The 113,167-nt window shown below is 71.7% G+C and carries 102 protein-coding genes, 2 pseudogenes and 1 riboswitch; of the genes and pseudogenes, 50 read left to right on the top strand and 54 right to left on the bottom strand.

The window, feature by feature from the left end:
- The first annotated feature begins 121 nt into the window (after positions 1–121).
- A complete protein-coding gene (locus tag AB0C96_RS22160) occupies positions 122–319 on the top strand; it encodes a hypothetical protein (protein WP_362919400.1) in 198 nt (65 codons plus the stop codon).
- Here AB0C96_RS22160 and AB0C96_RS22155 read toward each other — a convergent pair.
- From AB0C96_RS22155 to AB0C96_RS22135, 5 genes are all read right to left on the bottom strand, one after another.
- Complete coding sequence (locus tag AB0C96_RS22155) at positions 266–1,321, bottom strand: hypothetical protein (RefSeq protein ID WP_362919399.1); 1,056 nt, start codon at positions 1,319–1,321, stop codon at positions 266–268. The two genes, AB0C96_RS22160 and AB0C96_RS22155, sit on opposite strands and share 54 nt — an antisense overlap.
- Positions 1,322–1,325: 4 nt before the next feature.
- Positions 1,326–1,928, bottom strand: coding sequence for a hypothetical protein (locus tag AB0C96_RS22150; protein ID WP_362919398.1), 603 nt, complete (start codon positions 1,926–1,928; stop codon positions 1,326–1,328).
- Positions 1,929–2,020: 92 nt separating this feature from the next.
- Entirely contained in the window at positions 2,021–3,043 is a 1,023-nt protein-coding gene (locus tag AB0C96_RS22145) for a cation diffusion facilitator family transporter (protein WP_362919397.1), read from the bottom strand.
- Positions 3,044–3,232: 189 nt separating this feature from the next.
- Entirely contained in the window at positions 3,233–3,430 is a 198-nt protein-coding gene (locus AB0C96_RS22140; RefSeq protein ID WP_362919396.1) for a hypothetical protein, read from the bottom strand.
- A 130-nt stretch (positions 3,431–3,560) separates the two neighbouring features.
- Entirely contained in the window at positions 3,561–6,821 is a 3,261-nt protein-coding gene (locus AB0C96_RS22135; RefSeq protein WP_362919395.1) for a BTAD domain-containing putative transcriptional regulator, read from the bottom strand.
- 514 nt (positions 6,822–7,335) lie between these two features.
- On the opposite strand from AB0C96_RS22135, the gene AB0C96_RS22130 reads away from it, so the two are divergent.
- A complete protein-coding gene (locus tag AB0C96_RS22130) occupies positions 7,336–7,677 on the top strand; it encodes an SH3 domain-containing protein (protein ID WP_362919394.1) in 342 nt (113 codons plus the stop codon).
- Between the two features lie 211 nt (positions 7,678–7,888).
- Positions 7,889–10,102: an ATP-binding protein gene (locus AB0C96_RS22125; RefSeq protein ID WP_362919393.1), complete on the top strand. Its 2,214-nt coding sequence runs from the start codon at positions 7,889–7,891 to the stop codon at positions 10,100–10,102.
- 7 nt (positions 10,103–10,109) lie between these two features.
- Here AB0C96_RS22125 and AB0C96_RS22120 read toward each other — a convergent pair whose 3' ends face one another.
- Both AB0C96_RS22120 and AB0C96_RS22115 read right to left on the bottom strand, forming a co-directional pair.
- Positions 10,110–10,775 carry a hypothetical protein gene (locus AB0C96_RS22120; protein ID WP_362919392.1) on the bottom strand — a complete coding sequence of 222 codons (666 nt, stop codon included), beginning with the start codon at positions 10,773–10,775 and terminating at the stop codon, positions 10,110–10,112.
- Entirely contained in the window at positions 10,772–12,031 is a 1,260-nt protein-coding gene (locus tag AB0C96_RS22115) for a hypothetical protein (RefSeq protein WP_362919391.1), read from the bottom strand. Before AB0C96_RS22115 ends, AB0C96_RS22120 begins: the two co-directional genes overlap by 4 nt.
- A gap of 234 nt (positions 12,032–12,265) precedes the next feature.
- On the opposite strand from AB0C96_RS22115, the gene cbiE reads away from it, so the two are divergent.
- From cbiE to AB0C96_RS22100, 3 genes are all read left to right on the top strand, one after another.
- Complete coding sequence (gene cbiE, locus AB0C96_RS22110) at positions 12,266–13,522, top strand: precorrin-6y C5,15-methyltransferase (decarboxylating) subunit CbiE (RefSeq protein WP_362919390.1); 1,257 nt, start codon at positions 12,266–12,268, stop codon at positions 13,520–13,522.
- Between the two features lie 127 nt (positions 13,523–13,649).
- Positions 13,650–14,411, top strand: a complete 762-nt coding sequence (gene cobM, locus AB0C96_RS22105) for a precorrin-4 C(11)-methyltransferase (protein ID WP_362919389.1) — start codon at positions 13,650–13,652, stop codon at positions 14,409–14,411.
- Positions 14,412–14,568: 157 nt separating this feature from the next.
- Positions 14,569–15,279 (top strand): hypothetical protein, encoded by a 711-nt coding sequence (locus tag AB0C96_RS22100; protein WP_362919388.1) that lies wholly within the window; start codon positions 14,569–14,571, stop codon positions 15,277–15,279.
- 100 nt (positions 15,280–15,379) lie between these two features.
- Here AB0C96_RS22100 and AB0C96_RS22095 read toward each other — a convergent pair whose 3' ends face one another.
- The gene (locus AB0C96_RS22095; RefSeq protein ID WP_362919418.1) at positions 15,380–16,480 is read right to left on the bottom strand and encodes a cobalt-precorrin-5B (C(1))-methyltransferase; all 1,101 of its coding nucleotides are present in this window, start codon (positions 16,478–16,480) and stop codon (positions 15,380–15,382) included.
- A 158-nt stretch (positions 16,481–16,638) separates the two neighbouring features.
- On the opposite strand from AB0C96_RS22095, the gene AB0C96_RS22090 reads away from it, so the two are divergent.
- Positions 16,639–17,442: a cobalt-precorrin-6A reductase gene (locus AB0C96_RS22090; protein ID WP_362919387.1), complete on the top strand. Its 804-nt coding sequence runs from the start codon at positions 16,639–16,641 to the stop codon at positions 17,440–17,442.
- 177 nt (positions 17,443–17,619) lie between these two features.
- Here the strand turns inward: AB0C96_RS22090 and AB0C96_RS22085 are convergent, their stop codons facing one another.
- On the bottom strand, positions 17,620–17,841 hold the full coding sequence (locus AB0C96_RS22085) for a hypothetical protein (RefSeq protein ID WP_362919386.1): 222 nt from the start codon (positions 17,839–17,841) through the stop codon (positions 17,620–17,622).
- A 136-nt stretch (positions 17,842–17,977) separates the two neighbouring features.
- Between AB0C96_RS22085 and AB0C96_RS22080 the strand changes: the two genes are divergently transcribed.
- The 5 genes from AB0C96_RS22080 (at position 17,978) to AB0C96_RS22060 (ending at position 21,788) form a co-directional block, all read left to right on the top strand.
- The gene (locus tag AB0C96_RS22080; RefSeq protein WP_362919385.1) at positions 17,978–18,799 is read left to right on the top strand and encodes a helix-turn-helix transcriptional regulator; all 822 of its coding nucleotides are present in this window, start codon (positions 17,978–17,980) and stop codon (positions 18,797–18,799) included.
- A complete protein-coding gene (locus AB0C96_RS22075; RefSeq protein ID WP_362919384.1) occupies positions 18,796–19,026 on the top strand; it encodes a DUF397 domain-containing protein in 231 nt (76 codons plus the stop codon). Before AB0C96_RS22080 ends, AB0C96_RS22075 begins: the two co-directional genes overlap by 4 nt.
- Before the next feature lie 114 nt (positions 19,027–19,140).
- The gene (locus AB0C96_RS22070) at positions 19,141–19,506 is read left to right on the top strand and encodes a type VII secretion target (protein WP_362919383.1); all 366 of its coding nucleotides are present in this window, start codon (positions 19,141–19,143) and stop codon (positions 19,504–19,506) included.
- A gap of 6 nt (positions 19,507–19,512) precedes the next feature.
- Entirely contained in the window at positions 19,513–21,198 is a 1,686-nt protein-coding gene (locus AB0C96_RS22065; protein ID WP_362919382.1) for an alpha/beta hydrolase, read from the top strand.
- Positions 21,199–21,203: 5 nt separating this feature from the next.
- The gene (locus tag AB0C96_RS22060) at positions 21,204–21,788 is read left to right on the top strand and encodes a hypothetical protein (protein WP_362919381.1); all 585 of its coding nucleotides are present in this window, start codon (positions 21,204–21,206) and stop codon (positions 21,786–21,788) included.
- 90 nt (positions 21,789–21,878) lie between these two features.
- Here the strand turns inward: AB0C96_RS22060 and AB0C96_RS22055 are convergent, their stop codons facing one another.
- Genes AB0C96_RS22055 through AB0C96_RS22045 form a run of 3 tightly spaced genes read right to left on the bottom strand, consistent with a single transcriptional unit; the run spans position 21,879 to position 25,833 of the window.
- Complete coding sequence (locus tag AB0C96_RS22055; protein ID WP_362919417.1) at positions 21,879–23,501, bottom strand: precorrin-2 C(20)-methyltransferase; 1,623 nt, start codon at positions 23,499–23,501, stop codon at positions 21,879–21,881.
- The gene (locus AB0C96_RS22050; protein ID WP_362919380.1) at positions 23,498–24,130 is read right to left on the bottom strand and encodes a precorrin-8X methylmutase; all 633 of its coding nucleotides are present in this window, start codon (positions 24,128–24,130) and stop codon (positions 23,498–23,500) included. The genes AB0C96_RS22055 and AB0C96_RS22050 overlap by 4 nt, the downstream gene beginning before the upstream one ends.
- A complete protein-coding gene (locus AB0C96_RS22045) occupies positions 24,127–25,833 on the bottom strand; it encodes a cobalamin biosynthesis protein CobG (protein WP_362919379.1) in 1,707 nt (568 codons plus the stop codon). Before AB0C96_RS22045 ends, AB0C96_RS22050 begins: the two co-directional genes overlap by 4 nt.
- A gap of 249 nt (positions 25,834–26,082) precedes the next feature.
- Positions 26,083–26,155, top strand: a riboswitch (cobalamin riboswitch).
- A 56-nt stretch (positions 26,156–26,211) separates the two neighbouring features.
- Between AB0C96_RS22045 and cobN the strand changes: the two genes are divergently transcribed.
- Positions 26,212–29,814 carry a cobaltochelatase subunit CobN gene (gene cobN, locus AB0C96_RS22040; protein ID WP_362919378.1) on the top strand — a complete coding sequence of 1,201 codons (3,603 nt, stop codon included), beginning with the start codon at positions 26,212–26,214 and terminating at the stop codon, positions 29,812–29,814.
- Between the two features lie 151 nt (positions 29,815–29,965).
- On the opposite strand, the gene AB0C96_RS22035 is transcribed toward cobN, so the two are convergent.
- Both AB0C96_RS22035 and AB0C96_RS22030 read right to left on the bottom strand, forming a co-directional pair.
- Complete coding sequence (locus AB0C96_RS22035) at positions 29,966–31,105, bottom strand: MFS transporter (protein ID WP_362919416.1); 1,140 nt, start codon at positions 31,103–31,105, stop codon at positions 29,966–29,968.
- A 333-nt stretch (positions 31,106–31,438) separates the two neighbouring features.
- Positions 31,439–32,170 (bottom strand): DUF4097 family beta strand repeat-containing protein, encoded by a 732-nt coding sequence (locus tag AB0C96_RS22030; RefSeq protein WP_362919377.1) that lies wholly within the window; start codon positions 32,168–32,170, stop codon positions 31,439–31,441.
- A gap of 194 nt (positions 32,171–32,364) precedes the next feature.
- On the opposite strand from AB0C96_RS22030, the gene AB0C96_RS22025 reads away from it, so the two are divergent.
- Positions 32,365–32,664 carry a DUF1876 domain-containing protein gene (locus tag AB0C96_RS22025; RefSeq protein ID WP_362919376.1) on the top strand — a complete coding sequence of 100 codons (300 nt, stop codon included), beginning with the start codon at positions 32,365–32,367 and terminating at the stop codon, positions 32,662–32,664.
- 172 nt (positions 32,665–32,836) lie between these two features.
- On the opposite strand, the gene AB0C96_RS22020 is transcribed toward AB0C96_RS22025, so the two are convergent.
- From AB0C96_RS22020 to AB0C96_RS22005, 4 genes are all read right to left on the bottom strand, one after another.
- The gene (locus tag AB0C96_RS22020; protein WP_362919415.1) at positions 32,837–34,168 is read right to left on the bottom strand and encodes an LCP family protein; all 1,332 of its coding nucleotides are present in this window, start codon (positions 34,166–34,168) and stop codon (positions 32,837–32,839) included.
- Positions 34,169–34,513: 345 nt separating this feature from the next.
- A complete protein-coding gene (locus AB0C96_RS22015; protein ID WP_362919375.1) occupies positions 34,514–34,762 on the bottom strand; it encodes a hypothetical protein in 249 nt (82 codons plus the stop codon).
- A 242-nt stretch (positions 34,763–35,004) separates the two neighbouring features.
- Positions 35,005–35,970 (bottom strand): M56 family metallopeptidase, encoded by a 966-nt coding sequence (locus tag AB0C96_RS22010; protein ID WP_362919374.1) that lies wholly within the window; start codon positions 35,968–35,970, stop codon positions 35,005–35,007.
- A gap of 3 nt (positions 35,971–35,973) precedes the next feature.
- The gene (locus AB0C96_RS22005) at positions 35,974–36,492 is read right to left on the bottom strand and encodes a BlaI/MecI/CopY family transcriptional regulator (RefSeq protein ID WP_362919414.1); all 519 of its coding nucleotides are present in this window, start codon (positions 36,490–36,492) and stop codon (positions 35,974–35,976) included.
- Positions 36,493–36,736: 244 nt separating this feature from the next.
- On the opposite strand from AB0C96_RS22005, the gene AB0C96_RS22000 reads away from it, so the two are divergent.
- Entirely contained in the window at positions 36,737–37,312 is a 576-nt protein-coding gene (locus AB0C96_RS22000) for a TerD family protein (RefSeq protein WP_362919373.1), read from the top strand.
- A gap of 74 nt (positions 37,313–37,386) precedes the next feature.
- Here the strand turns inward: AB0C96_RS22000 and AB0C96_RS21995 are convergent, their stop codons facing one another.
- On the bottom strand, positions 37,387–37,842 hold the full coding sequence (locus tag AB0C96_RS21995; RefSeq protein ID WP_362919372.1) for a TerB family tellurite resistance protein: 456 nt from the start codon (positions 37,840–37,842) through the stop codon (positions 37,387–37,389).
- Between the two features lie 242 nt (positions 37,843–38,084).
- Between AB0C96_RS21995 and AB0C96_RS21990 the strand changes: the two genes are divergently transcribed.
- The 4 genes from AB0C96_RS21990 to AB0C96_RS21975 all read left to right on the top strand — a co-directional run bounded on the left by AB0C96_RS21990 (position 38,085) and on the right by AB0C96_RS21975 (position 40,686).
- Entirely contained in the window at positions 38,085–38,318 is a 234-nt protein-coding gene (locus AB0C96_RS21990; protein ID WP_362919371.1) for a hypothetical protein, read from the top strand.
- A complete protein-coding gene (locus AB0C96_RS21985) occupies positions 38,315–39,301 on the top strand; it encodes an acyl-CoA desaturase (RefSeq protein WP_362919370.1) in 987 nt (328 codons plus the stop codon). The genes AB0C96_RS21990 and AB0C96_RS21985 overlap by 4 nt, the downstream gene beginning before the upstream one ends.
- On the top strand, positions 39,298–39,732 hold the full coding sequence (locus AB0C96_RS21980; protein WP_362919369.1) for a DUF5994 family protein: 435 nt from the start codon (positions 39,298–39,300) through the stop codon (positions 39,730–39,732). Before AB0C96_RS21985 ends, AB0C96_RS21980 begins: the two co-directional genes overlap by 4 nt.
- Before the next feature lie 432 nt (positions 39,733–40,164).
- On the top strand, positions 40,165–40,686 hold the full coding sequence (locus AB0C96_RS21975) for a DUF6344 domain-containing protein (protein WP_362919368.1): 522 nt from the start codon (positions 40,165–40,167) through the stop codon (positions 40,684–40,686).
- 573 nt (positions 40,687–41,259) lie between these two features.
- On the opposite strand, the gene AB0C96_RS21970 is transcribed toward AB0C96_RS21975, so the two are convergent.
- From AB0C96_RS21970 to fabI, 3 genes are read right to left on the bottom strand one after another with little or no spacing between them, the layout of a single operon-like run.
- The gene (locus AB0C96_RS21970) at positions 41,260–42,768 is read right to left on the bottom strand and encodes a class I adenylate-forming enzyme family protein (protein ID WP_362919367.1); all 1,509 of its coding nucleotides are present in this window, start codon (positions 42,766–42,768) and stop codon (positions 41,260–41,262) included.
- The gene (locus tag AB0C96_RS21965) at positions 42,765–43,280 is read right to left on the bottom strand and encodes a MaoC family dehydratase (RefSeq protein WP_362919366.1); all 516 of its coding nucleotides are present in this window, start codon (positions 43,278–43,280) and stop codon (positions 42,765–42,767) included. The genes AB0C96_RS21970 and AB0C96_RS21965 overlap by 4 nt, the downstream gene beginning before the upstream one ends.
- Positions 43,281–43,286: 6 nt before the next feature.
- On the bottom strand, positions 43,287–44,057 hold the full coding sequence (gene fabI, locus AB0C96_RS21960; protein WP_362919365.1) for an enoyl-ACP reductase FabI: 771 nt from the start codon (positions 44,055–44,057) through the stop codon (positions 43,287–43,289).
- Between the two features lie 431 nt (positions 44,058–44,488).
- Here fabI and AB0C96_RS21955 point away from each other — a divergent pair, with 431 nt between their 5' ends.
- Together AB0C96_RS21955 and AB0C96_RS21950 are read left to right on the top strand one after the other, a co-directional pair.
- Positions 44,489–44,743 (top strand): acyl carrier protein, encoded by a 255-nt coding sequence (locus AB0C96_RS21955; RefSeq protein WP_362919364.1) that lies wholly within the window; start codon positions 44,489–44,491, stop codon positions 44,741–44,743.
- 600 nt (positions 44,744–45,343) lie between these two features.
- Positions 45,344–45,916, top strand: a complete 573-nt coding sequence (locus AB0C96_RS21950; protein WP_362919363.1) for a 4'-phosphopantetheinyl transferase superfamily protein — start codon at positions 45,344–45,346, stop codon at positions 45,914–45,916.
- Between the two features lie 353 nt (positions 45,917–46,269).
- Here the strand turns inward: AB0C96_RS21950 and AB0C96_RS21945 are convergent, their stop codons facing one another.
- On the bottom strand, positions 46,270–47,544 hold the full coding sequence (locus AB0C96_RS21945; RefSeq protein WP_362919362.1) for a helix-turn-helix domain-containing protein: 1,275 nt from the start codon (positions 47,542–47,544) through the stop codon (positions 46,270–46,272).
- A gap of 385 nt (positions 47,545–47,929) precedes the next feature.
- Between AB0C96_RS21945 and AB0C96_RS21940 the strand changes: the two genes are divergently transcribed.
- On the top strand, positions 47,930–49,171 hold the full coding sequence (locus AB0C96_RS21940) for an aldehyde dehydrogenase family protein (RefSeq protein WP_362919361.1): 1,242 nt from the start codon (positions 47,930–47,932) through the stop codon (positions 49,169–49,171).
- Positions 49,168–50,898 carry a thiamine pyrophosphate-binding protein gene (locus AB0C96_RS21935; RefSeq protein WP_362919360.1) on the top strand — a complete coding sequence of 577 codons (1,731 nt, stop codon included), beginning with the start codon at positions 49,168–49,170 and terminating at the stop codon, positions 50,896–50,898. The genes AB0C96_RS21940 and AB0C96_RS21935 overlap by 4 nt, the downstream gene beginning before the upstream one ends.
- Before the next feature lie 618 nt (positions 50,899–51,516).
- Here AB0C96_RS21935 and AB0C96_RS21930 read toward each other — a convergent pair.
- Both AB0C96_RS21930 and AB0C96_RS21925 read right to left on the bottom strand, forming a co-directional pair.
- A complete protein-coding gene (locus tag AB0C96_RS21930) occupies positions 51,517–52,353 on the bottom strand; it encodes an ABC transporter permease (protein WP_362919359.1) in 837 nt (278 codons plus the stop codon).
- Between the two features lie 17 nt (positions 52,354–52,370).
- Positions 52,371–53,036, bottom strand: a complete 666-nt coding sequence (locus AB0C96_RS21925) for a DUF1707 domain-containing protein (RefSeq protein WP_362919358.1) — start codon at positions 53,034–53,036, stop codon at positions 52,371–52,373.
- Positions 53,037–53,370: 334 nt separating this feature from the next.
- Here AB0C96_RS21925 and AB0C96_RS21920 point away from each other — a divergent pair, with 334 nt between their 5' ends.
- On the top strand, positions 53,371–54,618 hold the full coding sequence (locus AB0C96_RS21920) for a helix-turn-helix transcriptional regulator (protein ID WP_362919357.1): 1,248 nt from the start codon (positions 53,371–53,373) through the stop codon (positions 54,616–54,618).
- Positions 54,619–54,676: 58 nt separating this feature from the next.
- Here AB0C96_RS21920 and AB0C96_RS21915 read toward each other — a convergent pair whose 3' ends face one another.
- Complete coding sequence (locus tag AB0C96_RS21915) at positions 54,677–54,856, bottom strand: DUF5708 family protein (protein WP_362919356.1); 180 nt, start codon at positions 54,854–54,856, stop codon at positions 54,677–54,679.
- Positions 54,857–55,312: 456 nt separating this feature from the next.
- Between AB0C96_RS21915 and fabF the strand changes: the two genes are divergently transcribed.
- From fabF to AB0C96_RS21860, 11 genes are all read left to right on the top strand, one after another.
- Positions 55,313–56,572 (top strand): beta-ketoacyl-ACP synthase II, encoded by a 1,260-nt coding sequence (gene fabF, locus AB0C96_RS21910; protein ID WP_362919355.1) that lies wholly within the window; start codon positions 55,313–55,315, stop codon positions 56,570–56,572.
- A gap of 65 nt (positions 56,573–56,637) precedes the next feature.
- Positions 56,638–57,396, top strand: a complete 759-nt coding sequence (locus AB0C96_RS21905; RefSeq protein WP_362919354.1) for a GNAT family protein — start codon at positions 56,638–56,640, stop codon at positions 57,394–57,396.
- Positions 57,393–60,077: a class III lanthionine synthetase LanKC gene (gene lanKC, locus AB0C96_RS21900; RefSeq protein ID WP_362919353.1), complete on the top strand. Its 2,685-nt coding sequence runs from the start codon at positions 57,393–57,395 to the stop codon at positions 60,075–60,077. Before AB0C96_RS21905 ends, lanKC begins: the two co-directional genes overlap by 4 nt.
- A complete protein-coding gene (locus tag AB0C96_RS21895) occupies positions 60,074–60,160 on the top strand; it encodes a class III lanthipeptide (RefSeq protein WP_199812551.1) in 87 nt (28 codons plus the stop codon). Before lanKC ends, AB0C96_RS21895 begins: the two co-directional genes overlap by 4 nt.
- Positions 60,161–60,448: 288 nt before the next feature.
- Positions 60,449–60,535: a class III lanthipeptide gene (locus AB0C96_RS21890; RefSeq protein ID WP_199838955.1), complete on the top strand. Its 87-nt coding sequence runs from the start codon at positions 60,449–60,451 to the stop codon at positions 60,533–60,535.
- Positions 60,536–60,653: 118 nt separating this feature from the next.
- Entirely contained in the window at positions 60,654–62,642 is a 1,989-nt protein-coding gene (locus AB0C96_RS21885) for an FAD/NAD(P)-binding protein (protein ID WP_362919352.1), read from the top strand.
- A gap of 183 nt (positions 62,643–62,825) precedes the next feature.
- A complete protein-coding gene (locus AB0C96_RS21880) occupies positions 62,826–63,242 on the top strand; it encodes an SseB family protein (RefSeq protein ID WP_362919351.1) in 417 nt (138 codons plus the stop codon).
- Entirely contained in the window at positions 63,243–63,866 is a 624-nt protein-coding gene (locus AB0C96_RS21875) for a hypothetical protein (RefSeq protein ID WP_362919350.1), read from the top strand. It begins immediately after the preceding gene.
- Positions 63,863–68,599, top strand: coding sequence for a putative T7SS-secreted protein (locus tag AB0C96_RS21870; protein ID WP_362919349.1), 4,737 nt, complete (start codon positions 63,863–63,865; stop codon positions 68,597–68,599). Before AB0C96_RS21875 ends, AB0C96_RS21870 begins: the two co-directional genes overlap by 4 nt.
- A gap of 733 nt (positions 68,600–69,332) precedes the next feature.
- Positions 69,333–70,562, top strand: a complete 1,230-nt coding sequence (locus AB0C96_RS21865) for a helix-turn-helix transcriptional regulator (protein ID WP_362919348.1) — start codon at positions 69,333–69,335, stop codon at positions 70,560–70,562.
- A 313-nt stretch (positions 70,563–70,875) separates the two neighbouring features.
- A complete protein-coding gene (locus AB0C96_RS21860; RefSeq protein WP_362919347.1) occupies positions 70,876–71,235 on the top strand; it encodes a hypothetical protein in 360 nt (119 codons plus the stop codon).
- 178 nt (positions 71,236–71,413) lie between these two features.
- Here the strand turns inward: AB0C96_RS21860 and AB0C96_RS21855 are convergent, their stop codons facing one another.
- The 3 genes from AB0C96_RS21855 to AB0C96_RS21845 form a co-directional block, all read right to left on the bottom strand.
- Positions 71,414–71,881 carry an NUDIX domain-containing protein gene (locus AB0C96_RS21855; RefSeq protein ID WP_362919346.1) on the bottom strand — a complete coding sequence of 156 codons (468 nt, stop codon included), beginning with the start codon at positions 71,879–71,881 and terminating at the stop codon, positions 71,414–71,416.
- Positions 71,882–71,973: 92 nt separating this feature from the next.
- Positions 71,974–72,537, bottom strand: a complete 564-nt coding sequence (gene cyaB, locus AB0C96_RS21850; RefSeq protein WP_362919345.1) for a class IV adenylate cyclase — start codon at positions 72,535–72,537, stop codon at positions 71,974–71,976.
- A gap of 15 nt (positions 72,538–72,552) precedes the next feature.
- Complete coding sequence (locus AB0C96_RS21845; RefSeq protein ID WP_362919344.1) at positions 72,553–73,404, bottom strand: helix-turn-helix domain-containing protein; 852 nt, start codon at positions 73,402–73,404, stop codon at positions 72,553–72,555.
- A 292-nt stretch (positions 73,405–73,696) separates the two neighbouring features.
- On the opposite strand from AB0C96_RS21845, the gene AB0C96_RS21840 reads away from it, so the two are divergent.
- Both AB0C96_RS21840 and AB0C96_RS21835 read left to right on the top strand, forming a co-directional pair.
- Positions 73,697–73,897, top strand: coding sequence for a hypothetical protein (locus tag AB0C96_RS21840; RefSeq protein WP_362919343.1), 201 nt, complete (start codon positions 73,697–73,699; stop codon positions 73,895–73,897).
- A complete protein-coding gene (locus AB0C96_RS21835; RefSeq protein ID WP_362919342.1) occupies positions 73,897–74,292 on the top strand; it encodes a hypothetical protein in 396 nt (131 codons plus the stop codon). Before AB0C96_RS21840 ends, AB0C96_RS21835 begins: the two co-directional genes overlap by 1 nt.
- Before the next feature lie 293 nt (positions 74,293–74,585).
- On the opposite strand, the gene AB0C96_RS21830 is transcribed toward AB0C96_RS21835, so the two are convergent.
- Positions 74,586–75,287: a response regulator transcription factor gene (locus AB0C96_RS21830; RefSeq protein WP_362919413.1), complete on the bottom strand. Its 702-nt coding sequence runs from the start codon at positions 75,285–75,287 to the stop codon at positions 74,586–74,588.
- A gap of 125 nt (positions 75,288–75,412) precedes the next feature.
- Positions 75,413–76,636, bottom strand: a complete 1,224-nt coding sequence (locus AB0C96_RS21825) for a histidine kinase (RefSeq protein WP_362919341.1) — start codon at positions 76,634–76,636, stop codon at positions 75,413–75,415.
- 351 nt (positions 76,637–76,987) lie between these two features.
- On the opposite strand from AB0C96_RS21825, the gene AB0C96_RS21820 reads away from it, so the two are divergent.
- Together AB0C96_RS21820 and AB0C96_RS21815 are read left to right on the top strand one after the other, a co-directional pair.
- Entirely contained in the window at positions 76,988–77,785 is a 798-nt protein-coding gene (locus AB0C96_RS21820) for a hypothetical protein (RefSeq protein WP_362919340.1), read from the top strand.
- 272 nt (positions 77,786–78,057) lie between these two features.
- Positions 78,058–78,618 carry a transglycosylase family protein gene (locus AB0C96_RS21815; RefSeq protein WP_362919339.1) on the top strand — a complete coding sequence of 187 codons (561 nt, stop codon included), beginning with the start codon at positions 78,058–78,060 and terminating at the stop codon, positions 78,616–78,618.
- Here AB0C96_RS21815 and AB0C96_RS21810 read toward each other — a convergent pair.
- From AB0C96_RS21810 to AB0C96_RS21760, 11 genes and pseudogenes are all read right to left on the bottom strand, one after another.
- Positions 78,612–78,929, bottom strand: a pseudogene (locus AB0C96_RS21810) (hypothetical protein); the annotation flags it as partial. The gene AB0C96_RS21815 and the pseudogene AB0C96_RS21810 overlap by 7 nt on opposite strands.
- 253 nt (positions 78,930–79,182) lie before the next feature.
- Positions 79,183–80,511 carry a DUF4407 domain-containing protein gene (locus tag AB0C96_RS21805; protein WP_362919338.1) on the bottom strand — a complete coding sequence of 443 codons (1,329 nt, stop codon included), beginning with the start codon at positions 80,509–80,511 and terminating at the stop codon, positions 79,183–79,185.
- Positions 80,504–81,586 carry a hypothetical protein gene (locus AB0C96_RS21800; RefSeq protein ID WP_362919337.1) on the bottom strand — a complete coding sequence of 361 codons (1,083 nt, stop codon included), beginning with the start codon at positions 81,584–81,586 and terminating at the stop codon, positions 80,504–80,506. The genes AB0C96_RS21805 and AB0C96_RS21800 overlap by 8 nt, the downstream gene beginning before the upstream one ends.
- Positions 81,583–83,859 carry a hypothetical protein gene (locus tag AB0C96_RS21795; RefSeq protein WP_362919336.1) on the bottom strand — a complete coding sequence of 759 codons (2,277 nt, stop codon included), beginning with the start codon at positions 83,857–83,859 and terminating at the stop codon, positions 81,583–81,585. Before AB0C96_RS21795 ends, AB0C96_RS21800 begins: the two co-directional genes overlap by 4 nt.
- Positions 83,852–84,676, bottom strand: coding sequence for a hypothetical protein (locus tag AB0C96_RS21790; RefSeq protein WP_362919335.1), 825 nt, complete (start codon positions 84,674–84,676; stop codon positions 83,852–83,854). The genes AB0C96_RS21795 and AB0C96_RS21790 overlap by 8 nt, the downstream gene beginning before the upstream one ends.
- A gap of 82 nt (positions 84,677–84,758) precedes the next feature.
- Positions 84,759–85,466 carry a Crp/Fnr family transcriptional regulator gene (locus tag AB0C96_RS21785; RefSeq protein WP_362919334.1) on the bottom strand — a complete coding sequence of 236 codons (708 nt, stop codon included), beginning with the start codon at positions 85,464–85,466 and terminating at the stop codon, positions 84,759–84,761.
- A gap of 346 nt (positions 85,467–85,812) precedes the next feature.
- Positions 85,813–86,556: a class I SAM-dependent methyltransferase gene (locus AB0C96_RS21780; RefSeq protein WP_362919333.1), complete on the bottom strand. Its 744-nt coding sequence runs from the start codon at positions 86,554–86,556 to the stop codon at positions 85,813–85,815.
- An 88-nt stretch (positions 86,557–86,644) separates the two neighbouring features.
- Positions 86,645–87,859: an aminotransferase class V-fold PLP-dependent enzyme gene (locus AB0C96_RS21775; protein WP_362919412.1), complete on the bottom strand. Its 1,215-nt coding sequence runs from the start codon at positions 87,857–87,859 to the stop codon at positions 86,645–86,647.
- Entirely contained in the window at positions 87,852–89,171 is a 1,320-nt protein-coding gene (locus AB0C96_RS21770; RefSeq protein ID WP_362919332.1) for a pyridoxal-phosphate dependent enzyme, read from the bottom strand. Before AB0C96_RS21770 ends, AB0C96_RS21775 begins: the two co-directional genes overlap by 8 nt.
- Positions 89,168–90,646, bottom strand: a complete 1,479-nt coding sequence (locus tag AB0C96_RS21765) for a Y4yA family PLP-dependent enzyme (RefSeq protein ID WP_362919331.1) — start codon at positions 90,644–90,646, stop codon at positions 89,168–89,170. Before AB0C96_RS21765 ends, AB0C96_RS21770 begins: the two co-directional genes overlap by 4 nt.
- A 199-nt stretch (positions 90,647–90,845) precedes the next feature.
- A complete protein-coding gene (locus tag AB0C96_RS21760; protein WP_362919330.1) occupies positions 90,846–91,109 on the bottom strand; it encodes a hypothetical protein in 264 nt (87 codons plus the stop codon).
- A gap of 173 nt (positions 91,110–91,282) precedes the next feature.
- Between AB0C96_RS21760 and AB0C96_RS21755 the strand changes: the two genes are divergently transcribed.
- Entirely contained in the window at positions 91,283–91,660 is a 378-nt protein-coding gene (locus tag AB0C96_RS21755; RefSeq protein WP_362919329.1) for a hypothetical protein, read from the top strand.
- A 94-nt stretch (positions 91,661–91,754) separates the two neighbouring features.
- On the opposite strand, the gene AB0C96_RS21750 is transcribed toward AB0C96_RS21755, so the two are convergent.
- Positions 91,755–92,171 carry a hypothetical protein gene (locus AB0C96_RS21750; RefSeq protein WP_362919328.1) on the bottom strand — a complete coding sequence of 139 codons (417 nt, stop codon included), beginning with the start codon at positions 92,169–92,171 and terminating at the stop codon, positions 91,755–91,757.
- Between the two features lie 202 nt (positions 92,172–92,373).
- The gene (locus AB0C96_RS21745) at positions 92,374–92,661 is read right to left on the bottom strand and encodes a hypothetical protein (RefSeq protein ID WP_362919327.1); all 288 of its coding nucleotides are present in this window, start codon (positions 92,659–92,661) and stop codon (positions 92,374–92,376) included.
- Between the two features lie 93 nt (positions 92,662–92,754).
- Here AB0C96_RS21745 and AB0C96_RS21740 point away from each other — a divergent pair, with 93 nt between their 5' ends.
- From AB0C96_RS21740 to AB0C96_RS21730, 3 genes are all read left to right on the top strand, one after another.
- The gene (locus AB0C96_RS21740) at positions 92,755–93,909 is read left to right on the top strand and encodes a site-2 protease family protein (RefSeq protein WP_362919326.1); all 1,155 of its coding nucleotides are present in this window, start codon (positions 92,755–92,757) and stop codon (positions 93,907–93,909) included.
- A gap of 149 nt (positions 93,910–94,058) precedes the next feature.
- On the top strand, positions 94,059–94,799 hold the full coding sequence (locus tag AB0C96_RS21735) for a PP2C family serine/threonine-protein phosphatase (protein WP_362919325.1): 741 nt from the start codon (positions 94,059–94,061) through the stop codon (positions 94,797–94,799).
- A 70-nt stretch (positions 94,800–94,869) separates the two neighbouring features.
- Complete coding sequence (locus AB0C96_RS21730; RefSeq protein WP_362919324.1) at positions 94,870–96,393, top strand: protein kinase; 1,524 nt, start codon at positions 94,870–94,872, stop codon at positions 96,391–96,393.
- Positions 96,394–96,448: 55 nt separating this feature from the next.
- Here AB0C96_RS21730 and AB0C96_RS21725 read toward each other — a convergent pair whose 3' ends face one another.
- The 4 genes from AB0C96_RS21725 to AB0C96_RS21710 form a co-directional block, all read right to left on the bottom strand.
- A complete protein-coding gene (locus AB0C96_RS21725; protein ID WP_362919411.1) occupies positions 96,449–97,654 on the bottom strand; it encodes a HAMP domain-containing sensor histidine kinase in 1,206 nt (401 codons plus the stop codon).
- An 83-nt stretch (positions 97,655–97,737) separates the two neighbouring features.
- Positions 97,738–98,451, bottom strand: a complete 714-nt coding sequence (locus tag AB0C96_RS21720; RefSeq protein WP_362919323.1) for a hypothetical protein — start codon at positions 98,449–98,451, stop codon at positions 97,738–97,740.
- A 167-nt stretch (positions 98,452–98,618) separates the two neighbouring features.
- On the bottom strand, positions 98,619–98,750 hold the full coding sequence (locus AB0C96_RS21715; RefSeq protein ID WP_362919322.1) for a hypothetical protein: 132 nt from the start codon (positions 98,748–98,750) through the stop codon (positions 98,619–98,621).
- Between the two features lie 162 nt (positions 98,751–98,912).
- Complete coding sequence (locus AB0C96_RS21710) at positions 98,913–99,662, bottom strand: hypothetical protein (protein ID WP_362919321.1); 750 nt, start codon at positions 99,660–99,662, stop codon at positions 98,913–98,915.
- A gap of 546 nt (positions 99,663–100,208) precedes the next feature.
- Here AB0C96_RS21710 and AB0C96_RS21705 point away from each other — a divergent pair.
- The 7 genes from AB0C96_RS21705 to AB0C96_RS21675 all read left to right on the top strand — a co-directional run bounded on the left by AB0C96_RS21705 (position 100,209) and on the right by AB0C96_RS21675 (position 108,923).
- The gene (locus AB0C96_RS21705; RefSeq protein ID WP_362919320.1) at positions 100,209–100,748 is read left to right on the top strand and encodes a hypothetical protein; all 540 of its coding nucleotides are present in this window, start codon (positions 100,209–100,211) and stop codon (positions 100,746–100,748) included.
- 140 nt (positions 100,749–100,888) lie between these two features.
- Entirely contained in the window at positions 100,889–101,725 is an 837-nt protein-coding gene (locus tag AB0C96_RS21700) for a DUF4097 family beta strand repeat-containing protein (RefSeq protein WP_362919319.1), read from the top strand.
- 255 nt (positions 101,726–101,980) lie between these two features.
- Positions 101,981–103,222: a cytochrome P450 gene (locus tag AB0C96_RS21695; protein ID WP_362919318.1), complete on the top strand. Its 1,242-nt coding sequence runs from the start codon at positions 101,981–101,983 to the stop codon at positions 103,220–103,222.
- Between the two features lie 4 nt (positions 103,223–103,226).
- Positions 103,227–103,478, top strand: coding sequence for a ferredoxin (locus AB0C96_RS21690; protein ID WP_362919317.1), 252 nt, complete (start codon positions 103,227–103,229; stop codon positions 103,476–103,478).
- Between the two features lie 252 nt (positions 103,479–103,730).
- Positions 103,731–104,303, top strand: coding sequence for a hypothetical protein (locus tag AB0C96_RS21685; protein WP_362919316.1), 573 nt, complete (start codon positions 103,731–103,733; stop codon positions 104,301–104,303).
- A gap of 148 nt (positions 104,304–104,451) precedes the next feature.
- Entirely contained in the window at positions 104,452–105,393 is a 942-nt protein-coding gene (locus tag AB0C96_RS21680; protein ID WP_362919315.1) for an NAD-dependent epimerase/dehydratase family protein, read from the top strand.
- A complete protein-coding gene (locus AB0C96_RS21675) occupies positions 105,390–108,923 on the top strand; it encodes an aminotransferase class I/II-fold pyridoxal phosphate-dependent enzyme (RefSeq protein WP_362919314.1) in 3,534 nt (1,177 codons plus the stop codon). The genes AB0C96_RS21680 and AB0C96_RS21675 overlap by 4 nt, the downstream gene beginning before the upstream one ends.
- 10 nt (positions 108,924–108,933) lie before the next feature.
- Here AB0C96_RS21675 and AB0C96_RS21670 read toward each other — a convergent pair whose 3' ends face one another.
- From AB0C96_RS21670 to AB0C96_RS21645, 6 genes and pseudogenes are all read right to left on the bottom strand, one after another.
- Positions 108,934–109,512, bottom strand: coding sequence for a toxin (locus tag AB0C96_RS21670; RefSeq protein WP_362919313.1), 579 nt, complete (start codon positions 109,510–109,512; stop codon positions 108,934–108,936).
- A gap of 13 nt (positions 109,513–109,525) precedes the next feature.
- Positions 109,526–109,966, bottom strand: a complete 441-nt coding sequence (locus AB0C96_RS21665) for a helix-turn-helix domain-containing protein (protein WP_362919312.1) — start codon at positions 109,964–109,966, stop codon at positions 109,526–109,528.
- A gap of 392 nt (positions 109,967–110,358) precedes the next feature.
- Positions 110,359–111,513: an MAB_1171c family putative transporter gene (locus AB0C96_RS21660; RefSeq protein WP_362919310.1), complete on the bottom strand. Its 1,155-nt coding sequence runs from the start codon at positions 111,511–111,513 to the stop codon at positions 110,359–110,361.
- A 42-nt stretch (positions 111,514–111,555) separates the two neighbouring features.
- Positions 111,556–112,284 (bottom strand): TetR-like C-terminal domain-containing protein, encoded by a 729-nt coding sequence (locus AB0C96_RS21655; RefSeq protein ID WP_362919309.1) that lies wholly within the window; start codon positions 112,282–112,284, stop codon positions 111,556–111,558.
- Between the two features lie 199 nt (positions 112,285–112,483).
- Positions 112,484–112,750 (bottom strand): hypothetical protein, encoded by a 267-nt coding sequence (locus tag AB0C96_RS21650; protein ID WP_362919308.1) that lies wholly within the window; start codon positions 112,748–112,750, stop codon positions 112,484–112,486.
- A gap of 197 nt (positions 112,751–112,947) precedes the next feature.
- Positions 112,948–113,167 (bottom strand): annotated as a pseudogene (locus tag AB0C96_RS21645) (hypothetical protein); the annotation flags it as partial.

The raw sequence follows: 113,167 nt of genomic DNA, 5'->3' as shown, positions 1-113,167 counted from the left end.
CTCACGCCTGACGGTGCGCCGGAGCAACGGATCAGCTCCGGATGCAGTAGGCGGACGTGCGGGGTGCGGGCGGGCGGGGTGCGATCGAGGAGTACCGGTCCCCCTCCGATGGGAGAGCACCATGCACGTCCGCACCCTCGCCGCAGCCGTGGCCCTGGCCGGCGCAGCCGTCCTGGGCGGCGCCACCCTCGCCTCCGCCGACAACGGGAGCCGCACCTTGCTCGACGCGGTGGGGGGACCGACGACCGGTTCCGCCCCGTCGTGCCTAGCCGACCTCTCCGTCGTCGTCGACCCGGGCGTCCTGCGCTGCTCCCAGTGACGCCGGGCCGCCGCCCCGGCCGTTCGGACGCCACCTGGGGCGGCGTTCCCCCTTTCCCTGTTCCCCCTTCCCCTGTTCCTGCTTCCCCGCCCTGTGCCGCACGGCCCGGACGGCCGGTGGACCCGCCGCGGCGAGCAGCGCCGTCACCGTGCCGGCGGCCACCACCAGCCAGACGCCCGTCCGCAGCGGCTCCGTGAGCGCATCGGCGTATGCGTCCGCGGCCGGGCGGGGGACCATGGGCGGCAGCGCGTCCAGGGTGCGGCCGCGGACGAGGGCGAGTGCCACCGCGAGCAGGGCGGCGGCCGCCGCACAGCCCGCCCCGGTACAGATCAGGGCCCGCCGACGGCGCCGGGTCAGCATCAGGCCGGCCCCCAGGCACAGCGCGGTGGCCGGGGGCAGGAGCAGCGCGCCGTGGCGTGCCGCGTCGTAGACGGCGCGGATCCGCGGCACGTCGGGGGCCTTCAGCAGGACCACCTCCACACCGGACCGCGGCACCCGGCGGACGAGGTCCACGCCGATGCCCATACCGCTCTGCGACAGCTGGCGCCGGACCCGTTCCAGGACCGGTGTGAGGTCGAGGGTGACCGGGGCGTCACCGGTGGCGGTCAGGGTGCCGTCCAGGGTCCGGTGGGCGGTCCGGTGCACACCGTTCCACATGTCGGGGAAACCGCGGTCGGTGACGACCTGCCGCGCCTGCTTGGCCACGAACGCGCGGACACCGCGGGTGAAGCGCTTGCGCACGGCCGGGCGTTCGGCCTGTGGCACGGCCTTGACCAGGCGCTTCAGCAGACCGTCGAGCCGGATGTGCGCCATCACCCCGTCGGTCACGTCGTCGATGACGGCTTCCTGGACGGCGGCGTTGTCGGCCAGCGGCGCGACCGTCGCGACATAGCGGTCGGTCTCGGTCAGCTCGGTCCGCGCCCAGCTGGCTGCCAGCCCCAGTGGGAGCAGCAGCGCACCCACCAGGAGCAGCACCCCGCCGGCCAGGCCCCTCGCCGACATCACCTCAGCCCCCTCGTGCCGCCCGGAGCCGCCGCACCGCCCGCACCGCCCCGGGCCCCAGCAGCGCCGCGGCCGCGGCGGCCGCCGCCCACCCCGTCCAGCCGCCGCCGGCCGCGCCCGCCGTACCGGTCTCCGGGAGGTCGTCGACATCGCCCGAGCAGGCCGCCGGGGCGTAGGACCGGTCCACGTAGACGCAGACCGTGGCGGCGGCGCGCAGGGTGCCGGGTGCGGCGGTGGCCGGGGTGTGGCGGGCGCCGAGCACGGCGGTGGCGGTGAAGACCCGGATGTCGTGGGCGGGCAGGTCGGCGTGCCAGGTGACCTTCTGCTGCCCCGTCCCGCGGCCCTGGACGAGGCCGCCGGGCGCGGTCGACGAGGTGGTGGTGGCCGGCATCCGCTGTTCGATGCGGGCCCCGCGGACGGCGTCGGACCCCAGGTTGTGCACCGTGACGCGGTAGTCGAGCCGTCTGCCCTCCTCGGCGTCGTCGGTGCCGCCGGTGACCGCGACCGTCACCGAGACGGCGGGCGGTTCCTTGCGGGTGGACGCGGCGGCGGGCGGTCCGGTGAGCGTGGCGGCGCACAGCAGCGCGCAGACAGCGGCGGTTCTCATACCGTCATCCGAGCATCATGGGCCCCGCCAAGGTCGGCAGTCGGCGCCGCTCCCGGGCCGGGTTCACCCGAGTGAGGGGAGGGAGCGGGCTCTCAGTGCTCGTGCGGCCCCGGCCGGTGCACCGGTCCGTGCGCGTCCGCGCAGTGCTCTCCGGCGGGCTCCGCCGCGCCGGCCTCGGGCCGTGGCCCCAGCGTCAGCACCTCGTCCGCGGCGCCCTGTTCGCCCACGTGGTCGACCTGGAGGGTGGCGTGGGTGATCCCGTACTCCTGGCTCAGCAGCTCCTGGAGGCCGCGGCGGACCTTGTGGCAGTCGCCGCCCGGGGCCACCAGGATGTGCGCGGAGAGCGCCGGTTGCCCGGAGGTGATCTGCCAGATGTGCAGGTCGTGCACCTCGACGACCTCGTCCTCGGAGACCAGGTGGTCGCCCAGCGCGTCCGGGTCGACGCCGGCCGGTGCGGCCTCCATGAAGATCCGCCCGGACTCCCGCACCAGCCCGGTGCCGGCCCGCAGCATCAGGGCGACGACCACCAGTGTGGCGATCGCGTCGGCCTGCGCGAAGCCGGTCGTCAGCACGACCAGCCCGGAGATGGCGGTGGCGACGAACCCGAACAGGTCGGTGAGGATGTGCTGGTAGGCCCCCTCGACGTTCAGGCTGGAGCGGTTGGCCTTGGACAGCAGCCAGGTGCAGATCAGGTTCACCACGATGCCGGACAGCGCGGTGATCAGCACCAGCCCGCCGGTCACCGCCGGCGGTGAGATCAGTCGCTGCACCGCCTCGTACGCCAGCCAGACCGACAGCAGCAGCAGGGTGATGCCGTTGGCCTGCGCGGAGAGGATCTCGGCGCGCTTGAGCCCGTAGGTGTAGCCGCCGCGGGCCGGCCGCGCGGCCAGCCGCATGGCGACCAGCGCCAGCACGATGGAGACCGCGTCGGTGAGCATATGGGCGGCGTCCGAGATCAGTGCCAGCGACCGTGCCACCACGCCGATGCCGACCTCGACGATCATGTACGTGGTGAGCAGGGCGAGCGCGGCGCGCAACCAGCGCCGGTCGGCGTCCGGTGCGACCCCGTGCGCATGGCTGTGGCCGTGTCCGTGGCTGTGGGCGTGCTCGGTCATGGGCGCGCTCCTTCCTGGCTCCTCGCAGCGAAGCAAACCGCACTTCGGCAAAAGATCCAAAGGCTGCATCGGTGACCGTTGTCATTACCGTCGAACGGCCTATCGTGCCTGGTCAGAGCGGTGCGGCAGAGAGAGCGAGGAGAGCGGAAGCGGACCGGGACCATCCGGTCGGCGGCGGGCCCCGGGGCGTCAGCCGGCGCGGCGGAAGGTCGGGATGTAGATGGTGCCCGCGGTGATCCTGGTGGTCGCTGCCGACGGCGTCAGCCGTGCGACGGCATCGGGCCGATCCGCTGCCAGGGGTGTCGCGGAGAGGGCGTGCAGGGCCATGAATGCCACGGTGCCCGCGGTGACGGCTGCCGCTGCTGCCTTGGCACCCCTCGGGTACATGCTCAACTTCTTCCCCAAAAAGCGCAGGTGAAAGGGACGGGAGGAGGAGTAGTTGACCATGAGGGAAGCGCGTAAGGCAAAGCGAGCGCAGCATTAACTACCGCAAAGTGCGGATATGTTGCAATTCGCCTCAGGGGTGCTGGTGGTGCGGCTCTCCGGCCGTATCCGTGGCGGAGAGGGAGGCGAGCCTCAGGGCGATCCGGGAAGCCTCTGCGGTGTCCATCGTTTGGAATATGCCAAAGGCATATTCCCACAATTCTCGGGCCGCGTCACACCGCCCCTCCCGCTGGCGTACGTCGGCCAGCGTGTCCATCGCCCGGGCCTTCTGGTCCAGCGCCTGGATTCGGTCCGCGAGGGCGAGGGACATCTCGATGTGCCCGGCGGCCGGGCCGAGGTCCCCCAGGGCCGCCTCCGCCGCGCCGAGTCGGTGCAGGGCCTGCGCCTCTTCGTGTGCGGCACCGATGCCGCGGGCCAGCTCCAGGGCCTTGCCGTGGTGCCCGGCGGCCTCCGCGTAGTGGCCGAGGCGGTGGTGCGCGGCGCCGATCTCGATCAGTGCGTTGGCCTCGTTCCGGCGGTCGCCGAGCCGGCGGAAAGCGAAGAGGCATTCCTGGTACATATCCAGTCCGGACCTGATGTCGTGCGGGTCCGGTGATGCGGTGAAAATTCCGGCCAGATTTGCCTGTGCGGTGACCTGGTCGGCGAGGCTGCCGAGTGACGTGGCGAGCGTGAGGGCCTCTTCGTACGAGCGCTTGGCAGTTTCGACATGCCCCATGCGCATATGCAAATTACCTACGTTGTTTATGCATTTCGCGGCGTTCCTTTCATCGCCGGCGAGGCGGAAGTTCTGCATGGCGCCGGTGAAATACTCCAGGGCCTCCTGGTGCTCGCCGAGCAGGCTCAACGAAATGGCGATGTTGTTCTCGCAGCGGGCCCGGGCCCAGGCGTCGCCCGAGCGGCGCTGGATCCGCAGCGTCTCCCGGTGCAGGGCGAGCGCCTCGTGGTTCCGTCCGAGGTGCCACTGGAGGATCCCCAGGGTGCGCAGCGCCTCGACCTGGGCGTCCGGGGCGTCCACTGCCCGCGCCAGGTCGAGCGCCCGGCGGGTGGCCTCCTCGGCCTGGGGGTAGCGCGAGGTGTTGGCGTGCGTCGCGCCCAGGTCGAGCAGGGCCAGGCACCGCGCGTGCCGGTCGCCCGCCCGCTCCCAGTACGCGACGGCGTGGCGCTGCATCCGGTCGGTGTCCGTCCAGTGGCACTCGGCGTCCAGGAAGCCTGCCAGGGCGTGGCTCAGCAGCGCGGCCCGGTCGGACGGCCCGTGGGTGCGGGCATGGCGCTCCGCGGTGAGCAGGTTCGAGCGCTCCGCCGTGAACCACTCCTTGGCGTCGTCCGCGTGCCGCAAGGAGGGCAGCGGCGTGCCGGCGCCGGGATGCCGCCGCGGCAACCGGAGGCGGCGGGGGTAGAGCAGGGCGTCGGCGGCGTCCGCGGCGTCGAGGTAGAAGTCCACCAGCCGGCCCAGGGCGCGGTCGCGCTCCTCCTCGCTGTCCTCCGAGAACGCCAGCGCCCGCGCGAACTCCCCCAGGAGGTCGTGGAAGCGATAACGGTGCGGACTGGGTTCCTGGAGCAGATGGCAGTGCAGCAGCGTTTCCAGCAGCCGCTCGGTCTCCGCCACCGGACGGTTCACCAGCGCGGCCGCCGCATACGGTCCGAACTCGGCGCCCAGGTGGAGCGCGAGGTACCGGAAGACGCTCTGCTGGGTGGCGGTCAGCGTCTGGTACGACATCTCGAATGCGCGCGCCACCTCCTTGTATCCGTCGTGCAATTCGCCCAGCCGGCCCGGCCCGCGGGAAAGCCGTTCGCGGAGCGTGGCGAGGGTCCAGGCCGGCCGGGCATTGAATCGATTGGCGGCGATTTCCAGGGCCAACGGCAAATAGCCGCACAGCTGGACGATGTGGTCGACCGCGGTGGCGTCACGGGTGCGCTCCTCGCCGGCGAACTTCCGGAACAGCGTGGTCGCGTCATCCGGGGGCAGCACGTCCAGCGCCACCCAGTGGGCGCCGGGCAGGCCGGCCAGGTGGCGGCGGCTGGTGATGATGACGAGCGACGGCGAGCCGCTGTCGGGCAGCAGCGGCCGCACCTGGTCGGTGCCGGCGGCATCGTCCAGGATCACCACCGCCCGCTTCTGCGCGAGCAGGGTGCGCCACAGCGCGGTGCGCTCCTCGACCTCGCCGGGGACGTCGCCGGGCGCCACCCCCAGCTGGCGGAGCAGCGTCGACAGCGCGGCCCCGGCGTCCAACGGGTCCTGGACGCCGGCGTGCGCGCGCAGATCCAGGTAGAGCTGCCCGTCGGGGAAGCGCTCGCCGAGGCGGTCCGCGGCGCCGACCGCCATCGCCGTCTTGCCCACCCCGGCCATCCCGGAGATCGCCTCCAGGGCGATCACCGCGGGGGCCGGGCCGCCGCCCGGGCCGTCGCCGCCGACCGCGGCGCACAGCCTGCGCATCTCCGCCCGGCGGCCGACCAGCGCGGTGTGCCGGGGCAGGTTGCGCGGTGCGGCGGGCACCGGGGCCGCGTCGTGACGGTGGCCCGAGGGGCGCGCGGCCGGCTCCGGTACCGGCGCGGGGCGCGGGTTCGCCGGGTACGGCACCAGCTCCGCCAGCGACGCCCGGCGCAGGATCTGCTGGTGGACCCGGGTCAGCTGGTCGCTCGGGTCGGCGCCGAGCTCCTCGCGCAGCCGACGGCGCGCCTCCTGGTAGACCCGCAGCGCGTCGGCGTGCCGGCCGCATCCGTAGTAGGCCAGCATCAGGTACTCCAACAGCAGCTCGTCGTGCGGGTGTTGGGCGATCAGCGACGACAGCGGGCCGACCGCGCCGTGGAACCGCCGCAGCCGGAGCTCCGCCGCGATCCGCGAGGTGGCGGCGCCCAGCCGCTCCTCGGCCAGCCGGGCCCGGATCCGCTCCGGCCACAGGCCGGGCAGCCCCGCCAGCGCCTCCTCGTCCCACAGCGCCTCGGCTTGGTGGAGCAGGGCGACCGCGGCGTCGTCGTTCCCCTCGTCGGTCGCGGTCCGCGCCTGGGTGGTCAGCTTCTTGAAGCGGTGCCAGTCGACCCGGTCCGGTGCGATGGCCAGGGTGTAGGTGTGCGCATGCTGGGTGATCACCGGTGCGCCGTCCGCGGCGGCCGTGCGCAGGGCCTTGCGCACCCGTGAGACGTAGGTGTGCACGGACTGCCGCGCCTTGCCCGGCGGGCCGTCGTCCCACAGCCGGTCGATGAGGGTCTGGAGGGCCACGGGACGGCCCGCCGACAGCGCGAGCGAGGCCAGCACGCAGCGTTCCTTGTCGGAGCCGAGCGCGGCTCTGCGGTCCTGGGTACCGAGACAAATGGGGCCGAGTACGTAGATCTCCATCAGCGCCTCCCCCTGAACGGCGCACCATCTGTATGTAGTGAGCATGGCACTCGCTCATGACGGAGACCAGAAGGCCTTTTTGGCGGCGCGGGGCTCGTATCGGCCGCGGTCCCTCGGGCGGCGCGCCACGGGAATACCCGCCCGGCCCCGCCCCGTTGTGGCCCCGCAGGGGGCCCGCCCACCCCCTACGGGATCCGTTCCCCCTCCCCCTAGGGCCTCGCTCCTGCCGGCGTCGGGTGGTCGACCGAGCCCCAGCGGCATCGCCCACCTGCTCGCCCACCTGCGCCCTCGCCCTCGGCCAGTGTGATCCCACGACGGTGAGGTCGCCGTCAGGACGGCTGGAAGGCGAGTGAACGCATCACCAAGTAGGTGTGGACTCATGGCTAACGACTCCGCCGAGGGCGCCCGGCAGAGTGGAGGACGCAGGTGATCAACGGCGCCAGGGGGAACGTCCGGCCCGTGAAGGCTCCCTGTGTACGGACCGACGACCGTTTCGGATGGAGAGAGAGTGCCCATGAGCAAGTTCGCGCGGAGAGCGGCGGTAGCGGGAGCGGGGCTCGCGCTGGCGGCAGTACTGTCGCCGGTGGCCCATGCGGATGGCCATGCGGCTGCCACCTCGGCCTCCAGCCTGTCCCTCACCCCGATGACGGCGCTGGAGACGGCTCCCATCTACACCAAGCCCACCGACTCTTCCCGCAGGGTGGGCTATGTGCGGGCGGGCGAAGAGGTTCAGGTCTTCTGCACGGTGAAGGGGCCCTCGGGGAACCTCTGGTACTCGATCCAGGACCTCGGCGGAAACCTCTTCGTCTGGTCGGGACACTTCATGTCCCTGGCCCACCCGCCCAAGCCCTGCTGATCCACCGATCAACAGCCTCCTCATCGGCCCCGCCGCTTCCCGGATGGACGGCAGCGGGGCCGCTCGGCTGCCGGCGGGGCAACCAGCCACCCGGTCCAAGGCTTGGCCGAATAGCGCGGTTGGTGGCGGGGGCGGCACCCGTGGGGGACTCCGGCCGACGTCCGCGGGGAATGCTGACCCGATCCATGACGTACCGGGACGGGGGGCGCGGATGCAGCAGGAAGGGCACGCCATACAGGGCGGCAACGCCATAGGGGGCTCGGCGAGGATAGCGGGCTCCAGCGTGCAGGCGGGGGAGATCCACGGCGGCGTCCACTTCCACGCCCGCAGCACGGCCGGCGCGCTGCCCCGGCTGCCCGTTCCCCGGCAACTCCTGCCGGTCTCCCCGCACTTCACCGACCGCAAGCGCGATCTGGCGGCGCTCGATGGGCTCTTCGCGCGTCGCCCGGACGACGCGGTACCGCTGATCGTGGTGTCCGGGCCGGCCGGGATCGGCAAGACCGCGCTGGTGTCCCGCTGGCTGCGGACCACCGCGGAGCGCTTCCCCGACGGCCAGCTGTACGCGGACCTCCGGGGCCACGCCCCGGACGGCCCCGCCACGCCGTCCGAAATACTCGGCCAATTCCTGCGCGCACTGGGCGTCGGCCCGGTCCCGGCGGAGCTGGGGGAGCAGACCGCGCTCTGGCGCTCGGTCACCGTCGGCCTGAAGGTCTCGGTGATGCTGGACAACGTCTTCTCCGCCGCCCAGGTCCGTCCCCTGCTGCCCGGCGGCCACCACGGTCTGATCGCGGTGACGAGCAGACACCGCCTCACCGGACTACGGGCGGACGGGGCGCTCTACCACCAGCTCGGGCTGCTCGACCCGGCCGCGGCCGAAGAGGTGCTCTCCCGGGGGGTCGGCGCGGACCGGGTGCGCAGCGAGGCGACCGAGACCCGCCAACTGATCGCGCTCTGCGGCGGGCTCCCGTTGGCCCTGTGCCTGGCCTCCGCCCGCCTGGCGTCCCGGCCCCGCCAGCCGGTGCGCTCGTTGGTGGAAGCGCTCACCCGACAGGGCCGGCTGGCCGCACTGGCGATAGAAGGAGAGTCCTCCGTGAACCACGCGCTCGACGAGTCGTACGCGGTGCTGGCCCCCGAAGCGGCACGGCTCTACCGCCGGCTCGCCCTGCTGCCCGCCCGCGGGCTGGACGCCCGCACCGCCGCCGCTGCCTGCGCGGTCCCGCTCGGGGAGGCCGAGCGGCTGCTCGACGTGCTGGTCGAGGCCAACCTCATCGAGGACGTCGGCCCCGACAGCTACCGCTTCCACGACCTGGTCCGCCTGCACGCGGAGGAACAGGGACGGTCCACAGAGCGGCCGGAGGCCCGCGCCGAGGTGCGCAGACGCGCCTGCGACTGGTACCTGGCGACCGCCACCCAGGCGCAACGGCACTTATCCCCGATCCAGTTGACGCTGCGCCGGACCTACGCCTTCCCCCCGGAGGACCTGCCCTTCCCGTTCACCGACGGGGCCGGCGCGCTGACCTGGCTGGAGACGCACCGCCGTGACCTGCTCGCGGCGGTGCGCGGTGCGTACGAGGCCGGTTGGGACGACACGGCCTGGCAGCTCGTCGACGCCCTCTGGCCGCTGTTCCACCGGCTGCGCTACCACGACCTGTGGCTGGAGGCGCACGAGATCGGGCTGGGCGCCGCCCGGCGCAGCGGGGACCGGGCCGCCGAGCGCCAGATGCTCAACTCCGGGGCCATCGGCTTCGGCGTCGCGGGCCGTACCGACGACGCCATCACCTGGTTCACCTGGTCGCTTCAGGCCGCCCAGGAGGCCGGGGACGCCCGGGACGAGGGCCAGGCGCTGCACGGCATCGGCTCGGCGCACCGGCAGGCGGGCCGGTTCCGCGAGGCCGGGGCGTTCCTGGACCGGGCCATCGCCACCTGGGAGGCCGTCGGCTATCCGCGGGGGGCGGCCCTGTCGCGCATCGTGCTGGGCGAGATGGCGCTGGAGAGCGCGGCCACCGAGTGGGACGGACGGCGTGCCGCGGAGTACTTCGAGCGGGCCCACGCCACGCTGCTGGCCGTGGACGATCCCTATGACGCGGCCCGTGCGCTCGCCTTCCACGGGCGGGCCCGTGCCGTCGAGGGCGCCTACGCGGCCGGGGCGGCCGAACTCGGACGGGCGCTGGCGGTGTTCGAGGCGGCCGGGGCCACGCCCTGGCAGGCCCGCACGCTGGAGATGCTCGCGAGGAGCGCCGTGGAGCACGCGGACCTCCCCGTGGCGCGCGACTGCTTCGCCCGCGCCCGGGACCTGTACGCCATGCAGAGCCCGTCGGACGCCCGGCGGATGGAGGACCTGCTGGCCGCCGTCGCGACGGAGCCAGCAGACCCTCAGGACGGGACCTCCGAACAGCCTGATCGGACGTCCCCAAACGGAAATTGACGGTATGTCAGGAGCAGGTTTCGGCCACCGGTGACGGGGCGAGCGTCAGCACCGTGAGCGGCAGCAGCTCCTCCGGCGGGTGCCCGGTCACCACCAGCCCGTACAGGCACGACGCCATCAGGGAGTACTCCCAGGCCGCCCGCGCCCGGCCGGGCCGGGGCAGGGCCGGCCGCAGGAACGCCGACCGCAGCATCCGGCAGTGCCCGAGGCGCTCCGCGACGGCCCAGCCGCCCCCGATGAGCGGCAGCCCGGCGAGCCGGCACCCGGTGTACCGGCACAGCACGTCCCGCACCCAGCCGACCGCGCTCTCGGCCGGCCACGGGCGGCTGCCGTGCAGCACGTCGGCGCAGGCCAGCCAGCGCTCCTCGGTGCAGCGTTCGGCGTCGACCGCGAAGTGCTCGTCGGCGCCGGCGGGCACCGCGCCGTGCCCGCCGGTCCAGTTCCCGCCGAACCAGGCACACGCCGGGACCGAGCCGACGGCGTCCGCGGAGCCCGGGACCGAGCCGACGGCGTCCGCGGAGCCCGGGACCGAGCCGACGGCGTCCGCGGAGCCCGCCACTGACACGGCGACCGCGAGCGGGGCCCCGGCCCCGACCGCCCCGCCCGGCAGCACCCGGACCCGCCGCAGCCCCCGGACGCCCCAGAGCGCCGCCGTGGGCGGCACCCGCGTCATGCCGACACCCCCGTCCCGGTGTCCGCGCCGTACCTGCCGTGCGGTGTCGCCGCCCAGGACGCCAGGGGCGGGGGCGGCGGCAGGGTCGGGGTGGGCGCGGGGTGCGCGGGCTGGCCGAGGCCGAGCAGCCGGTAGAGCAGCCGGCGCATGTTCCGGCTGAACCGGCCGGGCTCGGAGGTGATCCGCGCGGCGATCGTCGCGTACTCCTCCCGCTGGTGCCGGTGGTACTCGGTGGCCGCGTACGCCAGTTGGCTCCTGAGGGGATGGGCCGGCGACAGCGCGGGGGCCGTCCGGGCCAGCGCGGCGGCCGGTGAGGCGGGGTTGATCTCCTGCTCGGGCGAGGCGGCCAACAGGATCGGCGCCTTGGTCAGCGTCCCGTAGAGGGTCACCGAACCGTGGTCCCCGATGATCGCGTCCGCCGCGATCAGCACCGTCCGCCAGTCCGCCTCCGGCGGCACCACCGCGATGCCGCGCTGTGCGCACTGCGCCAGCCAGGCCCGCACCTGCCGGGCGCCGTGCCCCGACCAGACGTTGGGGTGCACCAGCAGCGCCACCCGGCGGTTGCGGCCCACCAACTCCCACAGCCGTGGCAGCAGCGCCTCGATCGCCCCGAACGACGAGCGGGTCCCCCAGGTGGAGACGACGGCGGTGAGCCGCTGCCCCTTGGCCAGCCCCAGCGCACGGCGGTAGGTGCCGCGCCGGGGCAGGCTGGCCACCATCCGGTCGTGCACCGGGTCGCCCACCACCGAGGCGACCGGCAGCGCCTCCGGGCAGGAGTGCGCCAGCCCGTCGAGGTCGTCCCGGTGCGGCAGCACCACCGCGGCGGGCAGCGCCCGCCCCTCCGGGACGATGTCCTGCCGGCCCAGCCCGGCCACCCGGGTGTCGGCCCCCTCGGTGACCCGCTTGAGGAAGTTGGCGCCGTGCGGCAGCAGGATCAGCGGTGCCCGCACCTTCTCCAGCTCGCGCGGCCCGGCCGCCAGCGCCAGGTCGAACTCCATCCGCACCGCGTCCTCCCAGGGCAACACGGCGCTGCCCAGCTGCTCCAACAGCCGCGCCACCCCGTCCCCGAACGGGTGCGGCGGGGCGCTGAACACCACCTGGACCCGGAGGTCCGACTCCAGCAGCGAGCAGACCTCCGCCAGCCGCTTCCCGTACGCGACGGTGTGCGCGACGACCAGGACCCGTTTGCGTCCCGTGAGCGTCAACCACTCCCGTAATTGGTGTTGCTCGCCTTCGCACACTCGCAATGCCGTCATGGCATCCCCCATGTCTGCTCGATGTCGACCTTGCCCGGAGCTGCCGCCCATGACAGCCCGCCACCAGGGAAGTGCCCGGACACCCGGACGAAAGCCTTGCCGCACCCTTGCGGAAACCTTGCGGAGGGTGGGGCGGGGGCGGCCGGGCCCGTCCCGGTCGTGGGCCCGGACCTCCCGGTCAGTAGAGTTCGGCTCCCGTCACCGAGCCCGCTTCGAGGTAAGAGGTAATCGGCAGTGAGCCCCGCACCACCGGCCCCGGCCGCTCCGGAACCCGTTGCCGTCGTCGGCATCGGAGCCGACGGATGGGACGGACTGCCGGCCGCCTCCCAGCGCGTCCTGCGCGACGCCGAGGTGCTGATCGGCGGCGCCCGCCAGCTGGCGCTGCTGCCCGCGGAGTGCGCCGGGGACCGCACGCCGTGGCCCTCCCCGCTGCGCCCCGCCGTCCGCGGGCTGCTCGCCGAGCACGCCGGCCGCCGGGTGTGCGTCCTGGCCAGCGGCGACCCGATGTTCTACGGGATCGGGCGGACGCTGACCGAGGTGCTGGCGGACGGCCGCCCCCCGCTGCGGATCCTCCCGCACCCCTCCGCCGTCTCCTACGCCTGCGCCCGCCTCGGCTGGCCGGTCGAGGAGACCGAGGTGGTCACCCTCGTCGGACGGCCCGCCGAGAACCTCGCCCGTGCCCTGTACGACGGCCACCGCCTGCTGGTCCTCTCCGCCGGAGCCGGCACCCCCGCCGAGGTCGCCGCCCTGCTGCGCGCCCACGGCTTCGGCCCCACCCGGATGCGCGTCCTGGAACAGCTCGGCGGCGACGGCGAGCGGACGGTCGAGGGGACCGCCGCCGACTGGGCCGCACCGCCCGCCGACCCCCTCAACGTCATCGCCCTGGAGTGCGTCCGCGCGCCCGACACCCCGCCGCTGTCCACCGTCCCCGGCCTCCCCGACACCGCCTACGAGCACGACGGCCAGCTCACCAAGCGCCATGTCCGCGCCGCCACGCTCGCCGCGCTGGCCCCGGCCCCCGGCGAACTCCTGTGGGACATCGGCGGCGGCTCCGGCTCCATCGCCGTCGAATGGCTGCGTGCGCACCGCAGCTGCCGTGCCGTCAGCGTCGAGCGCGACCCCGTACGGGCCGAGCGGATCGGCCGCAACGCCCGCCGGCTCGGCGTACCGGCGCTGCATGTGGTCCAGGGCCCCGCGCCCACCGCACTGGCGGGCCTGCCGACGCCGGATGCGGTGTTCATCGGCGGCGGCCTGACCGCCCCCGGCCTGCTGCCCGCCTGCTGGGAGGCGCTGCCGCCGGGCGGTCGCCTCGTCGCCAACACCGTGACGCTGGAGTCCGAGGCGCTGCTCGCCGACTGGTACCGGCGGCACGGCGGCGAACTGGTCCGTCTGGCGGTCGCGCACGCGGTACCGGTCGGCGGCTTCACGGGCTGGCGGCAGGCGATGCCGGTCACCCAGTGGGCCGCGGTGAAGCCGTCAACGGCCGGTTAGCCGCCCGGGCCGACGGCCGGTTGGCCGCCCGGGCCGACCGCCCCCTCCCGACCGCCCTCCCGTCCCGTCCGCCCTGCACCCGGCCGCCCCTCCCGTCCCGTCCGCCCTTCCCAGGAGCCCCTCGACCATGACCGTCCACTTCATCGGCGCGGGCCCCGGCGCCGCCGACCTGATCACCGTCCGCGGCGCCCGCACGCTCGCCTCCTGCGGAGTCTGTCTCTACGCCGGCAGCCTGGTGCCGCGCGAACTGCTCGCCGAGTGCCCGCCCGGCGCCCGGCTCGTCGACACCGCGCAGCTGGACCTCGACACCATCACCGCCGAGATGGTCCGCGCCCACGAGGAAGGCCATGACGTCGCCCGGCTGCACTCCGGCGACCCCTCGGTCTTCAGCGCGGTCGCCGAGCAGATGCGCCGCCTGGACGCGGCCGGGGTGCCGTACGACGTGGTGCCCGGCGTCCCCGCGTTCGCCGCCGCGGCCGCCGCGCTCAACCGCGAACTGACCGTGCCCACGGTCGGTCAGACCGTCATCCTCACCCGCGTCGCCCAGCGCGCCACGCCCATGCCCGAGGGCGAGGACCTCGCCACCCTCGGCCGCAGCCGCGCGCTGCTCGTCCTGCACCTGGCCGCGATGTACGTCGACCGGGTCGTCGCCGAACTCCTGCCGCACTACGGCGCCGACTGCCCGGCCGCCGTCGTCGCCATGGCCTCCCGCCCCGACGAGCTGGTGCTGCGCGGCACCCTGGCCGACATCGCCGACCAGGTGAAGGCCGCGGGCGTGGTCCGGACGGCCGTGATCATGGTCGGCCGCACGTTGGGCGCCGAGCAGTTCCGGGACAGCCACCTGTACTCGGCCGACCGGGAGCGGTCGCACGGGCCCTGCGACGCATAACTGACGGTCACACATCCTGCAACATCTGACTGATCATATTGCCCCATCGGGGTGAATATCCGTTATCCGATCGTCCCGCGCCGGTAAGGAAGGTCCGAAACTCACAGGACTCCGAAATACCGACACTCTGGACATCAGGACAAAGGAGCACGCCACGATGCGCACCAGACTGGCCGCCGGATCGGTCGCCGCCGCAGCCCTGCTGACCCTCTTCGGCAGCGGCGTTGCCGGCGCCTACGCCCCGGCCGACCACGTTCGGCACACCGACCCCGCGCCCACCCGCGACTCGGACCAGCCGGCGTGGATGAACGACAACCCGGTACGGCTCGCCGCCTGTGCACTCGGTACGGCGGTCGGGCGCCTGACCGATGGCGACGACTGCGTGGCGGACCGGATGGGCTACCGGGACAACGACCGTGACGACCGCCGTGACGACCGCCGCAACGACCGCCGTGACAAGGGCCGTTACTCCGACAACGACCGCGCCTCGCGGGAGATGAACCGGGCGCGTCCGCGGGACGACGACGACTACGGCTACGACGACGAGGACAGCTACGCCCGGGACAACGGCCGTTACTCGCGGGACGACGACCGGTACCGCGACGACGACCGCCGCGACTCCCGGGACCGCCGCGACTCCCGCGACTCCCGTGACCGTCGTGACTCGCGTGACTCCCGCGATGCGCGTGACGACCGCTACTCCAGTGACGACGATGACCGGTACCGCGACGACGACCGCCGCGACTCCCGGGACCGCCGCGACTCCCGCGACTCCCGCGACTCCCGTGACCGTCGTGACTCACGTGACTCGCGTGACTCCCGCGACGACCGCGACAGCGACATGCGGGACAGCGACTACCGGTACTGATCCCGGAGCACTCCCCCCGGTCGCCGTCGCGGGACGACGACCAGTACCCCCGAACGACAGCCGGTGAGGAGCCGATGGGCTCCTCACCGGCTGTCGGCGTTCACGGCCGCCCGGCCGACGGCCCCCGCGGCTCGGCCCGCCCCACCACCATCCCCGCCCGGTCGATGCAGATGACGTCGACGGCGACCGGCGCGCCCCGCAGCACGGCCAGCGCCTCGTCCCGGGCCGTCGCCGCCACCAGATCCCCCAGCGGCACCCCGGCCGCCGTACACAACTGGAGCGCGGCCAGCCCGGTGTTGGCCACCGCCACCGCCTCCGCCAGCGCCCGGTCCGCACCGCCCCGCCGCGCCAGCTCCGCGAGGAACCCCTTGTCCACCTGGGACCGCGCCGAGTGCAGGTCCAGATGCCCGGCCGCCAGTTTGGACAGCTTGGCGAACCCGCCGCAGATGGTGAGCCGGTCCACGGGGTGCCGCCGCAGGTACTTCAGCACCGCTCCCGCGAAGTCCCCCATGTCCAGCAGCGCGTCCTCGGGCAGATGGTGCAGCGCGACGGCGACCTTCTCCGACGTCGACCCCGTACACCCGGCCACATGCGTACGCCCCGCCGCACGCGCCACGTCCACCCCGCGCCGAATGGAGTCGATCCACGCCGAGCACGAGTACGGCACCACGATCCCCGTGGTCCCCAGGATCGACAGCCCACCCAGGATCCCCAGCCGCGGATTCCACGTGCTGCGCGCGATCTCCTCCCCGTGGTCGACGGAGATCTCCACCTCCACGTCGGCCCCCCGTCCACGGCCGTACCGCTCGGCGACCCCGGCCAGGTGCTCCCGCATCATCTGCCGCGGCACGGGGTTGATGGCCGGCTCACCCACCTCCAGCGGCAATCCGGGCCGGGTCACCGTCCCCACGCCCGGCCCGGCCCTGAACACCACGCCCGACCCGGGCGCCAGCCCCCGTACCCTGGCCCGGATCAACGCCCCGTGCGTCACGTCCGGATCGTCCCCGGCGTCCTTCACCACCCCGGCCATGGCGGCGCCGCTCTCCTCGTCCCACTCCTCCACCGCCAGCGCGAACGACGGCGTCTGCCCCTTCGGCAACGTGATCGTCACCGGGTCCGGGAACTCCCCCGTCAGCAGCGCCGTGTACGCGGCCGTGCTCGCCGCCGTCGCACACGCCCCGGTCGTCCAGCCGTGCCGCAGCCCGGTGTGCGCGAGCTGCGCACTCCGCCCTCCCGCGGCCTTCGGACCGCCCTGACCGCCCTGCTCACGCTGCCCGCCCTGCTCGCCCGGCCCCGTACCCTGCGGTTGCGCCTCAGCCACAGCGGAACCCACACCCCGTACGAAGGAAGCCACACCCCATGCCGACGCCCGACGCAGCCGACGCAGCCGGCGCTCCGCCCCGCCACGTCCTCGTCCTCGGCGGCACGACGGAGGCCCGCCGCCTCGCCGCCGCGCTGGCCCCGGACCCGTCCCTGCGCGTGACGACCTCGCTCGCCGGCCGGGTCGCCACCCCGCGCCTGCCCGTGGGGGAGGTCCGCATCGGGGGATTCGGCGGCCCCGAGGGCCTCGCCCGCTGGCTGCGCGAGCACGCGGTGGACGCGCTCATCGACGCCACCCATCCTTTCGCCGACACCATCAGTCGCAACGCGGCCCGAGCGGCCGCCACCGCCCATGTTCCCCTGCTCGCCCTCCGCCGACCCGGCTGGGTCCCGGGACCCGACGACACCTGGCACCAGGTCACCTCCCTGGACGAAGCCGCCGCGGCCCTGCCGGCCCTGGGCACCCGGGTGTTCCTCACCACCGGCCGCATGGGCCTGGCCCACTTCGCCCACCTCACCGACCTCTGGTTCCTGGTCCGCTCCGTGGACCCGCCCGAGCCCCCGCATCCGCCCCGTATGGAGGTGCTGCTCGACCGGGGCCCCTTCACCCTCGACGGCGAACGCGCCCTGCTCCGCACCCACCGCATCGACGCCCTCGTCACGAAGGACAGCGGCGCGGCGGCCACGGCCCCCAAACTCACCGCGGCGCGGGAGGCGGGCGTGCCGGTGGTGATCGTCCGCCGCCCGCCCGTCCCGAAGGGCGTACCGGAGGCGGCGGACCCGGCGGAGGCGGTGACATGGCTCCGGCGCCTTTTCAGCGACCGGGCGGGTGCAGCAGGCTGAACCAATTCGCCGCACTGAACCCATTCGCCACACTGAATCGATTCGCTTCCCGAACCCGCTCCTGCAATTCCGCCCGGCGGCGATCTACGACTTCCGCCGTCGCCACCCCGTCTTCCGCATTCGCGTCGTACGGCTCTTTCGTGCCGTACGTCGGTGATGAATCGACTCCCTCGTCCTTCACAGGGCGCCCTTCCGCACCGTCTCCGCGATCCGCCGCGCGAGGTCCGGCGTACAGCGCCCCAGATCCACCAGCGGCCGGGGAAAGTCCCCGGCCAGCGAGACCCCGTCGAGCGACAGCGACGGCAGCGTGATTCCCGCCCCTTTCAACGCCGCCCGCAACTCCTCCCGGGCCCGCTCGGCATCCTCAATCCGCTCGGCTGCCGAACCACTCTGTGCCATTCCCACTCTTCCCCTTCTCCGTTCGAGTCCTGACTGGGCTGCCAATGTCCTTGTGCAGTCCTAGGGTTGTGGCCCGCATGCCGCTCGCGAAAGAGAGTCGGCGTTGTCGCAGGGAAGGACAACAGGGGGTTCGAAGATGGTCGAAAAGAATTCCGAGAGCGAGGATTCCGCGCGCTGGGTCCTCGCTTGCGAACTCCGCCGGTTACGCGAGGCGTCCGGACGGTCGCTGGCCCAGCTGGCCGAGGAGACCAACTACGACCGCACGTACCTCCACCGCCTGGAGACCGGCGAACGCCTCTCGAAGCTGCCGGTCATGGAGGCGCTGGACCGCGTGTACGGCACGGGCGGGCTGCTGGTGAGGTTGTGGAGGTTGGCGCGGCTGGATGCGTTCAAGGACAAGTACCGGGCGTTCATGCAATACGAGGCCAAGGCCACGATCATCCACAAGTACTCGTTGATCGTTCCTGGCTTGTTGCAGACTGAGGGTTTCGCCCGACTCGCACTGTCGATGGCGCCGACACCCGTAGGCGCTGACGAACTGGAGGAGAGCGTTGCGGCCCGTCTGGGCAGGCAGGAGCTGTTACGTCGCACACCTTCTCCCAACCTGCGGATCATCCTCGACGAGGCGGCCCTACGGCGTCCGGTGCTGGACTCCGAGGTCTGGCATGGCCAGCTGGCCCGGATCGCGGACGCGGCCCAAGCCCCGACCATCACGATTCAGGTGCTCCCGTTCGCTGCGGGGGTACAAAGCTTGTCGGGCGGCCCGCTCTCGCTCCTGTGGATGGCGGATGACAGTGCTGTTGCCTACCTGGAAGGCAACAGATCGGGCGAACTGATCGAGGAGCCGGACGAAGTCCAGCGCTACCGACTCTCTTACGATCACCTGCGAGACGCGGCGCTGTCGCCCCGCAACTCCTTGGCATTCATCGAGCAGTTGGTGGAGGAGAGCAGGCCATGAAGACGACGCCCAACCTGGCTGGTGCGGTATGGCGCAAGAGCAGCTACTGCGATGGCGGAGAGGACAACTGCATCGAGGTCTCCGACGGCCTCCCCGCCACCATCCCCGTCCGCGACAGCAAGAACCCGGCCGGCCCGATCCTGCTCTTCCCCCATGATGCTTGGTCGGCCTTCATAAACGCCGTGAAGACGGATCGGCGCAAGTTTGGCCGGATATCGCGCTGTTGAGCAGTGCCCTGGAACGATCGCGTAGGGTGGCAGGCCGTCAACCTCTGGGGAGTGCTTGAACCTGCTTCCTAGCGAGTCCAGGAAAACAAACAAAAACGGGGAATCGGGGGAACTTTGTCGACCAGCAAAGTCAATCCGTCTGTGCTGCGTGCCGCCGCCGGCCACGGCGAGGAGATGCAAGCCGGCTTAGGGACTGCTCTCGGCGGCTTGAACGCACATCACCAGGGTGTATCAGGGCAAACGGAGGGGTTCGAATTCGCCGAGGAGCTGATGCGAACGCATCAGGCTTGGCATGAACGGCTCAATGACGTCCGGAAGGAGTGCGGCGAGATCGCCCGCTCCCTGCGGGACTCCGCGGACAACTACGAGAAGAACGACGAGGCAACCGCCCAGTCGTTCACCCGGCCTGCCGCTGGGAGCTCGGTCTCGGTCCGCCCCGCGATGCAGAGCGCAGCCCGCTTCGACAGCCCCTTTGGGTGATGCCGGATGACCCTGACCGTACGAGACCTCCAGAACCTCCGCTTCTCCGCACTGGAAAGCGCCAAGGACGAATGGGCGCAGATCGCCCGGCGTCTTGGCGGCTATTACGACCGGGTGGACGCCCATATGCTCCGGCCGTTGCGTCATGAGTGGTCCGGGGAAGCAGCCGACAAGGCACAGAAGCGCATACGCAGACTGAACGAGAACTTCCAGTTCAGCAGCCAGGAATGCGCACTGATCGAGACGACCTTGGACGGAGCCATCACCGAGCTGCGTGCGCAGCAGAAAACGCTCCATCAGGCATTGGACGAAGCCACCAGCAAGGGCTACGAGGTGGCGCCGACCGGAGAGGTCATGTACGCCGACGAAGGTGACATACCCACCGGAGACCCTGATGCCGGACCGCCGGCGAAGGAGCAGGAGCGGCGCTCCCTTGAAACGTACATATTCGATGCCCTACGCGGCGCCGCAGAGATAGACGCCCGCTACCGCGTCGCCCTGGCGAGACTGCGGGTCGGCCGTGGTCTCTCCGTGAACGGCCTGGAGTCGCAGCGGGACGCCGCGGACATCTCCAAGATTGCGGGCGTGGCCGTCGGCCTCGAATCAACTCCCACGAAGGGAACGGACCCGAAGAAGGTCCGGGACTGGTGGAACGGCCTGAGCAAGGAGGAGCAGGAGGAGCAGATGGCGCTCAACCCGAGCGTCATCGGCAACCTCGACGGCATCCCCGCGAAGACCCGCGACAAGGCGAACCGCGTCAATCTCGACCGGCTGATCGCCATGTATCCGCCGGGGTCGCGCGTTTCGCCAGGTGAGCTTCGAAAACAAGAGGGATTCTCGACTATCAAAGCTCGCCTGGAGAGGGAAGCAGGGCAGGAACCGGAACCGCTGCTGCTCGGTATCGGGCCAGAAGGACAGGGCCGGGCCATCCTGTCGTACGGAAACCCCGATACGGCAGACAATGTGGCCGCGTATGTGCCCGGGCTCAATACTCAGCTCAGGGATGTTGGGCTTGAGGACGGGGACCGCGCCATGAATGTTTGGGAATCGGCGCAGAGGGCTAATGGGCACCAGAAAACGGCTTCCATTGTCTGGCTAGGATATGACGCCCCGCAGATGGGAACGGACAGGTTCAGTGAAAGTGACCTCGGTGTCGCGGGTGAGGAGCGAGGTAAGCAGGGGGGTGCCGACTACGGAAAGTTTCTGGACGGCATTCAGGCGACTCATCAAGGCGACCGGCCTCATGTAACGGCCATTGGGCACAGTTACGGGTCGTTCACAGTGGGGCAGGCTGCCCAGTGTGAAGGCGGAATCCCTGCGGACGACATCATCCTGGTGGGCAGTCCCGGGACCGGAGCGCAGCGGGCCGAGCAGCTTGGGGTGGGTGTGGACCATGTCTGGGTAGGTGCGGCGGACAGTGATCCGGTTACTCATACTCCCTCTGATTTGGAGAAGAGCTTCGGTATCGCAGGGCATCTCATGGACCCGCGCGAACTGCATTTTGGCCAGGATCCGGCCAGCGAGGAGTTTGGTGGGCGGCGATTCGGTGTCGGATACGACACTGGGTACCCTATTCCTTGGAAGTCTCATTCGATGTACTTTGATGATGACCGCGACCGTGAATCGCTGGACAATATGGGAAATATTGTGGTCGGCCATCCAGAAAAGGTTTCCCTGGAGGAGGGGCGATAAAGGTTATGCGCCTGCGAAAATTCGCCCTCGTGGTTGCCGCCGTGGTGCTGGCTTCTGGCGCCTCTAGTGGCTGCTCGATCTTGAGTGCAGACGACCCCGAGCCGAAAATGCATGTGAATGAGGCTGTCAAGAGGGTCGACGCTGTTCTGGATGATACTTTCGATGCGATACGTCCCAAGCTCAAATGGCGCGATGGTCCAGCGAAAATATCAGAGGGTAGGAATTCGTTCACGAATACGGCCAATGGGGAAGTGACTGTCGGTAGGACTCGCTATGTGCGCACCAAGGTGTCGAAGGCGAAGCTGACCGAGCTGGTGAAGGCCGTCGCGGGGCATTGGAGGGGTGCAGGGTTCAAGGTTGGCGAGATGCGCCCGGCGGGGCCTTCGTTTTCCGCTACGGCTCCAGACGGCTGCACTATTGATTTTTCGGTGGGTGGCTACGACAACATTTCCCTCTCCGCTGGGGTTGGCGCCATATCTCCCGGTTACGGTGATGAAATTGAGGGAGAAGAAGGCGACAAATTCCCCAAGGCGCCCAACGGCGGACCCGACTATGCGGCGGATGTGCGCGACCCCTACTGGTCCAAGTGACGCCGGGCCGACGCCCGCGCGTAACGGCGACGGCCTTTGGCGCGCCCTGGCCTGGCAGGCAGGGCAGGCCAAAGGCCGTCGTCGTAGTCGCTACTTCTCCGGATACCGCCGCGGCGTCCACACCACCTGCGTGCCGTCGTCGCGTCGCACCACCTCTGTCTGGGACGAGCCCACGATGAGGAGGGTGCGCATGTCGACCTGGGTGGGGTCGAGGTCGGCGAGGGGGACGGTGCGGACGGACTCCTCCGGGCCGCCGATGTCGCGGGCGAGGATGACCGGGGTGTCCGGGGCGCGGTGTTCGAGGAGGAGTTCGCGGGCCTTGGCGACCTGCCAGGTGCGGCTGCGGGAGCCGGGGTTGTAGAGGGCCAGGGCCAGGTCCGCGGTGACGGCGGCGCGGAGGCGGTCGGCGATGACCTCCCAGGGCTTGAGGCGGTCGGAGAGCGAGATGACCGCGTAGTCGTGGCCGAGCGGGGCGCCGGCGCGCGCCGCGGCGGCGTTGGCGGCGGTGACGCCGGGCAGGACCCGTACCGGAACGGAGCGGTAGGGGGGTTGGGAAGCCACTTCCAGGACTGCCGTCGCCATCGCGAAAACGCCCGGGTCGCCGCCGGAGACCACGGCCACCCGGCGGCCGCGGCGGGCCAGGTCGAGGGCGAATTCGGCGCGTTCGGACTCGACCTTGTTGTCCGAGGCGTGGCGGCGCTGCCCGGGGCGTACCGGGACGCGGTCGAGGTAGGTGGTGTAGCCGACCAGGTCCTCGGCGGCGGCGAGGGCGCCGCGGGACTCCGGGGTGAGCCAGAGGGGGCCGGCCGGGCCGGTTCCCACGACGACGACCTCACCCTCACCCTCACCGTCACCGGGCGTGGATGCGTTGGTGGTCTCGGGCGCGTGGGAGACCTCTGCGGCCGCGGTCGGCACGGGGCCTACCGCCGGCGCGGCGGTCTCCGTCGGGAGGGCGGCGATGCGGCTGGGGACGACGGCGACGGAGAAGTAGGGGACGGTGTCGGCGTCGATGTCGGCCAGGGGCTCCGTGCGTTCGCCCGACATCGTGGCGCGTTCGACGTAGTGGGCCTCCGGCAGACGCCCGGAGCGTTCCATGGCGCCGCGGACGGTGGAGAAGGTGCGGCCGAGCTTCATCACGACCGCGGTGTCGGTCGAGGAGAGACGGGCCGTCAGCTCCTCCTCCGGGAGCGTGCCGGGGAGGATCGTCAGGACCTCGTCGGCCTCGGCCAGCGGCCTGCCCAGGCGGGCCGCGGCGGCGCTGATGGACGTGACGCCGGGGATCACCTCGGTCGGGTAGCGGTGCGCCAGCCGCTTGTGCATGTGCTGGTAGGAGCCGTAGAAGAGCGGGTCGCCCTCGGAGATGACGGCGACCGTGCGGCCGGCGTCGAGGTGGACGGCCAGACGGGCAGCCGCCTCCTCGTAGAACTCGTCCAGCGCGCCCCGGTAGCCGCCGGGGTGGTCGGTCGACTCGGTGGTCACCGGGTAGACCAGCGCCTCCTCGATGTGGTCGGGGCGGAGGTGCCCGGCCGCTATCGAGCGCGCGATGGAGCGTCCGTGGCGGGCGCTGTGGTACGCGATGACGTCGGCCTCGGCGATGACCTGTACGGCCCGTACGGTCATCAGGGACGGGTCGCCGGGGCCGAGGCCCACGCCGTAGAGGCGGCCGGTCGTCTGCGCACCGGTGCCGGGTGCCTGCTGCTCGCTCACGCTTATTCTTCCTCGCTCGCAATGGCGTTGATGGCGGCCGCGGCCATGGCGCTGCCGCCCCGGCGCCCGCGCACCACGATGTGGTCCAGCTTCGACGGGTGGGCGATCAGCGCGTCCTTGGACTCCGCCGCGCCGATGAAGCCGACGGGGATGCCGAGCACGGCGGCGGGCCGCGGGGCGCCCTCCTCGATCATTTCCAGGAGGCGGAAGAGCGCGGTGGGCGCATTGCCGACCGCCACCACCGCGCCGTCCATGCGGTCCCGCCACAGTTCGAGCGCGGCGGCGCTGCGGGTGGTGCCCATCTTGGCCGCCAGCTCCGGCACCGACGGATCGGCGAGCGTGCACACCACCTCGTTGTCGGCCGGCAGCCGCTTGCGGGTGACGCCGCTGGCGACCATGTTGGCGTCGCACAGGATGGGCGCACCGGCCTGCAACGCCTTCCGGGCGTTGGCCACCACATCGGGGGTGAAGGCCAGATCGCGTACGAGGTCGACCATGCCGCAGGCGTGGATCATGCGGACCGCGACCCGGCTGACGTCGGCGGGCAGGCCGGCGAGGTCCGCCTCGGCGCGGATGGTGGCGAAGGACTGGCGGTAGATCGCCGCACCGTCCTTCTCGTAGTCGAACGCGGTCACTGTGGCCTCGTTTCTTGCGTGACTGGTGGTGCGTACGGCCGGGGGACCGATGGTTCTTGCGTTGCTGGTGCTGGTGCTGGTGTGCCTGGTGGCGGGGGTGCGGACGGGCGGGCGGGCGACGTTTCGCGCGTGACCGGTGATGCTGGTGCGTACGGGCGGACGACCGAGACCCGGTATCCCTCGGGCGTCGCCAGGACGTCGACCCAGGTGCCGTGGGGGTGGCCGCAGCGGCGTTCGCAGCCGGACCAGTGGACGGGCAGCCCTCGGGGGACGGTGAACGGGGCGGGTGGTGCAGGGTCGCTCGGTGCGGAGGGGCTCGGTGTGGGGGTGACCGGTGTGGAGGTGTCCGGTAGCGAGGCGCCGGGAAGAGGGGCGCCCGCCTCGATCGCGGTCGTGGCGTCGGTGCGTACGTCCGTAAGGGACTTGGCGCAGCCGGGGCGGCCGGTGCAGGCACCCAGGCGGTGCCAGGGCGAGGCGGGGTCGGTGACCAGGCCGGCGGCGGACAGCGCGGCCATCCGATCGGCGGCCGTGGTTGCCGGCGGCCCCGAGAGCCCCGGCAGTCCCCGCAGTCCCGGCAGCGCCGGGAGTCCCGAGAGCCCCGGAATGACGATGCCCCGCCAGGGCGTCAGGCGCAGTTCGCCGGACCCGTGGTCGGCGGCGGTGGCGATGAGCAGCCGCCACTGGGCGGTGCTCAGCCGGCCCAGCGGCGCCAGGACGGACAGGGCGTGGCGGCCGTCGGGTCCCTCGACGAGCCCAGGGGCGGAGGAGTCCGCGTAGACGGCGGGCGGTCGCGGGGCTCCCCCGGCGCGCTCGGCGTCCCCCGCGGCGCGCTCGGCGTCCCCCGCGGCGCACTCCGCGTCCCCCGCGGCGCACCCCGCGCCCCCCGCGACGTACTCCGCCGCGATGCCCGCCGCCCGCAGCGCCTCCGCCACGTCCAGGGCCGTCGGCCGCTGTCCGTCGGGGAGTTCACGGACCCGCCAGGCACCGCTGCCGCTCGCCCCGGCGGCGGCCAGGAAGGACTCCGCGGCGACGAGCGCGGCGCGCGGGGCGTCCGGGCCGGCGACCCGCAGCGCCGCCGGGTCGTCACCGACCCGCAGCAGCGCCCCGGCACCCGAGGAGGTCCGTCCTGCGGAAGCCGGCGCGGAAGCCAGCGCGGAAGCCGCCCCGGAAGCCGCCCCGGCGCCCGGTTCTGCGACCAAGCTCACATCCCCGCCGAGCGCCGCCACGTCCCCCCGTCCGTCGTCGAGGACGAAGAGGAAACGGCCCGACAGGGCGGTCGCGGACTCGCTCGCGCAGAGCAGCGCATCCAGTTCCCGGGCCCACAACCGCACGTCAGCAGGGGTGTTCCGGTCCAGTCCGGCCAGCGGGGAGGCGAGGATGTTGCGGATGCGTTCGTGACGTTCGGAGGGCAGCAGGCCGGCGTCGCGGAGCAGGCCGGCGAGGTGGGCGCCGCAGTCGTCCGGCAGACCGCGGAGTTCGACGTTCCCCCGGGACGTCAGGGAGAGGTGCCCGTCGCCGAGCCGGTCCGCGGCGTCGGCCAGCGCGCTTGCCTGACGTACCGTCAAATCTCCGGCGGGGATGCGCACTCGGGCGAGGTGCCCGTCGGCGGCCGAGTGCAGCCGCAGCGCTCCCGGGCAGGCGTCACCGCGAACCCGTACGGGCGGCTCGGCCCCAGGGGGCCGCATCGAGGGGGAGGGCGGCATGGCGGCGAGCATACCGACGACGGTGCACGGTCCATCCGGGGCGATCCGGCCATCGGCCCGGCGGTGGAGGGCGACGGGACGGGCCCACGGCGGCAGGTCCTCGGGCCCGTCTACGTCAGGTCCCCGGGCCCGTCTACCTCAGGTCCCCAGGCCCGCTTACCTCGTCCGCCCGCAGCCCTTACTATGCAGGTCGGTGGGTCGACTGGCCCACCGGACGCCAGCGACGGCGCCGGGCCCCAGGGCCCGAGGGAGGAAGCCCGGTGTGAATCCGGCGCGGTCCCGCCACTGTGAACCCGGCCGGTGCCGGGTGAGCCAGGAACTCCCGCCGTCCTTACGACCACCCGGGGCGCGGACACCCCGAGGAAGGCCTGCGCTCGCATGCTCCTGCTGCTGTCGACCTCCGACACCGACCTGCTCAGTGCCCGCGCGGCCACCGGCCCGGTGCCGTACCGGCTCGCCAACCCCGCCCGCCTCGACGTCGACGAACTGCCCGCGCTGCTGGAGGGCACCGACCTGGTCGTGGTGCGCCTGCTCGGCGGCATCCGTGCCTGGCAGGAGGGCCTGGACCTGCTGCTCGCCGAGGACCAGCACCGGCCGGTCGTCGTGCTCACCGGTGAACAGGCCCCGGACGCCCAGCTCATGGAGCAGTCCACGGTCCCGGTCGGCATCGCCGCCGAGGCACACGCCTACCTCGCGCACGGCGGCCCCGCCAACCTCGACCAGCTCGCCCGCTTCCTCTCCGACACGGTGCTGCTGACCGGCCACGGCTTCGAACCGCCCGCGGCCGCGGCCACCTGGGGCCCCCTGGAGTGGGAGCCGCGCACCGACAGCGGCCCCACCATCGCCGTGCTCTACTACCGCGCGCACCACATGAGCGGCAACACCGCCTTCGTACGGGCCCTGTGCGAACAGATCGAAGCGGCCGGCGGCCGGCCGCTGCCGCTCTTCGTCGCCTCCCTCCGGGCCCCCGAAGCCGAGTTGATCGAGGCGCTCGGCGCCGCCGACGCCATCGTCACCACCGTCCTCGCCGCCGGCGGCACCAAGCCCGCCGAGGCCTCCGCCGGCGGCGACGACGAGGCCTGGGACGCCGGCGCGCTGGCCGCCCTCGACGTGCCGATCCTGCAAGCCCTGTGCCTGACCGGGCCGCGCAGCGCCTGGGAGGAGAACGACGAGGGGCTCTCCCCGCTGGACGCCGCCTCGCAGATCGCCGTCCCCGAGTTCGACGGCCGCCTGATCACCGTCCCGTTCTCCTTCAAGGAGGTCGACGAGGACGGCCTCCCGGTGTACGTCGCCGACCCCGAGCGCGCCGCACGGGTCGCCGGCATCGCCGTACGCCACGCCCGGCTGCGCCACATCCCGGCCGCGGAGAAGCGGCTCGCGCTGGTGCTGTCCGCCTACCCGACCAAGCACTCCCGGATCGGCAACGCGGTCGGCCTGGACACCCCCGCCAGCGCCGTCGCCCTCCTCCGCCGCCTGCGCTCCGAGGGCTACGACTTCGGCACCGAAGAGGTCCCCGGCCTCGCCTCGGGCGACGGCGACGAGCTGATCTACGCCCTGATCGAGGCCGGCGGCCACGACCAGGAGTGGCTCACCGAGGAACAGCTGGCCCGCAACCCCGTCCGCATCCCGGCCGCCGACTACCGGCGCTGGTACGCCACCCTCCCGCAGGAGCTCCGCGACGCCGTCGAGGAGCACTGGGGGCCGCCGCCCGGCGAGATGTTCGTCGACCGCAGCCGGAACCCCGAGGGCGACATCGTGCTCGCCGCCCTGCGCCGCGGCAATCTGCTGATCCTCATCCAGCCGCCGCGCGGCTTCGGCGAGAACCCGATCGCGATCTACCACGACCCCGATCTGCCGCCCTCGCACCACTACTTGGCCGCCTACCGGTGGATCGCGGCCCCCGCCGCCGACGGCGGCTTCGGCGCGGACGCCATGGTCCACCTCGGCAAGCACGGCAACCTGGAGTGGCTGCCGGGCAAGAACGCCGGTCTGTCCGCCGCCTGCGGCCCGGACGCCGCCCTCGGCGACCTGCCCCTCGTCTACCCCTTCCTGGTCAACGACCCCGGCGAGGGCACCCAGGCCAAGCGCCGGGTGCACGCCACCCTCGTCGACCACCTCGTCCCGCCGATGGCCCGCGCCGAGTCCTACGGCGACATCGCGCGCCTGGAGCAGCTGCTCGACGAGTACGCGTCGATCGCCTCGATGGACCCGGCCAAGCTGCCCGCCATCCGCGCCCAGATCTGGACCCTGATCCAGGCCGCCAAGCTCGACCACGACCTGGGCATGGACGAACGCCCCGACGACGAGGGCTTCGACGACTTCCTGCTGCACGTCGACGGCTGGCTGTGCGAGGTCAAGGACGCCCAGATCCGCGACGGACTGCACGTCCTGGGCGGGGCGCCGACTGGCGAGGCGCGGGTGAACCTCGTCCTCGCCATCCTCCGCGCCCGCCAGATTTGGGGCGGCACCTCGGCCCTGCCCGGCCTGCGCGAGGCGCTCGGGCTGGACGAGTCCGCGGCCACCCGCACCACCGCCGACCAGGCCGAGGAGACCGCGCGCGCCCTGGTCCAGGCGATGGAGGACGCGGACTGGGACCCGGCCGCGGTCGCCCGGGTCGCCGACGGCCACCCGACCGCGGTCGCCGACGTCCTCGACTTCGCCGCCCACCAGGTCGTCCCGCGCCTCGCCGCCACCACCGATGAGATCGACCACGCCGTGCACGCGCTGAACGGCGGCTTCGTCCCGGCCGGCCCCTCCGGCTCCCCGCTCCGCGGCCTGGTCAACGTCCTGCCGACGGGCCGGAACTTCTACTCCGTCGACCCGAAGGCCGTCCCCTCCCGCCTCGCCTGGGAGACCGGCCAGGCCCTCGCCGAGTCGCTGCTGGAGCGCTACCGCGCCGACAACGGCGACTGGCCGCAGTCGGTCGGGCTGTCGCTGTGGGGCACCAGCGCGATGCGCACCAGCGGCGACGACGTCGCCGAGGCCCTCGCCCTGCTGGGCGTCCGCCCCGTATGGGACGACGCCTCGCGCCGCGTCAACGGCCTGGAGCCGATCCCGCTCGCCGAGCTCGGCCGCCCCCGCGTCGACGTCACGCTGCGCATCTCGGGCTTCTTCCGGGACGCGTTCCCACACGTCATCGGCCTCCTCGACGACGCCGTACGGCTGGCCGCCGGGCTCGACGAGCCGGCCGCGGAGAACTTCGTACGGGCCCACACCCAGGCCGACCTGGCCGCCCACGGCGACGAACGCCGCGCCACCACCCGCATCTTCGGCTCCCGACCCGGCACCTACGGTGCGGGCCTGTTGCAACTGATCGACTCCCGCGACTGGCGCACCGACGCCGATCTGGCCGAGGTCTACACCGTCTGGGGCGGCTACGCCTACGGCCGCGGCCTCGAAGGCCGCCCCGCCCGCGAGGAGATGGAGACGGCGTACAAGCGGATCGCGGTCGCCGCGAAGAACACCGACACCCGCGAGCACGACATCGCCGACTCCGACGACTACTTCCAGTACCACGGCGGCATGGTCGCCACCGTCAAGGCGCTGCGGGGCAAGGCACCCGAGGCGTACATCGGCGACTCCACCCGCCCCGAGACGGTCCGCACCAGGACCCTGGTCGAGGAGACCTCCCGGGTCTTCCGCGCCCGGGTCGTCAACCCCCGCTGGATCGAGGCGATGCGCCGCCACGGCTACAAGGGCGCCTTCGAACTCGCCGCCACCGTGGACTACTTGTTCGGCTACGACGCCACCACGGGCGTGGTCGCCGACTGGATGTACGACACGCTCGCCCAGACCTACGTCCTCGACCCGGAGAACCGCGCCTTCCTCCAGGAAGCCAACCCCTGGGCCCTGCACGGCATCGCCGAACGCCTCCTGGAGGCCGAGTCCCGCGGCATGTGGGAGAAGCCGGACGCCGAGACGCTGGCGGCGCTGCGCGAGGCCTTCCTGGAGACGGAGGGCGAGCTGGAGGGGGAGGACTGACGGACCGTCCGCCGTGCGTGCCGTCCACCGGGCGATCCTCCCGGCGGACGGCGTGATAGGCAGCAGGTGGTGCCCGGCGGACGACGGTCGGGCCTCCCGGCGGACGGCACGGCGGGCAGCGGGCGGGGCGGGCTCAGGCGACTGGGCGGGCTCAGGCGGCGGGTCCGGGCCACTGCGGCCCCTTGGCGAAATGCAGCCACGCCACCAGCACCACCAGGACCGCGGTGGCCCCGCCGATCGTCATGACCGCCGACGGGGACGTGCTGTCCAGTACAGCCCCGCCGGCGAGCGCCCCGAGGGAGATGGTCGCCTGGAAGGACGCGGTGAACAGCACCGAGGCCGCCTCCGGGGCGTCCGGGGCGGACCGGGCGAACCAGGCCTGCACCGAGACCGGCACCGCGCCGTAGCCGATGCCCCACACGATCAGCAGCGCCAGCGCGCCGACGTCCCCGAGCCCCACCACCGGGAGCAGCAGCGTCGCGGCGGCGAGCAGCCCCGCCGCGACGCCGAGCGTGGCCCGCGGCCGGCGGCGCACCGTCGCACCGCCCAGGAAGTTCCCGACGATCCCGGCCGCCCCGTAGATCAGCAGGAAGAGCGTGATCACCCCGGGGGAGGTGACCCGGGTGACCCGTTCCAGGAACGGCGTCACGTACGTGTACGTACCGAAGTGCGCCAACACGATCAGGAACGTCACCAGCAGCGCGAAGCGGGTGTGCGTGCGACGCGCCACGGCCCGCAGGACATGGGGGCGGGTGGCCCGGCCGACGGCGGGGAGGGCGGGCGTCACCAGTGCCGTCAGCGCGAACACCGCCAGCGCCAGCGCGCCCGTCACCACCAACGCCGTCCGCCAGCCGGCGAGGTCGCCGATGTAGGTGCCGGCGGGCACACCGAGCACGGACCCCAGCGGCACCGCGGAGAAGATCACCGCGGTCGCCCGCCCCACCGCTTCGGGCCGCACCAGCCGCTCCGCCAGCCCGGCCCCGATCGACCAGAAGCCGCCGACGACGATGCCGACCAGGACGCGGGAGAGCAGGACGAGCCCGTAGCCGGGTGCGCCCGCGGCGAGGAAGTTCGCCACCGCCAGCAGCAGGACCAGGGCGCACAGCATCAGCCGCCGGTCGACGCGGGCGGTCGCCAGGGTGACCGTGGGCGCCGCAACGGCCGCCAGCACGCCGGGCGTGGTCATCATCAGCCCCGCCGTACCGTCCGAGACGCCGAAGTCGTGCCCGATGGCCGTCAGCAGGCCGATCGGCAGGATCTCGGTGGTGACGATGGAGAAGATCCCCAGCATCACGGCGACCACCGCGAGCCAGCCCCGGAGTCCGGAGCCAGGGGGCGGGACGTCGGGCGACGGGCCCGAAGGGGAGGAGGGAGAGGAAAGAGAGGAGGGTGAGGGGGAGGGAGAGGAATGGGTCGAGTGGTGCGGAGGTGTCGAGCGAGCAGGGGTGGGGGTGGCCGTCGGGTCGTGGTCGGTCGCGGTCGGTGCGGGGTTTCTGCCAGGGGACATGGCTGGGCGTTCCGTCCTGGTGGGCGAGCGAATGCGATGCCCACCAGTCCAGCGCGGATGGCGGCCGAGGTCCGGCGGCAATCCGACGTGGTAGTCGGGGTCCCCTTCCCCGCCGCGTCAGGCCGACGTCGCGGTGATGTCGCCGTTGCTGGTGGTCAGGTCGAGTCGGTAGCGCCCCGCCGGGTCGTTGGCCACGGAGATGTTCTTGTCGCCGTTGCTGGTCCGGGTGGATATGCGGTAGTGGCCCTTGGGCACCTTGACCGTGATGGAGCCGTTGGTCGTCTCCGCCCGGACGCTCTGTGCGGTGGCCGGGGTGAGGTCGATCTCCCCGTTGGAGGTCTCGGCGGTGATGTGGCTGCCCGACAGGCCCCGTCCCCTGATCTGGCCGTTGGAGGTGTGCACGTCGACCGCGCCGGCGATGTCGTTCAGCTCGATGGCTCCGGAGCTGGTGGTGACGTTCACCGTGCCCACCGCGGTCAGGTCCACCGCTCCGTTGGAGGTATTGCCGCTCACCGGGAGGCCGGCCGGCACCTCGACCGTGTAGTTCACCGAGCACTTCTCGCCGCAGCCGCCGAGCATCAGGACACCGTCCTCCACCCGTTGCGTCGCGCCCTCCGGCCGGTCGCCCTGGTACGTGACCGAGCGGTGGACCGAGACCGTGCCGCCGGCCTTTCCGCCGCGGATCGTGACGCTGCCCGAGTCGCCGTCGAGCCGGATGGCCGTGATCTTCTTCGAGATCGTGGCGTCGTCCTTGAAGTTCTTGCTGGGTGACAGCCCGCAGCTGCTGATGCCCCACGCCCCGATGCAGGCCACCGCCACGATCCCGATGATGCGGGCGCGCTTGTCCATGAAATCCCCCGAAGTGCTCTGTCGTTGCTGTCGTGGCCGGACGGTCCCCCGCCCCAGAGCCACGGAGATCACGTTACGACGCCGTCGACGGACCGCACCATGGGGTAAACCCCACTCTTGGGGTGCGGTGATCCCCAGGTGCGGCCCGTGAGCTGCGGTGCGAGGATTTCTGTGGGGCAGGTCCTGTGCTGCGTATGGGGCGTACGAGTACGAGGAGGCTTCCGGTGACCACGAAGACATGGAACGCCGAGATCACCATCACCGAGACCGACAGCGAGGTCCGGGCCGAGGCCAGGCTGCGCGGCAAGGAAGGCGGACAGATGGTCGGCCAGGGGACGGCGCGCTGCAACCCCGCCGACGAGAACGTCCCCGCCATCGGCGACGAGTTGGCGGTGGCCAGGGCGATGTCGCACCTCAGCCATCAACTGCTACAGCGGGCCGCGCACGACATCGAGGTGCACACCGCGCAGCCGGTGGAGCGGCTGCACGCCTGACGGCACGGTCAGACCGCGCAGGCAGAAGGCGCCGGTATAAAGCGCGGGTAGAAGTCGACCGGGCAGCATCGGGGGACGTCCGGCCGACGGCATCGTGTGTCCGCACGGCACCCACGTCGGCCGTCAGCTGCCAGCCGTCAGCAAGGGGTGGCTGACTCCTGCCCCCTGATCCCTAACCGCCGACCTCCGAAGCGAAGTCCGGTCCGATCGTCAGCGTCACCGCGCCCGGTGCCGCGGTGGTCGACTCCGTCGTCTTGGTGCCGGGCAGACGTGCGGCGAGCACCTCGCTCTGGGCCTTGAGCGCGGCGGGGTAGCTGAGGGTGGTCTTGTCCGTCGCGGGGGCGTTGCCGGTGGCGATGACCGTGAAGCCGAGCTTGCGCAGCTGTTCGGCGGCGGAGGCGGCCTGGCCGGGGGTGCCGGTGCCGTTGAGCACACGGACCTGGACCGAGTGCGCGGTGATCGGATTCTTGGCCGCCTCGGCGAACCGCTGCTTTCCGGCGGCGCCGATCTCGCGGTCGTGGGCGAGGTCGCTGAACAACTCGGTGGCCTGCGGGTACTGCCAGACCACATTGGCCTTGTCGGTGGGGACGTCGGCCTCACGGTAGTAGTTGGGGACGGTGAGGAAGGTCAGGCGGTCGGAGGGGATGTCCTTGACCGTCGAGGCCAGATCGTAGAGCGGCTTGAGGCCGGCCAGGTCCTTGTCGGTGGTGAGGGACTTGGTCGCCGAGTCCAGGAAGTCGTAGAGCTCGCCCGGGCTGGTCAGCTTGGACTGCGCCTTGGAGGCCAGGGCCTTCATGAACTCCTGCTGGCGGCCGATGCGTCCGAGGTCGGAGCCGTCGCCGACGCTGTAGCGGGTGCGGACGTAGCCGAGCGCCTTCTCGTCCTGGACGTTCTGGCAGCCCGCCGCCATGTCCAGGTGGGCCTTCTTGTCGTGGATGGCGTGCTTGGGGCAGACCTCGATGCCGCCCAGGGCGTTGACCATGCCCTTGAAGCCCTGGAAGTCGACCGAGGTGAAGTGGTCGATGCGCAGACCGGTGTTCTTCTCGACGGTCTTGATGGTGCAGGCGGCGGCCTTGCGGATGTCGCCGCTGTCGCCGCCGATGGAGAACGCCTCGTTGATCTTGAAGTGGTGCGGGGTCGACTTCGAACCGTTGCCGCGGGTGCAGGCGGGGATCGGCACCCATGAGTCGCGGGGGAAGGACACCGCGGTGGCCCACTTGTGGTTGGCGGCGATGTGCAGCACCAGCAGGGTGTCCGACTGCATGGTGGTCAGGCCCTTGCCGTACTTGGCGTTGGCGCCCGCGCGGCTGTCGGAGCCGACGACCAGGATGTTCTTGGAGCCGGGGCTGAGGTTGACCGGCCGGGCGCCGTCGACGCTGATGTCCGCGCCGTGGATGTTCCCGTCGAGGTGCTGGTAGACCCATACGCCGACACCGGCCGTGCCGAGCAGCAGGACGCCGATGACGCCGCCGGTCCAGGCGACGATGCGGCCGCGCCGGGTCATCCGGACGCCGCCCGAGCCGCCCGCCCGGCCCGACGAGGGCGCCCGGCGGGAGCCGCCGGCCCGTCGGGAGGAGTCGGAAGACCGACGGCGCGAGCCGTCACCGGCGGGACGGGTGGCGTCGTCGCTACGGGCCGGGCCGGGTGTGCCGCCGCCCCGTCGGGCCGTCTGCTGGTGCGTCTGCCTGTCATGCACGCCGAAGGCCCTTCTGGTGCTGGTTGTGCGGGTGATGCGAGGGGTGCGGTACGGGGGAGGGGGCGGTTTCACGTGAAACCACGTTCACGGGAAGCGGCAGTGAAAGCGGCAGCGGCAGCGGCAGTGGCAGTGGAGACGGGCGCAGGTGGCCGATCAGATGCCGGTGCTGGGCAGGAGCCGGATGGACTCGGGGTCGTAGCGTCGCCACTGCGGCCCGTCGCCGCCGGGCAGGGTGCGCAGCCGGCACCACAGCTCGCCGGCACCGTCCGTCCACCAGGCGCTGATCCGGCCCAACTCCCAGCTGCCGTCCGGATATTGGACCTCCACGGGCTGATAGACCCATCGCACCTCCGCCTCTGGAGGCGGGCAGTCCCAGCTCAGGAGTCCGCACCTCGTCGCCATCTCCCCCTCCGCCCGCGCCCGTTGCGCATGTGTGCGCGCAACTCTACCGGCAACTTCTACAGGTTTGTAGAAGTTGCCCGCTGTGCACCGCGCACAACGGTGTGTGGTGCATGCCCAGTTGGGGGTCAGGGGATCAGTGTGCCCGTAGAGGGCGTTCATCGCCTCGGGAACCGCGTACGGGGCGCAGGGGGAACCCCGCGATCCTCCGAAATTCCAGGGCAATCCGGGGGAAGCGGTACGCATTAGAGGGGAGTGGCCGCCTTGAGGACGAGGAACAGCGCCACCGCGGCGTTGAGCGCGGAGAGCGCGGAGGCGGCGGTGCCGGCGGCGGCCATCAGGGCGGCCAGACCCGCGGGCGTCAGCGCCGGCGGCCACTGCCGTGCCGGCGGTACGGGAGCGAGCAGCGCCGCCACCCGGCGCGGCACCGGACCCGGTTCGGGGGCTGCGAAGTGCGCCAGCTCCGGTTGCGGCGCTGGTCGCGCGATCAGCGCCGCCTTGCCCACCGCGCGGGCGGTCAGCCTTCGGTCGCCGACCACCCGCGCCGCCTCCTCGTCCGCCCAGCGCTCGGTGGCGAAGGCGACCGCGGAACGCAGCGGCAGCAGCAGCGGGTTGACGCAGCCGGCCAGCCGTACGGCGAGCAGATAGCGGTGGTGACCGCAGTTCAGGTGCGCCCGCTCATGGGCGAACAGGGCGCGCCGCTCGTCGTCGTCGAGGCTGCGCAGCATCCCGCGGGAGACCGCGATCCGGCCCGGCCTGGCCGGCCGACCGGGGCGGGCCGGGGTGCCGGGCACGGCGTAGGCGTACGGATCGTCGTCCGGCAGCACGGCCGGGTCGGCGCCGGCCGGCAGCACGTCCAGCGCGCGGTGCGTACGGATCCGGATCCGGCGGTGCCGGCGCAGCGCGGCGCCGCACACCAGCAGGGCCCCGGCCAGCAGCGGGATCGCGGCGGCCCCGACGACCTCGGCGTACGGGACCGCCGCCCGCACCTCCGGGTCCGACCAGCCGTCGGGCAGCGGGTTGCCCGGCAGTTGGGCGGTGCCCACGACCATCAGCAGCGCCAGGCAGAGCGTGCTGCACAGGCCGAGGACGGCGGCGAGCAGGGTCAGCAGGCGGGTGGTGGCGCGCGGGTGGAGATGCTGCTCGGCGAGTCGGGCGATCGGCAGGGCGGTGAGCGGCAGGACGAGCGGCAGGAACACGAAGACGCCCACCGGTCAGCCTCCGCGCGCTTCGTCCGAGGGGTACTGGGCGTCGGTGCCGGTGCCGGTGTCGGTGTCGGTGTCGGTGTCCGGGGCCGCGGCAGGGGCAGGCTCCGTGGCAGGGGCAGGCTCCGCGGCGGGCTCGCCGTCGGTGGCGCGGTCGAGGAGGGTGCGCAGCAGCTGCTCGTCGTGTGCCGAGAGCGCGGAGACGAAGCTGGTCAGGACGGCGTCCCGGTCCGGTTCGCCGTCCAGGACGCGGCGCATCCGCAGCGCGGCGAGTCCGGCCTCGTCGGCGGCCGGGGTCCACACATAGGCGCGGCCGGACCGCTCGCGGGTGACGGCCTGCTTGGCGTGCAGCCGGGACAGGATCGTCATCACGGTCGTGTACGCGAGGTCGTCGCCGAGTCGCTCCTGCACCCAGGAGGCGGTGACCGGGCCCGGAGCGTGGTGCAGCGCCGCCAGTACCTGGGCCTCCAGCTGCCCCTGGCCGCGTCGGCGGGCGCGCTCCCGTCCGGAGTCGCCGAGGTCGCCCAGCCGTGGCCGGCCCGGGGTGCCGCCGACGCCCAGCGCCTTACCGAAGGGCTTGCCGCCCATGCTGTCGCCTCCCATCGCGCCGGGCGTCCCGAGGCCGGGACGTCGGCGCATTTTACTGAGTGGCCGGATCCGGGCGGTGGCATCCGGGCGCGTTCCCCGGTGCCGCGGACTCCGCGCCCGAACTTCTACACTCCTGTAGATTTTGGACTCGACCCGGAACACAGGCAATACCTGGAGGGAAGCCATGGGAGTCTCGCTGGCCAAGGGCGGCAACGTCTCTTTGTCGAAGGAAGCGCCCGGACTGACCGCGGTCACGGTCGGTCTCGGCTGGGACGTACGGACGACGACGGGTGCCGACTACGACCTGGATGCCAGTGCACTGCTGTGCACCGAGACGGGCAAGGTCGCCTCGGACGCGCACTTCGTCTTCTACAACAACCTCACCAGCCCGGACGGCTCGGTGCAGCACACCGGCGACAACCTGACCGGTGAGGGCGAGGGGGACGACGAGTCCCTCAACGTCACGCTGACCGGCGTGCCCGCCGAGATCACGAAGATCGTCTTCCCGGTCTCCATCCACGAGGCGGAGAGTCGGGGCCAGAGTTTCGGTCAGGTGCGCAATGCGTTCATCCGCGTCGTCAATCAGGCGGACGGGGCCGAGCTGGCCCGTTACGACCTGAGCGAGGACGCCTCGACCGAGACCGCGATGGTCTTCGGGGAGCTCTACCGGCACGGCGCGGAGTGGAAGTTCCGTGCCGTGGGCCAGGGCTATGCGTCCGGCCTGGCGGGGATCGCCGCGGACTTCGGCGTCAACGTCTGAGCCCGGGGCCTTGCGGGGGAGGGGCGTGCGGCGTCCGCCCGTACCCCTCCCCCGTGGCGCCCGGTTCCGGTTCCTCAGAGGTCGAACTCCGCCGGGGCGATGCCCAGCGCGAAGCACACCTCGCGCACCAGCGCCTGCTCCGTGGAGTCGAAGTCCCCGTCCGCGCCACCGATCACGATGCCGATCTGGATCACGGCGCGCGCCTCTGTCGGCTTCTTCTTCACCTTGCCGACCTCCTGCAACACGCTCACCTTGCCGAAGTCGAAGTCGGCGGTCAGCTTGTCGAGGTAGCCGTCGAAGCGGCGCTGGAGGTCGTCCGCGGCGAAGTTCTGCAACACCTCGTTGGTGGCGATGAGCTGCGCCACCCGTCGGCGCTCCGACGGGTCGACGGTGCCGTCGGCGGCGGCCACCAGGGCGCACATCGCCATGCTGGCGTCCCGGAAGGCGCCGCTCCTGAGGTCGTTCTTCCTGGCGATGAGCTGGGACTGCATCGTCTGCGCGGAATCCTTGATCCGATCCCACAGGGCCATGGGAATCTCCTCCGTTGGTTAAGCAATGGTCATGTGGAAGTAAAATCTACAGTGTTGTAGATATTGGCTCCGCGTGGCCCCCGAGGGAGGGGGTGCGCCTCGCCTGTCGGCTGCGCCGCAGGCAGCGCGGGGAGTATCGGGTTCTATGGGGGGATTTGCCGGGCTGCTGCGGGGTACCGTGAAGGCACCGGAAACACCGAACGATGCCCAGGGATACCGAGGGACTCCGTGAGGTGAGCACCATGCAGACTCTGTTGACCGTGGTCGTGCTGCTGGCGCTGGTCGTGCTGGGGGCCCTGTTCATCGCCCGGGTCAATGCCCAGCAGGCGGGACGGATGGCCACCCATCGGTACGCGGACTGGAAGCAGGCGCTGCGGCAGCGGAGGCACAAGAGGTCGCACGGCGAAGTCCCCTCCGAACCGCACCTGGCCGGCCCACCGGCGCCCCCCTCCAGCAAGGCGGGAAACGACCTGTGACCTCCACCGCTCGCACCGTCCCGTCGGCCCAGGACTACGACGGAACCTCGCCCTTCCCCGGCAACCGCGACGAACCCCCGCCGAGCGGCGGCCGGCGGATGTACGTCACGGTCACCGGCATCATCGTCGTCGCCCCCTTCGTCGGCCTGGCCGTCGCCATCCCGCTCCTGTGGGGCAGCGTCGTCCACCCCACCGACCTGGTTCTGCTGGCCGTCTTCTACGTCATCACCGGCCTGGGCGTCACGATCGGCTTCCACCGCGGCCTCACCCACCGCAGCTACACCGCCGCCCCCGCGCTGCGCATCGCGCTCGCCGTCGCCGGATCGCTCAGCTTCCAGGGCGACGTGATCGACTGGGTCGCCACCCACCGTCGCCACCACGCCTTCACCGACCGCCCCGGCGACCCGCACTCCCCCTACCGCTACGGCACCAGCCTGCGCGGGCAACTGCGCGGACTGGTCCACTCGCACATCGGTTGGCTCTTCGGCAACGACCCCACCTCGCACCGGCACTTCGCCCCCGACCTGCTCGCCGACCGCGGCATCCGGGCCGTGGACCGGGCGTTCCCCGCGCTGTGCCTGCTCACGCTCGGCCTGCCGTTCGCCCTCGGCTGGGCGCTCGGCGGCACCTGGACCACCGGGCTGACCGCCCTGCTGTGGGCCGGGTTCATCCGGATCGCGCTGCTGCACCACGTCACCTGGAGCGTCAATTCGCTCTGCCACATCGTCGGGGAGCGGCCGTTCCGCACCCGGCGCCACGACCGGGCGACCAACCTCTGGCCGCTGGCCCTGCTCTCGTTCGGCGAGAGCTGGCACAACCTGCACCACGCCGATCCCACGTGCGCCCGGCACGGCGTCGACCGCGGGCAGATCGATGTGTCCGCCGCCGTCATCCGGCTCTTCGAACGCCTCGGCTGGGTCTGGGACGTGCACTGGCCCGACCCCGCCAGGGTGGCGGCCCGCCGCATCAGGAGCACCGCATGACCACCGGCCCGGCGGACCCTGCCGACCTCGCCCGGCCCCCGCACCACGCCCCACCGCCGGTCGCCCGCCTGACCATCGCCCCGCACACCGACACGGTGCGGCGCATCGACGGCGTCTGGTGGCCGCACTCGGCCGATCTGCTGGCCGAACTCCCCGAGCTGCTGACCGCGCTGCCCTTCGACTGGCCGCGGATCACCCACGCCACGGTGAACGGCGCGGCCTGGCCCGCGCTCCCCGCCCACATCCTCGTCGCCGGCCATGTGGTGCGCCTCCGCAGGACCACCGGCCGCGCGGGCCAGGACACCGTCTGCCTGGTCTCCCCGGGCAACGGGCGCTGGGACCTCATGATCATCCCGCCCGGCACCCCCGAACCCGAGGCCGTCCGGATCATGGCCGAGATGGCCCGCAGCGGAGAGTCGACACCGGCCTGAGCCGGCGCATTGCCGCATGGCGGCACCCGTCGCCGCCGGCCGTCGGGGCCTTGCCCGTTGACCCCGACGATCGCCATAACCCGAGAATCCGCCGCGCGCATCCGCCGGCACCCCGCCCACCGTGCGCGAAACGGCATCCAGCGAGCGGTCGACCGGTGCCCCCGACCCGCTCCGACCTGCGGTTCGGTCGTGATCGTTACTGCGGACGGGTGGTGTTCATCGGAAGAACGCCGATCCGGGGGCGTCGGTCCGTGAATCCTCTCATTGCGTACTCATCATAAGAAAACGCAACAGAAGCGGCGCAAAGTAAGCGATGCGAGCGGAGCGGCGCAACTGAGGCAGCGCAACAGAAGTACGCGCAACACAGCGAGACGCAAGCGCAGAAGAAGCAACGGATCTCTCGGGGAGATCCTGACCGAAAGTGAGGGGACCATGGCTGCGACCAAGGTCATGAAGTTCTGGGCGGTGTGCCTTGCCGTTCTCGGCAAGCTGTTGGCATCGCTGGGTGTCTCCGCGCCGGCGTCGGCCGCGCGCCGCGAGGCCGCACTGTACGAGCAGACCCTGGACAACGGGAGTGCGGGCACCGATGTCCCGGGCGGCGAGGGTCCCAAGGCGGTGCACTGCACCAAGCCGGACCGCGACCCGGATGCGGGGACCCCTGCGGCCCCGGCCGCCAAGCCCGTGCCCAGCGTGCCGGCCCCGCGCTCGGTGCCGCTGTACGACCAGGGCTGGTCCGCCGGCTGGGCGTTCGTCTACCCGGAGCTGCCGCCGACGATCAAGCAGCGCATCAGCGCCGAGGCGCACGGAGCCTCGCCGGGGCTGCGCAGCCGCCGCATCGAGCCGCTGACCACCGGCCGCAGCGGAGCCGACCCGCGCATCGGCTCGTCCGCGGACGCGCTTCGCGGGCTCATCCCGGCGGCCCGTCGCCATGCGCACACCGCCCGCACCATCTGAGCCGGGCGGCAGCAGTTCCCGAGCGGTTCCCGAGCGGTTCCCGATGCAGGCCCGCCGGCCCCGAAGTGAGCGGGACAGCGCGTGACCACAGCGCGCCGAGCAGAGCGAACGCAGACGACGCAACTGACGTAGCCGATGTAACCGACGCAACCGATGTAACTGACACAACTGACACAACTGACCTCCACGGCACGGGCGATGCCCACGGCGCGTGAGATCAGTACGCGGACGACGTACACGACCACGACGCCCGACGCATGCGATCCGTACGAGGACGACGCACACGACGCAGACGAAGAGCCAGCCGAAGACGACCCAGCCGAAGACAACCCAGCCGAAGACGGCGAAGCCCGTGCGGGTCGCAGAGACGACGAAGGCCGTGAAGACGACGAAGCTCATGGACACGTAGGGCCGATGACGACGGCGAGGCGATGACGACGTAGCGATGTTTCACGTGAAACATCCCCGGCCGTGAACCACCGGTAGAGCGCCCGTAGTTCAACCGCCCGAAGGACGACAGCGCCAAGGACGACAGCCCCAAGGACGACAGCCCCCAGATCAAGCGCCCGAGCGCTACCGCTCGGCCCCCGACCGGGGCACCGGTCCCGGACCCACCTCCTCCTCCAGCCCCAGCTGCGCACGCAATGCCCGTGCGTCCGGCTTGCCGTTGGCCGTGAGTGGGAAGTGGTCGACGACATGGACCGCATTGGGCTGTTCGTACTCCGACAGGTGCTCGGCGAGTCGCCGGCGCCAGGTGAGCGGGGCCTCGCCCTCAGGGTCCGCGACCACGAAGTGCAGTGCGCTGCCGCGGCGTTGGTCCTCGACCGCCAGCACCTTGACCGGGCGGCCACAGGCCTCGGCGCGGCGTTCCAGGCTCTCGGGGTAGAGCGTGAAACCGAAGCGGTGCACGGCCTGATTGCGGCCCACCACTCGTACGACGCCGTCCGCGTCGACACTGCCCCGGTCGGCCGTCGGATACCAGGCGTCGGGGTCGACGGGCGTGAGCGAGCCGTCCTCCTGGAGGTAGCCGGCCATCAGCCCGGGGGAACGCACCTCGATGCCGCCGAGCTCGCCCGGGTCGGCAGCGCTGCCGTCGGGGCGCCGCACCCGCAGCCGTACGCCGGGCAGCGGGCGCCCGCAGCCGTGCGGTGTGTCGGGGGTGGCCAGTGCGACATTGCCGAGTTCCGTCAGACCGTAGCCGTCCAGCAGGGGGCGGCCCATCGTCGTGTGGAAGGTCTCGGCCAGCGGGGCCGGCAGCGGTGCGCCGCCGACGCCCCATATCCGCACGCCCGCGAGCCCGGCGCGCACCTCGGGGCGGCGTCGTACCACGCCCAGCAGCGAGTGGTACGTGGACGGCGCGGCGTCCACCGCGGTGGCGCCGTGCGCGGCGGCCTGGGTGGCGGCCGCATCGAGCCGCTGGTAGGGGGTGACCAACAGGGTGCAACGGGCCAGCCACCACAGCAGGATGACGGAGAGCCCGTACTGGTGGGAGAAGGGCAGCAGCGGCGCGAGTACGTCGTCGGTGCGGTAGCCCATGGCTTCGATGGTGCGCAGCGAGTTGTCGAGGACGGCCCGGCCGGGCTTGACGATGCCTTTGGGGCGCCCGGTGGTGCCCGAGGACCACAGGACGAGGGCGTCGGGGCGGCGGAACCAGCGGGTCAGGTCCACGTCCGCGGGCGGTGCCGGCGGGGCGTCGACGGTCAACCGCGGGTAGTGGATGACGCGCCGGTCGGGGAGGCCGGGGAAGCCTGCGGCGCGGTCGGCGGCGGTGACCAACCAACGCGCCCGCGCCTGGCGGGCCGCGGCGTCGGCGTCGGCCGCGGAGAGCCGGTGGTCGAGTGGGATCAGCGAGGTGTCCAGTTGCATCAGGGCCAGCAGCGTCAGGACGTAGTCGACGCTGTTGTCGCCCTGCACCAGGACCCGGTCCCCGGCCCGTACGCCGAGGTCGTGCAGGGCGTGTGCGGTGGTCTGCACCCGGCGGTCGAGCGCGGGGCCGTCGAGGTGCCCGGTGTCGCCGAGCGGGGCGGAGGTGCCGTCGACGAGCCGGGCGGCGGCGACCGGAGGGGCGATGGTGTCGGTCATGGGTGCTGCTCCGATCCCTGGGGGTCGAGGGGGCGCCGCACGGGCCACTCGGGGGTGGCCGGGCACAGCATCGAGGAGGTGGTGGTGGCCACCCACAGCCCGTCCGCGTCGTGGAACTCGCAGTCGACGGTGAGCAGCCGGCGGCCCGCGAGCACGGTGACGCCGGCGAGGCGGACGGTGGCGTACAGGGTGTCGCCGGCGTGTGCCGGCCGGGCGTGGCGCAGCGTCTGGGAGCGGTGCACGGCGCCGTCGGTGGTGGTGAAGTCCGGTCGGGTGCTGAGGAGTTGGTCTTCGGCCCGGGCGGCGAGGGTGGCCAGGTAGGTGGGCGGTGCGATGACGTCGGGATGACCGAGGGCGCGGGCGGCGGCCGGGTCGGTGTACGCCGGGTGGGGGTCACCGAGCGCGGCGGCGAAGGCGGCGATCCCCGCCCGGTCGAGGGCGTACGGGCCGCAGCGCAGGGAGCCGTGACCCGCCGGGGCGGGCTCGGGCGGCGGCGCCGGTCTCTCCGCCATGGCCGGTCAGTCGCCGATCATGTGGCGGCCACCGTCCGCGTGGACGATCTCGCCGGTCGTGGCGGGCAGCCAGTCCGACAACAGGGCCACGCAGGTGCGGGCGACCGGCTCGGCGTCCTCGGGGTCCCAGCCCAGGGGGGCGCGGGCCGCCCAGCCCTTCTCGAAGGACGGGCCGTCGCCGCCGATGCCGCGGGCGGCCAGGGTGCGCAGCGGGCCGGCGGCGACGAGGTTGGCCCGGATACCCTGTCCGCCGAGGTCGCGTGCCAGGTAGCGGGAGCAGGCCTCAAGTCCCGCCTTGGCCACGCCCATCCAGTCGTAGCCGGGCCAGGCGCGGGAGGCGTCGAAGTCCACGCCGACGACCGAGGCGCCGGGGCGCAGCAGCGGGCGGCAGGCCATGGCGAGTGCCACCAGGGAGTACGTCGAGGTGTGCAGGGCGGCGGACACATCGCGCCAGGGGGCGGTCAGGAAGCCGCCGTCCAGGCAGTTGGCGGGGGCGTTGGCGACCGAGTGCAGGACGCCGTCGAGTCCGTCGAGGTGGGCGCCGACCCGGTCGGCGAGGGTGCTGAGCTGCGCTTCGTCGGTGACGTCCAACTCCACCACGGGGGGCTCCTCCGGCAGCCGCCGGGCGAGCCGGGCCACCAGGCTCGGCCGTCCGTAGGCGGTGAGGACGATCTTGGCTCCCTCTTCCTGGGCGAGCCGCGCCACCGCATAGGCGATCGAACGCTCGGTGATCACACCAGTGACGACCAGCCGCTTTCCGTCGAGCAGACCGCTCATGCGGTTCCTCCGTCTGACTCGTTCTCGACTCCAGAGTCACAGAACGTAACTCAGAAGCGCTAAAAATAGCTCAGAAGTGCTGAAAGCAGCTCAGGAGCTTTGTCCGACCTGGGTCTTGAAAGGCCAACGTTGACAACCTATCCGACCTCCAGTTGACTAGAATAGTCAAGCACAGTCATGAGAGTGACTCTTGTGTCATGGAGGATCCCTGTGTCGCGCCGGAGGTGGCGGCAGCGGTCCTCGCGGGCCACCGGGCCCGAGCCGGGCCGGACCGACGCCGGTACGCGCCGCCCCGCTCCGCCCTGCCTCGCTCCGTGCGTCCCGTACACCCCGAACGTCCCGTACACCCCGCGCCCCGCGGCCGACCCGCATGGCCCCGGGGCTCCGCACCCGACCCGTAACACCCCGCATTACGCAGAGAGGTGGCCGTGATGACCGTCCCGACCCGCGAAGAGATCGTGGCTCAGCTCGCCGAGATCCTCAACGAGGTGGCAGGCGTACTGCCGTCCGAGGTGACCGAGGAGAAGTCCCTGGTCGAGGAGTTGGACGTGGACTCCCTGGCGATGGCCGAGGTCATCGTTGTGGCCGAGGAGCGCTTCGGGATCGCCCTGCCCGAAGAGGAGATGAAGGACATGCGTAGGGTTTTGGACATAGTGCTCCGGGTGGAGAAGCAGTTGGCCTCCTGAGGCGTGCCCGTGCCGTGCGCCCCGCGCCGGACCCGTGTCCGGTGTGCTCCTGCCGGGCCCCGCACCGTCCGGCAGGAGCACATGCCCCCAAGGCTTTTGAAGAGAAGTCAGATTGCGTGCAACGGTGGATCGGGGCAGTTCGCCAACGGATCAACCACTCTTCAACGGGGGGTCGGACCCTGCTCGATCCGCTGTCGAAGTGAGGCCCAAGGGCCCTGACGAGGGCTTGACTTGGCGAAATGTGGTAATGATCGACAGTAAACCTAAGTTGATTTTCGGCCGTTGCTTGTTGACGCAGGCATAGACCAGGGTTACCTTGAGGATCTCCGGAGGGTAAATCAAATCGACTCAGTGCACTGCTTTCTCGGGCGCAATCTTCCCGTGGAAAGGAGACATGGTGCGAGGGGATCTATGCGGGGGGACGAGCCTTTCTGTGGCGCGCACTCACTCAACCATGAGGGCAGTATCGAAACTCCGGCGAAAAGTGCAAACGTGCCTGGTGGGGGCGGTGTCCGGCGTACATGCGCACCCTCCGAATTAGCCGACGGATTCTTACACATATTCTCGCCCGCAGTCGGCGACATTCGCGAAACCGCGTGTTTGGCCGACTTTCTCGGCCGATTACTACAGTGCTCTCCCGCCGATATTCCGGTCATTCGCGACGGCTTCGGCCGCCCGGTGTCCGCCGAACCGCCCGCCGTCACCGGCTGGCCTCCCGGAGCCCGGCTCTGCCTCGGCATCGCCACGGACCGGGACCGGCAGCTCCTCGCCGTGACCCGGGACCTCCCCGTGGCCCTGTCCGTGCACACCGTGCCGCACGGGCCGATCGGCGAACTGCTGCTCCCCTTCACCCCGTTGGAGCGCCGCTACGTACAGGAGTCCCCTGCGGCCCGGCGGGCACACCGGCTGGCGCAGCTGTGGACCCGTAAGGAGGCGGCCCTGCGGCTGACCGGCCGCGGTGGTCTGGCCACCGCCGACGAGATCGACGCGCTGAGCGAGGCACGGGACGGCAAGGTCGTGGTCCCCGCGTCCCTGGCCTACCCCGGAGGGGTCGCCTACGTCCGGGATCTGCCCGCCGGCCCCCGCGCGGTGGCCTGCGCGGCCACCGCCGTCCCGGCCCCCGGCGTCCGCATCCGACAGCCGAACTCCCTGGACCCGCACGCCGGTCCGTAGTCCGTAGTCGAAGGCCCGTAACCGAGGCGCGTGGCCGAGGCGCGTGGCCGAGGCGCGTGGTCCGCAGCCGAACGCCGAGGCCGCGCCGAGGCCCGCTCGGTCCTTGCACCTAGGGGGTGGGGGAACACATTCCGTAGGGGTTAGGTGCACCCCTTGCGGGCCACAACGGGACCGGGACGGACGGTATTCCTGCGGCAAGGCAAGGCAAGGCAAGGCAAGGGCACGCCACCGTCCGACTCGTCAGGGCGAGGGCGTGCCCCCCCGTGCGACTCGTCAGCGCGGGAGAGGAACGGCCTACGGCATCAGGAGCGGTCTACGGCAGTCAGGAGCGGTCTACGGCAGTCAGGAACGGCCTACGGCATCAGTACCGCGTGCGGGTCCGGGCCCTCGCCTGTGCGGCCGCCGGCGCTCAGCTCGCGCCAGCTCTCCAGCGCCAGCCGGAACGCGCCGGCCCCCTCGTACCCTTCGGCCGCCAGCTTGAAGTCGGCCTCCGCGGCCTCCGCGGAACCCTCCGCGCGGTGGGCACGGGCCTTGTGGAGCAGACAGCGGGCGCGGTCGAGCGGTGCGAGCTCCCCGGCGTCGAGGTCGATCGCGGCGGCGTGTTCGCCGGCCGCGATGGCCTGGTGGTGGCGGAGCGCGCCGGCGGTCTCCAGCACGGCCAGCCAGGTCCGGGAGGGCGGCGTGTCGACCAGCGCGACGGCCTGCCGGGCACGCCCCAGCAGGGCGTCCGCCTCGTCGTCCGGACCCGCCGCGAGCGTCAGCAGCGTCCGGGCCCGGGCCAGCCGCAGCCGGAGCCGTACCCCGTCGGTCGTGGCGAGCAGCTGCTCCGCCTCGGCCATCAGCTCCAGCGCCCGGTCGGGGTGTCCGCCCAGATACGCGGCGCCGGCCACCGCCCACAGGGCGCTCGCCCGCAGTTCACCCGCCGGCAGGGGGGCGATCTCCGCGTCCAGTTCCGCCCCGAGCTGCTCGGCGCGGCTCCACTCCCCACTGTCGACGGACGCGGACAGCAGCGCCACCTGGGCCTGCGCCCGCTCCGGGCGGCCGGGCTCCAGCTCGCCGGTGACCCGGACCGCCTCCTCGGCGAAGCGCACGCCCTCCGCCAGCCGGCCCGCGGCGCGCAGCAGCTGGGCGAGCTCGATCGCGACCCGGGCGTGCAGTACGGGGGCGGTGCGGGTGAGCGGGTCGTCGAGCAGTTGGCGCAGCGCGGCTTCGTGGCGGGCGGGTTCGTCGAGCCGGCCCAGGACGGTGGCCAGCTCCCAGCGGGCCTCCCAGCGCACCTCGTCGTGATCGGTGCCAGCGGCCTGCTCCACCACGGACTCCAGCTGCCGCCGGGCCGCGGGCCAGTCACCGGCCAGCTGGCTGGCCCGGGCAGCCACCAACTCGCCGACCAGACCGAGCCGCTGGGCCAGCCGGTCGCCCGGCTCCTCGGTGGCGCTGAGCGCCTCGACCGTCGTGCCGAGCCGTTCCGCGATCGACCGGGCGATCTTGGCGCCGGGGACTCTGCGGCCGTTCTCGACCAGCGAGACGTAGCTGGGGGAGAGATCGTCCCCGGCGAGGTCCCCCTGGGACAGACCCTGAGCGCGCCGGACCTCCCGCACTCGCTTCCCGAAAGCAGGCTGCTCAATCACCAAGAAAAACGCTCGCAGTTGAGTTGGGCGGACGGACGGTGGCGGCGGAGGGACGGCGCCCTACGGATGGAACGTGGTGACGGGGAGTCTACTCACCGGCGGGCCGCGCAGGGGTGCGTGTGGACGACCTTCCTCCCTTCGGGGAGTCATTTTTTGTCACGTACGGAGGAGGGTATTCCCCTTGCTCGTCCGTGGGCATCGCGACAGCTGAGAGGCCAGCTCGGCGGCTTTGCGCAGGGGAGAGCGGTCGCTCGACAGGGTCGTGGAGAGATCGGCGACGCGGCCGTTTGTCATATGGGTGAGTCGAGTGCAATGACTTTACTTGACAATAAATGACAATTGGCTGACGCTGACCCTCCATGGACTACGCCCCGAGGAGGGACACATGAGCTCCGCTCCCGCATGGCCGACCGTGGCCGCCGAGCCGGAGGACACCATCGACAGCCGACGTGCGGCGGCCGTGCAACGGGTCCGGGACTTCCTGGTGAACGATGCCGGCACCGTGCACGAGCTGCTGTGCGAGATCTCCACCCACCGCGCCGCGCGCTACGAGATCGAGTCGACCGTCGCCACCCTCGACGGGGCTCTGGACGAGGTGGCCACCCACCGGCCCGGCCGGGTCCCCCGGCTGGCCGCCTTCATGCCGTCGAACGTCATCCTCTACTCCTACGCCCTCTACCTCCTGGTGCCCGCCCTCTACACCGACCGCCTGGTCTTCCGCCCCTCCAGCCGCGTCAAGGACCAGATGCGCCGGCTGCACACCCTGCTCGCCGAGCAGCACGGCCTGCCCATCACCCTCACCACAGCCAGCCAGCGGGAGTTCCTGCACGACGACGTGCTCCCCGCCGACGTCGTGGTCTTCACCGGCGCCTACGCCAACGCCGAGCAGATCCGCGCCCAGCTCTCCCCCGGCCAGCTCTTCCTCTTCCTCGGCTCCGGCGTCAACCCGTTCGTGGTCGCGCCCGGCGCCGACGTCGAGCGGGCGGCCCGCGACGCCATCGCGATCCGGGTCCTCAACACCGGCCAGGACTGCCTGGGCCCCGACCTGTTCAGCGTCCACGACTCGCTCCTCGACCCGTTCGTCGACGCCCTGGTCAGCGAGCTGAAGGGGCTGCGCTACGGCCCGTACTCCGACCCGGACGCCGACTTCGGGCCGATCTTCTACGAGAGCGCGCTGGAGGACGGCGCACAGTTCCTCGCCCGCAACCGCGCCGGCATCGTGCACGGCGGACACGTCGACTTCCGCGCCCGCCGGCTCGACCCCACCGTCGTCGTCGGCGAGGAGGTCACCCCGCGCAGCCAGGTACCGGAGTTCTTCGCCCCGATCTTCAACGTCGCCGGATACCGCGACGAGGACACCCTCGCCGCGACCCTCACCACCGGTATGTTCACCGAACGCGCCCTGGGCTCCAGCGTCTACGGACACGCCCCCGCCCTGGTCGAGGCGCTCCGCCGGCGCACCACCGTCACCCTCGACACCACCCTGCTCTCCATCGACGACGGCAACGCCCCGTTCGGCGGCTACGGCCGGATGGCCAACTACATCTCCGACGGCCAGGACGTGCGCGCCGAGCCCGTACTGATCTCCAAGGCCGTCGCCGCCTACCGGCCGGGAGCCGCCCGATGACCACCACGACCCACCCGACCGCCTGGGCCGCCCTCGCCGACCACCTCCGGCACCTCGGCACACGGGCGGTCTTCGCGCTGCCCGGCGACGACATGGCGCTCCTCGGCGAGCTGGAACGCGCCGCCGACATCCGCGTGGTGCTCTGCCGCGACCAGCGCAACGCCGTCTTCATGGCGACCGGCTACGCGCTCACCACCGGCCGCCCCGGCGTCTGCGTCATCGGCAAGGGCCCCGCGTTGACCAATGCGCTCACCGGCGTCCTGGAGGCGCGCTCGGCCGCCGCGCCGCTCCTCCTGATCGCCGACGGCACCCGGCTCGACCGGCTCGGCACCGGCGCCTTCCAGGAGCTGGACCAGCTCACCGCGGTCCGCCCGTACGCGAAATGGGCGGTCCGCGTGGACCACGCCGACCGGCTGCCGGCCGCGCTCGACAAGGCCACCGCCCTCGCCGTCAACGGCACGCCCGGCCCGGTCTACGTCGAACTCGCCGAGCAGATCGCGGCCGAGCCGGTCACCCGCAACGGGCCCTGGCGCCCCGCCACCCCGCAGCGGCCGGGCCCCGACCCGGACGCCCTCGCCGCCACCGCGGAGCGCCTCGCCGCCGCCGAGCGGCCGCTGCTGCTGGTCGGCGGCGGGGCCCGGCACCGCAACGCCGGCCGCCGCATCGAGCAGCTCGCCGAGCGCCTCGGCGCCGGCCTGTTCACCACCGCCTCCGGCCGCGGCACGGTCGCCGAGGACCATCCCCTCTACTGCGGCGTCAGCGGCCTCTACACCGTCGCCCCGGCGGATGCCCTGTGGCAGGAGACCGACCTCGTCATCGCGCTGGGCAGCCGCCTGGAGGAGACCGCCACCTTCGGCTGGCCCGAGGACGCGTCCCAACTCCCGGTCATCCAGGCCGTGGTGGACGAAGCGGGTCTCGCCATGGAGCGCCCCGGCGCCCACGTCCTCGGCGACGCCGGCCGGATCGTCGACGGCTGGACCGAGCTGCTGGCCGACCACCGGCCGCGCGGCGCCTGGCCGGAGCGGATCCGTACGGTCCGGGCCGCGCTCGCCCGGCGTGCCGCGGACCGTGCCGAGGAGGCGGCCAAGCGGGTTCCGGACGGGGCCGTCCCCGTCGCCGACGTCCTGGCCGCCCTCGACCGGGCCGTCCCCGCGGACCGGGTCCTGGTCCAGGAGAACGGCCTACAGGACATGTGGTCGTACTACTTCCCCCACTACGCGCTCGCCGTGGGCGGCGGCTCCGTCGTACCCAGCGAGCAGACGCCGCTGGGCTTCGGCGCGGCGGCCGCGGTCGGCGTACGGCTCGCCGAGCCGGCCGGGCGGCCGGTGGTGGCGGTGGTCGGCGACGGCGCCTTCAACCTCTTCCGCAGCGAGCTCCCCACCCTCGCCGACGCCGGCGTCGCCGTCCTCTACGTCGTCCTCGACAACGGCGGTTACGGCTGGCTCCAGTCCAACCTCGACCGCGTCAGCGGCCCCGCGTCGCGCTTCGCCTTCACGGCCGCACGCCGCTCCGGCAACGAGGGCCTCGCCGACGCGCACGGCTTCGACCACGTCCGGGTGACCTCCCCCGCCGAGCTGCCCGCCGCGCTGACCGCAGCATGGCGCCGGGTCTCGGCAGGCACGACGGCCATCGTCGAGGTCGCAGTCGCCCTGGAGGACACCCCACCGGGGATGGCGGAGTCGGCGGGGGACTTCCCCGTGCGGGAGCCCTCCGCTGCGCTTGGCTGACCTCCCACGTTTTTGGCTTTCCCGCCGTGGCCTGGCGGCCGGCGCTCGCCCCACGTTGTTGGCTTTCTCGCCGTTGCGCCTGCGGCGGGCGGTGCCGCTGCGCGGGGCTGTTCGGCTGCGGGTGTGGGCCTGCGGGGCTGGGTGTCCGGACTGCTTCGCTTTACGTCCGGAAACCCCGCCCCTCCGGCCCCCACCCTCCCGTGGGTGGGAGAGAAAAAGGCCGGTGGGGGCGCGCACGGGTGGTCCCCTGCCCGCAGTGAACTGACGGCGCCCGCCCCCACCGGCCTCTCACCACCCACTCACGGGAGGGGACGGGCCGGAGGGGCAGGGGTGTGGGACGTAAAGCGAAGCAGTCCCACACCCCTGCCCCGCAGGCCCGTCACCGCACTCAACAACCCACGCCCGCCGCAGGCGCAACGGCGAACAACCACCACGGCGGGAAAGACAACCACGTGGGGCAAACGCCGGCCGCCAAGGCCATGGCCATGCCCTGGCCCGACCGGCACGGGGGAGCCAGTCGAGACCAGGGCACGGCTTCTTCGTGCGGAGGGAGCCACGCCTGCGGCGTGACGGCCGGCGGCGTGACGGGGGATGCGCTCCGCTCCGTACGGATCGGTGTCAGGTCTTGGTCTTGGTGCGGAACTTGGCGACGGCCAGCGGTGCGGTGACCGCCGTGAGGCCCAGTGACCACAGCAGGGTCCAGGTCACCGGGCCGGCCACCGGGCCCTCGCCGAGGGCGAGTCCGCGGGCCGCGTCGGCCATGTGGGTCAGGGGGTTGAGCCGGGTGAAGGCGTGCAGCCAATCCGGCATGGTGGCCGGTGCGACGAAGATGGACGAGCCGAACTCCAGGGGCGTCAGGACGAGGACCGAGAGGGCCTGGATGGACTGGGCGGTGCGCAGGGTCAGGCCCAGCAGCATGAAGATCCAGATGAGCGAGGTGCCGAAGACGGTGGTCAGGGCGATCGCGCCGATGATGCCCGGCCAGCGGCCGGAGAAGTCGAAGCCGAGCACCGCGGCGAAGAGCAGCAGGACGGTGATGGCGACCAGCATCCGGCCGGTCTCGACCACGATCTTGGCCAGCAGCACCGAGGAGCGCGCGATGGGCATCGTGCGGAAGCGGTCCATCAGGCCGGTGCGGAAGTCGTCGTTGATGCCGGTGCCGACGGCCATGGCGATGGTCATGCCGAGGATCACCATCAGGCCGGGCACGAGGAACGCGGTGTACTCGTCACGGGAGCCGTGGGCGCCGATCGCTCCGCCCAGGCCGAAGACGAAGAGGACCGTCAGCACGATCGGCATCAGCAGTGCGTCGGTCATCGACCCGGGGTTCTGGCGGATCTGTAGCACGTTGCGGCGGACCAGCGCGCCGGTGTGGCGGGCCGTGGCGCGCAGGCCGATCCGCCCCTCGTCGACGAGCGGGACGGTCGGCTCGGGCGTCAGCACCTGGGACGACATCTCGGCTGCTCCCCCCGTCAGGCCCGGGTGCGGCGGTCGTCGAGCCAGCGCTGCCAGTACGTGCGGCGGTCGCTGCTGGGGTGGGCGACGATGATGTCGCCGAAGACGGCGGAGCCGGTGATCCGGACGAGCGGGGTGACGGCTTCGGGGCCGGAGTGCTCCCGGGTCAGATTGCGCAGATCGCCGAGGACCTTGCTGCAGTTCATCTCGACCCGGACGCCCTCGGGGAGCAGCAGGTGCACGTCGCCGACGATGGCACGGGCCACGATGGTCAGCTCGCCGGTGGGCGGGGCGGGGGAGGAGCACAGGTCGAGGGTGAGGTCGCCGAGGACCGCGGTGGCCTCGATGCCGTGCTCCAGCGCGGGGCTGTGGTGGATGAGGTCGCCGAACGTGGCGCGGAAGACGCGCTGCCCGTTGGCGGCGCCGGCCGGGTCGGGCGGGGTGACGTGCGGCAGGTCCTCGCCGACGGAGTTCAACTCCTCGCGGGTGCGGGCGAGGTAGGCCGCTTCGGAGCGCTCGGCCAGCTCCTCCAGGGTTAACCGGCCTTCCGCGGTGGCTTCCCGGAGCCGTTCGACCATCTGCTCGCGTTCGGCGTCCGATGCCAGGACCGCACGTGACGATGAGGAGGGTGCGGTGGTCGGGGCCGGATCCTTGTGCAGATCGGGGCGTTGCGGCTGGGTCATGGGTGGTGCCTCCGCGGTTTCGGCGGTGGGGTGGGGCGTTGGTGCCTCATCCGACCACGTACCGGGGGGCGCGGGCATCGCCGTGGGGTAGTACATCGAAAGGCTGACCTGGATGCAGGGTGCACACAGTTCGGCGTACTCGGCGGCCGGTTTTCCCGCCCGGGGTGTTCGTCGAAATGATCTCGGCTGGTCCTGGTGAAGACCGGTGAAGAAAGCCCAATATCGGTCGACTTCTTCTTGACTACTTGGTAAAGTGCCAGCACTCATTGTGACTCGCCGATTTGATGCAGCCGGCCGGAGTCATCCACCGTTCAAAATCCGGAGGGCTTGTCGAATGCCTGAGCTGGCGGACACCGGGCGGCGAATCAAAGAGCTTCGGGTCAGCGCGGGAATGACACAGCACGACCTTGCCGGGTCCGAAATGTCGTCCAGCTACATCTCGCTCGTCGAACGCGGGAAGCGCATTCCCAGCGGTCGGGCGCTCAAGATCCTGGCGGAACGACTCGGGGTCGGGGTGGAGGAAATAGCCGGAGGTGCCGAACCGGTCGAAACCGCCGGCCGGGTCCGCCGGCTCGATCTGGTCGGACGATTGGTGGCGGCCCGCCGGCAATGGGAGGGCGGCGACGCCGAGGGCGCGCTGTCGGAATTCCGCGCACTGGCCGAGATTGATCCGGCCGGCCGACAGGACGACGTATTTACCGAGGCGCAGCTCGCCATTGCCGAAATACTGGGCACCCTCGGACGCGCCGACGAGGGCGCCGGGGTGCTGCTGCGGATGCTGGACGGGCTCGCCCCCGCCCCGTACGCCGAGGCCCGGCTGCGCGCCCTGATCGCGCTCGCCGATCTGCTGGAGTCGGCCGGCCGGGTCCAGGACGGGCTGCGCTATGCGCTCACCGGCTCCCTGGAGTGCGCCGACCGGCGCTCCGCCACCGGGTTCCACTCGCTGCTCGTCCTCGACGTGCTCACCCGCTGCGCCTACTGGAGCGGCTGCCCGGAGTGGGCGCCCGCCGTGGACCACGGGCGGCCCTCGGCGGACGGGGTGTTCCCCGGGCCGCGCGCCACCATCGACCTGCACCGGGCGCTCGACCTGCGCGACCGGGGGGAGATCGAGCGCGCCGCGGCGCTGCTGGGCACCTGTGCGCGCCGGGTCACCCCCGCGGCCGGCTTCCCGCTCTGGGAGAAGATCCACGGTCGGTACGCCCTGGTGTTGCTGGAGCGCGGGGAGACCGCCGCGGCGCGCAGCATCGTCGAGCGCGGCCTGGTGGTGGCCTCGGTGGGGCAGGAGCCGGACTTCCCGCTCTGGCTGACGACCGCGGACGCGGTGTGCGCCGAGGCGGTCGGAGACCTGGACCGGTTGGCCGCGCTGGGTGCGGAGGTGGCCGCGCTGCCGGACGCCGGCCGCAGTCATGAGAAGGCCGCCGCGCTCGGGGAGATCGCGGCGGCGTGTGCGCGGGTCGGGGACCGGGAAAGGGCGGCCGGGCACTTCAGGTATTCCGCCGATCTGTTCCGGCGGGCCCAGGCGTACCGGCACGCCGAGCGGGCCCGGGAACGGCTGGCGGACCTGATCGAAAAGCGCGACTGACGCGCCGACGACAAAAGCGCCGAGCGCCGCAAATGCCGCTATTGCCGGCAATGCGGGCTTATTTATTCGACTTCTTTCCGAGGCCCAACAGCGCGAACAGTGCCTCCGCGCCACCGACGATCGCCAGGATGAGCCCGGCCTTGTGAAGCGAGACGATCGGCGTCTCCACTTCCTTTGTGGTCAGCCACAGGATCAGGCCGACGATCGCCAGAACAATTCCTACCGCAATACCCTTCATGAGTTCCCTCGTCCCTCGTGGCGGTGCCCCGCGGGCTGTCGCGGGGGCTGGTTGTATCCACCAGCGTCCCGGTGAACGGGTGCCTTCGGATCATCCACAGGTAGGCACTTTCCGCCCCGGCGCCTGTCACTTTCTATGTACTCCGGGCCCTACCTGGGGGTCGGCCGGGCGCCGGCCCCGCTCCCGGCCCCGCTCCCGGCGCCGGCCCGCCGGGTGCGGTCAGCGCCCCGCCGACGGCAACCGCCGGGACCCTACAGTCAATTTTCATGACTCTGGAAGTCATGATCCTGAGAGCGTTTTCGCTGGTGCGGGGCCTGATGTCAGGGCGCAAGACATCGGCTCGACTGACTGGTTGATCGGCAACCTGTTGACAAGCTGATGACTCACCTGTCATGTTTCTGGTCATGAGGACGCCCCGAGCGTGACAACGGGGCAGAAAATCAGGAGGCGGGTTTCATGGAGTTACGCACGGATCGGCGGCGCGTCGTCGTCACCGGCTGCGGCGTGGTGTCCCCCGTGGGAAACACCACTGCGGACTTCTGGACCGCCCTGCTCGCCGGCCGCAGCGGAGTGCGCCCCATTACCCGCTTCGACGCCTCCGGCCTTCCGGTCCGTATCGGCGGTGAAGTCACCGGATTCGACCCGGCGGACTACCTCACACCGCAGGAGGTCCGGCGCACCGACAACTTCACGCAGTACGCGGTGGCCGCCGCCGTCCAGGCGATGCGGGCCGCGGGCCTCGCGTCCCCGGCCGGTGTCGACCCGTACCGCTTCGCCGCGGTGATCGGCTCCGGCTACGGCGCCGCCCACGCGATCCAGCAGCAGTACGACGTCCTCCGGGACCGCGGCCCGCGACGGGTCTCCCCGTACCACTCGGTCCTCACCGCCATCGACCACCCGGCCAGCCTGCTGTCCATCAAGTACGGCATCGGCGGCCCCAGTTGCGCGGTCTCCGCGGCCTGCGCCACCGGCGCGGTGGCCATCGGCGAGGCGGCCGACCTGATCCGCCACGGCCGCGCCGACATCGCCCTGGCCGGCGGCACCGACGACTCGCTCACCGCCGTCGACCTGGCCGGCACCGCCAACGCCCAGGCCCTCTCCCGCCGCAACGACGACCCCGAAGGCGCCAGCCGCCCCTTCGACCGGGACCGCGACGGCTTCGTGATGGCCGCCGGCGCCACCGTCCTGACCCTGGAGGAGGCCGGCCACGCCGAGCGTCGCGGCGCCGAGATCCTCGCCGAGGTCGCCGGCTACGCCACCACCACCGACGCCCACCACGCCACCGCACCCGACCCGACCGGCGCCGGCGCCGTCCGCGCCATGCGCGGCGCCCTCGCCGACGCGGGCTGCGCCCCCGAGGACGTCGGGCAGGTCAGCGCGCACGGCACCGGCACCGTCCTCAACGACCGCATCGAGGCCGCCGCGCTGCGCGAGGTGCTCGGCCCCGACCATCTGCGCCGGACCCCGGTGACCGCGGTCAAGAGCATGACCGGTCACATGCTCGGCGCCTCCGGAGCCGCCGAGGCCGCCGCCGCGGTGCTCTCGCTGCGGGACCGCACCATCCCGCCGATCCGCAACTGCGACCACCCCGCGGAAGAGGACCTCGACCTGGTCGTCAAGGGCGCCCGCGCCTGGGACGGGGACGTGGTGCTGAGCAACTCGTTCGGCTTCGGCGGCCACAACGCCGTCCTGGTCCTCAGGCGCTACCGCGCATGACCCCGTACGCGCCGTCCGGCGCCACCCCCGCCGACCCACGAGACCACTGAAGGAGGAGACGCACCATGCAGGGACGACTGGTGACCTTGGAATGGCCCGGCGACGACGACTGGGCCGCGATCGCCTCCTGGCTGCGGCCCGGCTCGCCGGCGGCCGTGCTCAGCGGCGACTGGGAGCTGCTGGGCGCCGCCGAGATCGAGCAGGCCAACCGCTCGGGACGGGTCCACAACCTGGTGATCCGCACCAAGGACGGCGAACGCATCGGCACCGTCAGCTACCAGCGGTCCGGCCGGATCGGCGGATACACCGTGGGCGGCGCGATCGGCTCGCCGGAACTGTGGCGCCGAGGGTACGGCGCGGAGGCCGTCGTGCTGCTCGTCGACTACCTCTTCCACCAACTCGACGCGCACCGCGTGCAGGTCACCACCGCCGGCTACAACAAGGGCATCATCCGGCTGATGACCAAGACCCCGTTCACGGTCGAGGGCATCCTCCGGGACCACTGCTACCTCGACGGCGAGTACCACGACGCGATCGTGTGGGGGCTGCTCCGCGACGAGCACTACGCGTCGCTCAAACCCAGCGAGGACAACCGCGTACTGGCCGTCGGGCTCGACGACTTCATCTCCGAGGACGACAAGACGCAGGCCCGCGCCGTGCTCGCCGCGCACCTGGCCACCACCGGCCGCACCGCGCTCTCCGCCTACCTCGACGCCGCGGACGGCCCCGCCGACGGCCCCGCCCGGACCACCGGGCCGCACGCCGCCGACCGGCCCGCCGACCAGGACGCCGCCGAGGCCGCCGCCGAGCGAGGTGCCGCATGAGAGACGGCGCCGAGAGTTTCGCCCTGGCCGACCGCACCTTCTTCGACTGGCCCGGCAACTGGGACCTGGAAGCCACCCGCTTCCCCGCCCCGCCGCTCCCCGACGGCTGGACCCGCGACGACAACGAGGCCTGGACCTTCTGCCGCCCGCCCGAGGACCGGCTCCCCGACCAGGGCTGGAAGATCCACGTCAGCGCGGCCCCCGACGACGCCGAGCGCACCCTCGCCGACGTCGCCGGGTACTGCACCCGGCACGGCATCGCCTTCAAGTACCTCAAGAGCGCCAATGTCCTGCGCGCCCTGAGCCGCAAGTACGCCCAGCGCTCCTCCGCCGGCAAGCTGCTGACCGTCTACCCCGCGGACGAGGCCGAACTGGCCGCCGCCCTCGAAGGGTTGGACACGCTCGTCGGCGGCCGTCCGGGCCCGTACGTCCTGACCGACCTGCGCTTCCGCGAGGGCCCGCTCTACGTCCGCTACGGCGGATTCCGCACCCGCTACGTGGAGGACGCCGACGGCGACCTGGTCACGGCCTTCACGCGCCCCGACGGCACGCCGGAGCCGGACCGCCGCACCCCGGTCTTCCACACCCCCGACTGGGTCACCGTGCCCGACGTCCTCAAGGAGTCGCTGGCCGCCCGGCAGGCCCTGGACGACTTCCCCTACCGGATCACGGGTGCGCTGCACTTCTCGCACGGCGGCGGCGTCTACCGCGCCGAACCGGTCGGCGATGCGGCGCTCGGCGCCGGAGCGCGCAGCGTCGTCCTCAAGGAGGGCCGGCCGTACTCGGGTACCGACGGCGTCGGCCGCGACGCGGTCGCCCGGCTCGCCCACGAGCACGAGATCCTGACGCGGCTGGCCGGACTGCCCGGCATCCCCCGCACCTTCGGCACCTTCGAGGTCCGCGGCCACCTGTTCCTGGTCCTGGAGGACATCGAAGGGCAGGACTTCCAGTCCTGGCTCGCCGGGATCTACCCGCTGACCGTGCCCGAACCCGACGAGTCGGCGGTGGCCGCCCACCGGGACCGCGCCCTGGCCCTGTTCGCCCGCATCGAGCAGCTGATCGCCTCGGTGCACGGGCGCGGCATCCGGATCGGTGACCTGCACCCCGGCAACTTCATCATCCAACCCGGCGACATCCCCGTCCTGTTGGACTTCGAGGTGGCCGACGCGATCGACCGGGCCACCCCCAGCAGCCTCGGCGCCCCCGGCTTCCACCGGGCCGACGCCACCGGCGCGGACGGTGACCACTACGCACTGGCGGCCATCGCGCTGTGGCTGTTCCTGCCGCTCGCCGCGCTCTGCGGTCTGGCCCCCGACAAGGCGTCGGCGCTGCTCGACACCGCGGCCCGCCGGTTCGGTCTCCCGGGCCACCTGGTGGCACGGCTGGCCCCGCAGCTCGCCCCCAACGACAACACCACCTCCCCGCTCCGCTCCCCCCAAGGCACCTTCCCACCCTCGGACGTGCTCGCCTCCCTCGGCCGCGGGCTGCGCGACAGCGCCACCCCGCACCGCACCGACCGGCTCCACCCCGGCGACTTCCAGCAGTTCGCCGAGGGCGGCGCGGGCTTCGGACACGGCGCTGCCGGCGTCCTGTGGGCCCGCCACACCGCCCTCGGGGAACGCGACGAGGCCGGCGCGGCCTGGCTGCGCGCCGCCGTCGACACCGTCCCCGCCGAACGGATCGGCTTCTACGACGGTCTGCACGGAATCGCCTACGTGCTACGGGAGTTGGGCGACGACGAAGGAGCCCTGCGGGCCCTCGACCGGGCCGCCGACCGGCTCTCCGTACGCCACTGCCCCAGCCTCTACCGCGGTCTGTCCGGCGTCGGCCTGAACCTGCTGCACTTCGCCGACGCGCTGGACGACGACGCCCTCCGCCAACAGGCCCTCGGCCTCGCCGACCGCGTCACCCAGCGGCTCGCCGCCGCCCGCACCGAACCCGTCGAGCACAAGCGCCGGCGCGGTTCCACCCACGCCGGCGGGCTCATGTACGGCTGGTCCGGACCGGCGCTGTTCCTGCTCCGCGCCCACCAGGCCACCGGCGACCCCGGCCTCCTCGACGAGGCGGTCCGGGCCGTCCACCGCGACCTCGACCGCTGCGCCCCAGGACCGCAGGACACCCTTCAGGTCGACGAGGGCTTCCGACTGCTGCCGTACCTCGACAACGGCAGCGCGGGCATCGCCCTGGTGGCGGCCGAGCTCCTGCGCCACCGCGACGACGCGCGGATCCACGACGCCCTACCGGCCCTGCTACGGGCCTGCTCCTCCGACTTCGTCATCGAAGCGGGGCTGTGGGGCGGACGCGCCGGCCTGATCGGCACCCTGGCGACCTTGCGGGAGTGGGCCCCCTTCTCCCCGGAGACCGCCGAGCGGTACCACAGCCGCCATCTGACCAACCTTCACCAGCACGCCATGACGCTGAACGGCGCGACGGTCTTCCCCTGTGACGGCCGGGCCCGGATCTCCATGGACGTGGCCACCGGCGGGGCCGGCGTACTGCTGGCCCTCTCCGCCGCCGAACGGGGCACCCCGCTGCTGCCGTTCCTCACCGACCCGCGATCCGCCGCGGCCGTTCACTCGGCCGTCCCGGAGCGCGCCCGCGGTGCCCATGGCACCGCGACCCCCACCGCCCGTCCGGGGCGGCGGGCACTGCGGAGGACGGAAAGGAGGTGTCGTAAATGACCATCATGGATCTTCAGGGTCTGGAGGTGCCGGGCGAGCGTGAGGCCCAGGCTCTCGGCTCCACCGTCAGCACCGGCTGCTGATGTGACGCCGGCGGGACGTGCACCGTCATTGCACGTCCCGCCGGCCCCAGGTGCCCCGCAACGGCACCAGGGACATCAGTACCGCCGTATCGCTGTCCACCGTTCCTGCTCACCCCCGGAGGGAGGTGTCGTAATGACCATCATGGATCTTCAGGGTCTGGAGGTGCCGGGCGAGCGTGACGCTCAGGCGCTCGGCTCCACCGTCAGCGGCGGCTGCTGACACCGAGTTCGGTGTCCACCTACGCACTGTACGCATAAGGATCGAACAACGGAAGGGAGGGGTTTGAGATGACCATCATGGATCTTCAGGGTCTGGAGGTGCCGGGCGAGCGTGACGCCCAGGCGCTCGGCTCCACCGTCAGCGGCGGCTGCTGACACCGCGCCCGGTGGTCCCGTGCCCCCGGCACGGGCCACCGGGCTCTCGCTTTGCACCTGCGCCACGTCTCTTCGCACCTACGCCACGTCCGGACCGCGGCCAACGGACGGAGTCCAGTTGAACGACCACACGGGCCCCGCCCGCTCCCTCTGCGTCATCGGCTGCGGCCCCCGCGGGGCCTCGATCGTCGAGCGGATCCTCGCCAACGTCCCCGCCCTGTACGGCGACCGGCCGCTGGACCTGCACGTCGTCGACCCGTACCCGCCCGGCGCCGGCCGCACCTGGCGCACCGACCAGCCCGGCCTGCTGTGGATGAACTCCGCCGCCGAGCAGGTCACCGTGTACCCCGACGAGAGCGTCTCCTGCGCCGGCCCACCGCGCCCCGGCCCCACCACCGCACGCTGGCTGGACGGCCCGCTGCACGACGGCGGGTACGCCGCCCGCCGCGACCAGGGCCACTACCTGCGGCACTTCTTCGAGACGGTGACCGCCGAGCGGCCCTCCTCGGTCCGGCTCCACGTCCACCGGGCGCGGGCGGTCGATCTGCGCCGCACCACCGCCGACGTGCGCCGCACCACCACCGCCGGCGGCACGGCACCGGCCGGCCGTCAGCAGGTGGTCCTCGACTCCGGCGAACCGCCGTTCCTCGCCGATCGTGTGGTCCTCGCCCAGGGCCACCCCGACGCCCTCGCCGAACTCACCCCGGCGGGCCTGACCCGGATCGGCCCCGGCCCCGCCGACCCCGACGCGCTGGACCGGATACCGCCCGGCGCCCCGGTCCTGGTCCGCGGCCTCGGCTTGGTCTTCATCGACTGCCTGGCGCTGCTGACGGAGGGCCGCGGCGGCCGCTTCGACCGCACCCCGGACGGCCGCCTGCGCTACCTGCCGTCCGGCCGCGAGCCCCGGCTGTACGCGGGCTCCCGCCGAGGCGTCCCCCTGCCACCGAAACCGGCGCGCGCCATCCCACCGGACCCGCCGTCCGGGCGGGACTCTTCGGCCGCTCCTGTCGCTCCCGCCGCTCCCGTCGCTTCCGTCTCTCCCGCCTCTCCCGCGGCTCCCGCCTCTCCCGCGGCTCCCGCCTCTCCCGCGGCTCCCGCCGCCCCGCGCTTCGCCACCGTCGAGGCCTGCCGGGCCCGGCTCTCCCGGCCCGGCGCCACCTTCACGCGCGACGTCTGGCCCCTGGTGCTGGCCGAACTGGGCTGGTGCCACTACCGCGTCCTCTTCGCCGAGCAGCCCGCCTGTACCCGTATGACCTGGGACGACTTTGACGCCCAGTACGCGCTCCTGCTCACCGACGCCGGCCGCCTCGACAAACTCGCCCGCGCCGCGGTCCCGGACCCCGCCGACCGCCTCGACCTGGACCGACTGGCCGCACCCCTGGCCGGACTGCGCTGCGCCAACGCCGACGTTCTCCAGCAGCACCTGCACGCCCACCTCGCCGATGTGCTGCGCCGCCGCACCGGCCCGGCCCGCGCCGTCGCCGCCGCGCTCGTCGACGGCCTTCAGCGCACCGGCGCGGTCATCGAGGAGCTGTGGCGGGCCGGCGACCTGACGAGCCATCAAGTCAGCGAGGCACTCGCCCACTTCACGCTCGGCACCTACCTGAGTTCGGGGCCGCCGCCGCTGCGCGCGGAGCAGCTGCTGGCGTTGGCGGAGGCCGGGGTGGTGGTGTTCGTGGGGCCCGAGATGCGGGTGGAGACCGTGACGGTGGAGGCGGCGGGTGCGACGGAGGCCGCGGGGGCTGCGGGAGTGTCGGGAGCTCCCGGGCTCTTCCGTGCGAGCAGCCCGGCCGTGCCCGGCACCGTCCACGAGGCGGCCATCCTCCTCGACGCCCGCCTGACGTCCCCCGCCCCCGACCGGATCGCCGACCCCCTGCTCCGCGCGCTGCTGTCCCGCGGCGAGTTGGCCGAGGAACGCACCGAGGACGGGGCCGCCAGCGGCATGCTGCGCCTGTCCGGCGCGGACCTGCACCCGGTCGACGCGCATGGCACCGCACACCGCGACCGCATCATCGCCGGCCCGGCCCAGTTCCCCCGCCCGGGCACCGACGCCGTCTACTTCCGCCAGAACGACGCCATAGCGCGCCGGCTGCTCGCGGACGACTGAGCACGGGTACCCCTCCCCACCCACCGCCACCTACATATTTGAAATCAAAAGAAACCGGCGGTCGGTTTTCTCGCGAGTGTCCCCAACGGCATTGTCAGTGCCGTATGCCAAAGTGGGACCAGTAGTTGAGTAGCTCAGCAGTTCGGAAGCTGGGTGGGGATTCGGGGGAGGGTTCGTTCCGCCATGTCATTGGCCGACGAGATAGCGGCAGTTCACGCAGGACAGCCAAATCCAGCCGCATTGGTGGGTGAATTCCGCCGCACCCACGTCCTCCTCCCGACGACGGACGACGCCTTCATGTCTGCGGAGTTGGACGGTATTCGCTGGCTCTACGCCTTCACGGACGAGGAGGCCCTCTCCCGCTTCGCGCTCTCCCGGGGCGTCGAGCCCGGTACGGAGTGGCAGTACGTGACGGCGTCCGGCGCCCGGGTCCTTGACGTGCTGATTCCTGCCATCGAGGGCCCCACAGGAGTGGCGCTGGACGCGGGCAGTGAGCAGGGTGCCCTCTTCCCGCCGGTGTCCGGAATCGTCCCCGACAGCGCAGCAGTGGACATACCGGATGACGATGCCGTGGACGGGATATCTGGGGGGAATGCATAAATGGGTGTGATAGGTGGACCCGGGTATCAGCTCGAACCCGAGGCCTTCGAGGAGATCACCAAGGGCATCAAGGCGGCAACCGCCGAACTGAAAGAGCTGGGCTTTGACATCGAGGCCCAACTCGGTCGCGGTTTCGACAAATTGTCCCTGGATAGCGTGGAATGCGGCGACGACGGCCTGGCCGCCGTACTCGACTCCTTCTGTGACCGTTGGGGCTGGGGCGTCCGCACGCTGATGCAGGACGCCAACGAGTTCTCCAAGAAGCTGGGTCTGACGGCCGGCATCTACTACGAGCAGGAGCAGTACGTCTCGGACGCGCTCAAGCAGACGGTGAACGCGGCGATGGGGGACCCGACCAAGACCGCAGAGCAGCTGCACAACACGTCCTGGGGCGACATCGGCGCGGACAACATCTTCACCCAGGTCAAGAACGCCGACTTCGACCCGACGTCGGAGGCGTCGATGGAGGCGCAGCAGAAGGTGAACGACGCGGCGGAGGGGTTCCTCCAGGACGCCCACTCCGTCCCCGACCGGATCACGCATCCCTTTGACGACCCTGCCGAGGTCAAGACCGAGTTCTACGAGTCGAAGAAGTCCGACCATCAGGGGGGTAGCAACAAGTGAGCTGGCTGGGGGACTTCGCCAACAAGGTCGGCGAGGGGGCGAGCGAGTTCACCGATGCGGTGGAGCGCGGTGCCGGTGAGGTCGTGGAGTTCGGTGCCGACAAAGCGGGGGACGTCCTGGACGCGGTCGGGGCGGACGGCGCCGCCGATGCTGTCCGCTCCGGTGGCGACAAGCTCGCCGGTGCGCTGGGCGCCCACGTCGACGAACGCCAGCTCGGTGAGACCGAGGACCCGAAACAGCTGATCCACGGCGACGTGGAGAAGATCAACGAATCGGCGTCCCACCTGAAGGACTTCTCCGCGGCCTTCGACCGGGTGGCGGACGGGATGCGCAAGATCGGCTCGCACGGTGGCTGGGGCGGCAAGGCCGCCGACGCCTTCCGTGAGAAGTTCGACATGCACCCCAAGCAGTGGATGCACGCCGCCGACGCCTGCGACCACGCCTCGAAGGCGCTGAAGTCGTATGCGGAGACGGTTTCCTGGGCGCAGGGCAAGGCCGGTGACGCGATCGAGAAGTACCGCAAGGCACAGGAGGCCGCGGAGCGCGCCCAGGACGCGTACGAGACCGCGTACGACAACTACCGGGAGCGTCACTCGGCCTACGCGTACCTCGCCTCCCAGGGCAACACCAATGCCGGCCCCGAACCGCAGGCTCCCAGCGAGCCCGGTGACGTGGGCAAGGAGGGCCGCGAGGCGGCCGAGGACATCCTCAAGGACGCCCGCAGCCAGCGCAACGAGGCCGCCGAGCGGGCCCGCAACGCCATCAAGGCCGCCCTGGCCCACGCCCCCGACAAGCCCGCGTTCACCGACCTTGCGGGTGCGGCGCTGAAGGACGGCGGCAAGGCGTTCGTCGTGGAACAGATGCACCTGGCCGGCGGCGCATTGAAGGCCGGCGCCGAGACGCTGAAACTGGCCCGCACCGTCAACCCCCTCGACCCCTACAACCTCACCCACCCCTGGCAGTACCTCTCCAACACCAGCACCACGCTCATGGGCCTGGCTCAGTCCACCCTGCACCCGATCGACACCGCCAAGGGCATGCTCGGCTCCGGTTGGGGCAGCGACCCCTTCGACTCCTTCAGTGCCCTGGCAGTCAACGTCGTCGGCGGCAAGGGCGCGGGTGGGTTGGCGAAGGGCGCGGTACGGGCTGGGGCAAAGGACATCGCCGAAGGCTGGGCGCGACACGCCGCCCGGAACGGCGGCAAGATCACCGTCCGGGACCGGGCCCGTATCGCCGCCTGCAAGATCTTCGGCAGCGACCCCATCGACATGGCCACCGGCCGGATGCACCTACCGCAAACGGACATCGCTCTCCCCGGCAGCCTGCCCCTGACCTTCACCCGCACCTTCGAGTCGTCCTACCGCCAGGGCCGCTGGTTCGGCCCGACCTGGATGTCCACGGTCGACCAGCGCCTGGAGATCGACGCCGAGGGCGTCATCCTCATCGGCGAGGAGGGCAACTTCCTCCTCTACCCCCACCCCGCCGTCGGCGTCCCCACCCGCCCCGTAGAGGGCGACGGCGCCCCGCTCGAACTCACCCCCGACGGCGACTACTTGATCGTCGACCCGGTGACGGGCATCCGCCGCTACTTCACCACCTACACCGATGACCTCGCCGTCCTGGACGAGATATCCGACCGGCACGGCAACCACCACACCTTCGACTACACCGAAGACGGCACGCCCACCGCCATCACCCACAGCGCTGGCTACCGCCTCCTGCTCACCACCGACCAGGGCCGCATCACCGCCCTCCACCTCGCCGGCGCAGCCCCCGACGGCACCGACCAACTCCTGGTCACGTACGGCTACGACGAGCACGGCAACCTCGCCACCGTCACCAAGTCCTCCGGCCTGCCGCTCCGCTTCACCTATGACGACGCCTGCCGCATCACGTCCTGGACCGACACCAACAACAGCAGCTACCACTACGCCTACGACGAGTCGGACCGCTGCACCTCACAGGGCGGCATCGCAGGCCACCTCCGCGGCGAGTTCACCTGGGGCGACCCGGACCCGACAACCGGCCTGCGCACCAACCTCCACCGCAACTCCCTCGGCCAGATCACCACCTACCAGGTCAACGACCACCACCACATCGTCGCCACCACCGACCCGACCGGTGCCACCACCCGCACCGTCCGCGACGCCGCCCACCGCATCCGGTCCACCACCGACCCCCTGGGCCGCACCACCACCATCGACTACGACGACACCGGCCGCCCCCTGACCGTCACCCTCCCCGACGGCACGACCTCCACCACCACGTACGACGCCGATGGCAACCCGGCGACCGTCACCGGCCCGGACGGCACCACCTGGACCCACACCTACGACGCCACGGGCAACCGCACCTCCTCGACGGACCCACTGGGCGCGACCACCACCTACACCCACGACGCCCGCGGCAACCTCGCCTCCGTCACCGACGCCCTCGGCAACACCACCCACCTCTACTGCAACAAGGCGGGTCTACCCCTCTCGGTCACCGATCCCCTTGGCGCGGTGACCCACTACCGCCGCGACGCCTTCGGCCGCACCACCTCCGTCACGGACCCCCTGGGCGAAACCGTCCACATGGTGTGGACGGTCGAAGGGAAACTCGCGGCCCGAATAGACCCCACCGGCGCCACCGAGGAGTGGACCTACGACGGCGAAGGCAACCGCCTCACCCACACCGACGCCATCGGCCAGACCACCCACTACGAGTACGGCCACTTCGACCTGCTCACGGCCCGCACCGACCCCGACGGCGTCCGCCACGAGTTCACCCACGACACCGAACTCCGCCTCACCCAGGTCACCAACCCCCAGGGCCTGACCTGGAACTACGCCTACGACCCGGTGGGCAGGCTGCTGTCGGAGTCAGACTTCGACAACCGCACCCTCACCTACGCCCACGATCCGGCCGGCCAACTGCTGACCCGCACCAACACCCTCGGCGAGGTCACCAGCTACACCCGTGACATCCTCGGCCGCATCACGCACAAGGACGCCGCAGGCCTTGTCACCACCTACACCCACGACGCATCCGGCAACCTCCAACAGGCCGCCAACCCCGACGCCACGGTCACCTACACCCGTGACGTCCTCGGCCGGGTGAGGTCCGAGTCGGTCAACGGCCGCACCATGACGTTCACCTACGACGCCCTGGGCCGCCGCACCTCCCGCACCACCCCCACCGGCCACACCACCACCTACACCTACGACGCCGCCGGCAACCGCACCGCCATGGACATCGCCGGCCACGTCCTCACCTTCGACCGCGACGCCGCCGGCCAAGAACTCACCCGCACCATCGGTGACACTCTCCAGCTGGCCCACACCTGGGACGCCATCGGCCGCCTCGCCACCCAGTCGCTCACCACCGTCGGTACCAGCACCGCCCAAACACCCCACACCGCCGCTACAGAGGTGCAGAAGGTCCTCGACCGCGCCTACACCTACCGCCCCGACGGCAACCTCACCGCGATCGACGACTCCCACACCGGCCGCCGCACCTTCGACCTCGACCGCGCCGGCCGAGTCACCGCCGTCCACGCCACCGACTGGACCGAGACCTACGCCTACGACGCGGCTGGCAACCAAACCCACGCCACCTGGCCCGACCGCCACCCCAACCCCTCAGCCAGGGGCGAGAGGTCATACGAAGGCACTCGCATCACCCGCGCCGGTCGCATCCGCTACGAACACGACGCCCTCGGCCGCGTCACCCTCCGCCAAAAAACTCGCCTCTCCTGCAAGCCGGAAACCTGGCGCTACGCCTGGGATGCAGAGGACCGCCTAACCTCGGTTGTAACCCCCGACGGCACTACCTGGCGGTACGTCTACGACCCCTTCGGTCGCCGAATGGCCAAACAGCGGTTGGCAAGCGACGTCTGCACGGTCGTAGAGCAAACCGACTTCACCTGGGATGACGCCACTCTCGCGGAACAATCGACGTATGCCCCCGCCGCGCGAGATGCCGTCACCCTCACCTGGGAGCACCAAGGCCTAACGCCGGTTACTCAGGTCGAACGCAAGACCACCGCGCCATGTGTGTCCCTCGGCTCCCAACAGGTCATTGACGAACGCTTCTTCGCGATAGTTAGCGATTTGAACGGCAGGCCAACAGAGCTGGTCTCTGACGTGGGTGACATCGCTTGGCTCACCTGCGCCACGCTCTGGGGCACCATCACCTGGAACAGCAATGCAACGGCGTATACGCCCCTGCGCTTCCCTGGCCAATACTTCGACGCAGAAACCCAGCTCCATTACAACGTCCATCGCCACTATGAGCCCACCACGGCCCGCTACCTTAGCCCAGACCCGATCGGCCTCGAAGCCGCTCCCAACCCTGTCGCTTACGTCAATAACCCTCACAGGTGGAGCGATCCTCTTGGTCTAACTCCGTGCCCCTCAGGGTTCACTGATCTTGGCGGAGGACAGTATCGATCTCCGGAGGGGTTGGTGTACGGCCCTGGATCTAAACATGGCCATCGTGTGGACCACGTTATGGAACATGCTGCGCCTGACCCTACGAAGCCCAAGCATAGTGTTTTTAAGAACCCTGGCCAGGAAGATGTCCTTAAGCTTGTGGATGAGGCATGGGCAAAGCACGGTTCACCCATGCCCGACGATCCCGATGCGTACGTCGTGCCTATGGGTAGAGTGGTCGGTACAGCTGGCGAGAGAAATATGAAACTTGTGGTGACCCCGGCGGGTAAAGTAATCACCGCTTTCCCTTGGGCCTGAAAGGTGATTTTGTCGTGATTTGGTGCCCCCGTTGCGACCAGGGTTGGGTTGCAACTTACCGTGTAATCGATCATCCAGAAACTATTAGGGTGTGCGAGGAATGCGATACGGTCTGGGAGGATGGCGATCCTGTAAATACGCCCCCCTTCTTGTATCTCGAAGACTACCTGGCGAGGTTTGGGAAGGGGCCGCTATGGTCTAATTTGGAGCGCCTCGAATGCAATTCAGGTGAGTAGCTATGTGCGCGTACTAATTCAGGTACGCGTTCATTAAGGGAAATGGGGCCGCCGGTGCGGGCCTTCTTGATGAGAAAGTGCCCGTTGGTGTCCTGCTTGGCCTTGAAAAGCTGGACATGGGCATGCGCGTCGTACATCGCTGGTGTGATACGCGGCGCCCTGGCGATCGTCAGCGATTACCGACGCGGGTTGCACGGCCAGTTTCCATAGGGCCACATGCTGCACTATGTCCCTGCCTTGTCTCGACCCTGCAAGCCCGGATGTCAACCGAGGAGGTCACTGCCGAGCAGTTGGCCGCCCGCAGTTGGTGACAGGAGTCGGCGAGCTGTAGGGGCGGGTGCACTCCTGGAATGTGGCCATCGACTAATCCGCGTCGGGCGGGTGGTCTTCGCTGACGCCGCCGTCAGCCAGCAGGCGGTCAAGCATCGTAGATCTGCCCACGGCCCCCGCCCCGGCCGTACGCTGGCTGGGACGGCCACGCCACCTAGGGGGCACGCATGGATCTGTCGGACGAGCTCAGTACCGGTGAGCGGATCAGGGTGCTGCGGGAGTCGCGCGGCATGACACGGGCCACCCTCGCCCACCTCTGTGGGCGAGGTCCTGACTGGCTGAAGAAGATCGAGGCGGGGGAGCGTGAACTCCGTTCTCATACGCTGCTGTTGCGCCTCGGTGCCGCCCTTCAGGTCTCGGATCTATCCGTTCTCACCGGGGACAGTCAAGGCCCGGCGCAGCTGGTGCCTCTTGGCAGGCTGAACCATCCGGCCATGCCGGAGATCTGGACTGCGGTGATGAACCGCTCGCTGACCGCTGCGGTCACGGGTCCCCTGGACCCGGCGGTGCTGCAAGGCCGGGTCGACCAGACGTGGCGCCTGTGGCACACCTCCGAACGCAACCGCACCGAGGTAGGGGCGTTGCTCCCGGGGCTCATCCGCGACGGCGAAGCCGCGGTGCGGGCGCTCGACGGCGAGCGGCGCCGTGCCGCCCTGGTGGCGCTGTCGGATGTGTACCGGCTCACGGGGCAGGCCACTGCCTATGTTGCGCCTGCGGAACTGGCGTGGGTCGTTGCGGACCGCGCCCTGTCCGCAGCGCAGGACGCCGACCAGCCTGCCGCCATTGCCGCCGCCGCATGGAACATGGGCAACATCCTGCGCGAGACGGCCTATCCCGAGGAGGCGTTGCGCATCGTCACCGAGGCTGCCGACCTCATCCGGCCCCATCTCGACGGCGCTCCGGACGACTGGCGCGGTATCTACGGCGCTCTTCAGTTGCACGCCGCGGTCACGGTGGCGCGCGAGGGCCGCGAGGGCGACGCGTGGCGTTACTGGGACAAGGGCGACCAAGTCGCGAAGTCTCTGCCCGCCTCGTACGTCCATCCGTCCACCGTGTTCGGTCGGGCCAATGTCGATTTTCACGCTGTCAGCGTCGCGACTGATCTGCGCAAGGCGCAGAAGGCTCTTGGCCTCGCTGACGACCTCGACCCCGACGTGATGCCCTCCCGCGAGCGGCGCGCCCGACTGTGGGTGGAGGTGGCCCGGGGGCACCTCCAGCGTGGTGACCGGACCGCGGCCCTGCACGTGATGCAGATGGCCCACCAGATCGGCGCCGAGACCGTCAGCTACACCCCGTCCGCCCGCGTCGTAGCCGCTGACTTGTGGCGTTCCGCGCCACGCGCGATGCGCAAGGTGGCCGGCCGACTGGCGGAGGCCGTCGGGGTCTCCACCGCCTGACCAGGGGGACATACAGGGACAGGGGGACGGTTTGTCCCCCTTCTTTGTTGCATCGGCCCCTACGGTGACGCACCTGCCTCCGCGTCGACCGAACGGGGTGACACATGTACCTGCCGCTGGGTGCCCGATTGCACGCATCGACCCGACGGGATGAGTCGCTCACCAGCGACGGTGCCACAGGGGAGATCCGCGTTCCGCTACAAGGACATGGATCATGAATTCTGCGGAAGAGTTTCGCGGGAATCGCCTGAATCGATACAAGTTGAAGTGAGGAATCGTCGCTGTGAGTAGGAGTCGTCAAGTATCCGCAGCATTGAAGGATTTCAGGGAGGCCAAGAAGGCGATTGAGGAAACATTCAATGCGTCAAGTGCGCCTGAAATCGTTGCGGCAGTGCTGCGGCACGATCTTCCGCGCGACGGAGTGTGTGCAAATGGCTTTAGCTACTCGGTGCATGGGATCGGCTACACGGTTACGCTCCCAGACGGTGGACAGGTGCACCTCGATGGAAGCCGCGACGGGGACTTCTTCAAGGTGTACGGCCTGGCGTTCTATTTGGAGAGTTCGTCGAAATTCGAGGAGATGGACATTTCTGCCATCAAGCATGAGTGTGCCATTTTGGTGGAGCGAGGAGAAATCCATCAAGGTCGTAAGGGGGATTACTATCTGAGATAGTGCGACGCAATCTGGCGAAGTCGGCGTCCCGCGGTTGGTCGTTGAGATCCCCTTGTCGGGCCGGATGCCCCTTGCTCAAGGGTGCGAGGCGCGAGCGGTGGGGGATTCGTGCGCTATCGCGCAGAGGCTCTCTGAGAGTCTGGAACCGGTGGTGAGGTGGTTCTTCCGCGCATGCCGACTACCGGGCGGCGGGCATATTGCCGTCGCGCCAGTCGTTCACGCGCTTCCTGATGCTGGGGACCATCGGAAGCGTGTCGATCTCTTCGGGCTCGAACCACCGGACATCCGTGGATTCTTCGGACACTGATAGTTGGCCACCCGCGGGTCGCGCCAGGAAGCAGATGGAGAACACTTGCCGTACTTCGCCGTCGTCGTATGCAAAGACGTGACGAGGGTTGGAGTAGGTGCCGACGATGCCCACGATCTCGATGTCGAACCCGGTCTCTTCTCGGGTCTCCCTCATGGCGCATTCCGGCAGTGACTCGCCGATGTGCATGGCGCCACCGGGGAGTGCCCACATGCCGTTGTCGCGTCGACGCTGGAGCAGGATGCGGCCGGAGTCGTCGACAACGACCGCAGATGCAGCCGGAACCAAGCTGTTCGCGGCAGGGGCGTTCGGGTCGTCTTCGTAGTCGCGCCTACTCATTGCCGGTGCCTTCCCATACTGGAGTGGTGGCGGCGCCGAGCAAATAGACTTCACCTGGGACGGCGCAACCCTCATCGAATCGAGTACGCCCGTCATTCCATGGCACGCTGGGCCGCTACAGCGTCTGTATAGAGCTCTGTCGTGAAGTCGTCTGCGCGGATGCCGAGTTCATCCATGGCAGAGCGGATATCGGCAAGCGCTGATGAGAGTTCCTTCTCTTCCGGGACCATGGTTTCGACTTCCAGGAAAGTTCCTTCGATCTCCGGTACTTGGACCAGGGTGGCGAGCAAGCTGCGCCCGCGAGAGCTGAACTCGTAGTTCCGGCATCGTTTCTGGAATGCGATTGCCGGTACGTATCCGAGTCCGCGTAGCATCGCATGAACGGCCTCGGGGTTGTCCACGCGCGTTTCGTGCTCCGGCTTCGAGCCGGACTCCGGATCAAGCCGTGAGCCCTTGTACGTGAGGACGGAGCGCGTTGAGTTTGGCCCATGGATCGTGCGGACCCTCAATTCTTGACCCTCTGCGTCGAGGCTCCCCGACGGGTCGTCGTAGTAGGTGTCGTGATAAATCTCGGCCCGCCCTTCCGTCAGTCGGTCAAGCTGTCCCATGACGTGCTCAGGGTTGCGGACACGCGCTTTCAGCTCTGCCTCAATCAAGGCACGATCCTCCGTTCAGACGGTGCGGATTCCTGTTTCAACCATGGACGCGAACATTCGCTGGAACCCTCGATACAGCGGGCCGTGCGGGGTCTCCATGACCTTGTAGGTAGCCGATTCGTGTCCTTCCCAGCCGGCATCGAAGGCCGAGACGAACAGGGTGTCGTCCAGCCTGATAATGCGCCATGTTGGACGCATCTCGTAGCGGTAGACCTGAAGGTCGCAAACGCTCGACAGCTCACGCAAGCGAGCCTCGGCCAGTTTGACGCCGCCGGCGAGCGATTCAGCTGATTCTCCGATTTCGGTCGCGCGCTCGGCAAGTGCGGGCGATTCAGGGTCAAGCAGCAACACCCGAAGTTGCAGTGTCTGCTGCCCTTCTCGCTGAGTGAGTGACGAACGGAGTAGGGAATCCTTCAGGCCGACAAGGCCGAGTCCACGCACGGCAAGGACGTCCAACTGTCGGGCTGACGTGGCAAGTTGCTGGATGTCCCGTGAGGCGGCGGCTTGAGTGGCATACACCCGGACGACTTCCGGGAATGCGGCCAGATCGAACGCCCGCTCGCCGCTGCGCATGTCACGCGCTGGTGCAAGGCCGAGCAAATGCCGCGCCTCGTCGGGCATGTTCAGCCCGTCCGCGATTCGCTCGAACACCTCAAGGCGGGTGACCTCTCGTCGTCCGTTGATGACCTCGTTCACCCGAGCCTGTGTCATGGCTACGGCAGTGGCAATCCTGGCCTGGCTCGCCCCGCCGTATTGCTGGACGCGGCGGAACACCGCGCCCATGTTGCGTTCCCGTAAGGCTTCGCGAACTTCGGCCCGCTGCCAGGCCCACTCGGGCAATTCGATCGGTACGAGTGCCGTCGCCATGATCGTCCCCCGGTATCGCAGTGGGATGAAGAGTCATCTCACGGTGAGATTACCGCCGGGATATAGGCCCGCGCCGCCCTTGCGCTGAATCCTGACCAAACGAGTACGACAGACCCCCGCGGCCGTGGCGACGGCCCGGGGGAATGGCCATCAACCCCGGGAGGTTGACGACGTGCCCCAAACCATCGCGAGACTGGCTGTGCCGCTGCTGCGGCTGTTACTGCCCCCGCGAGGGCGTCACCGCTCCGCCGGCTCGTTTCCCGCCGTGAGGTGCGAGGAGGCAGCGACGCTCGTGCTTCCCCGCGTGCCCGGCGGGCGGACGGGGCTGCTGCGGGGTGAGGACGCGGCCCTGATCCGGCCGTACGTCCTCACGCCAAAGGAGCGACAGGAGCGGCGGTTGCAGTATGGGCGGCGTCAGCGGGCGTTGTGGTTCGCAGCGCACGGAGGCGACCCCGGGCCGGGCTGGATTCCCGTGGTGGAGGTGGCGGGCTGATGAGTGCCGCTGACAGCATGCGGCTCCTGCCGTGGCTGAGCCCGGACGGGAAGCCGTGCTTCCTGGCAGGCGACGGGAAGGGGTTCGTGTCCCGTCTTGCCGATGATGTGGAGGCGGTGCAGCTGGACGCGGCCGCCGAACTCATCGAGGAGGCGCGCCGATTCCTTGATGCGCGTACGTGGACGCCCGGCGAACTGCACCTGCTGGCTGTCGAATTGACCGCAGTCCTCGCCAATGTGCACCGGGTGGCGGAGAGCCGGGGCGCCCGCCTGCCCGCGCCGGACGACGACGGCCCCGACGTGGACGGTGCCGATGACGCCCTGGACGACGGTGATGAGGCTCTGGACGACGACGACCGAGGCGGGCCGCGACTCCCGGCGGAGGCGTTCGGATGAGCCGGGCACGGGTTACGGGCGCGGGGTCGCGGCTGCGCTACTGGGCGGAGGAGGCCTGGGGGCGGCACGTCAGTCAGCGGGAGCTGTACCGATTGCTTGATCAGGTGCGTGCGGAGTGCAAGGGCCGTACTGCGTGGGTGGATGAGCTGACCGAGGGGGATCAGGCGGCGTTTCTGCGCAGGCTCGCCGAGCTGGTCCGGTCCGATCGGGCGCAGGAATCCAGGGGAGGGCCGTGAGGGCACGGGCGGGCCGGGGCGCCGGGGAGCCGTACCCCCCGGCCCGTGCCGTGGCCGCTACTCCCGCAACGCAACCCCGTGCTGCTGAGCCAGAATCGCCGCCTGGACCCGGCTCCGTAGGTTGAGCTTCGACAAGATCCGGCTGGTGTGGGTCTTCACCGTGCCCTCGGCGAGGTTGAGGGTTTCGGCGATGGCGCTGTTGGCCAGGCCGCGGGCGATGCAGGCCAGGACCTCCAACTCCCGCTTGGTGAGGGTGTCGAGGGCCTGGGCAGAGCCGTCCGGGAGGGAGGGGCCGGCGGCCGGTGGGCGGCCGGCGAACTCGGTGATCAGGCGGCGGGCGATGGCCGGGGTGAGGAAGCCGTCGCCGTGAGCCACCTCGCGCACCGCGCTGACCAGGACGGCTGGTTCGGCGTTCTTGAGGATGAAGCCGCCGGCGCCGGCCCGGAGCGCGCCGAAGATGTACTCGTTGAGGTCGAAGGTGGTCAGGACCAGGACTTCGGCGAGGCCGCGCTCGACGATGCGGCGGGTGGCGGCGACGCCGTTGAGCTGGGGCATCTGGACGTCCATGAGGACGACGTCGGGGCGGAGTTCGGCGGCCATGCGGACGGCAGTTTCGCCGTCGCCGGCCTCGCCGACGACCGTGATGCCCGGATCGGTCTGGAGCACCAGTACCAGCCCGGACCGTACGGCGGCCTGGTCGTCGGCGACCAGGACGCGGATGTCCGGGGACTGCTCCGTCGGTTTCAGCGCCGACCGGATCGCCAGGCTGTCCAGCCGTCCGGCCGTCGCCGCGTGCGTCACTAAGTCCTCCACTGCTGCTCCACCTCTCGTCACCGCCCCCGTTCTGGATCCCGGGCCGGGTGTCGTCAAGACACGGCTACGGCCTAGGAGTTCTGGGTCAGCGGGAGCACCGCCCGTACCCGCCAGCGCCCCGGGGCGGTGCGGTCGGGTCCCGCGTCGAAGATGCCGCCGACCAGGGCGGCGCGTTCGGACATCCCGGCGAGCCCGGCGCCGGCCCCCGTGATCAGCTGCTCGACGGGGCGTTGCCGGGTCCGGCCGTCGGCGCGTGCCAGCGGGCTGTCGACCGAGATGGTCAGCTGCTCGGCGCCGGCCTCGCAGCGGATGCGCACCCGGCCCGCCGAGGCGTGCTTGAGGACGTTGGTCAGCGCCTCCTGCACGATGCGGTACGCCGTCACCTCGATCACCGAGGAGACTTCGGGGAAGGTCTCGGGGAACTCGGTGTGCAGGGTCAGCGCCGCCGCGTCGGCGGCCGGGCGGGCCTGTTCGACGAGCGCGCCCAGGGCGTTGAGCTGCGGGCGGTCCCAGTCGTCGTCCACGCCCCGGTCGGAGCGCAGCAGCACCACCATCCGCCGCATTTCGGCCAGCCCCTGGACGCTGTTCTCACGGATCACGGCCAGCGCCCGCAGCACCGGGTCGTCGTCCGCCGCGTCGTCCGCCCCGTCGTCCGCCGCCCCGGCGCCCTGTGCCTCCTGCCGCTTCGCCTCGGTCAGCGACAGCACGGCGCTGGAGTGGATGGCGATCGCGCTCAGGTGGTTGGCCACCAGATCGTGCAGCTCACGGGCCATACGGGTGCGCTCGGTCTGGAGCACGGTCTTGCGGTCCAGCTCCGCCAGCCGGTTGATCTGCGCGGCGCGCTGCCGCTCGGCGTCCGCCCGCTCCTTGTGGTTCCGTATCAACACGCCCGTCCACACCGGGGAGATGAGCAGCAGCGCGACGATGAGTCCGGTCGTCACGCCCTCCGAACGGTTGCTGATGACGATCAGCGCGACGGTGGTGGCGAGGGTGACGACGACGGTCCCGACCTGGAGGAGCCGGCACAGCCACGGCGCCCCGTAGAGGGCTGCCGCGTACAGCAGGTCCGTGTAGACGAGCACCGGCCCCAGGCCGCCGCTCGCCGCCATCTCCACGATCACGGTGAGGGTGCCGACGGCGACCGCGAGCGGGGGGTGGACACTGCGGAAGGCGGTCGCGGCGCACAGCACGAGCACCGGGAGGACGGCCTCCCAGGTGGGGATGTCGCCGCCCATGACCCGGGGGCCGCCCACGACGTACAGAATCAGACAGCCGGCGAAGAATCCCACTGCCATTCTGAGGTCGCGGAGCGGAAGAGGGCGGCTCCGTGCGTGCGTACTGGTGAAATGGCGTAACCACACACGAGGACAGTACTTCGGGGTGTTGCCCGTTCTCCTGGCCCTGGCGCCCGAATTTGGGGCGGTCTGCCGTACATCGAAGTATGTAGCCGGACATCACCAGGAGGGATGACTCGAAGACTCCGGAGGATCTGCAAACTTGGGATGTCTGTATCGATCGATGTAGGCGAAAAAGGGGGAAGCACCACACGGGGGATGCACCGCACGGGGGATGCACCACACGTATGACGGGCCGCCACTCACCCAGTACGGCCTTGGTACCGCTCGACTGTGGAGGACGGAAAGTACGTGGAAACGAACGCCGCTCTTCTCGAACTCTGTCCGGAACGCCTCGACCGGGACGTTCCCGGCCACCCGCACGACCCCGCCCGGGCCCGCCGGGCGCCGCTCGCACCCGCACGACCGCACCCGCACGACCGCCTCGACGACACCGTGCCCACCTCCGTCCCCACCTCCGTCCCGGTGTTCGTCGTCCCCATCGGTTCCGACCCGTCCTCCCCCACCGCCCGGTCCACCCGATCCGCGAAGGTGCTGTCCCCGGACCACTGCCTGGGGTTGAACGGCCACTCCCGGGCCACCCTCGACGGTGCGTCCCGCAGCTGGCTGCTGGCCCGGCTCCCCGGCCGGGTGGGCGCCGCGATGGACGCCGCCACGCACTGGGAGCTGTACGGAACCCGTGGCCTGCTGGTCGTGGCGTGCGGCGAGGACGCCCGCCAGATGGGGTTCTCGGTGGAGTCCGTACGCCGTGGGGCGAACCCGCCGCACACCCCGTACGAGGTGCTGACCGCGCACGAGTCCCAGCTCGCGGCCGGCTGCCCGACCGCCGAGCGGGAGCGGCTGATCACCCGTTTCTGGGTCCGCAAGGACGCCGCCATGCAGGCCGTCGGCCGCGGGCTGTCCATCGCTCCGGAACGCATCGAGGCCGGCTTCCCGACCGACCGCGGAACGGTCGCGGTCCCCGGTCCCTACGGCATGGAAGTCCCGGTTTCGGTACGGAACTTCACCTTCTCCCCCGCTTACGAGTTCGCCGTCGCCACCCCCGAACCGCTTACCCTCACCCCCTCTCTGGCCTATTCGGTCAGCTGAATGCCCGTTTCGACAGAACGACCGGTCGCACCCGCCGGGAATTCCCCGCCATTGGCGTGAAATGATTCCCCGACGCGGCGCGGCCGGTGGTAACGGCTCCGATATGGCGGAACGGTCCGGAGCACGCTCCGCGGCCACCCGGGTGAAACACACGCATGTCGCCGCGCCCGAAGCTGCCGAAAAGCATATTGACGGGTTAGTTGGAGCGTGCCCACTGGTCGTGGCGGCTGGTTCGCCACGGCGTTGCCGGAGCACAGCGGAGGATTCCCGTCATGCCGTCGCCCCTCGCCAAGCGGTCCGTCGCAACGATCCTGTCCCTGGTGCCGGCCCTGCTGGTCGTCTTAGGCCCGGCCGGACCGGCCGCCGCCACGACCGCCGCCACGACCGCGCCCCCCGGAACACCGGTGCCCGACTGGGAGCGCATCGCCGACTGCGAGAGCAGCGGCCGCTGGCACGTCAACACCGGCAACGGCTACCACGGCGGCCTACAGATCGACCCCGACACCTGGCGCGCCTACGGCGGCGGCCGCTACGCCCCGCGCGCCGATCTGGCCACCCGCACCGAACAGATCGCCATCGCCGAGCGCATCGTCCGCGACCGCGGCCTGTCCGCCTGGCCCAACTGCGCCTTCGCCCTCACCGCCCCGCGCGCCGCCAAGCACCGCAGGCCCGACGACGGCACGTCCCTCTGCGTGCTCAACCCCGCCGCTCAGCGCAGCGAGCCGACCAGCACGCCGAGCGAGGTCAGGGCCAGGAAGAGGACGCTGGCGGCCATGCCGCGCCGTATCCAGCGGTACTTCGTGGCCACCACCTGTGACAGTGCGGCGAACTGACTGACGTCCCGCTCCAGCGGATCGGTCCGCCGCACGGCGGAGCTGAGCGCGCGGGCGGAAGCGGCCCCGAGGGCGTCCCCGAAGTAGTGCACCCGGTGCCGCCGTGCCGTTCCGGTGCGGGGGACGATGACCATGCCCAGCAGGAGGAGCGAGGGCAGCAGGGCCGCGCAGCCGCTCCAGAAGAGCACCTGGGCGACCGGGCCGTAGCGCAACGGTGTGACGGCACCGGAGGTCACCGCGCCCAGCAGGGCCGTCGCGGCGACGCCGAGGACGGAGAGCAGGAAGCCGGCCTTCTGGTCCGCCTTGAGCATCTCCTCGCGGGTCTCGGTCAGCAGCAGGCGGGCCAGGGCGTCGCTCCGGGAGTTCTGAGGGTCGCGGTGCGGACCGCCGCCCCGCCTCGAAACGGACAACGGAGTTCCTTTCATGGGGCTACGGGGTGGGGCTCCCCGGGCGTGACCGGGGAGCCCCCTCCTCTCGACAAGGGCTGTCACGACAAGGACTGTCACGACAAGGACTGTCACGACAGGGGCTGTCACGGCGACGGCCGCGACGGCGACGGCCGGATCAGACGGACGACGGCCGGCGCAGCTCGTCCTCCAGGGCGTTGACCGCCTGGCTGACGCGGATGTTCATCTCCGCCACATGCTCACGGCGCGCGGCGTCGAACTCGGCCTTGCGGCGCCGCACGTACTGCTCGCACTCCTCCCGGGCGATCTCCAGATCCGCCAGGCACTGCCGCTCCGCGGCGCGTACGGCGGCGTCGTGCACCTTCACCGCGCTGTTGCTGCGCGACGACAGCAGCCGGTCGTAGCTGCTCTCGTGGCCGAGGAACTTGACCAGGACCGGCAGCACGTCGATGAGCACGAAGAGGAGGCGGACCAGCCAGACACCGGTGAACAGGGTGGTGTTGTCGCGGGTGAGCCGCTCCAGGGCGTCCATGCGCTCCAGGACGCCGATGCCCCGCTGTTTCGCCCGCTCCTGTGCCACCCGACGGGCGATCTCCTTGTCCCGTGCGGCCTCGAAGGCGTCACGGGAGCGGGTGAGCCGGCCGCTGTCCTGGCCGATCCGGTCGTTCATCCCGGCCAGTCGGCGCTCGTTGGCGGCGGTGTGGTGGGTGGCGCGGTAGTCGGCCGCCTTCGCCCGCAGCCGCTGGCACTCCGACGTGCGCTCCAGCAGTCCGCTGGAGGCGTCACGGATCAGCTGTCGGCACTCGTCCCGGACGTCCGCGTCCAGGGACTCCAGCCGCCGGGTGTCCTGGTCGACCCGCTGCTGGAGCGCGGCGGCGTCCTTGCGCAGCGCGGACAGCTCGGCGGACTGCCCGTCCGGCGTCGCGCCGAAGGACAGCAGGTAGCTGCCGCAGCCGTGCGGCCGGTCCCCGGCCGACTGGGAGGGGTCGGGGTTGCAGCGCAGCAGCTCGCTCCGGAGCCGGTCCACATCGCCCTGGCGCTCGCCGCGGATCCGCTCCTCGACGGCGGTCTGGAACACCCGCAGCACCAGGGGCTCGGCGATGACGGTGCCCAGCAGCACGGCCACCACCAGGCGCGTCAGCAGCGGGGTCACCCGCCGTTTGGCGTTCGGCTGCGGGGCGATCAGCCAGCGGTCGAGGTTGAGCACGAACAGCATCCAGATCACGGCCGGCAGCAGCGCCAGCACGGACGTCCCGCCGATCGCCTCGTTCGCGAAGTTCCACATGGAGAACGCCGCGATGACGGAGGTGCCGAGCACCACGCCGCCCAGCGCGGTGTACTTGCTGCGCTCGTACCACACCCAGGCGAGCAGGTTCTCGTCCACGCCGGTGAGCGCCCGGAGCCGGCGCGCCGGGTCGAAGCCCTCGGACCGGGGCTGTTCCACGGGTCTGCCGTATCCGTCCGGCAGCTTGAGGAAGTCAGTCAAGGAGGTCGTCCTCGTCCTTGATGTAACGGGGGTCGGGCTCCCGGCCGTCACGGCCGGGCAGCTTGGCGGGGGAACCGTTGGCGCGGTGCTGCGGGGCGGCCTCCACGGCCGGTCCCACGGTGCCGGCGGCCGGGACGGTGCCCTGCTCCATCAGCTGCTGGAACACCTGCTGGTAGTCCACGTAGTGCTCGGACCGGCCCATGTGCGCCACCAGGGTGCGCAGCAGGTCGGCGTGGAGCGCCCGCTGCTCCTTCTCGCGCTCATGGGCCCGCGCGTCGTCCTGGGATGCGGCCTGCTGCCGGATCGCCCGGTCCTGGTCCTCCCGGCGGTGGGCGCGCTCGGCGATCGCGGCGACGTCGATGACGTTGCGGGTCACCCCGAGCGCGTCCACGTACTCGCCGCCCTGCTGGAGCAGCTCCGCGAGCCGCTGCACCGCCTGGGACTCGAACTCGTGCTGTCCGCGGAGGAGTTCCTGGCCCCGGCGCTCGTCGCGCAGCTTCTGCTCCCAGGCCCGCAGGTCGTCCGGTGTGAGCACCTCGATGCCGACGAACTCCACGCTCATCCCGGTGATCCGCGGGGTGACGATCGTGGTGTACGCGGTCATCCGCCGGGTCACCTGGTCACGGACCGCGTTGACCTCCTCGATGCGGTGGGCCGCGCTCGCCCGGGACAGCTCGCTGTCCCCGGCCAGGTAGGTGCGCAGCGGGATGGTGACGTCGTCGATGCCCTGCCGGGCGACGGTGGCGGCGTCGGTGACCTGGCAGGTGAAGGACGCCCGGATGGTGAAGGTGTCGGCCTCGCTCACCGAGGGGACGACCCGCTCCACCTCGACCAGCCGGGCCCTGGTGTCCACCAGGCTCACCGACGAGGCGTCCACCACGTCGGGGTGCGAGGGGTCGAAGGTCATCCCTTCCTGGTACTCGCGGTACTGACCGCCGACCCGGAAGACGTAGACCGCGCCGGGCGGCAGCGCCGGCAGGTCGGCGCGCTGCCGGCGCCGCGGCCACCAGCCGCGCTGCACGGTCTGGAGCATCTGCTCGGCCACGATCGGGAAGTTGTCGTGCACTGTCGTCATCCTCCTTGGAGCGAAAGGGAGTTGGGGGGCGGCGCGGCGTGCCGCCGGAGGTTGCCGAGGAGCACCTGGACGAGGTGCTGGGTGCCGGGTACGGCATAGTCGGGATGGCGTACCGCCATCGACACGTCGGCCCGCAGCCCCCGCCACTGCCGGTGGTCCAGCGCGCCCCGCATCGTCTCTCCCAGCTCCCGTACCGAGCCGGTGGCCGAGGGGTCGTCCTGGAGCGCGGCCAGGGCCCGCACCAGTGCCGACACCGCACGCGCGCGGCGCACGCCGAGCAGGGCGGCGCTCCAGAGGCACCCCAGCTGCCGGGCGGTTCCCGGGTGGCGGCGCAGCAGCTCCGCAGCCAGCGGTGTCCCCCGGGTCAGCCCCTCCGCTTCGAGGACCCCAAGGACCGTGTGGAGCGCCAGGGCGCGTTCCCTGCGGTCCCGGGCGCGGGCCAGTTGGGTCCGTAGGTAGCGGAGGAAGAAAACGGCGCGCTCGGGCTCCGGTTCGGTCGCGGCGGTGGCGAGGAAGAGGATGAGCGAGCGCCGTGCCGCGACGGCGACCCGTTCGCCGCGGAGGGTCATCTCCCACAGGCAGTTGAGCGCCTCCAGCCGGTAGAGGGCACCGGCCTCGCCGGCGAAGGCCATCGCCGCCGTGATGGCGCGCAACTGGCCGTTGCCCGGCGTGGACCAGCTGAGGACGGTGGTGAGCGCCTGGGGCGCCAGCCGCTCGTCGGCGCACATGAACTGAAGGACGAAGGCCGCGGTCAGCCGCTGGGTGCTGAGGCCGTTCGACCACGGCCGCAGCAGGTTCTCCTCGACCTCCGGCAGCGCGTGCCGGGCCAGCAGCGCCACGCCCCGCGCCACCTCTTCCCGGACCCGCGGCCCGCCCTCCAGGGACAGCTGGTGCAGCCACCGGCGCAGCGGATACCAGAGGTCGTACCCGTACAGCTCGTGCAGCTGGCCGATCACCAGCTCGCGGACCCGCGGCGAGGCGAAGACGATCATCCGCTCGCTGCGGCAGGCGTCGCCGCCCGCGCCCTCCCGGCGCACCGGGCCGGCGATCCCCACCGCGCGGGTGCTCCACGCGGCGCGGCTCTGCCCGAGGGCCGGTCGTTGCGCCGGCACGGCGTCCTCCTCGGGGGCCGCTCCGCCACCGGCCCGGTCCCAGTTGCGCACCTGCTCGTCGAGCAGCACCGACAGCTCCTCGAAGGTGCGCTCCGGGAGCCCCTCGGCGAAGGCGAGGGCGGCCATCGGCAGCAGGTCCTGGGGCGCCGGGGCCTGCTGGAACCAGTTGCGGACGGTCTGTTTGGCGCTGTCCCGCAGGGCCTCCAGGGCGGCGTCGGGGCCGTCGGCGAGCTGTTGGGCGGCCCGGACGATGTCTCCGGGGCGCCGCAACTCCGCGACGTGCTGCCGGAGTTCGGCGGCGAGCGGATCGGGCAGCTGCGCGACGGCGGACGGGCCGTACATCCGGGCCGCGCAGTGGTCGAACAGCGGCAGCGGGTCCGGAGGGTTCCAGGACGCGCAGTAGTCCTTCAGCGCCAGCCGGCGCCGGTCGGCCGGTGCGGCGGTGAGCACCAGGTACGAACCCTGCCTGCGCAGCTCGCCCTGGAGCTTCTTGAGGGTGAAGCCCTGTACGGCGTCGTCGTCCGTCTCGCCGGCGTAGTCGAGGATGACGTAGCCGCTGTCGGGTTTGACGGTGCCCTTCGCGACGAGACGGGCCAGCGAGTTGGCGGGGGACAGGCTCCGCAGTCCGGTGTCCACGCCCAGCAGGTCCCGCAGCATCGAGAACGCGCCGGCCCGCCGCCCGCTGCCCTCCTCCCCGACCAGCACCAGGATGTGGTCGGACTGGAGCCGGCCGGCGGCGGCGTCGTACGCGTCCGGATGCAGGTAGTGGGCCAGCACCCGGTCGATCTCCGCCGGATCGACCTCGCCGGGCGCCAGGCCCGGGGAGGTCGCGGTGCCGAAGCCGAACACCGCGTCCGCCGCGTCGACGTGGCCGTAGAAGTTGTTGTAGACCCGCTGGATCCGCTGGCCCAGGGCTCCCGCCAGCTCGGAGTAGTCCTGCTCGTCGGCCTCCAGGTCGTCGTCGGCCGGGTCCGGCTGGTGGCCGGGACCGGGGTGCGCGTCCTGGCCCCCGGCGTCCTGGCCCCCGACGTCCTGACCCCCGGCGTCCGCGCTCCTGGCGTCCGGCCCCGGTGCGCCGTGCTCCGGCGCCGGCCGCGGCGGTTCGTCCCCGCCTCCGGCGCCCTCGGGCTCCCGGCCCTCGCCGCGTTCCGGGTCAGCCATCGGTGCTTCCGAAGCCGACGACCCCGCCACGGAGGTCCACCGGGGCGTTGAAGTTGTTGACGTTGAGGTTCCGGCCCTTGAAGGTGTTGCGGACCCGGGGGTCCGGCTGACCGGCCCGCTGACGTGCCGCCCCGGCCGGCGCGGAGGGCCGGGGCGCACCGCTCGGGCCGGTGGGACCGCCCGGGGCGCCGGGGCCGGTCGGGGCGGTGCCGCCCTCCAGGTCGAGGCCGTGCGCATCGTGTCCCGGCACCCACAGCCAGGCGGTGGACTCGTACTCCTTCTCCTGTACGGGCACCCGCCGGAAGGCGGCCTCGGGGAGGGTGGTGTGCCCGCCGGCCACCGTGGTCTGGAAGACCTGGTCGGACAGCGCCAGCACCAGATCGGCGTCGTCCGCGGCGGCCAGGGCGCCGCGGAGCGGCGCGGAGTTGAGCAGCCGGCAGGTGGTGACGACGGTCCGGCCGGCGAAGCCGTTGTCGGCGACCTCCACCGGGCCGTGGTGGACCGCGGCCCGCACCCTCATGCGTGCGCCGCGGACCCGGTCCTGGTTGTAGGTGAGCAGCCCGGCCGTGATGTGGCGGATGTAGTCGTCCACGATGCGGGGCTCGGAGCCGTCCATGGGGGCGACGGCCAACTGCTCGTCGCCCTTGGCCTGGATGTGCCATCGGGTCCTGTCCAGGGCCGCGTTGAGTGCGGCCCGGGAAAGGAGCCGGGGAAGGTCGTGCTGGATTTCGGATTGCCGGCGGTCGTTGTTCCCTCCGTACGACTGGACGTCCAGGGCTATGCAGGTGCAGGGGTAGTACCCGGCCTGATCGGCCACTTGGTCATTCCTCCCTCGTTCGCGGAGTTTCCGCGGGGTGTTGAGGGAGAGGCTAGGAGTGGCAACGAGAAGCGAACCCGTATTAATACGGGTTCTCGGCCTCGATTTTCGCGAATTCCATCAGTTGTGGAATGTCGCTGATCGTTATCTGGCGGTAGCGGCGCTGGATCAGACCGCGTTGTGACAGCGCGGCGAGCGCCTTCTCCGCGGTGGGCAGGGCCAGTCCGGCGAGCGAGGCCAATTCCGACTGGGTGAGGGTCACGCCGAGCACACAGCGCTGTCCTTCGGTGCCGTCGACCGCTTGGCCGTAGGTCTGGGCCAATTCCGCGATCACCCGGGCCAGTCGGGTCGACGCGTCATAGGCGCGGAAGTCCAGCCGGCGCCGGTTGGCCCAGCGCAGGCGGGCGCTCATCATGCGGAACAGCGCGGTCATGGCGTCCACGTGCCCGGTCAGGAAGGTTTCCAGGGTGCGCCGTTGGATGATCCGTGCGGTGACCTCGCCGCAGGCGATGACGGTGCCGGAACGCGGCTGATTTTCAAATGCCGCCATTTCCCCCACCAGATCGCCGGCCAAACGAATCGCGAGGAGCATGTCGCAACCGTCCGCCGAGCTGGCCACCACCTTTACCACGCCACTGGTGATCAAAAGGACATGACTGCTCTCATCGCCCTGATGCAACAAAGTGCGATGTGCCGGGTATTTTGCCAGGGTGCCCAATTCCAGGGCGGCGGTGAGTGAGGTGGGCTGGAGCCGGCCGAGAAATGTGGCGCTCGGCCACCCGTGCCTCATCGGGATGACTCACCGTGTCGGGGCCTGCGCGAACTGCCGGGTAACGTCACCATGCCCATTGCTCCCCATTGCGATGTGGTACCCGCGCGTCCCGTTGCCCGGCGCACGTCTCCCTATAGTGCCGCCGGTGGGTGAATCGTGAAGCAAAAGAGCCGCATTGGCTGAATTCGGTACCGGGCGGCGGACCCGCGCCCGGACGGCCGCGCCGCCGTGGCCGTTCGGGGCCGTGTTCGGCCGTCGCAAGCGGAGCGGCAGCCCCGTGAATGCGCACGTCATGACCGCCGCCCCACGGCACTCGAACGGCCTGGCGAGCATTATGCGCCGCGCCGGCGCCGCCGGCGGACCCTCACCGCACCGCCACCAGGACGTGGCTGTTCCCGAATTGCCAGACCGAGCCGACATGGGCGAAGCCGGCCTCGTGGAGCAGGGCGGTGTGGCCGGCGAGGGTCAGGTGTTCGCCGGCGCTGCTGGGGAGCGGGCGGGTGCGGCGTTCGGCGAGCAGCGCGGCGAGTTCGGGGTCGGCGCCGGCGGCGGCCCACCAGGAGTCCCAGTCCTCGTGGGTGAAGGCGCGCAGTCGCTCGGCGCGGCGGCGGCCGATGGTGCGGGTGATCTCGGAGAGCCGCGCGGCGTCCTGGCAGAGGTGGTCGCCGTTGACGAGGACGCCGCCGGGGCCGAGGCGGGCCGCGAGGTCCCGGTAGACCCGGCGGAGCGTCGGCTCGTCGAGGTAGTGCAGCGCGGTGGTGGAGACGGCCGCGTCGAGCGGGCGGTCCAGGGCGAGGGCGTCGAGCCAGCCGGGGCGGCCGATCACGGCCTCGACGTAGCGGGCCGCGGATCCGTAGTGGGAGCGGCCCAGTTCGAGGAGGAGCGGGTCGGCGTCGACGGCCACGATCTCGGCGTGCGGCAGCCGGCCGGCGAGGCGTGCCGCCAGGGCTCCCGGTCCGCAGCCGAGGTCGACGACGAGGGGGGCGGGGCGTCCGGCGGTGGTGTGCTCGACCACGTCGGCGATCACGGTGAGCCGCTCGTCGCGGTCCACCGCGTACCGCTGTTGCTGGTCCTCCCAACGCCGTACCCAGCGTGCCGCGGTGGCCACACTGACACTCGTCGCACCGCGTACCTCGGTCGTTTCGCCCGTCCCCGACACCACATCACACCCATGGTCACACTGATGATTGTGAAAATCATTGCAGACTGGTGAGGGTGGAGAGTAGCGCGTCCACTTCCTCGGGGGTGTTGTGGACGTGCAGGCTCACCCGTACGGAGCCGTCCTTCGCACCGGCGTCCGCGCCGGCCTGGCAGTGGTGGTCGGAGCGGACCATGAAGCCGTGGCTGTAGAGGATGAAGCCGAGGTCGTGGGAGGCGATGTCGCGGTGCCGGAAGGTGACGATGCTGCGGCGGCGCTGCACCGCCGAGGCGGCCGACAGGCTGGCCCGGCACCCGAGGACCTGGTACCGGGCCAGTTGGCGGAGGCCGTCGGTCAGCCGGGCGGCGAGCGCCACCGTCCAGCGTTCGATCCGGTCCGGGCCCGCCGCCTCCAACCAGTCGAGGGCCGCCGCCAGGGCGGCGATCCCGACGGTGTTGGGCGTGCCCTGCCAGCCGCCGGGGCGGAAGGCGGGACCGCGCAGACCACGGGACCAGACGGCGCCGGTGCCCGGCAGGGCCAGCGCCTTGTGCCCGGAGAACACCACGAAGTCCACGTCCAGTTCGGCCATCGAGACCGGCAGATGGCCGATGCTCTGGGCGGCGTCCAGGCAGATCGGCACGTGGGGGCCGGCCGCCTCGCGGAGGCGGTGGACGTTCATGTCGCCGCCGTAGACGTGGTGGACGTGGGTGGCCGCGACGAGGCGGGTACGGGGGCCGAGCAGCGCGGCGAACGCCACCGGGTCGTAGTCGCCCGAGCCCGCCTGGCACGGGAGCCGACGGACCCGGATGTGGACGCCGCGCTGCGCCAGCAGCTGCTGGGCCTCCAGCCAGGGGGCGAGATTGGCCTGGTGGTCGGCGAACGGGACGACGATCTCGTCGCCGTCGGTGAGGAAGGTGGTCAGCCAGTCGCGGGCGACGGTGCGCAGGCCCTCGGTGGTGCCGCCGGTGAAGTGGACGGTGGAGCGGTCGGGGGCCGGGTCGTGCAGGAACTCCTTGACGCGGTCGCGGGTCCGCTCGACGAGGGCGGTGGTGGCGTTGGCCCAGGGGTAAGTGCCGCGGCCGGCGTTGGCGTTGGAGGTGGTGAGGTAGGAGTGCACCGCGTCCAGGACGGCCTGCGGCTTCTGGGCGGTGGCCGCGCTGTCGAGGTAGGCCAGCTCCGGGTGGGCGGTGATGATCGGGAACTGGGCGCGCAGCGGGCGCTGCCACGACCGCAGGGCGTCCAGGTCGTCCGCGGGGCGGCCCACGTCAGTCACGCACCAGCGGGGCGCCGGCGTCACGCCAGGCGATGATGCCGCCCGCCAGGCTGCGGACGTCGGGGTGGCCCATGCGGGTCAGCAGCGCCGCGTACTGCGCCGACTTCTCGCCGACCGGGCACGCCAGCAGCACCGGCTGGCGCGTGCTGAACGGCAGCCCGCCGCGGAGGAGTTCCTCGAAGAGCTCGTCGACGATGTTGATCGAGCCGTCGATGTGCAGCGCGGCGTAGGCGAACGGGCCGCGGAGGTCGACCACCAGCGGGCGTTCGGCGGCGATCCACTTCTGGGCGTCGGCGGTGTCGATGACCGTGGCCGCATGCACCTCGGCATCGGTGAGGCCGGTCACCGAGTTCCTCGCCGGCGGGCGGCCCAGCAGCTCCGGGCGGCGCTCGCGGACGTAGCTGAGGTAGCTCTCGACGCGGTCGCAGACGATGAAGACCGCGGTCCGCCGGTCGGTCGACTCCGCGTCCAGCGAACGGAGATGACGCACCGCGCCGTAGTACGCGGCGCCACCGGTGGGCCCGGCGAGCAGACCGCAGCGGCGGATCAGGGTCAGCATGCCCTCCAGGGCCTCGTCGGCGCTGACCGCCTCGATCGTGTCGTACGTGGCCGGGTCGAACAGCCCGACCTCGTGCACCTCGTCGACGTTGCGTATCCCGGGGATGAAGTCGGACTTCTGCCCGACCAGCCCCACCACCCGGACCGCCGGATCGTGGGCGCGCAGCGCCCTGGCCACCCCGGTGGAGGAGCCGGCGGTGCCCACACAGGCGATGAACCAGTCCGGGGCCCGGCCGTCGAGATCGGCCACGATCTCCGGGCCGGTGCCGGTCGCGTGCGCCTCGGCGTTGAGGGCGTTGAAGTACTGGTCGGTGTGCAGGCTCGGGCTTCCGGGCCGGGACAGCTCCTGGTGGAAGAGGGTGAGCGGATCCTCGGTGTCGGTCGGGTCGAGGCACTCGGTCCGCCCGGGCAGCTCCTCGATCTCGGCGCCCAGCAGCAGGAGCAGCTCCTTGACCTCCGGGACCCGCATCCGGTTGGTGACGCTCCTGAACGGCAGACCGTGCATCCCCGCGATGACGGCCAGCGCCTTGGCGGTGTTCCCGCTGGACAGCTCGACGACCGTGGCACCGCGCGCGACGGCGTCGGGCAGCCCCGGCCGCGCCATGCTCCAGGCCGCCCGGTCCTTGACCGAGCCGAACGGGTTGAGCATCTCCAGCTTCGCGTAGAGATCGATGTGGCGCAGGCCGTGCACCGCCCGGTCGATACGGACCAGCGGGGTGTTGCCGATGGCGTCGGTGATGCGGTCGTACCTCATGCCGGTAGTCCCCCTGACGATGTGATCGGCCAGTACTGCTCATCGAGGCACCAGCGCCACCCGCCGTCGTCCTCCCACGCGGCGACCTTGCGCGCGCGGGGCCGTCGCTGCGCGCCGGTGGCCTGGAAGTCCATGCAGTACCCGGCGGTGTTGGCGAACGCCAGCAGATCGCCCGGGCGCGGCGAACGGGGCAGGAAGACGGCGCGGCGGGTGATCAGGTCGGCCTCCAGGCAGAGGCTGCCGGTGAGGTACACGGCGACCGGCTCCCCGGCGTCCGCGTCCTGCCCGGCGCCGTCGCGGGGCACGACCACGGGGTCCATCAGGACGCCGTGGTCCTCCAGGCTGACGTCGCCGGCCGTCATGGCCAGCCGGACGAGCCGGTCGCCGGCGTCCGTGTGCCGCACCTCCAGCACCCTGGCCAGGGACAGCCCGCACTGGTCCACCAGGGCCCGGCCGGGCTCGCACGCGAGGTCGTAGAGGTTCTCCAACAGCAGGGTGCCCAGCGGCCGGCCGCCCAGCGCCGCGGACGGCCGGGACAGCAGCGCATCGAGGTAGCCGGGGCCGGCGAGCGGTCGGTGGGCGGGGTAGAGGCCCAGCGTGCCGCGCAGGGTGCCGTGCTCGGCCCGCAGGCCGTAGCCGTACCCGTGCCATGTCAGGGGCGGCCGGTTGCCCAGCACCGCGTGGGTGAGCGCGGTGGTGTAGCGGTCCCATTCCTCGGCGTGGGCAAGGTAGTCGACGCCGAAGCCGCCCCCGACGTCGATGGTCCGCGGCCGGGCGCCGCGGCGTCGTAGGGCGTCCATCGCCCGCAGGCACCCTTCGAGGGCGATCGCCTTCTCGTCCAGGCTGGTGGTGTCGAGGTGGTAGGCGACACCGACCGGGTCGACGGCGTCCTGGTGGCGCTCGACCGCGTCCAGCAGCCCGTCCAGCGCCTTGATCGACGTGCCGAAGCGGCTCCGCCGGGAGCGCACCGTGACCCCGGACGCCGCCGTGAAGCCCGAAAGCCGTAACAGGACCGGCAGCCGGGCCAGTTGGCGGCTGCGGACGAGGGCGGCCAGCTCGGCCAACTCCTCCTGGCCGTCGACCCCGACGGTGACCCCGGTCAGCGCGGCCAGCCAGCGGAACTCCGGGTCCTTGGGCCCGGTCGCCACGATCCGGCCCGGTGCGAAACCGGCTCCCAGGGCGTGTTGCAGCTCGCCCAGCGAGGCCACGTCGACACCCGCCCCGGTCGCCGCGAGCCGGCGCACCAGCGCGCTGGAACGGTTCGCCTTGTGCGCGAAGTACACCTGGCCGGTGAGGTGGTGCCGGCGGTGGACGGCGCGGAACCGCTCGACGTTCCCGGCCAGGCGCTCGGGGAGGACGACGTTGAGCGGGGAGCCGAGCGCGTCGACGAGGGAGTGCAGGAAGGCCGGGGCGCCCAACAGCGACGTCAACGGCTGCTCCAGACGCGGTTGCAGGTGCAGCGGAGCACCGTTCATCCGGGACGTAACCTCCCCTGCACGGAAGCGGATCACGGGCCGCACCACCACCTGAGCGGCCCTAAGACCCTTTCCATTCGCGGGCCGTTTACCCACCGGCGAGGGGAGGCGTATCCGGCTAACAGGCGGTGCTCGGAGGGGAGTTGGCGATCGGCCGCGCGGGTCCAGGTCCCGCGCCATCAGGATCTCGTCACGGTCGTCACCGGGGCCCAGGCGCAGCGCACGGGGCCAGCGGCAGCCGCCCGCGCCGTGGATCGAGGCCGGCGATCAGCGCATCGGCGGCCGGCGCCACCTGCTCGGCGCCGACCGGCGGGCCGGGGAACTCCAGCGGGATGACCGCCCCGCCCGCGTTGCTCACCACCGTCCAGCACTCGATCAGTTCCTGCCGCCGCCGCGCGGTCATCTCCCGCGGCTGGGCGAGCTGGACGAACTCCAAGGGTTCCGGCACCGCCTGCTCGCTCATGGCGGGCAGCCTGCCAGAAGGCCGCCGATCGGAGGGCCGTCACGGTGAATCCAGTGGTCGGAGAGGGTGAATGCGTGGGACGGGCCGTTGCTCAGGCTTGGTGGATACCGGGACGCCCGGTAGCAAGACCGCGGGTTACAAACCGCGAGGTGCAGGAGCACACAGTGAAGAACATGGGACGCGTCAAATTCATCATCGCAGGAGCGTGCGGGCTGCTCCTGGCCGTCGGTGGGGCGTCCCCCGCCATGGCCTGGGACGGGCCGTACGACGAGTGGGGCGCGGACGGCGTGTTCAACAGCGACACCTTCGCCGACTTCCGTGCCGTGCTGCACTGCGGTCCCCGGGCGAAGGTCTGCGTCAACGGCCCGGCGAACAGCGGCAACGTCAAGAACGCGCAGAACGTCTGGCTCTCGGGCAACAACAGCGACAGCGGCAGCCCGACCAACGTCAACGGCACCACCAACGACGACGCCGGCGGCACCACCGGCGCCGAGAACAAGACCAGCAACGACATCCAGCACGTCGGAGGCCCCTCCTCGACGCGTCTGTGACGCACGCCGAAGCGGCCCCCGTTCCCGGTGCGTACCGGGAACGGGGGCCGCGTGCTGCACCGTTCCGACCGCGTGGAGGCCGACCGGAGACGCGTCAGAAGGGCAGCTTGAGGATCCGCTGGAGGTTGTTGTGGCTGCCCGACTCGGCGCCCGCGACGGAATTGCCGCTGTTGGTGGAGCCGTTGTGGCTGGAGAGGTTGCCGCTGTTGTTCGGGTTGCCGTGGTTGATGAAGTTGCCGCTGTGCAGGCTGTTGCCGCTGCGCACCGGGCCGTTGATGCAGGGGTGCGGCGCCTTGCGCACCGGCGCCTTGTAGTTGAAGTCGGCGAGGCGGTTGTTGCAGACCACGCCGGAGACCATGCCGGTGACGGATGCCAGGTCCGCGCCCACCGCGGCTCCCAGGAGGGATTCGCCCGGAACGGCCGGAACGGTCTGGGCCTGTGCGACGCCGGTGCCGAGCAGCACCAGGCCGCACGCTCCGAGCACACTTCCCGCCTGCGCAATTCTTCTCACGATGCTCCTCGCCTAGTTCATCGTTCCCATGCCAGACGTATCGTGCTGCCGTTGTCCACCCGCATCGTCGTTCAACCCGCAGGGACTTAAACGCTCGTCGGCCAGGTTCAGCCGCCTGGCCCAACAGCCCTCGACGGCTCCGGGCGGTGGTGCCGGGACGCCGCGGACGGGCGCATCCGGCGCCGTCCGCCACCGCGCGCGCTCACAGCACCAGACGCTCCGGCATCGGTTGCTCCACGCCGTCCAGCTCCAGCGTGCAGCGGGGTGCCGAGGGGACGAGGTGCGGCTGGCGGAGCAGGACGCGGAAGGGGTGCACGGGCCGGTCGGGGAGCTCGCCGGTCAGGACGGTCATCCCCGGGCCGTGCTCCTTGCGGTAGGCGACGACCTTGCCGTTGACCAGGAGCTCGATCTCGCCGTCCCGGCCGGGGCCCACGTTCACGGTGATCGAGTGCTCCCCCTGATCCAGGTGGAAGTGGTGACTGTGCCCCATGACGCACCTCCGGTGGTCCAGATCCGGTCCGGCAGCCCCCGTCACCGTCCAGCGTAGATTCCGCGAGCGACAATTGTGGTGGGTGAGGACGCGATGAACGGGTCCGTCCGGGTCGGACATGTGGTCGGGGTGCCGCTGCGCATGCACTGGAGCGTGCCCCTGCTGGTGGGACTGTTCGCGTTCGGACTCGGCCGGCAGGCGCTGCCCGTGTGGACGCCGGGGCGCTCGGCGGCCGTCTACGCCGTCGCCGGTGTCGCCGGGGCCGCGCTGCTGACCGGCAGCCTGCTGCTGCACGAGACGGCGCACGCCGCGATCGCCCTCCGGAAGAAGATCTCGGTCGAGGACGTCACGCTGTGGGCGTTGGGCGGTACGACGCGGATGGGTCGGCCGCAGACCGCCGCCGCGGCCCTGGCGGTGGCCGTCAGCGGCCCGCTCACCAGCCTGCTCATCGGGGGCCTGGCACTGGGCGCGGGCATCGGGCTGGCGAACCTGGCCGGCTGGGCGGAGATCCCCGCCGTGGTCCTGGTCTGGCTGGGCTGGGCGAACCTGTTCCTGGGCGTCTTCAACCTGCTGCCCGCGGTGCCGCTGGACGGCGGACGGGTGGTGCAGGCGGTCATGTGGTGGCGCACCGGGGACCGGGACCGGGCCGATCTGGCGGCCTCCCGGGGCGGCCAGATCATGGGCATGCTGATGGTGGCCGTCGGCTGGATCTCCGTGCTGCGTGGCGCGCCCGGCGGACTGTGGATCGTCTTCGTGGGCCTCTTCATCATGATCGTCGCCGGGGCGGAGCGGCGCCGCGCCACGCTCCACACCTCGCTCCAGGGCGTACGGGTCGCCGACGCCATGACCGGCCCGGTCGTCTCCGGCGCCGACTGGCTGACCGTCCAGCGCTTCATCGACGAGGTGGCGGTGCCCTCCCACCACTCGGCGATTCCGCTGCTCGACTTCGAGGGCCGCCCCAGCGGCCTGGTGCAGCTCCGCCGGCTGGCGACCGTCCCGCCGGCCAGCCGGGAGACGCTGCGGATCCGCGAGGTGGCGACCCCGCTGTCCCAGTGCGCGGTCGCCGCTCCGGACGAGCCGCTCAGCCAGGCGCTGGACCGGCTCACCCTGAGCACCGGCCCCCGCATCCTCGTCGTCGACGGCGGCCGGCTCGTCGGGATCGTCACCGGCAAGGACATCTCCCGGCTGGTGCAGCGCCGGAGCCTGGGCGGGGCGGGCGCCGACGGCCGCCCCGACGGTGAGCCATGACGGGTGGCGACGAGCGCGCGGCGACGAGCGAGAGGGACGGGTGAGAGGGACCACCGGGAGACGAACAGCGCGAGGGACCACCGAGGGGACCGAGGGGGACGAGTGAGAGACGACGAACGGGGAGGACCGATGGGAGAGGCGGAACCGCCATGTCGTACATCACCGTGACTGCCCTCAGCCACCCCGGCCTGCTCCGTGACCACAACGAGGACAGCCTGGTGGTCGGCCCCTGGACGCTGTGCGGCACGGTCACCGAGAACCCGCAGACGCTGGTCTTCCCGCTCGGCACACCGCTCGTCGTCGCGGTCGCCGACGGCATCGGCGGCCAGCCCGGCGGCGAGGTCGCCAGCGCACTGATCGTCCGGCAACTGGCCTCCTGCGGTCCGACGCTCGACAGCGAGCAGGCCGTACGCGACGCCCTGAACCTGTGCAACCACACGGTGTACGCCGCCGCCGACAGCGACCCGTCGCTGCTGACGATGGGCACCACGGTCGCCGGCGCCGTGGTGCTCGCCGACTCCCTGCTGGTCTTCAACGTCGGCGACAGCCGGGTCCTCGACGCGACGAAGGACGGCCTGCGGCAGGTGAGCGTGGACGACAGCCCGCCGCTGCCGCCGGGCCGCCGCACCACCTCCCTCGTGACGCAGGCACTCGGCGGAGCGCCCCAGTTCAGCGCTATCACCCCGCATGTCAGCACCTCCCCGCTCACCCCCGGCGACCGCTATCTGATCTGCACCGACGGCCTGACCGACCCGGTACCGGAGGAGGCCCTCGACGAACTGCTGCGGGAGCACGACGACGGCCGGGCCGCCTTCGAGCTCTGGAAGTCCGCCATCGAGGCCGGCGGCCCCGACAACATCACCCTGGCGCTGGTCGGCCTCGGAACCTGACGTGCGGAACCCCGGTGCACTCCACACCGTCTTCCGTCGTGTTGACGTTCGACCGTCGTGGAGGAATCCGGTGGAGCACAGGGTCTTGGGGGAGCGGTACGAGCTGGTGGAGCGGCTCGGGAACGGCGGCATGGGAACGGTGTACCGGGCCGTCGACCACCGGTTGCGCCGCACCGTCGCCGTGAAGACGCTCTCCGCCGAGCTGGCGCTCCAGCCGGAGTTCCGCACCCGCTTCCAGCGCGAGGCGCACGCCGCCGCCGCGCTCAACCACCCCGGTGTGGCCACCGTGCACGACGTCGGTGAGGACGCCGGAGGCGGTGCCGTCGAGCCGTATCTGGTGATGGAGTACGTGGCCGGCCGGACCGTCAGCCATGTCCTGAAGGACGGTGCGCTGCCGGTGGCGCAGGCCGTCGACATCGCCGGCCAGGTGCTGGACGCGCTGGAGCACAGCCACCGGCACGCCATCGTGCACCGGGACATCAAGCCCGCGAACGTGATGCTCACCGCGACCGGCGGGGTCAAGGTCGTCGACTTCGGCATCGCCAAGGCGCTCAGCGAGGTCGCGACCCGGCTGACCGGCACCGGAGTCGCGGTCGGTACGCCCGCCTACCTGGCGCCGGAGCAGATCACCGGCAGCGAGACCGACCACCGCACGGACCTGTACGCCGTGGGCTGTCTGCTCCATGAGCTGCTGACCGGGTGGCCGCCGTACACCGGGGACTCGCCGTTCTCCGTCATGCACCAGCATCTGGCCGCGGAACCGGTGCCGCCCTCGGCGGTCCGTCCGGAGCTGCCGGCCGCCCTGGACGCGGTGGTCGTGACGGCGCTGCACAAGGGCCGCGAGGACCGGTTCGCGGATGCCGCCGCGATGAAGGCGGCCCTGGTCGCGGCGGCCCGGGCCACCGCGCCGGCCGCCCCGCTCCGCACCCCCACCACGCTCGACCCCGCGCCGCGGCCGCCGCAGCCCCTCCAGTCCTCTCAGCCCTCCCGACCGGCGCAGCCCGCGCAGTCCTCTCAGCCGGCGCAGCCGTCTCAGCCGTCTCAGCGGTCTCAGCGGTCTCAGCCGTCACCCCGGAGGGTGCCGCGGGTGGTGTTCCGGCCGACGGCGGAGGGGGCGGTCGCGCTGCTCGGCTGCATCCTGTCGCTGGTGATATCCCGGAGCCAGGTGATCGAGGTCGGCCAGTTCTCCCGGGTCGCCCTGCTCGCCGCCGTGGCGGGCGGGGTGCTGCTGCTGTGGTCGGCGCGGCTGGCGTGCGCGGTGGTCTGGGGCCCGGTGGCCGAGGCGGTGGCCGTGTGGTCCGAACTCGCCCGCGGCTACCTCGGCTGGGACACCCACTACGTCGTCATCGCCCTGCTGCTGGGCATCGTCTCGGTGTGCTGCCTCGCCGCCGGCTACAAGGACGAACGCGCCGGCGGCTTCGCGCTGGTGGCGTTCTGGTTCACCGCCCTGGGCGCCGTCTGGTTCTTCCTCGACGACCTGCGCAAGATCGGCGTCTTCTACGTCCTCCTCCTGGCCGTCACCCTCGCCATCGGCACCCAGGTGCTCAAGTCCCGCGCCCGGCAGCAGGTCACGACGCCGTCGCCGGCCGGGTGACGGCCGGCAGCGGACCGGCACGGCGGGTCGGGCCGAGGAGCGCGCGGGCGGGAGGTCACTCCTGCGGTCGCGGCTCGGCCGTCAGGCGGAGGGTGGCGACCGCGCCGCCGCCGTCGGGGGCGTTGGCGAAGCAGAGGGTGGCGCCGAGGACCCGGGCCTGGCCGACGGCGATGGTCAGGCCCAGGCCGTGGCCGGACTTCCGGCTGCCGCCCGAACGGGTCTTGAACCGCTGGGGGCCGTGGTCGAGGAGGTCGTCCGGGTAGCCGTCGCCGTGGTCCTGCACGGTGATGACGGGGCCGTCGACGGTCAGTACCACCGGTGGGCGGCCGTGCTTGTGGGCGTTGGCGACCAGATTGCCCAGGACGCGTTCGAGCCGGCGCTGGTCGGTCTCCACGCGGGCGTCCCGGACGACGTCGACATCGGCCGCCAGCCCCGTGGCCCGCACCGCGCGCTCGGCCAGCGGGCCCAGCTGGTGGAGGTCGAGGTCGGCGCGTTCGACCTGGGCGTCGAGCCGGGAGATCTCCAGCAGGTCCTCGGTCAGCCGGCGCATGGTCTGGATGCGCTCCTGCACCATCTCCGTCGGACGGCCGGGCGGGAGCAGCTCGGCGGCCGCGTGCAGTCCGGTGAGCGGGGTGCGCAGCTCGTGGGAGACGTCGGCGGTGAAGCGCTGCTCGCTGTGCAGCTTGTTCTGGAGGGTGGCGGCCATCGCGTCGAGCGCGGCCGCCACCGCGGCGGCCTCGTCCTGGGCGAGGTCGGGCCGCAGGGCGCGGGGGTCGCGCACCCGGGCGTCGAGGTCGCCGGTGCTGATGCGGCGGGCGACCCGTGCGGTGCGGTGCAGCCGGCGGGTGATGCGGGAGACGCCGAACAGCCCGACGAGCAGGGTGACGCCGATCGCGGCGGCGGACGAGCCGATGATGGCCCGGTCCAGTCCGCGGATGGCGGCGGCCCGGTCGCCGTAGTCCAGGCGTACGGCCAGCGCCCGGCCGCCGTCGACGGGGGCGACGGCCCACATCGTCGGCCGGCCCTGGTGGTCCGCGAGCTGGGTGGCGCGCTCCTTGCGCTGCACCGCCATCTCACGGAGGTGGCGGGGGAGGTCCGGCGGATCCACCGCGGCGTTGCGGCCGAGGGGCTCCCCGGCGACGTAGGTGGCCACCGCGCCGTCCAGCTCGTCCAGGGCGGCGCCGCGGGCCTGGCTCTCGGTCTGCTTGCCGACCAGGACGTGCACCAGAATGCCGAGCAGTGCGGCCAGGGTGCAGCACATGACGGTGATGAAGACGGTGAACTTCCAGTAGAGCGTCGCCGTCCAGGAGGGCAGCCGCAGCGCGGCCCACCGCCGGGCGGTGCTCACGGCGTGCGCCTGGGCGAGGGGGAGGAGACCGCCCGGTCGAACTCCATGGTCCGGATCTCCATGGTCTGCCGCTGGTCGTCCCACGCGTGGACGGTGCGCATCTCGTAGCCGGGCGAGCCGGTGGGCTCCCGCATGATCACGTCGCCGTCCGACACCTCCACCGACAGCGGGGTGCCGGCGGTGTCCAGGATCCGGTTCACCACTCCGCCGCGGATCATGTAGGCCCAGACGGCCAGCGTGTGCTCGCTCCCCTCGATGCCGACGATCAGCTCGTCCCTGCCGTCGTGCGTCAGGTCCTGGTACTCCGGGGACCGCACGGGGCAGCGCTGCGGCTCGTCACCGCACCGGGCGATCCTGCGCTCGGTGGCCTTGTCGAAGGCCGGCGTCTGCTGGCGGGTGTCCTCGGCGATCTGCGCCTTGACGACGTCGAGCGCGTCGAGCGTCCGGATGTTGCCGGAGGGGACGTGGGGCAGCCCGGGGAGGGGCGACGGCGCGTCCTGGCCGCTCTTGTCCGGCGGCGGCTGGGGCGCGGGCGACCGGTCGGGCCACAGCCGGGCCGGAGCCGAGGCGATCGGGGTGTGCCCCGCGCTCTTCGGCTGCCCGGTCCCCGCACACCCCGCCACCAGCAGCGTCGCCGCGCCCGCCGCCGAAAGAGCGAACGAGACGGTCCGTACCCGGCGGGCGAGCGGCAGGGAACGGAGCAGTGGCACGGGGACTTCCAGACAGCGCGGGGCGGCAGTGTATGGGGACGATGATGTTCCCTGTCCCGCATTACGGCAATCCCGCGGTTGCGTAACGGTGGCCCGTAGATGGGCACACAGTGCCGTTGCCGATTCGGTCACCCGTTCGAGCCTGGTGCCCCTGGAGGCGCGGGCCGTCAGCCCGCCCGGCGCCGCCCGGCCGGCACGGTCAGGCCGACGACGAGCAGCGCGCCGGAGGCGGCGAGGCAGAGCCAGGCGAAGGCGTCGCCGATCCGGTCGTGGACCGTGGTGACCCCGCGCGTCGGCACGTACGCCACCATCGTCTGCTGGTCGGTGGTGAAGGAGGGCCATCACCTCGGCGGGCCCGTCCGTGGACCACGGTCTCCCACAGGAACGCCACCCGGGGGTCCTGTCACGCACTCATGACCGCACCCTATGAGCGGTCCCGCTCCGGGCCGGGCGGGAGGGCGTCAGCCGACGCAGACGACTCCCAGCAGGCACACGGACGACGGGGAGCCCGGGTCCGCCGACGGTGTGGCCGGTGCGGCGGGCGCCGGTGCACTGCCCTGCTGGTCGGAGTTCCCGGTGGACGCGGCCGGGGCGGTGCTCGGCTGCGGTGCCGCGGCCGCCGTGGTGTGCGGCCGGGCGGCCGGCGCGGACGGGGCGTGCGGCGCCGCGCTGGGGGCCGCGGCGGCGGGGTGGGCCGCGGGGGCGGACTGCGGCTGCCGGTACGCGGGGGCATCGGCGGGCGCGGCGGCGGGGCGCTGGTGCCGGTCGGCCGCCATCGAGGGACGGGCACCCGGGTGCTGCCCAACGGGTGCCTGCGGCTGCTCCGTTGTGGCGGCGGTCTCCGTGCGGGGCGTGCCCACCCGCTCCGGGTCCGGTGACGCGGCCGCTTGGGTCTGGTTGGTGGCGGTCCGGTTCTGGAGCGCGGTGACGGTCAGGCCGCCGCCGACGAGGGCGAAGGCCGTCGCGGCCACGGCCCGGCGCCGGTACTTCTTCCACCGCGCCAGCTGACGACGCCGGGCGGCCCGGCCCTGACCGGTCGGCGAGGCGACTTCGTGGCCGCCGGACACCTCGGCGTCCGCTACATCCGTCGGCGTGCCGTCGAACGGCCCGTCGGCGGCGGCAGCAGCGGAGTACGGAGCGGTATCGGCATACGGCGCGGTATCGGCGTACGGCGCACTGGGGTGGGCGGCCGTGGTGGCGGCCTGCGCCATGTGCCACGGCTCCCATTCCGCGGTGGCGGCCGCCGCAGCGCGCCGACCGTGGGCAGGCGGAGCTATGTCCGGAGCGTAGTCGCCGCATCCGGGGCACACGAGGGCCCCGTTGAGGTTCCGGCGGCACGACGAGCAGTAGTCCATCTGCCATCTTTCTGTGCTGGCTGCGCCGCCAGGTCTCCGGCGCGCTGATCGCGTTCGTACTCGGGGTCGAACGGCCAGCAACGCTAACGGCGCCCCCGGGGTGCCACATGAAGGGAGTGTGACGCTTCGGTGCAGATTCCCTCCGGCGGGATTCCGCGCTCCGGACATGTCCCGATGAATGCCGCTGCCGACGGCCCGTGGTGCGCGCGAGGGCGTGGATTCCGCGACGTTCCGGCCCGTCCGGACCTGCACCGTCGGGTGGCTGCCGGGTGGCTGTCGAACGGCCGCCGTGCCACCTTGTTGCCCGTCCTGGTGCTCGTATGGTGCCGTCGTGATGCCATGAGCGCCAAGATGGCACCACATGGACTTGCAATGGCGCCACGATGATGCCATAGTGACGTTATGGACCTCACGCCGTACGTCGACAACCTCCGGCAAGAGCTCGCGGTCGCCGCGGACGCGGGCGGAGAAGAAGCCCGTGCCCTGGCCGAGCGGCTCACCGCTCCCCTGGAGTCGGCCGCCCGACTGACCCTGCTCAACGCGCTGTCCGCCGCCATGGGCGAGGTCACCCGGGATCTGGCGCCGGGCTCGGTCGACGTCCGGCTGCGCGGGCTCGATCCCGAGTTCGTGGTGACGCCACCGCCCGTTCTGGAGCCGCACGCGGACGCGGAGGGGCCGGGGAGCGCGCCGAGCGGTCCGCCGGCACCCGTGTCGCTGGCGCCGGCGGACGGCGACGAGGGCGGTACGGCGCGGATCAACTTCCGGCTTCCCGCCCATCTCAAGACCCGGGTCGAGGACGCGGCGGGCCAGGAAGGCCTCTCGGTCAACGCCTGGCTGGTACGGGCCGTCGCCACCGCGCTGGAACCGGGCGGGCGCAGCGCCCGGCCGTCCGCTCGCGGCGGCCCCCGGACCAAGCAGGGCTACACCGGCTGGGTTCGCTGACCCCGACCGGCCGCCCCGCACCACTTCCGGCCGCCCCGCAGCACTTCTCCACTCTCCGTCTCCCCACTCTCCGTCGCTTCTCTGTCCACACCCGCACCACCGGCGGGAACGCACACCACAGCCACGAGGACGGCACAGCCATGCCAAAATTCGACGCGCCCGAACCGCTCTTCGTCACCCTGGAATTCGACCAGGGCTCCGCCCGGATCGCCGCGAGCAAGCGCACCGACGCGGTCGTCGAGGTCCGGCCGGCCAACAGCGCCGAGGAGCTCGACGTACGGACCGCGGAGCAGACCAAGGTGACCTGCGCGGACGGGAAGTTGGTGGTCAAGGGGCCGCGCAAGCGCTCCGTGTTCGGCCGGACCGGGGTGATCGACGTGAGTGTCGAGCTGCCGGCCGGGTCGGACCTCCACGTCACCACGCCCATGGCGGACATCGCCTGTGAAGGCCGCCTCGGGGACTGCCGCATCAAGACCTCGTTCGGCGACATCCAGGTCGACGAGGTGGCGACGGCGAACCTGCGGACCGGTCACGGCGCCGTCCGCGCCGACCGCATCACGGGGGACGCCGAGGTCGTCGCCTCGGGCACGGTCGCCATCGAGACGATCGCGGGCGCGGCGACGGTCAAGAACTCCAACGGTGAGACCACGATCGGCGAGGTCGTCGGTGACCTGAAGGTGAACGCGGCGAACGGCCGGATCGACGTGGGCACGGCGCAGGGCGGCGTCGACGCCAGGTCCGCCAACGGCAGCATCCGGATCGGCGACGTGGCGCGCGGCCGGGTCGTGCTCCAGGTCGCCGCCGGTGACATCGAGGTCGGCATCCGCGAGTCCACCGCCGCCTGGCTCGATGTGCACACCGGCGTCGGCCGGGTGCGCAACTCCCTCGGCGCGGCCGAAGGTCCCGGCGACTCCGCCGAGACGGTCGAGGTGCGCGCCCGCACGAGCGTCGGCGACATCGACATCCGCCGCCCCTGACCGGCTGACCCGCCGCTCCTGACCGGCGGGTCCGACGTCACTGACCGGCCGATCCGCCGCTCCTGACCGGCGGGTCCGCCCACCCCTGCCCAACTGCGCTGCCGCCGCGTCCCGTTGGCGTTCGCGTGCGCGGCGGAGCACATCGCCGCTCCACGGCACAGCACTTCGAGAGAACTGTCATGAGCATGTCATCTCGCGCGGGCGACGCCAAGCGCTGAACGCCCCACCGCACCCGACTTCGCACTGGAGGACACCGTGCACCACGAACCGTCGACGCACTCGCCCGAGCAGACCGCGGGCGAAGCGGCCCCCGTCCCCGGCCTGCCGACGACCCGCCCCACCGGCTGCCCCTTCGACCCGCCCGCCGAGCTGGCCCGGCTGCGCGAGGAGCGGCCACTCCGCCGGATGACCTACCCCGACGGCCACGTGGGCTGGCTGGCCACCGGCTACGCCACGGTCCGGGCGATATTCGCCGACCCCCGCTTCAGCTCCCGCTACGAACTCCTCCACTTCCCGCTCCCCGGCGCGCCCGAGGGCGGCCTGCCCCCGGCCCCGGTCGGCGACCTGACCGGTATCGACGCCCCCGAACACACCCGGTACCGCAAGCTGCTGGCCGGCAAGTTCACCGTGCGGCGGATGCGTGAACTGACCCGGCGCGTGGAGCAGATCACCACCGAGCACCTGGACGCCATGGAGCGCCAGGGGCCCACGGTGGACCTGGTGGAGGCGTTCGCACAGCCCGTCCCCGCCCTGATGATCTGTGAACTGCTGGGCGTCCCCTCCGCCGAACGGGAGACCTTCCAGCGCTGGGCGACCACGCTGACCGACCGCAGCTCCAGCGACGAGGAGCGGTACGCCGCCATGACCGGGCTTCAGGAGTACCTGTACGCGCTGGTGCTGGCCAAGCGCGCCGAGCCCACCGACGATCTGCTCGGCGATCTGACCGGCAGCGACCTCACGGACGAGGAACTCGCCGGGGTGGGCGCCTTCCTGCTCGGCGCGGGCCTGGACACCACCGCCAACATGATCGCGCACGGCACCTTCGCCCTGCTGAGCAACCCGGACCAGTGCGCCGCCCTGCGCGACGATCCCGGCCTCGCCGACCAGGCCGTCGAGGAGCTGATGCGCTATCTGACCATCGCCCACACCGGGGTGAAGTCGGCACTGGAGGACGTCGAGTTGGACGGCCTGCTGATCAAGGCCGGCGAGACGGTCACCCTCTCGATGGAGGCCGCCAACCGTGACCCGCAGCGCTTCCCCGACCCCGACACCCTCGACCTGCGCCGCAAGGCCACCGGGCACCTGGGCTTCGGCCACGGCATCCACCAGTGCCTGGGCCAGCAACTGGCCCGCGTCGAGATGCGCGTCGCCCTCCCGGCGCTGCTCACCCGGTTCCCGACGCTGCGGCTGGCGGTCCCGCCGGAGGAGGTGCCGCTGCGCACCCACGCGAACGTCTACGGCGTGCACGCGCTCCCCGTCACCTGGGACGCGGAGTAGCCCGATGCCGATCACCGTAACCATCAGCATCGACCGGGACCGTTGCGTCGGCGCCGGAATGTGCGCCCTGACCGCGCCCGAGGTGTTCGACCAGGACGACGAGGACGGCCTCGTACTGCTCCGCTCCGCCGAGCCGTCGCCCGACCGGGCCGCCGCGGCCCGCCAGGCCGCCGGCCTCTGCCCCGCTCGGGTCATCACCGTCACCGAGCAACGAGCGCCCGACAGCCCACCCGGACCCCAGGACCCCGGGACGTAGCCACCGACCACACCACCACCTGCACCACCACCACCCGCACCACACGCCGCACGGGCCCAGGTCTCCGACTGGGGCCCGTGCCGCGTCATGTCGCGCCGCCGGCCGCCCGGCGGGTCGGTGGGTCTGCGGGTCGATGGCGTGAGCGACGCGACCGGCCGACGAGGCCGCTGAGCGATCATGGTCGGGGGGCCCGGTGCACGCTGCGGCCACTACGCACCATTACGCACCATGTCGAGAAGCGGGGTCCGATCAGTGACAGCAGCGAACAGCCCGGCCGCTCCCCCGGCCGGACGGCCCGCGGAATCCGGACGTCAGGGTGCGGTGGCCGGCGCGATGGTCGGCCTCTTCTGGGTCGACCGCGACGGGTGCTGGCTCGGTGCCCCGCCTGGCGGGGAGGGGGCAGCGGTACGGCTGACGGACGCCGGGCTGGAGGTGACCGGAGCGTCGGCCGCGGTGCAGAACTGGCCCCAGGTGGAGCGGGTCGCCCTGCCCGACGCCTCCGCCCGCTCGGCGTTCCGGCGCGGCCTGAGCACGGCGATCGGCCTGGCCACCACCATGGCGGGCTTCGGCGGTCCCGAAGCCGCGCCGCTGATGACGGTGTGCGTCACGCACGCCGAGGGCACGAGCGAACACCTCGTCTCCTCGGCCGCGGCGCCGGCCTACACGGAGCGCGAGGTGGAGCTCTCCCACCGCCTGCTGGAGCGCTTCGTGGCCGGCGAGCTGAACCCGTCGCTGCTCGGGGACTGGTGGCGGTCGGCCGGCCACCCCGCCAGCCCGAGGCCGGCGGCGCGCGAGACCCTGCTGGAGCAGTGGTGCGGCCGGTGAACCGCCGGGCGCGGCCCACGACCTGACCAGGGCCTTCGGGCCGTCACCGCGGGGTGCGGTCGACCGGGACAGGGGCCGCCGACTGCCCGTGGTACCCCCCTGGCTGATCTGCGACGGGAGCCACAGACGCGCGCGCTAGTGTGCGCGCGTGAGCCATTACGTCGTCATAGGATTCGGGCCCGCCGGAGCTGCCACCGCGCGACTGCTGGTCGCAGAGGGCCATGCGGTACGGGTCGTCACCAGGTCGGGGCGCAGCCCGGAGCCCGGCATCGAGCACCTCGCGTTGGACGCGACGGACGGCGAGCGACTGAGCGAGGTGGCGCAGGGCGCGGCCGCGATCTACAGCTGTGCCGCACCGCCCTACCACCGCTGGTCCCATGACTGGCCGCCGCTGGCCTCGTCGCTCTGCGCGGCGGCCGAGGCGACCGGTGCCGTCCTGGTCATGCTGGGCAACCTCTACGGCTACGGTCCGGTCACCGGTCCCATGACCGAGGAGCTGCCGCTCGCGGCGACCGGCGTCAAGGGGCGGGTGCGCGCCGCCGTCTGGGAGCAGGCGCGGAGACTGCACGAGCAGGGGCGCATCAAGGCGGTCGAGGTACGGGCCTCGGACTTCTTCGGGCCCGGCGTGACCGACGGCGGGCACCTGGCCGCACGGGTCATGCCACGGCTGCTGAGCGGCAAGCCGGTCTCCTCGCTCGGGGACCCGGACGCCCCGCACAGCTGGACCTACCTGCCCGACGTGGCCAGGGCCCTGGTCGAGGTCGCCGGCGAGGAACGGGCCTGGGGACGGGCCTGGCACGTCCCGACCGAGCCCGCGCTGTCCACCCGGGAGATGGTCGACCGCCTGGCCGCTTCGGCGGGGACGGGGCCGGTCGCGGTGCGCCGGCTGTCGCCGGCCGCGCTGGGCGTCGCCTCGGTCTTCTCCCCGCTGATCCGCGAACTGAAGGAGATCCGCTACCAGTTCGACCGACCGTTCGTGGTGGATGCGAGCGCCTACGAAGCGGCGTTCGCGGTGCGCGCCACCCCCGTCGAGGAGCAGGTCAAGGCGACGGTGGAGTGGTGGCGCGAGCGACTGGCCACCCCCCGATGACGTCGGTGACAGCCAAGGATTCCATAGCGGGGCCGGCGGGATCGGCAGCATCAGCGGGTTCACCGGCTCCCGCGGGAGCGCGGCGGGACGACGTCGCGATCGTGGGGATGGCCTGCCGGTTCCCGGGGGCGCCGGACGTGAACCAGTACTGGCGGCTGCTCATGGACCCGCAGGCGCAGTTCTCCACCGTCCCGGACTCGCGGTGGCGCACCGCCACCTTCCTCAGCGACAGCCTCCGCGATGCGTCCGCGGCGTATACGGGCACCATGGCGCTGCTGCCGGACGTCGGCCACTTCGACGCGGCGCACTACGGCATCCCGCCGCGGCGGGCCAAGTCGATGGATCCGCAGGGCCGGCTGCTGATCGACCTGGCCCGTGAGGCGATCCAGGACGCGGGGTGGGAGGCCGAGGGCTTCGACCGCGAGGAGACCTCGGTGATCACGGCGCTCACCGAGAGCGGCTACCGGTCGATCAGCACCCTTCAGGTTCGGATGCGTCAGCTGGCCGGCGGTGAGTTCGGCGCGCGGACGACCGATCCCCGCTGGTCGGAGACGGTCCGTGCGGTCGACGGTCTGCACGGCACGTCGGTGGCCGGGCTCCTGCTCAACATGGGCCCGAACACGATCAGCTCGGTCTTCGACCTGCACGGCGAGAGCTATGCGCTGGACTCGGCGTGTTCCGGTGGGCTCATGGCCGTGGCCAACGCCGTCTTCGCGCTGCGCGCCGGCCGGTGCCGCATCGCCCTCGCGGGGGGCGCCCAACTGATCCTCACCCCCGACCTGTTGGTGGGGCTGTGCCGGATCGGCGCCATCTCCCGCAGCGGCAGGTGCCTGCCGTTCGGCGCCGCGGCCGACGGCTTCGTCCTGGGGGAGGGCGCCGGCGTCCTGGTCCTGCGACCGCTGGCCGATGCGCTGGCGGCCGGCGACCGGGTCTATGCGGTGATCCGGGGTGTGGGAACGGCCAATGACGGGGCCGTACAGGGCGGTATGCACCCCCAGGCGGCCGGTCAGCTCCGGACGTTGCGCCGGGCCTACCGCGATGCGGGCCTGTCCCCGGACGCGGTGGGGTACCTGGAGGCGCACGGCACCGGGACCACGGTCGGCGACCCGGTCGAGGTCGGCGTGCTGCGCGAACTGCGCGGGGAACGGGGCGCACCCGCCTTCCTCGGCGCGGTGAAGGCGGTGGTCGGGCACTCGCTCAACGCCGCCGGGATGGCCGGACTCATCAAGACCGTACTGGCCGTGCAGCGGGGCGTGATACCGCCGCAGCCCGCGTTCGACCTGGCCGACGGTGCCGGGCTCGACGCCGCCCGGCTGACCGTCCCGACCGCACCGACCCGATGGCCGGGGTCCGGGCAGCTCCGCCGGGCGGGGGTGAGCGCCTTCGGCTTCGGCGGCACCGGCGTCCATCTGGTGGTGGAGGAGTGCCCCACGGCACCGGACCGCCCGGCACCGGACGAGGGACCGCACCTGCTGGTGCTCAGCGCCCGCGACCGGACCGGACTGGCCCGCCACGCCAGGGAACTGGCGCACACCCTCGACCGCGACCGGCCACCGCTGGCCACGGTGGCGGACACCCTGGCCCGCCGGGCTCCCCTCACGGAACGCCTCGCCGTGGTGGCGACGGACACCGCCGACGCAGCCGCCCGGCTGACCGCGGCGGCCGAGGCCGTGGCCGCGGGCCGTACCGGGGAGCTCGGGCCGGGGCAGGCGGTCGGCACGGTGCCGGCCGGTGAGCCGCCGGAGCTCGCCGTTCCCCCGTCGGGCTCGTTGACCGCCGAGGCCCGCACCCAGGCGTGGGCCCGGCTCGCGGAGCGCGCGGTCAGTGGCGCGGGGCTGCGTCCGATGACGGAGCGCAGACCCCCGTGCACCCTGCCGCCGAGCCCGCTCGCCCCGCGCCACCACTGGGCGGTGGACGCGTCGGCACGCGAGGGTGGCGGCATCCCCGCTCTCCCTGCCCCCGGGGCCGTGGGGGAGGACCGGCCCGGGCCGGTGGACCCGCCCGGGGCGACGCCCGCGGTGCGGCCGGCCGCTGCCGCGTCCGCCGCGTCCCTCGTGCTCGAAGAGGTGTCGCGGACCGGCGTCTTCCCGCTCGCCGACCTGAACGAGCGGATGGCCCTGGAGAGCGATCTCGGCTTCGACTCCCTGATGTTGCAGGAGCTGGAGGTCAACATCGGAAAACGGATACCGGGCTTCCGCACCGAGGAGATGTTCTCGCCCGGCCTCACCGTCGACCGGCTGATCGCACTGGTCGATCCGCACCTCACCGAGCCGCCGGCCCCCGCTGCGCGGCTGCCCCGGCAGACCCGGGCGGACCGGGACACGGCGACCGCGTGCGTCGACGACTTCCCGGAGGTGCGGCAGTTCGAGGAGCGTCTGAGCGCGATCACCGCCACTGGTGCGGACTTCCCGTACTTCCGGGTCCACCAGGGCACCATCCGCGACACGACCGAGATCGGCGGCCGGGCGTACCTGTCCTTCGGCAGCTACAACTACCTGGGGCTCTCCGGCCATCCGGCCGTCAACGAGGCCGTGCACCAGGCGGTGGAGCGGTACGGGACGTCGGTCTCCGCGAGCCGGGCGCTCTCCGGCGAACGGGACCTGACCGTACGGCTGGAACGGGCGCTCGCCGACTTCCTCGGCGTCGGGGACTGCCTGGCGCTGGTCAGCGGCCATGCCACCAACGTCACCGCGATAGGGCACCTCGTCGGCCCGGGGGACCTCGTGGTGCACGATGCCCTCGCCCACGACAGCATCCTCCAGGGCTGCGCACTGTCCGGGGCGGCACGACGCCCCTTCGCCCACAACGACACAGGCCAGCTGGAGCACGTGCTGCGGCGCAACCGGTCCCGCTTCCGACGGGTACTGATCGCCGTCGAGGGCGCCTACAGCATGGACGGCGACCTCGTCGACCTGCCCGCCGTGATCGAGCTGAAGAGACGCCACGGTGCCCTGCTGATGGTCGACGAGGCGCACAGCATCGGCACCGTGGGCGAACGCGGCCGTGGCGTCGGCGAGTTCTTCGGCGTCGACCGCCGTGATGTGGACCTGTGGATGGGCACCCTCTCCAAGGCCTTCGCCAGCTGCGGCGGGTACCTCGGCGGTTCGGCCCGGATGGTGCGGTGGCTGCGGCACACCCTGCCCGGCTTCGTCTACAGCGTCGGTCTGACCCCCGGCAACGCGGCCGCGGCGCTGGCCGCCGCCGAGCTGATCGAGGCGGAGCCGCACCGGGTGCGGGCGCTGCGACAGAACGCGGAGCTCTTCCGCGGCCTGGCCGCCTCGGCCGGTCTGGCGACGGGTTCCAGCGCCCACTCGCCGATCGTGCCGTGTCTCCTCGGTGATTCGGCGAGGACCCTGCGGGTCGCGGACCGGCTGTTCGACCGCGGCGTCATCGCCGACCCGATCTTCCACCCCGCCGTGGAGGAGGGCCTCGCCCGGCTGCGGTTCTTCGTCACCAGCGAACACCGCGCGGACGACGTCCGACGGGCCGTGGCGATCCTGGCCGAGGAGGTGGCGGCTGCCGGCGGGTGAGCAACTCATGTCAGATCAGGGTGCGTTCGATCCGGCTGAGCGTGGCGTTCTGCCCGGAGTCCGCACCGTCCCCGGCGTCCGCGGCCGGAGCCGCGCCGTGCCGTTCCTCGGCGCTGCCCACCTGCTGGGAGAGCAGATAGGCGATGATCTCGGCCTCCTGCTCCTGGACGTCGTCGTAGGTCGCGCGCAGGAGCATGTCACGCACGAGGTCGGGGTCGAGGTTGGGGAAGAGGAAGCGGGCGCTCGCCTCGTCCAGCCAACCCGCCCCGCGATGGCAGCAGATGATGTGACCCAGCTCGTGCAAGATGATGTGCTCCTGATGCGCGCTGGTCGTGTTGGCGTCGTAGAAGATGAGGTCCTCGTCGCGTGCGGCGACCCACATGCCGCACGGCTGCGATGCGGGCATCTGCATCGGGACCAGCGTGATCGGACGGTTGCGGACCTCGCCGAGGTGGCGGCAGAGCTCGGCCACGTCGGCCACCTGCGGCAGGTCGAGTTCGGCGAGCCGCCGTGCGCCGGCCTTCCGGAGCTTCTTGAGCTGACTGCGGCGGTCGTGGTCGGCCGACAGCCCCTTCCGGGCGCCCCTCACTCCCTCGGGCCCCTCACTCCGGCTCCGCGGGATCGGTGACCGGCGGAAGCCCCTGCATCTGCCGGTACTGGTCCATGATCGCGGTGATGGCCTGGAGGTTCTCCTTCTTCATCCCGGCCGCCCGCATCGCCACGGAGCGGACCCCGGCCTGCCGCAGCGCCTCAATGGCGGCGACCTGGCTGAGCACCGACTCGGCGACCTTGTCGTCGAAGAAGTAGGCGACCGACACGCCGAAGAAGCGCGCCAGGGCGGCCAGGAGGTCGGGTGACGGATTGGAGCGCTTGCCCGTCCGCAACTGCGACAAGTACACGCCCCCGACGCGGAGTTCGGGGTTGGCCCGCTTCAGCTCCTCCGCCACCTCGGCGTTGGTCCAGTGTCTTCCCTTGGGACGAACCGTCTTGAAGAGGTTGTCCAGGCGCACTGCCAGCATGGGCCGGTCGTCAGTCTCGGACATGGCGAATCTCCCTCCCGTCACCTCCTCGGCATTGCTCTCGGCTATCCGTCAGTTTCGCAGATTAGCGGTCAGTTGACAATCGGCCGAGACTCCGCCAACGTGGACCTCAGCCGATAGCTGATAGCTAACTTTGCTTACGGGGGTAGCCGAGTTGGTTGCCGGTCACGTCGGCCTGGGCCGGCCGCGCGCAACGGGCCGGACCAGGAAGGGCGGGACGCAGACGCACGAGTCCGGCCCGACAGGAAAGAAGGAACGGGGGACCCACGGGGGAACGGGGGAACCACGGGGGAGAAACGGGGACCCACGGGGGAAACGGGGAACCCGGAAACGGGGGAGTAACGGGGGAGAGAAACCCGCCCGGTCTGACGGGGGAACAGGCCGGGCGGGAGCTCTCAACTCACCTTGCTGAGCCTACGGTAGGCAGAGGCGACCTGGGTGAGCCATGCGACTTCCGAGGTGAAGTTGTCCGTATCGCGGTCGTCGAAGTCGCCGGCGTCCTTGTTGTCGACGGGAATGGTGCCGGTGCGCTTGGCCTGGAGCGCCTGCCTGATCTGCGCCGCTTCGGCGAACGCCTGACGGGACTCCTCGCTCGCCCCGGCGCCCGCTCCGCCGGCACCGTTGGCGGTGCGGTCGATGTAGGGGCGCAGATCCCGCCATCCGTCCCGTATTTCGATGACCCGTCGGTGGAGGCGGTAGTTGAGGTCGGAGACCGACGGCCCGGGCGGCTCCAGGACGATGTCCGGGGAGGACTCGTACAGGTCCCGCCAGAGCGGATAGAGGGCCCGGTACGAACGGTAACTACGCGCCCAGTCCAGCAGTTTGGCCGCCGAGGTCTCCCAGGAGGAGATGGTCAGGCTGAGCGAGAGGGTGAAGATGCCCACCGCGCTGAAGACGTTGGAGGCGAGCTGCCAGACGCCGATGTCGACCCCGCACGCGGCGGTGAGGATGTTGACCGTCCTGGCCAGGCAGTAGAGGAAGAGGACCACCGCGGCGACGGAGAGCAGCCGCAGGGCCTGTCGTAGCGAGGCTTTACCTGTCATCCGGGCGTAGGGCCCGCACTGGCGGAAGATGGTGACGCACGGAACCGCCTGGGAGACGATGAAGACCAGGAGGTAGGTGAGGACCAGCGGTTGGCCGCTGCCGGTGTTGAAGTCCGTGGCCGGCCGTCCGGGGCCGTCGGCGATGAGGAAGAGCGCCGTCAGCAGCACGTTGAGGACGATGCCGGTGATCATCCAGTAGCGGGCCTTGCGCACCACCTCCTCGGCGGCGCTCGCCCAGCGCAGCAGGATGATCTGCGCGCTCACGCAGAAGGCGACCGCCGAGAGGTGCATCACCAGGATGGCGAGGTTGCCGACGCCCAGGAAGCGGGTGCTCACCATGGCGACGGCGCCCATCGTGAAGGTGAGGCACTGGAGCACCAGAGTGAGCACCAGGGTGCGGTAGGCGTTGTCCCGCCAGCTGCGCCGCACCTGGCACAGCCGGTAGACGAGCGCGGCGTACGACGAGAGCGCCGCGATGACGAAGCAGAGGGTTCTTGTGGTGTTCACGGCCTGATTTCCCCGCCGGTGCCGCGCGCGGCGGCGACCGGTCTAGTCGGTGTGCGCGCCCGAGGGGACCACGAGACCGATGCCTTCGGCCGCCACGGCGATGGCGAAGTCGAAGAACGCGGACTCGTCCCGGACACTGTCGTGGGTACGGCTGAAGACCTGGAACACCAGGAGCCCGATCAGATTGCTCCACAGCACGATGCCGCGCTCGATGATGTCCGAGAACGGAGCCTCGGGGAGGCCGCCGAAGGCCTCCACGGCCGCCGGCAGGAGCAGCGGCGGGCCGGGCACCGTCCGCCGGGGCGGGGTGAGTTCACCGCCCTCCAGCGCCGCACGCACGATGCCGGCCAGCACCGCGGGGGTGCGCGAGGCGGGCGGGACGGTGTCCTGCGGGGCGTGGTAGTCCGGAACGGGCGAGCCGTAGATCAGCGTGAACTCGGCCGGGTTGGCGAAGGACCACTGCCGCAGTGCGCGGGTCACCGCGAGGAGCCGCGCGCCCGCCGACCCGCCGGCGTCCCCGGCGGCCTGATCCGCCTGCTCCATCGCGGCGCCGGACGTGTTGTAGGCGTCGATGACCAGCGCGGTCAACAGGTCGTCCCGATGCGGGAAGACGGCTTCCACCTCGGCCACGGCGAGACCGCTGCCGGCGGCAACCGCGTCCAGGGTCAGCCCTTGGGCGCCCAGTTTCCCCAGCAGTTGGCGCGCGGTGGCCTTGAGGTCCACCGTCAACCGGGCGTGCTCGTCGGCGGCGCTCGTTCCGGAAACATCCATGGCCAAACCGTACCTGTCGGCTACAACGGCCATAAGGACGGTCGCTGGAGCGCCTCGATCATGCGGCGTGATCCGGCCACACCGCCCGGTGCAGCCGTCGCCACCCCCGGTCCCGGCCCCGCCGACGCACGCGCCGGCGGGGCCGGAAACGGACGCGGTGCCCCTGCGGCAGGGGCGCCGACGTCTCATGGAACGAGGATCAGCGACTGGCGGCGCCGCCGAGTACGTTGGTCTTGGCGGCGAGGTCGTTCTTCGTCGCCAGCTTGTCGGCGACCTTGTCCAGCGACCCGACCAGCGCCTTGACGTCGACGAGGTCGCCGGGCTTCATCACGACGCTCTTGCTGACGGTGCTGCTGTCCAGCAGCGGCTTCTCGTTGCCACCGCCGGGCGCCGCAAGCGCCGGGGCGGCAGCCCCCAGCACCAGCGCGACGCCGACCACACCCGCGGCAGCCTTGGCGATCTTCACGACCCGTACCCCTTCCAGCAGCTGCGCTCAACGGCGGGGCACGACCCTCGTGCCTCCCGGGCGTCCCGTCCTCCGACGCCACCACGCACTGCCACAGCGCCTAACCTCCGCGCTCATATCAAAGTGTCGGCGCGTCACCCGTCCGAGAAATATCGTCATCATGGCCACCGGTGGTGCGGGACGGACTCCCGGAGCCGTCAGCCGCGTCCGGTGAACTGCTGGCCCACTCCGAGGCGGCGCAGGTCGGCGAGGACCTTCGGGTCCTGGGCGTCCAGCCAGTCGCAGAGCTGGCGGAAGGTGACCAGGCGGACGTCCTTGCGCCTGTCGTCGGCGATGTGCTTGATCGCTTCCTCGACGGCGTCCATGTAGATGCCGCCGTTCCACTGCTCGAAGTGGTTGCCGATGAAGAACGGTGCC

This window comes from Streptomyces sp. NPDC048506, assembly GCF_040651315.1.
Taxonomy (GTDB): domain Bacteria; phylum Actinomycetota; class Actinomycetes; order Streptomycetales; family Streptomycetaceae; genus Streptomyces.
This window is presented reverse-complemented; position numbering and strand designations above follow the sequence as displayed.

Coding starts and splice junctions, on each gene's coding strand:
- AB0C96_RS22160 (WP_362919400.1), top strand. CDS start 122: ATGCACGTCCGCACCCTCGCCGCAGCCGTGGCCCTGGCCGGCGCAGCC.
- AB0C96_RS22155 (WP_362919399.1), bottom strand. CDS start 1,321: ATGTCGGCGAGGGGCCTGGCCGGCGGGGTGCTGCTCCTGGTGGGTGCG.
- AB0C96_RS22150 (WP_362919398.1), bottom strand. CDS start 1,928: ATGAGAACCGCCGCTGTCTGCGCGCTGCTGTGCGCCGCCACGCTCACC.
- AB0C96_RS22145 (WP_362919397.1), bottom strand. CDS start 3,043: ATGACCGAGCACGCCCACAGCCACGGACACGGCCACAGCCATGCGCAC.
- AB0C96_RS22140 (WP_362919396.1), bottom strand. CDS start 3,430: ATGTACCCGAGGGGTGCCAAGGCAGCAGCGGCAGCCGTCACCGCGGGC.
- AB0C96_RS22135 (WP_362919395.1), bottom strand. CDS start 6,821: ATGGAGATCTACGTACTCGGCCCCATTTGTCTCGGTACCCAGGACCGC.
- AB0C96_RS22130 (WP_362919394.1), top strand. CDS start 7,336: ATGAGCAAGTTCGCGCGGAGAGCGGCGGTAGCGGGAGCGGGGCTCGCG.
- AB0C96_RS22125 (WP_362919393.1), top strand. CDS start 7,889: ATGCAGCAGGAAGGGCACGCCATACAGGGCGGCAACGCCATAGGGGGC.
- AB0C96_RS22120 (WP_362919392.1), bottom strand. CDS start 10,775: ATGACGCGGGTGCCGCCCACGGCGGCGCTCTGGGGCGTCCGGGGGCTG.
- AB0C96_RS22115 (WP_362919391.1), bottom strand. CDS start 12,031: ATGACGGCATTGCGAGTGTGCGAAGGCGAGCAACACCAATTACGGGAG.
- cobM (WP_362919389.1), top strand. CDS start 13,650: ATGACCGTCCACTTCATCGGCGCGGGCCCCGGCGCCGCCGACCTGATC.
- AB0C96_RS22100 (WP_362919388.1), top strand. CDS start 14,569: ATGCGCACCAGACTGGCCGCCGGATCGGTCGCCGCCGCAGCCCTGCTG.
- AB0C96_RS22090 (WP_362919387.1), top strand. CDS start 16,639: ATGCCGACGCCCGACGCAGCCGACGCAGCCGGCGCTCCGCCCCGCCAC.
- AB0C96_RS22085 (WP_362919386.1), bottom strand. CDS start 17,841: ATGGCACAGAGTGGTTCGGCAGCCGAGCGGATTGAGGATGCCGAGCGG.
- AB0C96_RS22080 (WP_362919385.1), top strand. CDS start 17,978: ATGGTCGAAAAGAATTCCGAGAGCGAGGATTCCGCGCGCTGGGTCCTC.
- AB0C96_RS22075 (WP_362919384.1), top strand. CDS start 18,796: ATGAAGACGACGCCCAACCTGGCTGGTGCGGTATGGCGCAAGAGCAGC.
- AB0C96_RS22065 (WP_362919382.1), top strand. CDS start 19,513: ATGACCCTGACCGTACGAGACCTCCAGAACCTCCGCTTCTCCGCACTG.
- AB0C96_RS22060 (WP_362919381.1), top strand. CDS start 21,204: ATGCGCCTGCGAAAATTCGCCCTCGTGGTTGCCGCCGTGGTGCTGGCT.
- AB0C96_RS22045 (WP_362919379.1), bottom strand. CDS start 25,833: ATGCCGCCCTCCCCCTCGATGCGGCCCCCTGGGGCCGAGCCGCCCGTA.
- cobN (WP_362919378.1), top strand. CDS start 26,212: ATGCTCCTGCTGCTGTCGACCTCCGACACCGACCTGCTCAGTGCCCGC.
- AB0C96_RS22035 (WP_362919416.1), bottom strand. CDS start 31,105: ATGCTGGGGATCTTCTCCATCGTCACCACCGAGATCCTGCCGATCGGC.
- AB0C96_RS22030 (WP_362919377.1), bottom strand. CDS start 32,170: ATGGACAAGCGCGCCCGCATCATCGGGATCGTGGCGGTGGCCTGCATC.
- AB0C96_RS22025 (WP_362919376.1), top strand. CDS start 32,365: ATGGGGCGTACGAGTACGAGGAGGCTTCCGGTGACCACGAAGACATGG.
- AB0C96_RS22020 (WP_362919415.1), bottom strand. CDS start 34,168: ATGACCCGGCGCGGCCGCATCGTCGCCTGGACCGGCGGCGTCATCGGC.
- AB0C96_RS22015 (WP_362919375.1), bottom strand. CDS start 34,762: ATGGCGACGAGGTGCGGACTCCTGAGCTGGGACTGCCCGCCTCCAGAG.
- AB0C96_RS22000 (WP_362919373.1), top strand. CDS start 36,737: ATGGGAGTCTCGCTGGCCAAGGGCGGCAACGTCTCTTTGTCGAAGGAA.
- AB0C96_RS21995 (WP_362919372.1), bottom strand. CDS start 37,842: ATGGCCCTGTGGGATCGGATCAAGGATTCCGCGCAGACGATGCAGTCC.
- AB0C96_RS21990 (WP_362919371.1), top strand. CDS start 38,085: ATGCAGACTCTGTTGACCGTGGTCGTGCTGCTGGCGCTGGTCGTGCTG.
- AB0C96_RS21980 (WP_362919369.1), top strand. CDS start 39,298: ATGACCACCGGCCCGGCGGACCCTGCCGACCTCGCCCGGCCCCCGCAC.
- AB0C96_RS21975 (WP_362919368.1), top strand. CDS start 40,165: ATGGCTGCGACCAAGGTCATGAAGTTCTGGGCGGTGTGCCTTGCCGTT.
- AB0C96_RS21970 (WP_362919367.1), bottom strand. CDS start 42,768: ATGACCGACACCATCGCCCCTCCGGTCGCCGCCGCCCGGCTCGTCGAC.
- AB0C96_RS21965 (WP_362919366.1), bottom strand. CDS start 43,280: ATGGCGGAGAGACCGGCGCCGCCGCCCGAGCCCGCCCCGGCGGGTCAC.
- fabI (WP_362919365.1), bottom strand. CDS start 44,057: ATGAGCGGTCTGCTCGACGGAAAGCGGCTGGTCGTCACTGGTGTGATC.
- AB0C96_RS21955 (WP_362919364.1), top strand. CDS start 44,489: ATGACCGTCCCGACCCGCGAAGAGATCGTGGCTCAGCTCGCCGAGATC.
- AB0C96_RS21940 (WP_362919361.1), top strand. CDS start 47,930: ATGAGCTCCGCTCCCGCATGGCCGACCGTGGCCGCCGAGCCGGAGGAC.
- AB0C96_RS21935 (WP_362919360.1), top strand. CDS start 49,168: ATGACCACCACGACCCACCCGACCGCCTGGGCCGCCCTCGCCGACCAC.
- AB0C96_RS21930 (WP_362919359.1), bottom strand. CDS start 52,353: ATGTCGTCCCAGGTGCTGACGCCCGAGCCGACCGTCCCGCTCGTCGAC.
- AB0C96_RS21925 (WP_362919358.1), bottom strand. CDS start 53,036: ATGACCCAGCCGCAACGCCCCGATCTGCACAAGGATCCGGCCCCGACC.
- AB0C96_RS21920 (WP_362919357.1), top strand. CDS start 53,371: ATGCCTGAGCTGGCGGACACCGGGCGGCGAATCAAAGAGCTTCGGGTC.
- AB0C96_RS21915 (WP_362919356.1), bottom strand. CDS start 54,856: ATGAAGGGTATTGCGGTAGGAATTGTTCTGGCGATCGTCGGCCTGATC.
- fabF (WP_362919355.1), top strand. CDS start 55,313: ATGGAGTTACGCACGGATCGGCGGCGCGTCGTCGTCACCGGCTGCGGC.
- AB0C96_RS21905 (WP_362919354.1), top strand. CDS start 56,638: ATGCAGGGACGACTGGTGACCTTGGAATGGCCCGGCGACGACGACTGG.
- lanKC (WP_362919353.1), top strand. CDS start 57,393: ATGAGAGACGGCGCCGAGAGTTTCGCCCTGGCCGACCGCACCTTCTTC.
- AB0C96_RS21895 (WP_199812551.1), top strand. CDS start 60,074: ATGACCATCATGGATCTTCAGGGTCTGGAGGTGCCGGGCGAGCGTGAG.
- AB0C96_RS21890 (WP_199838955.1), top strand. CDS start 60,449: ATGACCATCATGGATCTTCAGGGTCTGGAGGTGCCGGGCGAGCGTGAC.
- AB0C96_RS21880 (WP_362919351.1), top strand. CDS start 62,826: ATGTCATTGGCCGACGAGATAGCGGCAGTTCACGCAGGACAGCCAAAT.
- AB0C96_RS21875 (WP_362919350.1), top strand. CDS start 63,243: ATGGGTGTGATAGGTGGACCCGGGTATCAGCTCGAACCCGAGGCCTTC.
- AB0C96_RS21865 (WP_362919348.1), top strand. CDS start 69,333: ATGGATCTGTCGGACGAGCTCAGTACCGGTGAGCGGATCAGGGTGCTG.
- AB0C96_RS21855 (WP_362919346.1), bottom strand. CDS start 71,881: ATGAGTAGGCGCGACTACGAAGACGACCCGAACGCCCCTGCCGCGAAC.
- AB0C96_RS21845 (WP_362919344.1), bottom strand. CDS start 73,404: ATGGCGACGGCACTCGTACCGATCGAATTGCCCGAGTGGGCCTGGCAG.
- AB0C96_RS21835 (WP_362919342.1), top strand. CDS start 73,897: ATGAGTGCCGCTGACAGCATGCGGCTCCTGCCGTGGCTGAGCCCGGAC.
- AB0C96_RS21825 (WP_362919341.1), bottom strand. CDS start 76,636: ATGGCAGTGGGATTCTTCGCCGGCTGTCTGATTCTGTACGTCGTGGGC.
- AB0C96_RS21815 (WP_362919339.1), top strand. CDS start 78,058: ATGCCGTCGCCCCTCGCCAAGCGGTCCGTCGCAACGATCCTGTCCCTG.
- AB0C96_RS21800 (WP_362919337.1), bottom strand. CDS start 81,586: ATGACGACAGTGCACGACAACTTCCCGATCGTGGCCGAGCAGATGCTC.
- AB0C96_RS21795 (WP_362919336.1), bottom strand. CDS start 83,859: ATGGCTGACCCGGAACGCGGCGAGGGCCGGGAGCCCGAGGGCGCCGGA.
- AB0C96_RS21785 (WP_362919334.1), bottom strand. CDS start 85,466: ATGAGGCACGGGTGGCCGAGCGCCACATTTCTCGGCCGGCTCCAGCCC.
- AB0C96_RS21770 (WP_362919332.1), bottom strand. CDS start 89,171: ATGAGGTACGACCGCATCACCGACGCCATCGGCAACACCCCGCTGGTC.
- AB0C96_RS21765 (WP_362919331.1), bottom strand. CDS start 90,646: ATGAACGGTGCTCCGCTGCACCTGCAACCGCGTCTGGAGCAGCCGTTG.
- AB0C96_RS21760 (WP_362919330.1), bottom strand. CDS start 91,109: ATGAGCGAGCAGGCGGTGCCGGAACCCTTGGAGTTCGTCCAGCTCGCC.
- AB0C96_RS21755 (WP_362919329.1), top strand. CDS start 91,283: ATGGGACGCGTCAAATTCATCATCGCAGGAGCGTGCGGGCTGCTCCTG.
- AB0C96_RS21745 (WP_362919327.1), bottom strand. CDS start 92,661: ATGGGGCACAGTCACCACTTCCACCTGGATCAGGGGGAGCACTCGATC.
- AB0C96_RS21740 (WP_362919326.1), top strand. CDS start 92,755: ATGAACGGGTCCGTCCGGGTCGGACATGTGGTCGGGGTGCCGCTGCGC.
- AB0C96_RS21735 (WP_362919325.1), top strand. CDS start 94,059: ATGTCGTACATCACCGTGACTGCCCTCAGCCACCCCGGCCTGCTCCGT.
- AB0C96_RS21725 (WP_362919411.1), bottom strand. CDS start 97,654: ATGTGCTGCACCCTGGCCGCACTGCTCGGCATTCTGGTGCACGTCCTG.
- AB0C96_RS21710 (WP_362919321.1), bottom strand. CDS start 99,662: ATGGCGCAGGCCGCCACCACGGCCGCCCACCCCAGTGCGCCGTACGCC.
- AB0C96_RS21705 (WP_362919320.1), top strand. CDS start 100,209: ATGGACCTCACGCCGTACGTCGACAACCTCCGGCAAGAGCTCGCGGTC.
- AB0C96_RS21700 (WP_362919319.1), top strand. CDS start 100,889: ATGCCAAAATTCGACGCGCCCGAACCGCTCTTCGTCACCCTGGAATTC.
- AB0C96_RS21690 (WP_362919317.1), top strand. CDS start 103,227: ATGCCGATCACCGTAACCATCAGCATCGACCGGGACCGTTGCGTCGGC.
- AB0C96_RS21675 (WP_362919314.1), top strand. CDS start 105,390: ATGACGTCGGTGACAGCCAAGGATTCCATAGCGGGGCCGGCGGGATCG.
- AB0C96_RS21665 (WP_362919312.1), bottom strand. CDS start 109,966: ATGTCCGAGACTGACGACCGGCCCATGCTGGCAGTGCGCCTGGACAAC.
- AB0C96_RS21655 (WP_362919309.1), bottom strand. CDS start 112,284: ATGGATGTTTCCGGAACGAGCGCCGCCGACGAGCACGCCCGGTTGACG.